The 115,343-nt window shown below is 34.6% G+C and carries 109 protein-coding genes, 7 tRNA genes and 1 rRNA gene (1 of these 117 running past the window's edge); 64 read left to right on the top strand and 53 right to left on the bottom strand.

Annotated features, from left to right (window positions below; genetic code table 11):
• On the bottom strand, nt 1-789 hold the 5' portion of the coding sequence (locus LV842_RS07090; protein WP_233110758.1) for an NAD(P)H-dependent glycerol-3-phosphate dehydrogenase. It extends 234 nt beyond the left edge of the window; only the first 789 of its 1,023 coding nucleotides appear in the window; it begins with the start codon at nt 787-789; its stop codon lies off the left edge, out of view.
• Nucleotides 790-1,030: 241 nt separating this feature from the next.
• Here LV842_RS07090 and LV842_RS07085 point away from each other — a divergent pair, with 241 nt between their 5' ends.
• Complete coding sequence (locus LV842_RS07085; RefSeq protein ID WP_233110757.1) at nt 1,031-2,041, top strand: M23 family metallopeptidase; 1,011 nt, start codon at nt 1,031-1,033, stop codon at nt 2,039-2,041.
• A gap of 78 nt (nt 2,042-2,119) precedes the next feature.
• Here the strand turns inward: LV842_RS07085 and LV842_RS07080 are convergent, their stop codons facing one another.
• The 4 genes from LV842_RS07080 to LV842_RS07065 form a co-directional block, all read right to left on the bottom strand.
• On the bottom strand, nt 2,120-2,770 hold the full coding sequence (locus LV842_RS07080; protein ID WP_233110756.1) for an NAD(P)-dependent oxidoreductase: 651 nt from the start codon (nt 2,768-2,770) through the stop codon (nt 2,120-2,122).
• Nucleotides 2,771-2,826: 56 nt separating this feature from the next.
• On the bottom strand, nt 2,827-3,237 hold the full coding sequence (locus tag LV842_RS07075) for an Rrf2 family transcriptional regulator (protein WP_233110755.1): 411 nt from the start codon (nt 3,235-3,237) through the stop codon (nt 2,827-2,829).
• Between the two features lie 60 nt (nt 3,238-3,297).
• Nucleotides 3,298-4,248 carry a hypothetical protein gene (locus tag LV842_RS07070; RefSeq protein WP_233110754.1) on the bottom strand — a complete coding sequence of 317 codons (951 nt, stop codon included), beginning with the start codon at nt 4,246-4,248 and terminating at the stop codon, nt 3,298-3,300.
• 106 nt (nt 4,249-4,354) lie between these two features.
• Nucleotides 4,355-4,789, bottom strand: coding sequence for an FKBP-type peptidyl-prolyl cis-trans isomerase (locus LV842_RS07065; RefSeq protein ID WP_233110753.1), 435 nt, complete (start codon nt 4,787-4,789; stop codon nt 4,355-4,357).
• A 210-nt stretch (nt 4,790-4,999) separates the two neighbouring features.
• On the opposite strand from LV842_RS07065, the gene LV842_RS07060 reads away from it, so the two are divergent.
• Nucleotides 5,000-6,001 carry a catalase family protein gene (locus tag LV842_RS07060; RefSeq protein ID WP_233110752.1) on the top strand — a complete coding sequence of 334 codons (1,002 nt, stop codon included), beginning with the start codon at nt 5,000-5,002 and terminating at the stop codon, nt 5,999-6,001.
• Between the two features lie 24 nt (nt 6,002-6,025).
• Here the strand turns inward: LV842_RS07060 and LV842_RS07055 are convergent, their stop codons facing one another.
• The 14 genes from LV842_RS07055 to LV842_RS06990 form a co-directional block, all read right to left on the bottom strand.
• Nucleotides 6,026-7,060: a TerC/Alx family metal homeostasis membrane protein gene (locus LV842_RS07055; RefSeq protein ID WP_317207294.1), complete on the bottom strand. Its 1,035-nt coding sequence runs from the start codon at nt 7,058-7,060 to the stop codon at nt 6,026-6,028.
• A 109-nt stretch (nt 7,061-7,169) separates the two neighbouring features.
• The gene (locus LV842_RS07050; RefSeq protein ID WP_233110751.1) at nt 7,170-8,708 is read right to left on the bottom strand and encodes a SulP family inorganic anion transporter; all 1,539 of its coding nucleotides are present in this window, start codon (nt 8,706-8,708) and stop codon (nt 7,170-7,172) included.
• A 25-nt stretch (nt 8,709-8,733) separates the two neighbouring features.
• Nucleotides 8,734-9,768, bottom strand: coding sequence for an alginate O-acetyltransferase AlgX-related protein (locus LV842_RS07045; RefSeq protein ID WP_233110750.1), 1,035 nt, complete (start codon nt 9,766-9,768; stop codon nt 8,734-8,736).
• A gap of 3 nt (nt 9,769-9,771) precedes the next feature.
• Nucleotides 9,772-11,220 (bottom strand): MBOAT family O-acyltransferase, encoded by a 1,449-nt coding sequence (locus tag LV842_RS07040; RefSeq protein WP_233110749.1) that lies wholly within the window; start codon nt 11,218-11,220, stop codon nt 9,772-9,774.
• A gap of 182 nt (nt 11,221-11,402) precedes the next feature.
• Nucleotides 11,403-12,500, bottom strand: coding sequence for a slipin family protein (locus LV842_RS07035; protein ID WP_233110748.1), 1,098 nt, complete (start codon nt 12,498-12,500; stop codon nt 11,403-11,405).
• 907 nt (nt 12,501-13,407) lie between these two features.
• Nucleotides 13,408-13,893: a ribonuclease H-like YkuK family protein gene (locus tag LV842_RS07030; RefSeq protein ID WP_233110747.1), complete on the bottom strand. Its 486-nt coding sequence runs from the start codon at nt 13,891-13,893 to the stop codon at nt 13,408-13,410.
• 208 nt (nt 13,894-14,101) lie between these two features.
• Nucleotides 14,102-14,183: transfer RNA gene (locus tag LV842_RS07025), tRNA-Cys, on the bottom strand.
• A gap of 320 nt (nt 14,184-14,503) precedes the next feature.
• Nucleotides 14,504-14,575, bottom strand: a tRNA-Asn gene (locus LV842_RS07020).
• A gap of 99 nt (nt 14,576-14,674) precedes the next feature.
• A tRNA-Pro gene (locus LV842_RS07015) sits at nt 14,675-14,746 on the bottom strand.
• 145 nt (nt 14,747-14,891) lie between these two features.
• Nucleotides 14,892-14,976, bottom strand: a tRNA-Ser gene (locus LV842_RS07010).
• Between the two features lie 8 nt (nt 14,977-14,984).
• Nucleotides 14,985-15,058, bottom strand: a tRNA-Lys gene (locus tag LV842_RS07005).
• 95 nt (nt 15,059-15,153) lie between these two features.
• Nucleotides 15,154-15,227, bottom strand: a tRNA-His gene (locus tag LV842_RS07000).
• An 874-nt stretch (nt 15,228-16,101) separates the two neighbouring features.
• Nucleotides 16,102-16,491, bottom strand: a complete 390-nt coding sequence (locus LV842_RS06995; RefSeq protein WP_233110746.1) for a VOC family protein — start codon at nt 16,489-16,491, stop codon at nt 16,102-16,104.
• Nucleotides 16,492-16,499: 8 nt separating this feature from the next.
• On the bottom strand, nt 16,500-17,642 hold the full coding sequence (locus LV842_RS06990; protein WP_233110745.1) for an acyltransferase family protein: 1,143 nt from the start codon (nt 17,640-17,642) through the stop codon (nt 16,500-16,502).
• A gap of 110 nt (nt 17,643-17,752) precedes the next feature.
• Between LV842_RS06990 and LV842_RS06985 the strand changes: the two genes are divergently transcribed.
• Together LV842_RS06985 and deoD are read left to right on the top strand one after the other, a co-directional pair.
• Nucleotides 17,753-18,601, top strand: a complete 849-nt coding sequence (locus LV842_RS06985) for an AraC family transcriptional regulator (RefSeq protein ID WP_233110744.1) — start codon at nt 17,753-17,755, stop codon at nt 18,599-18,601.
• Between the two features lie 112 nt (nt 18,602-18,713).
• Nucleotides 18,714-19,424 carry a purine-nucleoside phosphorylase gene (deoD, locus tag LV842_RS06980; RefSeq protein ID WP_233110743.1) on the top strand — a complete coding sequence of 237 codons (711 nt, stop codon included), beginning with the start codon at nt 18,714-18,716 and terminating at the stop codon, nt 19,422-19,424.
• 65 nt (nt 19,425-19,489) lie between these two features.
• Here deoD and LV842_RS06975 read toward each other — a convergent pair whose 3' ends face one another.
• A complete protein-coding gene (locus LV842_RS06975) occupies nt 19,490-20,275 on the bottom strand; it encodes a TatD family hydrolase (protein ID WP_233110742.1) in 786 nt (261 codons plus the stop codon).
• A gap of 263 nt (nt 20,276-20,538) precedes the next feature.
• Between LV842_RS06975 and LV842_RS06970 the strand changes: the two genes are divergently transcribed.
• Nucleotides 20,539-20,886, top strand: a complete 348-nt coding sequence (locus LV842_RS06970) for a hypothetical protein (RefSeq protein ID WP_233110741.1) — start codon at nt 20,539-20,541, stop codon at nt 20,884-20,886.
• Between the two features lie 379 nt (nt 20,887-21,265).
• Here the strand turns inward: LV842_RS06970 and LV842_RS06965 are convergent, their stop codons facing one another.
• From LV842_RS06965 to mce, 3 genes are all read right to left on the bottom strand, one after another.
• Entirely contained in the window at nt 21,266-21,409 is a 144-nt protein-coding gene (locus LV842_RS06965; protein ID WP_233110740.1) for a DUF1737 domain-containing protein, read from the bottom strand.
• Nucleotides 21,410-21,682: 273 nt separating this feature from the next.
• A tRNA-Ile gene (locus LV842_RS06960) sits at nt 21,683-21,756 on the bottom strand.
• 63 nt (nt 21,757-21,819) lie between these two features.
• On the bottom strand, nt 21,820-22,218 hold the full coding sequence (gene mce / locus LV842_RS06955) for a methylmalonyl-CoA epimerase (protein ID WP_233110739.1): 399 nt from the start codon (nt 22,216-22,218) through the stop codon (nt 21,820-21,822).
• 94 nt (nt 22,219-22,312) lie between these two features.
• On the opposite strand from mce, the gene rbfA reads away from it, so the two are divergent.
• The 8 genes from rbfA to LV842_RS06915 all read left to right on the top strand — a co-directional run bounded on the left by rbfA (nt 22,313) and on the right by LV842_RS06915 (nt 30,485).
• Complete coding sequence (gene rbfA, locus LV842_RS06950; protein ID WP_233110738.1) at nt 22,313-22,672, top strand: 30S ribosome-binding factor RbfA; 360 nt, start codon at nt 22,313-22,315, stop codon at nt 22,670-22,672.
• A 6-nt stretch (nt 22,673-22,678) separates the two neighbouring features.
• Nucleotides 22,679-23,884, top strand: coding sequence for an ABC transporter permease (locus LV842_RS06945; protein ID WP_233110737.1), 1,206 nt, complete (start codon nt 22,679-22,681; stop codon nt 23,882-23,884).
• A gap of 48 nt (nt 23,885-23,932) precedes the next feature.
• A complete protein-coding gene (locus tag LV842_RS06940) occupies nt 23,933-25,726 on the top strand; it encodes an endonuclease (RefSeq protein ID WP_233110736.1) in 1,794 nt (597 codons plus the stop codon).
• A gap of 59 nt (nt 25,727-25,785) precedes the next feature.
• Nucleotides 25,786-26,523, top strand: a complete 738-nt coding sequence (locus tag LV842_RS06935) for a shikimate dehydrogenase family protein (RefSeq protein ID WP_233110735.1) — start codon at nt 25,786-25,788, stop codon at nt 26,521-26,523.
• Nucleotides 26,524-26,596: 73 nt separating this feature from the next.
• Nucleotides 26,597-28,405, top strand: coding sequence for a DUF349 domain-containing protein (locus LV842_RS06930; RefSeq protein ID WP_233110734.1), 1,809 nt, complete (start codon nt 26,597-26,599; stop codon nt 28,403-28,405).
• A 58-nt stretch (nt 28,406-28,463) separates the two neighbouring features.
• Nucleotides 28,464-29,483: a bifunctional diaminohydroxyphosphoribosylaminopyrimidine deaminase/5-amino-6-(5-phosphoribosylamino)uracil reductase RibD gene (gene ribD / locus LV842_RS06925; protein ID WP_233110733.1), complete on the top strand. Its 1,020-nt coding sequence runs from the start codon at nt 28,464-28,466 to the stop codon at nt 29,481-29,483.
• A gap of 53 nt (nt 29,484-29,536) precedes the next feature.
• A complete protein-coding gene (locus tag LV842_RS06920) occupies nt 29,537-29,788 on the top strand; it encodes a bacteriocin-like protein (RefSeq protein WP_233110732.1) in 252 nt (83 codons plus the stop codon).
• A 97-nt stretch (nt 29,789-29,885) separates the two neighbouring features.
• Nucleotides 29,886-30,485, top strand: a complete 600-nt coding sequence (locus tag LV842_RS06915) for an IMPACT family protein (protein ID WP_233110731.1) — start codon at nt 29,886-29,888, stop codon at nt 30,483-30,485.
• Between the two features lie 10 nt (nt 30,486-30,495).
• Here LV842_RS06915 and LV842_RS06910 read toward each other — a convergent pair whose 3' ends face one another.
• Together LV842_RS06910 and LV842_RS06905 are read right to left on the bottom strand one after the other, a co-directional pair.
• Nucleotides 30,496-31,611 carry a hypothetical protein gene (locus LV842_RS06910; protein WP_233110730.1) on the bottom strand — a complete coding sequence of 372 codons (1,116 nt, stop codon included), beginning with the start codon at nt 31,609-31,611 and terminating at the stop codon, nt 30,496-30,498.
• A gap of 121 nt (nt 31,612-31,732) precedes the next feature.
• Nucleotides 31,733-32,443 (bottom strand): zinc metallopeptidase, encoded by a 711-nt coding sequence (locus tag LV842_RS06905; protein WP_233110729.1) that lies wholly within the window; start codon nt 32,441-32,443, stop codon nt 31,733-31,735.
• Between the two features lie 105 nt (nt 32,444-32,548).
• Between LV842_RS06905 and LV842_RS06900 the strand changes: the two genes are divergently transcribed.
• The 21 genes from LV842_RS06900 (at nt 32,549) to LV842_RS06800 (ending at nt 57,079) form a co-directional block, all read left to right on the top strand.
• Nucleotides 32,549-33,682 carry a GNAT family N-acetyltransferase gene (locus LV842_RS06900; RefSeq protein WP_233110728.1) on the top strand — a complete coding sequence of 378 codons (1,134 nt, stop codon included), beginning with the start codon at nt 32,549-32,551 and terminating at the stop codon, nt 33,680-33,682.
• 389 nt (nt 33,683-34,071) lie between these two features.
• Complete coding sequence (locus LV842_RS06895; protein ID WP_089796243.1) at nt 34,072-34,443, top strand: NADH-quinone oxidoreductase subunit A; 372 nt, start codon at nt 34,072-34,074, stop codon at nt 34,441-34,443.
• Between the two features lie 103 nt (nt 34,444-34,546).
• Nucleotides 34,547-35,107: an NADH-quinone oxidoreductase subunit B gene (locus tag LV842_RS06890; RefSeq protein ID WP_047397471.1), complete on the top strand. Its 561-nt coding sequence runs from the start codon at nt 34,547-34,549 to the stop codon at nt 35,105-35,107.
• Between the two features lie 5 nt (nt 35,108-35,112).
• Nucleotides 35,113-35,607: an NADH-quinone oxidoreductase subunit C gene (locus LV842_RS06885; RefSeq protein ID WP_233110727.1), complete on the top strand. Its 495-nt coding sequence runs from the start codon at nt 35,113-35,115 to the stop codon at nt 35,605-35,607.
• A 75-nt stretch (nt 35,608-35,682) separates the two neighbouring features.
• Nucleotides 35,683-36,906, top strand: coding sequence for an NADH-quinone oxidoreductase subunit D (locus LV842_RS06880; RefSeq protein ID WP_233110726.1), 1,224 nt, complete (start codon nt 35,683-35,685; stop codon nt 36,904-36,906).
• A gap of 124 nt (nt 36,907-37,030) precedes the next feature.
• A complete protein-coding gene (locus LV842_RS06875; protein WP_072957958.1) occupies nt 37,031-37,540 on the top strand; it encodes an NADH-quinone oxidoreductase subunit NuoE family protein in 510 nt (169 codons plus the stop codon).
• A 90-nt stretch (nt 37,541-37,630) separates the two neighbouring features.
• Entirely contained in the window at nt 37,631-38,989 is a 1,359-nt protein-coding gene (gene nuoF, locus LV842_RS06870) for an NADH-quinone oxidoreductase subunit NuoF (RefSeq protein WP_233110725.1), read from the top strand.
• Between the two features lies 1 nt (nt 38,990).
• Nucleotides 38,991-39,872 (top strand): hypothetical protein, encoded by an 882-nt coding sequence (locus LV842_RS06865; protein WP_233110724.1) that lies wholly within the window; start codon nt 38,991-38,993, stop codon nt 39,870-39,872.
• 42 nt (nt 39,873-39,914) lie between these two features.
• Nucleotides 39,915-40,913 carry a 2Fe-2S iron-sulfur cluster-binding protein gene (locus LV842_RS06860; protein ID WP_233110723.1) on the top strand — a complete coding sequence of 333 codons (999 nt, stop codon included), beginning with the start codon at nt 39,915-39,917 and terminating at the stop codon, nt 40,911-40,913.
• A gap of 179 nt (nt 40,914-41,092) precedes the next feature.
• Nucleotides 41,093-42,157: an NADH-quinone oxidoreductase subunit NuoH gene (gene nuoH, locus LV842_RS06855; protein WP_039370396.1), complete on the top strand. Its 1,065-nt coding sequence runs from the start codon at nt 41,093-41,095 to the stop codon at nt 42,155-42,157.
• Between the two features lie 61 nt (nt 42,158-42,218).
• A complete protein-coding gene (locus tag LV842_RS06850) occupies nt 42,219-42,776 on the top strand; it encodes a NuoI/complex I 23 kDa subunit family protein (protein WP_233110722.1) in 558 nt (185 codons plus the stop codon).
• Nucleotides 42,776-43,273, top strand: coding sequence for an NADH-quinone oxidoreductase subunit J family protein (locus LV842_RS06845; protein WP_233110721.1), 498 nt, complete (start codon nt 42,776-42,778; stop codon nt 43,271-43,273). Before LV842_RS06850 ends, LV842_RS06845 begins: the two co-directional genes overlap by 1 nt.
• A gap of 4 nt (nt 43,274-43,277) precedes the next feature.
• A complete protein-coding gene (gene nuoK, locus LV842_RS06840) occupies nt 43,278-43,607 on the top strand; it encodes an NADH-quinone oxidoreductase subunit NuoK (protein WP_055982308.1) in 330 nt (109 codons plus the stop codon).
• Between the two features lie 2 nt (nt 43,608-43,609).
• Complete coding sequence (gene nuoL, locus LV842_RS06835) at nt 43,610-45,523, top strand: NADH-quinone oxidoreductase subunit L (protein WP_233110720.1); 1,914 nt, start codon at nt 43,610-43,612, stop codon at nt 45,521-45,523.
• Nucleotides 45,524-45,525: 2 nt separating this feature from the next.
• Nucleotides 45,526-47,019, top strand: coding sequence for a complex I subunit 4 family protein (locus tag LV842_RS06830; RefSeq protein ID WP_233110719.1), 1,494 nt, complete (start codon nt 45,526-45,528; stop codon nt 47,017-47,019).
• A gap of 16 nt (nt 47,020-47,035) precedes the next feature.
• On the top strand, nt 47,036-48,421 hold the full coding sequence (locus LV842_RS06825) for an NADH-quinone oxidoreductase subunit N (protein ID WP_233110718.1): 1,386 nt from the start codon (nt 47,036-47,038) through the stop codon (nt 48,419-48,421).
• A gap of 152 nt (nt 48,422-48,573) precedes the next feature.
• Nucleotides 48,574-49,638, top strand: coding sequence for a hypothetical protein (locus LV842_RS06820; protein WP_233110717.1), 1,065 nt, complete (start codon nt 48,574-48,576; stop codon nt 49,636-49,638).
• Between the two features lie 138 nt (nt 49,639-49,776).
• Entirely contained in the window at nt 49,777-50,277 is a 501-nt protein-coding gene (locus LV842_RS06815; RefSeq protein WP_233110716.1) for a DUF4280 domain-containing protein, read from the top strand.
• A gap of 17 nt (nt 50,278-50,294) precedes the next feature.
• Nucleotides 50,295-53,432 (top strand): hypothetical protein, encoded by a 3,138-nt coding sequence (locus LV842_RS06810; protein WP_233110715.1) that lies wholly within the window; start codon nt 50,295-50,297, stop codon nt 53,430-53,432.
• Nucleotides 53,392-54,519, top strand: a complete 1,128-nt coding sequence (locus LV842_RS06805) for a hypothetical protein (RefSeq protein ID WP_233110714.1) — start codon at nt 53,392-53,394, stop codon at nt 54,517-54,519. Before LV842_RS06810 ends, LV842_RS06805 begins: the two co-directional genes overlap by 41 nt.
• Before the next feature lie 250 nt (nt 54,520-54,769).
• Nucleotides 54,770-57,079 (top strand): GAF domain-containing protein, encoded by a 2,310-nt coding sequence (locus LV842_RS06800; RefSeq protein WP_233110713.1) that lies wholly within the window; start codon nt 54,770-54,772, stop codon nt 57,077-57,079.
• On the opposite strand, the gene LV842_RS06795 is transcribed toward LV842_RS06800, so the two are convergent.
• Nucleotides 57,076-57,990 carry a bestrophin family protein gene (locus LV842_RS06795; RefSeq protein ID WP_233110712.1) on the bottom strand — a complete coding sequence of 305 codons (915 nt, stop codon included), beginning with the start codon at nt 57,988-57,990 and terminating at the stop codon, nt 57,076-57,078. The genes LV842_RS06800 and LV842_RS06795 overlap by 4 nt on opposite strands.
• A 22-nt stretch (nt 57,991-58,012) precedes the next feature.
• Nucleotides 58,013-59,188: a Pycsar system effector family protein gene (locus tag LV842_RS06790; protein WP_233110711.1), complete on the bottom strand. Its 1,176-nt coding sequence runs from the start codon at nt 59,186-59,188 to the stop codon at nt 58,013-58,015.
• 38 nt (nt 59,189-59,226) lie between these two features.
• Between LV842_RS06790 and LV842_RS06785 the strand changes: the two genes are divergently transcribed.
• The gene (locus LV842_RS06785) at nt 59,227-62,928 is read left to right on the top strand and encodes a metallophosphoesterase (protein WP_233110710.1); all 3,702 of its coding nucleotides are present in this window, start codon (nt 59,227-59,229) and stop codon (nt 62,926-62,928) included.
• Between the two features lie 51 nt (nt 62,929-62,979).
• On the opposite strand, the gene LV842_RS06780 is transcribed toward LV842_RS06785, so the two are convergent.
• From LV842_RS06780 to ruvX, 5 genes are all read right to left on the bottom strand, one after another.
• Nucleotides 62,980-63,852, bottom strand: coding sequence for an SdiA-regulated domain-containing protein (locus LV842_RS06780; RefSeq protein WP_233110709.1), 873 nt, complete (start codon nt 63,850-63,852; stop codon nt 62,980-62,982).
• Nucleotides 63,852-64,625 (bottom strand): nucleoside triphosphate pyrophosphohydrolase, encoded by a 774-nt coding sequence (gene mazG / locus LV842_RS06775; protein WP_233110708.1) that lies wholly within the window; start codon nt 64,623-64,625, stop codon nt 63,852-63,854. The genes LV842_RS06780 and mazG overlap by 1 nt, the downstream gene beginning before the upstream one ends.
• A gap of 201 nt (nt 64,626-64,826) precedes the next feature.
• A complete protein-coding gene (locus LV842_RS06770; RefSeq protein WP_233110707.1) occupies nt 64,827-65,384 on the bottom strand; it encodes a DUF5606 family protein in 558 nt (185 codons plus the stop codon).
• A 75-nt stretch (nt 65,385-65,459) separates the two neighbouring features.
• Complete coding sequence (gene def, locus LV842_RS06765) at nt 65,460-66,032, bottom strand: peptide deformylase (RefSeq protein ID WP_233110706.1); 573 nt, start codon at nt 66,030-66,032, stop codon at nt 65,460-65,462.
• Nucleotides 66,029-66,445: a Holliday junction resolvase RuvX gene (gene ruvX, locus LV842_RS06760; RefSeq protein ID WP_233110705.1), complete on the bottom strand. Its 417-nt coding sequence runs from the start codon at nt 66,443-66,445 to the stop codon at nt 66,029-66,031. Before ruvX ends, def begins: the two co-directional genes overlap by 4 nt.
• Before the next feature lie 116 nt (nt 66,446-66,561).
• Between ruvX and LV842_RS06755 the strand changes: the two genes are divergently transcribed.
• A complete protein-coding gene (locus LV842_RS06755; RefSeq protein ID WP_233110704.1) occupies nt 66,562-67,038 on the top strand; it encodes a SixA phosphatase family protein in 477 nt (158 codons plus the stop codon).
• Between the two features lie 54 nt (nt 67,039-67,092).
• Here LV842_RS06755 and LV842_RS06750 read toward each other — a convergent pair whose 3' ends face one another.
• A complete protein-coding gene (locus LV842_RS06750; protein ID WP_233110703.1) occupies nt 67,093-68,637 on the bottom strand; it encodes a serine hydrolase in 1,545 nt (514 codons plus the stop codon).
• Between the two features lie 81 nt (nt 68,638-68,718).
• Between LV842_RS06750 and LV842_RS06745 the strand changes: the two genes are divergently transcribed.
• The 5 genes from LV842_RS06745 to LV842_RS06725 all read left to right on the top strand — a co-directional run bounded on the left by LV842_RS06745 (nt 68,719) and on the right by LV842_RS06725 (nt 71,541).
• Entirely contained in the window at nt 68,719-69,168 is a 450-nt protein-coding gene (locus LV842_RS06745) for a hypothetical protein (RefSeq protein ID WP_233110702.1), read from the top strand.
• Entirely contained in the window at nt 69,168-69,662 is a 495-nt protein-coding gene (locus LV842_RS06740) for a metallophosphoesterase family protein (RefSeq protein WP_233110701.1), read from the top strand. Before LV842_RS06745 ends, LV842_RS06740 begins: the two co-directional genes overlap by 1 nt.
• Nucleotides 69,663-69,674: 12 nt before the next feature.
• On the top strand, nt 69,675-70,169 hold the full coding sequence (locus LV842_RS06735; RefSeq protein WP_233110700.1) for a Smr/MutS family protein: 495 nt from the start codon (nt 69,675-69,677) through the stop codon (nt 70,167-70,169).
• 18 nt (nt 70,170-70,187) lie between these two features.
• Nucleotides 70,188-70,904 carry a DUF3822 family protein gene (locus tag LV842_RS06730; protein WP_233110699.1) on the top strand — a complete coding sequence of 239 codons (717 nt, stop codon included), beginning with the start codon at nt 70,188-70,190 and terminating at the stop codon, nt 70,902-70,904.
• Between the two features lie 73 nt (nt 70,905-70,977).
• Nucleotides 70,978-71,541 carry an RsmD family RNA methyltransferase gene (locus LV842_RS06725; protein WP_233110698.1) on the top strand — a complete coding sequence of 188 codons (564 nt, stop codon included), beginning with the start codon at nt 70,978-70,980 and terminating at the stop codon, nt 71,539-71,541.
• Between the two features lie 369 nt (nt 71,542-71,910).
• Here LV842_RS06725 and LV842_RS06720 read toward each other — a convergent pair whose 3' ends face one another.
• Nucleotides 71,911-72,267 (bottom strand): winged helix-turn-helix transcriptional regulator, encoded by a 357-nt coding sequence (locus LV842_RS06720; protein WP_233110697.1) that lies wholly within the window; start codon nt 72,265-72,267, stop codon nt 71,911-71,913.
• 84 nt (nt 72,268-72,351) lie between these two features.
• Between LV842_RS06720 and LV842_RS06715 the strand changes: the two genes are divergently transcribed.
• Nucleotides 72,352-72,951, top strand: a complete 600-nt coding sequence (locus tag LV842_RS06715; RefSeq protein ID WP_233110696.1) for a nitroreductase family protein — start codon at nt 72,352-72,354, stop codon at nt 72,949-72,951.
• 53 nt (nt 72,952-73,004) lie between these two features.
• Here the strand turns inward: LV842_RS06715 and murI are convergent, their stop codons facing one another.
• From murI to LV842_RS06690, 5 genes are all read right to left on the bottom strand, one after another.
• Nucleotides 73,005-73,835: a glutamate racemase gene (gene murI, locus LV842_RS06710; RefSeq protein WP_233110695.1), complete on the bottom strand. Its 831-nt coding sequence runs from the start codon at nt 73,833-73,835 to the stop codon at nt 73,005-73,007.
• 62 nt (nt 73,836-73,897) lie between these two features.
• Entirely contained in the window at nt 73,898-75,022 is a 1,125-nt protein-coding gene (hemW, locus tag LV842_RS06705) for a radical SAM family heme chaperone HemW (protein ID WP_233110694.1), read from the bottom strand.
• A 51-nt stretch (nt 75,023-75,073) separates the two neighbouring features.
• Nucleotides 75,074-76,024, bottom strand: a complete 951-nt coding sequence (locus LV842_RS06700; RefSeq protein ID WP_233110693.1) for a PorP/SprF family type IX secretion system membrane protein — start codon at nt 76,022-76,024, stop codon at nt 75,074-75,076.
• Between the two features lie 51 nt (nt 76,025-76,075).
• Nucleotides 76,076-77,149: an RluA family pseudouridine synthase gene (locus tag LV842_RS06695; protein ID WP_233110692.1), complete on the bottom strand. Its 1,074-nt coding sequence runs from the start codon at nt 77,147-77,149 to the stop codon at nt 76,076-76,078.
• Nucleotides 77,150-77,221: 72 nt separating this feature from the next.
• Nucleotides 77,222-78,271, bottom strand: coding sequence for a PASTA domain-containing protein (locus LV842_RS06690; protein ID WP_233110691.1), 1,050 nt, complete (start codon nt 78,269-78,271; stop codon nt 77,222-77,224).
• A gap of 153 nt (nt 78,272-78,424) precedes the next feature.
• Between LV842_RS06690 and LV842_RS06685 the strand changes: the two genes are divergently transcribed.
• From LV842_RS06685 to LV842_RS06670, 4 genes are all read left to right on the top strand, one after another.
• Entirely contained in the window at nt 78,425-79,411 is a 987-nt protein-coding gene (locus LV842_RS06685; protein WP_233110690.1) for a D-alanine--D-alanine ligase, read from the top strand.
• 78 nt (nt 79,412-79,489) lie between these two features.
• The gene (gene coaD, locus LV842_RS06680) at nt 79,490-79,948 is read left to right on the top strand and encodes a pantetheine-phosphate adenylyltransferase (protein ID WP_233110689.1); all 459 of its coding nucleotides are present in this window, start codon (nt 79,490-79,492) and stop codon (nt 79,946-79,948) included.
• Between the two features lie 24 nt (nt 79,949-79,972).
• Nucleotides 79,973-80,353: a four helix bundle protein gene (locus LV842_RS06675; RefSeq protein ID WP_233110688.1), complete on the top strand. Its 381-nt coding sequence runs from the start codon at nt 79,973-79,975 to the stop codon at nt 80,351-80,353.
• A gap of 42 nt (nt 80,354-80,395) precedes the next feature.
• On the top strand, nt 80,396-81,028 hold the full coding sequence (locus LV842_RS06670) for a trimeric intracellular cation channel family protein (protein WP_233110687.1): 633 nt from the start codon (nt 80,396-80,398) through the stop codon (nt 81,026-81,028).
• 93 nt (nt 81,029-81,121) lie between these two features.
• On the opposite strand, the gene LV842_RS06665 is transcribed toward LV842_RS06670, so the two are convergent.
• Both LV842_RS06665 and LV842_RS06660 read right to left on the bottom strand, forming a co-directional pair.
• The gene (locus tag LV842_RS06665) at nt 81,122-81,688 is read right to left on the bottom strand and encodes a DUF2892 domain-containing protein (RefSeq protein ID WP_233110686.1); all 567 of its coding nucleotides are present in this window, start codon (nt 81,686-81,688) and stop codon (nt 81,122-81,124) included.
• 75 nt (nt 81,689-81,763) lie between these two features.
• Nucleotides 81,764-82,258, bottom strand: a complete 495-nt coding sequence (locus LV842_RS06660) for a dihydrofolate reductase (protein ID WP_233110685.1) — start codon at nt 82,256-82,258, stop codon at nt 81,764-81,766.
• Between the two features lie 73 nt (nt 82,259-82,331).
• On the opposite strand from LV842_RS06660, the gene LV842_RS06655 reads away from it, so the two are divergent.
• The 5 genes from LV842_RS06655 (at nt 82,332) to LV842_RS06635 (ending at nt 86,774) form a co-directional block, all read left to right on the top strand.
• Complete coding sequence (locus LV842_RS06655; protein WP_233110684.1) at nt 82,332-82,940, top strand: LemA family protein; 609 nt, start codon at nt 82,332-82,334, stop codon at nt 82,938-82,940.
• Entirely contained in the window at nt 82,940-83,368 is a 429-nt protein-coding gene (locus tag LV842_RS06650; protein ID WP_233110683.1) for a TPM domain-containing protein, read from the top strand. The genes LV842_RS06655 and LV842_RS06650 overlap by 1 nt, the downstream gene beginning before the upstream one ends.
• On the top strand, nt 83,349-84,155 hold the full coding sequence (locus LV842_RS06645) for a TPM domain-containing protein (protein WP_233110682.1): 807 nt from the start codon (nt 83,349-83,351) through the stop codon (nt 84,153-84,155). The genes LV842_RS06650 and LV842_RS06645 overlap by 20 nt, the downstream gene beginning before the upstream one ends.
• 210 nt (nt 84,156-84,365) lie before the next feature.
• On the top strand, nt 84,366-84,887 hold the full coding sequence (locus tag LV842_RS06640; RefSeq protein WP_233110681.1) for an NAD(P)H-dependent oxidoreductase: 522 nt from the start codon (nt 84,366-84,368) through the stop codon (nt 84,885-84,887).
• A 3-nt stretch (nt 84,888-84,890) separates the two neighbouring features.
• Complete coding sequence (locus LV842_RS06635) at nt 84,891-86,774, top strand: monovalent cation:proton antiporter-2 (CPA2) family protein (RefSeq protein WP_233110680.1); 1,884 nt, start codon at nt 84,891-84,893, stop codon at nt 86,772-86,774.
• Nucleotides 86,775-86,828: 54 nt separating this feature from the next.
• Here LV842_RS06635 and LV842_RS06630 read toward each other — a convergent pair whose 3' ends face one another.
• Entirely contained in the window at nt 86,829-87,647 is an 819-nt protein-coding gene (locus LV842_RS06630; protein ID WP_233110679.1) for a head GIN domain-containing protein, read from the bottom strand.
• Between the two features lie 60 nt (nt 87,648-87,707).
• Here LV842_RS06630 and LV842_RS06625 point away from each other — a divergent pair, with 60 nt between their 5' ends.
• Nucleotides 87,708-89,846, top strand: a complete 2,139-nt coding sequence (locus LV842_RS06625; protein WP_233110678.1) for a M3 family metallopeptidase — start codon at nt 87,708-87,710, stop codon at nt 89,844-89,846.
• Nucleotides 89,847-89,943: 97 nt separating this feature from the next.
• The gene (locus LV842_RS06620; protein ID WP_233110677.1) at nt 89,944-90,321 is read left to right on the top strand and encodes a YchJ family protein; all 378 of its coding nucleotides are present in this window, start codon (nt 89,944-89,946) and stop codon (nt 90,319-90,321) included.
• A 180-nt stretch (nt 90,322-90,501) separates the two neighbouring features.
• On the opposite strand, the gene LV842_RS06615 is transcribed toward LV842_RS06620, so the two are convergent.
• Together LV842_RS06615 and LV842_RS06610 are read right to left on the bottom strand one after the other, a co-directional pair.
• Nucleotides 90,502-91,002: an FKBP-type peptidyl-prolyl cis-trans isomerase gene (locus LV842_RS06615; protein ID WP_233110676.1), complete on the bottom strand. Its 501-nt coding sequence runs from the start codon at nt 91,000-91,002 to the stop codon at nt 90,502-90,504.
• Nucleotides 91,003-91,105: 103 nt separating this feature from the next.
• Nucleotides 91,106-91,357: a VF530 family protein gene (locus LV842_RS06610; protein ID WP_233110675.1), complete on the bottom strand. Its 252-nt coding sequence runs from the start codon at nt 91,355-91,357 to the stop codon at nt 91,106-91,108.
• Nucleotides 91,358-91,766: 409 nt separating this feature from the next.
• Here LV842_RS06610 and LV842_RS06605 point away from each other — a divergent pair, with 409 nt between their 5' ends.
• The 4 genes from LV842_RS06605 to LV842_RS06590 all read left to right on the top strand — a co-directional run bounded on the left by LV842_RS06605 (nt 91,767) and on the right by LV842_RS06590 (nt 96,824).
• Complete coding sequence (locus LV842_RS06605; RefSeq protein WP_233110674.1) at nt 91,767-91,919, top strand: hypothetical protein; 153 nt, start codon at nt 91,767-91,769, stop codon at nt 91,917-91,919.
• Nucleotides 91,916-93,121, top strand: a complete 1,206-nt coding sequence (locus LV842_RS06600; RefSeq protein WP_233110673.1) for a metallophosphoesterase family protein — start codon at nt 91,916-91,918, stop codon at nt 93,119-93,121. Before LV842_RS06605 ends, LV842_RS06600 begins: the two co-directional genes overlap by 4 nt.
• A gap of 2 nt (nt 93,122-93,123) precedes the next feature.
• The gene (locus LV842_RS06595; RefSeq protein WP_233110672.1) at nt 93,124-96,162 is read left to right on the top strand and encodes an AAA family ATPase; all 3,039 of its coding nucleotides are present in this window, start codon (nt 93,124-93,126) and stop codon (nt 96,160-96,162) included.
• A 215-nt stretch (nt 96,163-96,377) separates the two neighbouring features.
• A complete protein-coding gene (locus tag LV842_RS06590) occupies nt 96,378-96,824 on the top strand; it encodes a hypothetical protein (RefSeq protein WP_233110671.1) in 447 nt (148 codons plus the stop codon).
• A gap of 51 nt (nt 96,825-96,875) precedes the next feature.
• Here LV842_RS06590 and LV842_RS06585 read toward each other — a convergent pair whose 3' ends face one another.
• Nucleotides 96,876-97,901 (bottom strand): LLM class flavin-dependent oxidoreductase, encoded by a 1,026-nt coding sequence (locus LV842_RS06585; RefSeq protein WP_233110670.1) that lies wholly within the window; start codon nt 97,899-97,901, stop codon nt 96,876-96,878.
• Between the two features lie 229 nt (nt 97,902-98,130).
• Nucleotides 98,131-100,272: a S9 family peptidase gene (locus LV842_RS06580; RefSeq protein WP_233110669.1), complete on the bottom strand. Its 2,142-nt coding sequence runs from the start codon at nt 100,270-100,272 to the stop codon at nt 98,131-98,133.
• 232 nt (nt 100,273-100,504) lie between these two features.
• On the opposite strand from LV842_RS06580, the gene LV842_RS06575 reads away from it, so the two are divergent.
• Nucleotides 100,505-101,017: a YceI family protein gene (locus tag LV842_RS06575; RefSeq protein WP_233110668.1), complete on the top strand. Its 513-nt coding sequence runs from the start codon at nt 100,505-100,507 to the stop codon at nt 101,015-101,017.
• An 88-nt stretch (nt 101,018-101,105) separates the two neighbouring features.
• Complete coding sequence (gene ygiD / locus LV842_RS06570; RefSeq protein ID WP_233110667.1) at nt 101,106-101,933, top strand: 4,5-DOPA-extradiol-dioxygenase; 828 nt, start codon at nt 101,106-101,108, stop codon at nt 101,931-101,933.
• An 84-nt stretch (nt 101,934-102,017) separates the two neighbouring features.
• Here the strand turns inward: ygiD and LV842_RS06565 are convergent, their stop codons facing one another.
• The 3 genes from LV842_RS06565 to hutH all read right to left on the bottom strand — a co-directional run bounded on the left by LV842_RS06565 (nt 102,018) and on the right by hutH (nt 105,683).
• Entirely contained in the window at nt 102,018-103,514 is a 1,497-nt protein-coding gene (locus LV842_RS06565; protein ID WP_233110666.1) for a S8 family peptidase, read from the bottom strand.
• Nucleotides 103,515-103,630: 116 nt separating this feature from the next.
• Nucleotides 103,631-104,077, bottom strand: a complete 447-nt coding sequence (locus LV842_RS06560; RefSeq protein ID WP_233110665.1) for a GNAT family N-acetyltransferase — start codon at nt 104,075-104,077, stop codon at nt 103,631-103,633.
• Between the two features lie 118 nt (nt 104,078-104,195).
• Nucleotides 104,196-105,683 (bottom strand): histidine ammonia-lyase, encoded by a 1,488-nt coding sequence (gene hutH, locus LV842_RS06555; RefSeq protein WP_233110664.1) that lies wholly within the window; start codon nt 105,681-105,683, stop codon nt 104,196-104,198.
• A 129-nt stretch (nt 105,684-105,812) separates the two neighbouring features.
• Between hutH and LV842_RS06550 the strand changes: the two genes are divergently transcribed.
• The 3 genes from LV842_RS06550 to LV842_RS06540 all read left to right on the top strand — a co-directional run bounded on the left by LV842_RS06550 (nt 105,813) and on the right by LV842_RS06540 (nt 109,328).
• Nucleotides 105,813-106,574 (top strand): hypothetical protein, encoded by a 762-nt coding sequence (locus LV842_RS06550; protein ID WP_233110663.1) that lies wholly within the window; start codon nt 105,813-105,815, stop codon nt 106,572-106,574.
• Nucleotides 106,575-106,653: 79 nt separating this feature from the next.
• Nucleotides 106,654-108,444 carry an excinuclease ABC subunit UvrC gene (uvrC, locus tag LV842_RS06545; RefSeq protein ID WP_233110662.1) on the top strand — a complete coding sequence of 597 codons (1,791 nt, stop codon included), beginning with the start codon at nt 106,654-106,656 and terminating at the stop codon, nt 108,442-108,444.
• A gap of 101 nt (nt 108,445-108,545) precedes the next feature.
• Nucleotides 108,546-109,328, top strand: coding sequence for a T9SS type A sorting domain-containing protein (locus LV842_RS06540; RefSeq protein ID WP_233110661.1), 783 nt, complete (start codon nt 108,546-108,548; stop codon nt 109,326-109,328).
• Between the two features lie 72 nt (nt 109,329-109,400).
• Here the strand turns inward: LV842_RS06540 and LV842_RS06535 are convergent, their stop codons facing one another.
• The 3 genes from LV842_RS06535 to LV842_RS06525 are packed head-to-tail and all read right to left on the bottom strand — an operon-like array spanning nt 109,401 to nt 112,127.
• Nucleotides 109,401-110,141 (bottom strand): hypothetical protein, encoded by a 741-nt coding sequence (locus LV842_RS06535; RefSeq protein WP_233110660.1) that lies wholly within the window; start codon nt 110,139-110,141, stop codon nt 109,401-109,403.
• An 11-nt stretch (nt 110,142-110,152) separates the two neighbouring features.
• Nucleotides 110,153-111,235: a putative type IX sorting system protein PorV2 gene (locus LV842_RS06530; RefSeq protein ID WP_233110659.1), complete on the bottom strand. Its 1,083-nt coding sequence runs from the start codon at nt 111,233-111,235 to the stop codon at nt 110,153-110,155.
• Nucleotides 111,236-111,248: 13 nt separating this feature from the next.
• On the bottom strand, nt 111,249-112,127 hold the full coding sequence (locus LV842_RS06525; RefSeq protein WP_233110658.1) for a DMT family transporter: 879 nt from the start codon (nt 112,125-112,127) through the stop codon (nt 111,249-111,251).
• 347 nt (nt 112,128-112,474) lie between these two features.
• Here LV842_RS06525 and LV842_RS06520 point away from each other — a divergent pair, with 347 nt between their 5' ends.
• Nucleotides 112,475-114,103: an acyl-CoA carboxylase subunit beta gene (locus LV842_RS06520; protein WP_233110657.1), complete on the top strand. Its 1,629-nt coding sequence runs from the start codon at nt 112,475-112,477 to the stop codon at nt 114,101-114,103.
• An 18-nt stretch (nt 114,104-114,121) separates the two neighbouring features.
• Nucleotides 114,122-114,769 (top strand): hypothetical protein, encoded by a 648-nt coding sequence (locus LV842_RS06515; RefSeq protein WP_233110656.1) that lies wholly within the window; start codon nt 114,122-114,124, stop codon nt 114,767-114,769.
• 501 nt (nt 114,770-115,270) lie between these two features.
• Here the strand turns inward: LV842_RS06515 and rrf are convergent.
• A 5S ribosomal RNA gene (gene rrf, locus LV842_RS16140) occupies nt 115,271-115,343 on the bottom strand; the annotation flags it as partial.

Raw genomic sequence — 115,343 nt, 5'->3', positions numbered from 1 at the left:
TGAGTATGCAGTTACTAGTAAATCGCCTAAATAAGCACTTTGATTTACATCTCTTGGCGCTTCATAAATTGCTTCAAGGAATGTCTCCATTTCACGAATGGCATTGGAAACGAAAACCGCCGTAAAGTTGTCTCCATATCCTAATCCACTGGCAATTCCGGCTCCGATTGCAAAAATATTTTTAAGAATGGCACTGTACTCATTTCCTAGAATATCTTTACTTGAGTGAACTTTAATAAAATCTGAGTTAAAAATACTTACCAGTTTTTCTGAAATTTCATCTTCTACGGTAGCGATCGTAAGATAGGAAAGTCTTTCCATTGCAACTTCTTCTGCATGACAAGGTCCTGCAATAACCGCCTGATTTCGGAAACCGATTTTAAATTCATCTCTAAGATAATGGGCAACAACATCATTTACTTTAGGAATGATCCCTTTAATTGCCGAAACGAAGATTTTATCGGTGTATTCGCATGTCATTTTATCCATCATATCTGAAAGATAAATTGACGGTGTTGCTAATACCACTACATCACAAGCAGAAACTAACTCGTTAATATCTGTTGTAAGTTTTAAATTTTTAAGATTAAAATTTACTGCTGTAAGGTAAGTCGGGTTGTGCCCACGAAGTTCAATGGCTCCTTTTACGAACTCACTTCTTACACACCAATGTACTACTTTGCAGTTTTCCACAAGCATTTTTACAATTGCCGTTGCAAAACTTCCACTTCCCACAACGCCTACAGAAATATCTTTTTTATTCTTTTTAGAATTTGAAGATTCCGACATTATTTTCTTTTTTGCCATAATTGAATGTGAACTGCAAATATATTAAAACAAAGATTGCGTAAGACTTTTAATAGCATGATAAAAGCCATTTTTAGATAAAATTAACACTTCAACACAATTAAATATCTAATTAATCGTTAAATACATTAAAAACTAAATTTTAATTACAAATAATCTTAAAAAATTATTTTTATTTAAATTTGCAAACTCAAAACCGTTTTATAATACTAAGAAAAGAAAGATGAAGAGATTTCTAAACAGCAAAAAGAACGTAAATATCCTTTTAGGAGGGCTTTTATCAGTAGTTTTTGCACAAGGTATATTCATTGCTAAGTTATTTTCTGAAAAAGACGATAAAAACTATGAAGTCAATCTTGTAAAAATAAACACTGAGAGAGACAGTGTAGATTATTTGAAAATGAAAACTGATCTTGCATTAGTAGATCAAACCGTAAACGAACTAAATTCCTTCTTAAAATCAAAAGATATTTCGAATGGAAAATTGACAGTCCTGAGCAAAGACAGTATTTCCAACTCTGTTTATCTTGCTAAACAAGCCAACCGATACAGCCAGTATCTGATGGATCTTCAGAAAAAACTGATGCAGGTTCCCTTAGGAATGCCAACAGAAGGATATATCTCATCAAATTTTGGAATCAGAAAAAATCCTATTCCTTTTAAAACAGTTTATGCCTCTGTAAAATCTAATATTGCAGCCCCTGTTGCCGCTTCGGCTCCAGCTCCAGAAGTAAAAGCAGTGCCTGTAGAAAAAATCATAGAAGTAACTGACAGCTACGGAAATAAAAGGGAAGTAAAAGTAATGGTAACTCCAAAAGCTGCTCCTGCTGTTGCCGCTACTTCAGCTTCTACAAAATCTTCTGTTGCTGCAACCTCTAAAACCGGTGTTGAAAAAAACAATCTACCTGCTGAAGCAGATCAGATGCAGTTCCATAAAGGATTGGATATTGCCGTTGCATTTGGTTCTGACGTAAAAGCTGCTGCTGCCGGAACAGTAATATTTTCCGGACAAAAAGGAGGGTATGGAAATTGCGTAATTGTTTCCCACGGAAATGGTTTAGCAACTCTTTATGGTCATTTATCTCAACTTGTTGCCAAAACAAATGATAAAGTGAAAGTAGGGCAAGTAATTGCAAAGTCTGGAAATTCCGGACGTTCTACAGGACCTCATCTTCATTATGAAGTACACAAAAACAATACTCCGGTAAATCCGAAGTTGTTTATGAATTTATAAGATCATTTTTAATGGTTAAAAGTTTCGGGCGGCACCAAAGGTGCCGCCCGAAACTTTAAATACTATTCTAAGAAGCCATTAATAAGCTGCAGTAAAACGCTCATGAATATGATTGTTCTGCTCCAATTCATCAACTAAAACGACCGCTACATCTTCTACAGAAAGAATACTTCTTCCATTTTCATCAAAAACCGGATTTTCCAAAGCCGTTCTGTATTTTCCAGTTCTTACTCCTGCAGTTCCCTGATGCATTTCGATAGCCGGGCTAAAGAAGGTCCAATCTAAGGTTTTATTTTCTTTAATTTTGTTTAAATAATCTCTTGCTGCTGTTGCACCCGCTTTATAATCTTCAGGAAAATCAGGTCCGTCCACCAACTGATTTCCATCAATAAATAAACTTCCGGCTCCTCCCACTGTAATGAATCTTTTCACCCCTGATTTTTCAACTGCATTTTCAATATTTACTGAACCACTTAAGAAATCATCATACAGATTAGGATTCGTCCACCCTGCATTGAAAGCACTGATTACAGCATCATTTCCTTTTAAAGCATCTGCCAGTTCATCGACGTTACTTACATTAATGCTTTTTGCTGATACATTTTCGTTTTGCTGAACTTTAGAAGCGTCTCTTACAATTGCTTCTACTTGGTATCCTCTGTTTGCTAATTCATTCACTATTTGTGTTCCCACAAATCCGGTTGCTCCGATTACTGCTACTTTTTTCATATGATTTTAAAATTTAAATTGTAATAAAATTTGTTACATTTATGATTAAAAAAATTTTATTCAAACTGATCACTAAATTGCTGAAGTGACTTATTTCCTAAAAAATTTAAAACCAATTGATCTGTTTCTATAAATAAATCAGTCAAATGATTATTAATTTCCTTTCCGACGCTACAAGCCGGATTAGGATTCTGATTTTTCTTTCCTAAGACTTCAGTATTTTTCACGACTGAATAAATTTCGGAAATGGTAATTGATTTTGCGCTTTTAGCAAGCCGACTTCCGCCTTCCTTTCCTTGTTTGCTTACAATAAGCCCTCCTTCCCTCAACACACTGATCTCTTTACGTACTACAACAGGATTTACATTGATACTACCGGCAATCCATTCAGAACTTAACCAATCCTGAGGTGATTTTGCCAATAATGTCATAATATGTATTGCCGTAGCAAATCTTGTATTGTTCATTGTAATTATAATGCAAAGATACAGATTTTTTTAAATGTAACAAATTTTATTACAATTAAATTATAATATTAATTTATCTAAGTCTAAAAGCAAGTAATTGATATTTTGATTAATCGTTCTGGTAGCCGACTGCATCTGATTAAGCATTGCAGCTCTGTTGTGCAGATCATTTGCTCTGTAATATCCTCCGTTGCTAAAAATCACAGAATGGTCTGCCACATTTTTATCATCATCGAACTGATAATGCAGCCACCTTTCTTTCATATTTCCGATAATGGAAAACTGTTCTTTATTTGAAAATTTCTTTTCTGTATACATATACCAAATAAATGGTGGAAAATTAGGAGATTCCAGTTTTTCTTTCCAAATATCCCTCAGCAGGTTTCTTTGATGAATGAACTCTACTTTTTTTCCTTTAGGATTTAATGTTGCCAGACCAAAACCAGCTCCTAAAACACCTCCACTGATATCAATCGCATTGCTCCACCCTTCGCTTTTTACAATTCCTCCGGCAACAGACGCCGTAGCTCCGGCAATAATGGAATATAAAATCATTTTGTTATTTCTGGAATCGTTCAAATTGTCTACATAGTTTCCAATTTGCGCTACTCTCTCCCCTTCACAATCAAATTCTGCGGCTACAGCATCCAGTTCAGTGAGCGCGATGGTAATTTTACTGTTAATGACACTTTTTAGCTGCAATACTTTCACCTGAGCATCCAAAGATGAGTCTTTTTTAAGTTTAATAATTTTATGTACCTCATCAAGATTATCCAACGCATTCAATATTAAAATACTTTGATCAGAGAATATCCCTTTTAATTCCTTATTTGCCAATATAATGGAATCTGAATTATAGGATGGAATTTTATTGGTATAATTATATTTAAAAGGGGCTTTACAATAGCTGTCTTTCAACGTAAGGATATTCTGATTGATTACCTGATTTTTCTTGGAAACACAAGATGTTAAAAAACTAAAAATTGTCAAAAAGTAAAGCAGCTTTCTCATTTCGTCCTATTTTATGCTGTTGGGTGAATCAAACTTATACTAATATACTATAAATAAAAAAATCCACCCGAATTCAGGTGGAATTTTAAACTATTTTTAATGAGAATTATTTAATTCCCAATAATTCTACTTCGAAAATAAGTGTACTGTTCGGACCTATTTCTTTGCTGATTTCCTGATCTCCATACGCTAAGTGCGGAGGAAGAATTAATCTCCATTTGCTACCAACAGGCATCAACTGAAGAGCTTCTGTCCAACCCGTAATCACTCTGTTTAATGGAAAAGATGCAGGAGTTCCTCTTTTTACAGAGCTATCAAAAACTTTTCCTGTAATAGTCGTTCCATGATAGTGGCATTTTACTGTAGATCTCGGACCTGGTTTTGCTCCATCACCTTCTGTAATGATTTCGTATTGTAATCCGCTTGGCAAAGTAACTACACTTTCTCTCTTTCCATACTCTTCCATGTATTCTTTACCGTCTTTCAGGTTTTTCTCTGCCAATTCTTTTTTACGCTTAAATAACAAATCTGCTACTCCCATAATTAAATATTTTTACAAAGATAAGATTTTAAGACGGGAAGAAAGAAGTTAGAAGAAAGGAAGTTTTTCAGATGTAATAAATCAATTAATAAATTTATTATCAAAGCATTACAATCAATTTCCTTCATCTTACCTTAAAGTTCAAATATCTTTAATACTCCGTTAACGTCAATTCCGAAACTTGGCGTTATAATTGGATTTAAAAACTAAATGCCAGATTCATTACAATATAATAAGAACTTCGATAAGCTTTCGTATGAGGAAAAGCAACTGCTGGAAGAGACCAAAAAAAGTATCGCCGATTTTGTAGAACAATCTCCTTCTGTAAGTGATATCAACTATGCCGCCAGAAATGCTCATGCAAAGACTTATGCTGTTCTTTCAGGGCATTTCATCATAAATCCTGAACTCACGGAAGATTTGAAATATCTATTTGATAAGGAAAGGTATGAAATCACCGCAAGACTTTCTAATGCCAATCTGAAAATTAAAAAGAACAAGAAGGATATTCCTGCCTATGGTTTTGCCATTAAAATAAAAGATGATTTGGGACGTACCATTTCAAATTATCCTTTGGCCAATTTCCCTCTATTTCCAATCAACTCAGTTTCTTTATTTTTAAAAACATTTACAGCCATCAATAAGCTTTATATTAAAAAATGGAGCAACTGGCTATCTTTTACAAAAAACATATGGAAGATTTTACCTTCTTTAATGACATTCTCTTTTTTAAAACATAGTATTAATCTTTTTCTGAAAAGAAACGACTTCATCCTATCTTTTGATTATTATTCTGTAGGAGCGTACAGATTAGATGATAAAATGGTTAAAATAAAAATCAGTCCAAAGAATATTCAAAAAAAATTTGGGAACAGAAAAGGTGTTAAAAAATCTGTCAAAACTTATTTTGAAAGCAATAATTATCAGGCAGACGTCTTTATTCAGTTGTGTTACGACCTGAAAGATCAGCCCATCAATAGATTAAATGTTGAATGGAAAAACTCCCCATTTATACAATTAGGAGAAATCAGATTTGAAAAAAATTCGCTGCAAAATCCCAATACCTGCGAAAATGAATTATTGTCTTTCAATCCTTTCGAAAGTGCTGAAATCTTTCAACCTGTAGGAAAAATACAAAAGCTAAGGGATGAAGCGTATAAAGTTTCGCTGCAAACGAGAAAGAAGATTAACAAGCTTTTAAAATATAAATAAAAAAAGGCTTTACTAATGTAAAGCCTAGATATTTTCGTTTTCTTCCAATTGTTTTTTCATCTTATTGTCCGGAAATATCATCGAGATAATCACAGATATTAATAAAACTCCACCTACAATTCCTAAAGAGATCGGAGAAGGAATATGTATCCAAGGTGCAATTAGCATTTTTACTCCAATGAAAGCTAAAATGATAGCCAAACCATACGACAGCTTGCTAAACATATAAATAAAATTAGCTAATAAAAAGTACAAAGATCTAAGCCCTAGAATGGCAAAAATATTTGATGTATACAGTATAAAAGGGTCATCTGATATCGCAAAAATAGCGGGTATAGAATCTACTGCAAACAAAACATCTGTAAATTCAATGACGGCCACAACTACCAAAAGTGGCGTTGCCATTTTTATTCCGTTCTGAATGGTAAAGAATTTATCTCCATCGTATGTAGAAGAAACTTTCCAAAAACTTTTTACAATTTTTGCTCCTGCAGAATCACTATAATCTTCATCATCTTGACCGTCATGCCCTCCCCAAGATTTTATTCCTGCATACACTAAGAATAATCCGAATAAGGTCATCACGATATTAATTTTCACAGGATCTCCAAAAACCTCCATTTCAGGAAGATAGGTTAAATTAATAATCCCAATCCCTGCAAAAATAAATATGGCTCTAAATATCAGAGCTCCGATAATTCCCCAAAACAAAACTTTATGATGGAGATGTTTAGGAACTTTAAAGAATCCAAAGACCAGAATAAATACAAATAAATTATCTACAGAAAGTGCTTTTTCAATCCAGTAAGCTGCTTGATATTGTGTAAATTTTTCCAGAGCCAATTTGTGCCCTTCAGCTTCATTAAATGCCCAATATACAATTCCTGAAAAAATCATTGATAAAGAAATCCATACAACAGACCAAATGGTGGCTTCTTTGGAAGAAACTTCATGGCTTTTCTTATTAAAAATCCCTAAATCTAAAAGCAACATAACCACTACTGTTATGGCAAATCCCCACACCAAGCTTGGATGAAGATCTAATACACTTTGTCTCACTAAGTTTTATATTATAATATTATAGATAGCTTACCTGTCAAAGATACCATTTAAATCTAAGACTGCCTATTTATATTCTATGACTCTTATTCGAAAAAAATCAAAAAAATCACTTCTCCGGCATTACTTTATACGTCGGATCTTCCTGAATATTTACTTCGATTACAGCTTCTGCATTTTTCAACATTTTGATACAGTCTTCACTTAAATGTTTTAAATAAAGCTTTTTGTTTAATTGGCTGTATTTTTTTGACAATTTATCTAAAGCATCAATTGCGCTCATATCAACAATTCGACTGTCTTTAAAATCTACAGCCACTTCTTCGGGATCATTCATCGGATCAAACTTTTCTGTAAAAGCTGTTACTGAACCGAAAAATAATGGGCCATAAATTTCGTAATGCTTAATTCCGTTTTCGTCAATATGCTTCCTTGCCCGAATTCTTTTCGCATTATCCCAAGCAAAAACCAATGCTGAAATAATAACTCCTATTAATACAGCCAATGCTAAATTGTGAAGAACAATGGTAATTAAAGCTACTGTAATTCCGACAAAAATATCAGACTTCGGCATTTTATTGACAATTCTAACCGACACCCATTGAAAAGTACTGATCGCCACCATCATCATGACACCAACCAGTGCAGCCATAGGAATTTTTTCAATAAATGGCGCTCCTACCAAAATGATAATTAAAATGGTAATTGAAGCTATTATTCCAGAAAGTCTGGCTCTTGAACCTGCATTTAAATTAACCAACGTTTGAGCAACCATTGCACAACCTCCCATTCCTCCGAAAAACCCATTGGTGATATTGGCTAAACCCTGTGCAACAGATTCTTTGTTGGCACTTCCTTTTGAATTGGTAATTTCATCGACCATTGATAATGTTAATAATGATTCAATAAGGCCAACTCCGGCCATAATTAAGGCATATGGAAAAATAATCTGTAAAGTTTCTAATGAAAAAGGGATACTCGGAATATGAAAGCTTGGCAAACTTCCGCTGATATGAGCGATATCTGCAACCGTTTTTGTATTGATATTAAAACCTAAAACCACTGCAAAAACAATCAAAATAGCAATCAAAGAAGCGGGAACAGCTTTTGTAATTTTAGGAAAAAAGTAAACAATGGCAATTGTTAAAGCAACCAATCCGGACATTATATATAAGGATGTACCTTGTAACCAACTTGTAATTCCATTTGCATCTGTAACTTTAAACTGTTCCACCTGAGCCATAAAAATAATGACCGCTAAACCATTTAAAAATCCATACATAACAGGTTGCGGAATTAATCTCACAAACTTTCCAAGTTTGAAAACACCGACTAATAATTGAAAAATACCAGCAAGAACCACTGTTGCAAAGAGATATTCTACTCCATGAGTTTTGATTAATGCAATTAAGACAACAATCGTAGCTCCAGCTCCGCCAGAAACCATTCCTGGACGACCTCCTAAAACTGCGGTAACTATACCCATCATAAAAGCTGCATACAAACCAATTAACGGTGATAGTCCGGCCAAAATTGCAAACGAAAGAGATTCAGGAATCATGGTCATTGCCACCGTAAAACCCGCCAAAATTTCGTTTTTATAATTGATTTTATGTGAAAAATCGAAAAGTTTAAAATAATTTCCCATTGAAAAAATGCAGTTTTTGTATTGCTTATTGAACAAATTTACTTATCTCATTTGCAATAATTTTTGAGGCTACAGGTGACCAATGCGTATCATCATAAAAATAAATATTAGACTCTTTATTGATATGTGACTTTAAGAGCTCTTTGGAATTAATATATAAATAATCTTTTTTGAGTGCCTGAAAATACTCAAAAAATAATGGTTTTTTCAAATTGGACTTATCTATAATGTAGTCATAATAAAAATCGTATTTGTCCGGAGACGGCAATATAATAAGTTTGATATTCTTTTGTTCAAGTTTTTTTGAAATCTTGTTGAGGATGTTATTGAGCCGAATTACATTTTGCGGGTTGTTATTCTGGCTGGTTGATATAAGATCGACTTTATAGAAAAGTAATTTATCCGAATGATTGCTGAACAATTTTTTTGAGTTTAGCTTGTAGTTATAAATCAAATCATTCGAAAGATAATTATTGCATATAAAAAACTTGGGCAGGTCATACAACGGGAACTCAAGTGTTGGTCTGGAAAAAAATTCAGAATCCTTTTGATCAATTACTGTTTCATGATGGTTTACAATTATAGAATCTATTTGACTTTTAGATATTTTCGCATTGAAATCTATTTCTTTAATATTAGTAATAAAATTACGCTCTACATGCTGCAAAATAACATATTTGACCTTATAATGATCGAAGAAGTCACCGTTTACAAGATTTATTAAGGTTTGAATCTGATTATTGGCAATGTAATGATCAACGTGTAAAGTACTATACTTTTCTGCTAGAAAATGATTGTATCCATATCCTTTCTGATCCGAAAAAGAATCACCGATTGTTAAAAACTCAAAATTATTTTTCTTTGTGTGCGATACTCTTTCAAATTTCTCTTTCTCAGATAAATTAAACTGATCCCTGTAATGCATATAAATATTAGGAAACATCCCCATTCTTAAAACATCAGGACTTTCAGTTCTGACTCTCAAAAACATTGCAATGCCATACAATAGTATTATGGGAATGGTAAAGTAAGCTGTCTTGATTATAAGTTTTCTAATCATGGATTAAAATTGAAAGTAAATAAATTGCTGTACGTTCCCTCCAAACCAAAAAAGAGAAATAATAATTGCATAATACATGGCATATCGAAGAGGTTTCTTCCATTCTAACCCCAATTTTTCAATTGCATATTGATTTTCTCGTCCTTTCCACTCTATGCAAATGAAGATGATGATAAGAATTATGGTTATAAGTGCCTTTTTCTTTTCTGCAAATTCAGGTATTTCTAAAAGCGACGCCGAAAAAATTCCGGATATGTAATGGTAAGCATGCGTTATATTTTCAGCTCTAAAAAATATCCATGCAAAAACAGTCAAACCAAAAGTGATCAATATTTGTGAAAACTCCCGTAAAGTTGGCCATTGTTTACCTTTTGAGACAATTTCTAAATTTTTTCGGTTGGTTTTCATGAGGATTGACGGCATTATAAATAGTGCATTTAATAATCCCCATACTACAAATGTCCAATTGGCACCATGCCAAAAACCACTGACGATAAAAATGATGAATGTATTCCTCACCCGCATCCATTTTCCTCCTTTACTTCCTCCCAGCGGTATATATAAATAATCTTTGAACCAAGATGAAAGCGAAATATGCCACCGTCTCCAGAACTCTGCAAAATCTCTGGAAAAATATGGGAAAGCAAAATTACGTAGTAAATCAATTCCAAAAAGTCTCGCTGTTCCTAAAGCGATATCCGAATATCCTGAAAAATCACCATAAATCTGAAAAGCAAAAAAGACAGCCCCCAAAACAAGTGCGCTCCCGTTCATATCTCCGGAAAGATTAAAAATTTGATTTGCAAATTCTGCACAATTATCTGCAATGACCACTTTTTTGAATAATCCCCACAATATTTGCCTCAAACCATCTGCCGCTTGATCATAATTGAAAACTCTCTTTTTCTTGATTTGCGGAAGAAGATGGGTTGCTCTTTCTATAGGTCCTGCAACCAAAAGAGGAAAAAAACTTACAAATAAGGCGTAATCTACAAAACTCTTTTCTGCTTTAATTTTATTGTTATATAAATCAATCACATAAGAAAGTCCATGAAATGTATAAAAAGAAATTCCCACAGGTAAAATTACATTAATCATTACCGGATTGAATTCCCATCCTATACGACTAAATAAACTAACAAAAGAAGCCGCAAAAAAATTATAATATTTGAATACTCCAAGAAATCCCAGGTTGATCACAACACTCAACCAAAACCAAATGCGCTTGAATTTTAAATTTCTTGCACTTTGCATTTTTAGTCCTGTAACGTAATCAAGTAAAGTAGAAAACATCAATAAAAACAGAAAGCGCCAGTCCCAGCAAGCATAGAAAAAATAACTCGCGACCAGCAATAATCCATTTTGAAGTTTAAGATTTTTATTGACTATGTACCAATACAATATAAAAATCGCAGGTAAGAAAATTACAAATTCAATAGAATTAAAGAGCATTCTTTTGTTTATTCTGTATTATTAGTGTTTAACAACCTCATCTTTGAGCATAGCTCGCAACTTTTCAAATATACAAACTTATCTGAAGCAACTAAACAACCCGAATCAACGATTGAGAAAAATTAAATAAAAAAAGGCTTTGCTTTCACAAAACCTCTCTTTATCATCATCGTTATTAGTTTCTATTTAGCAAAAATTTCTTTTAACTGAGAAACAATGTTGCTGTTTCCGGAAACGGTGATATCTCCAATCTTATCGGCAATTTTCTCCATATATTCCATTTCTTTCAGCTTCCAAAGCACTTCGTTTTCTTCCATTAATTTCGCCGTATTCAGCAAACTTCTTGTAGAAGCAGTCTCCTCACGTCTCATGATGCTGTTTGCCTGAGCTTTTTTCTCGGCAATCAAAACCTGATTCATGATTTCCTTCATTTCTCCCGTCAGAATCACATCTCTGATTCCTGCATCGGAAGCCTTCAAACCTAATTCTTCGGCCTTGTTCCCAAGATTTTCGAGGATTTCTTTTCCTACAGCATCTTTTTTCAACAACAATTCATCCAATGTTAAAGCTCCAACGAATTCACGTAAAGCCAGCTGCATCAAAATATACAATTGCTTATCATACTCCTTATTTTCCATCAACGCTTTTTCAATGCTTTCCACCTGATAACGTACATAGAAATTGATACGAAGCATTGCTTTATCCTTTGTCAGAAGCTCTTGTCCTGCAATTTCCATTTGTTGCATACGAGTATCAACAGCTTTTACATCGATGGAAATTTCGTTGTTCCAGAAGTAATACGTTCCTGCTTCCAGAATTTTAGTTAATTTTCCGTCAATCAGCAAAAGTCCTTTATATTGATTGGTGATCACAAATTTTCTTACGAAGTTTTTCAGCTTCATATTTTCAAGAATGGTTTTAGAAATCTTTTCCGTGATCTCAACTTTCGTTAAGTCGATTTTTTGAAATTCTCTGTTTAAAATTCCTTTCCAGAAAGCATATTGACCAACATTCAGAACTTCTTTAAAAATTCCATTTTCGTACATCAGAACAATTTCACCGTCTTTCACCTCAACGACCTCCAATAGAGATTTCAGGCTTTCATTTTTCAATAAAAGATTAAGATCAGTATTGGTTTTAAACAAGACTTTCATATCATAAACTTCCACAGATTTATCTCCGAAAATCCAGAAATTACCTTCTTTTAAAATTTCGATTAAGTTTCCGTTTTTGAAAACCAAACCTGTTTCATACGCTTTAATTTGTACATTTTTTATCATCGTTTTATTATTTTAAATGGTTATTGATTTTAATTAAAAAAGAAAAATCCGGAATCTCTTCTTCCCAAAATGGCGGAAGGAAAGGAGTTCAAATAAGTCTATTCATTTCCGAACAATGCTTTTGAACTGATTTTCTAATGAATCTGATTTTGGGCGTGTCCCCTCCCATCGCTAAAAGCAGCAGCTTGGGTCGCTACGTTCATTTCTATCTTTTTTGTTCACATTTCGACTCCGCTCAATGTGACAAAAAAAGGATATCCATTACCATCGCTCACGCAGAAAACCGTCTTTTTTAGAAAAATTTGTCCAATCATCATCTGTTCATCAACTGAATTTCATTTTCAGAAAACATCTTTTCTTGCAGGCTTTTTCGAAATGTTGATTCAACAACCGAAAAAAATCCCGGACTTTCCTATGGTGAATATTTTTATGAGATATTCAAACTCTCGAAAAAAAATAGATTTTGAGTCTATTTCAAACCTACGTTAAAAGCGTAGTGCTCTAACCAACTGAGCTATCCCGTGCGTAACGAGAGAGGGAGTCGAACCCTCGCTTTAATGCTATTACTCTACCTAACTGAGTTATACTTCCCCGAAGGAAATAGAAGGATTCGAACCTCCGACCCATAGCGTATAGTAGAAATTTTTTGGAAAATTCCTCAAACCTTCAGGTCAAGTTGAACAGAACGAAATCATGTTTCTCAACAAATTCTTCTGCAATGGTGATATACCGAAACACCCAACAAGACCTGCCTGATATTTTGACTAAAATCTGTTTTTCAACATTTTAGTATTGTTTCATTTTGTTGATGCAAAGTAAAAACAGCATTACGCAATGTTTTTGCGTTGTGAAAAATTTTGTTATTTTTTTAACTTTATATCACTTCCGGTATCCGCTTCTTGCTATTTTACACCATCATATCAGCACAATTTGAACTTGCGAATGCATAAGGTTTTGCTTTAAATACATATCCCATTCCCAGAATATAACCCATTGCATCTTTCAAAGCAACGTTGGATTTGAAATCCGGATCGGTATTAATGTCTGCGTGTACCTCCATTTCCACCTCATAAGTTTCCAGAATAGAACAGATTGCATAAGCGATTTCTACCGATTTGTTCACCTCATTCAGCATTCGTTCTTTGATACTGATATTCTGTATTTCTCTTTCTTTTCTAATAAAGGTAAACGCTCCTTTTCCCTCACGGATAAAGACAACTGCCGTAGCATAATTGATGGCATCACCGTAAACGTGAGAGTCTGAACCCACACATACTTTCAGTCGGTGCCCATTTGCCTGTTCGCGGATGATGGCTTCTTCTACCAGCTGTGTGATAGAGCGTTGGAAAATTTTCCCAGTCATGTTCTGCCATATTTGTTGTTGCGTTTCCATTTTTTCTACATGTTTGTTTAAGTAATTATTTGTTAATAATGTCAATTTTTATGAGTAATAAGTAATTGGTAATGAGTAATAACTTTATACCGCTTTTTTAATTTTTTGAAGAAAAATAAAGCCTGTCTTTAATTTTTTGTTTGATGTAAGAACTTCTGCGCTCGACAAACTTTTTTTTTCTTCGGGACTTATCTCATTTAGTCATTTGAGATGGTTATGGGATTCAAACCCACTCAGCTCACGCAACGGTTTTGCAGACCGCCCCGACTCTTCCACTTCGGCGAACCATCATTTTTTATAAGTAATCAGTAATAGACAATGAGTAATTTCTTCTTTACTGATTATTCTTTTTAAATTTTCATTAAAAACAAAGCCTGTCTTATTTTTGTTTGATATAAGAACTTCTGCGCTTTGACAGACTTCATTTTGCCTAAAAATTATATTATGTTTAAACTTTCTTCATTCATCTTTCTGCCCTTAAATACTAATTATCATTTTTTGAGTTAAGAAAAAGTTTGTCTATTATATTGTGTTTTTTTGGCGTAAAGATCATCTGCTCTCGACAAACCTTTTCTTTTTCTCTTTTGAAACAACTAACATTTGGTTTTTGCGATTCCGGAAAGATTCGAACTTTCAACTTCTGGTTTAACAGACCAGTGCTCTACCATTGAGCTACAGAATCGTTTTTAATAAGTGAATAGTCAATTATCAATCGCTTTGCTTGTCAATTTTAAAATTCACTGACGAAGTAAAATTTACGATTGACCATTCACTTTTATCGTCTGGAAAATAGGATTCGAACCTATGACCTCCCGCGTCCAGGGCGGGTAAACAACCACCGTTATCTTTCCAGTTTTGCAGATTCACTTTCAATTTCTTTCCAAGAGACAGTCGGATCTGAAATTTTCCGTGAATCTTTGCGGTCTATGCGAGAATCGAACTCGCAGTGCCCGAGAGACAGTCGGGAAGGTTAGCCATTACCTCAATAGACCTTTTTGCGGAGAGCAAAGGAATCGAACCTTCACTACTGTCGTAGAACTCATTAGCAGTAAGCCGCAACAAACCAATATTTGCCTACTCTCCTTTTTTTGTAATCCCAGAAAGATTTGAACTTTCAACCCCCGGTTTAAAAGACCGGTGCTCTAACCATTTGAGCTATGAGATTGTTATTAATTGATGAATGGCCAATTGTCAATTCGCTCTGCTTATCAATTTTAAATTCACTTGTGAAACAAAATTCACTATTGACCATTCACATTTTGGGGTATCTCCGGGAATCGAACCCTGTTTTCCGGTGCCACAAACCGACGCTTTACCAAATAAGCTAGAGAAACCATAAAAAAAGCGCCTCTTTTTGGGAGGCGCTTTATAATTTAGACGTGTCAGTTCATTAGCTGACCCATATATATAAGCACCTTTTTTCCAAAAATTCACTATCATGAAGAATAACACAAGCACAACTCTGCCCCATCGGTGATGTACCGCGTTGTGAATTTAAATTGGGTATGCTATGTAATGGTTTCATTGTATTGTTCTTGTTTTAAATAAGTTTTTTGAAAGGCTTGAAAACTTGTTGCTTTCAATTTTCGATTGCAAAGTAAGAATGATTTTTTTTAACTCACAAATTTATTTTAAAATCAACTAACTGAAAATCAATTAATTAAATTTAAATTTTAGAATAGAGAATTTCCGTCCGCAATATTTTGCAGATGTATTAAATACCTAAATGACTGTCTCTCATCGGGTTAATTATCACGCTTTATTTTCTTATTAGTTGTTCATTTTCGTTTAAATAATTTTCACTTTTATGGTTATTTTTTTTCATTCTAAATAATTTTCACTCTAAAAACACAAAAAACGCCTCGATGTTCGAGGCGTTTCTACTATATTTTGATAAAATTTTTACTAGTTTATTGTAAATAATTTCCAAAGCAAGCACATTTCACCTCATCCAATATCATGCATTCACATCCAAACGATCCCTTTACTGCAGGGCGATCGCATAGATTCAAACTGATATGTGCTCTTTGTATTGTCATAATTTTACTGGGGCAAAGATAAATGTTTTTCTTGCTATTTTATAATTTACCCATAGAATGATAGCTTGGGAAATCTTAAATCCTCATTTATATACCAACAACAAATCGGCTCGGATCTTCGATCCGAGCCGAGCCAAAACAAACATGAGTTTCGCTTTGAGAATTAAAACTATCTTATAATTTCGATGATATTGTTTTCAGGGTCGAGAATTACACTTTCATAGTATCCATCACCTGATGTTCTGGGCTCTCCCACCACTTTGTAACCATCTGTTCTTAATATTTCAGTCAGTTCATCAACTTTTTCTTTAGTTCCCGTTGAAAATGCAAGATGAATAATTCCAAATTTCTGAGCTTCAAAAGAATTGTTCCCTTCCTGAATATCTGGTCTGGTCATAATTTCCAATCTGCTTCCGTTTTCAAAACTTAAAAAATAAGATTCGAAATTTTTCACAGGATTATGGTATTTTTCATTAGAAATAGCTCCGAAATACTTTTCATAGAAATTTCTCATAATCTCCAAATCCCTCACCCAAAAAGCAATATGTTCTATTTTCATTTAATCTTTTATTTATTTGAAATTAATTTTTTGTTTAACCATTTCCTCACAGGAATATCATAGTATTTCATAAAACCATAAGCTAAAATTATTGAACTAAATACTGTCAGTAACCCTAAAATCCATGATTGAGGTTCTTCTAATGTATGTTTTCCATTGGCAACCCAAGCCATATAAACGTACACCAGCGGAAAATGCGTAATATAAATCGGGTACGAAATATTCCCTAGAAATTTACAGAGTCGGTTTGCTTTTTCACCCACAACTTTTCCGCCTGCTCCTAACAAAATAATAATCGGAAACATGATCATTAGTGTAAAACATTCATAAAAAGCATTTTTCCAATGTTCCGTAGTTCCTCCTAAGCGCGGAAATGCAAATAAAATGATCAATAAAACACTTGTGGTGAAAAAAGCATTTTTAGTGAACCTTAATTTAATGGCTCTTGCTAAAAATATTCCCATCAAAAAAGGGAAAGTTAGTCTTATAAAACCAATTTTCAATTGTGTGAAATCATCGATAGACCAACCGCCAATTATATCTCCATTTGGATTGGTAAAGGCATAATTAATCGTAAATCCAGCTGAAATCAACACTAAAATTCCAAGTACAATTTTGGAAACTTTTCTTAAAACTAAAGCATAAACAATGTTCGCTATATATTCAAAAAATAATGACCAAGCGGGTCCGTTCAAAGGATGCATTTCGTTCCACCCTCTGATATCGAAACTTTTTCCAACAGGAATCACAGTCATCCCTATAAACATCACCAATAATAATTTCCAAACCGGAGTTGTAGAGATGCCACCCCAACCCAAGCCTTCTGATTGCTGAAAATAGAATAAAACAGCCCCGACTACTGACCCCATAATGATCATCGGCTGTAATCTTACCAAACGACGGATAAAGAAATTTTTTAAGGTCATCTGATTCCAGCGATTATCATAAGCATAACTAATCACATATCCCGAAAGCATAAAGAAAAAATCTACAGCCAAATAACCGTGATTAATAATTTGTCTGGTATGATCTCCGTTCGAAAATGTTTCAAAAACGTGGAAAAATACAACCATAATAGCGGCCACACCACGAAGCCCGTCAAGAATTTCATAATGCGGCTTTGATTGAGAAATAGTTAGGGTCGGATTCATATTTAGATCAAAAATTTACTGCAAAAATATAAGATGTGATTTCAAAAAGCTTGTTCTATATTTTTTAATTATTGTCTTATATTTACATTAATCCAGTTTTATTTCTTCATATGAAGCAAAACTTAAAATATTATCCAAAAGCAAGAACAACCACTTTCCACTTTGATCATGTTCATATCAAGTGGAATCAACAAGTTCCGCTTCATCAACAGGAGACATGGGAATTGTCTTATATTATTACAGGAAGCGGTGCGAGAATTATTGGTGATATTGTAGAAAATTTTTCGAAAGGTGAAGTTATTCTTATTCCACCCAATATTCCGCATTGTTGGTCTTTTGATGAGTCTGTTCACGACAGTGAAGGTAAAATCGAGAATATTACGATTGTTTTTGAAGATGATTTTCTGGAAAGCTGTAAAAATCTTTTCCCGGAATTTTTCAACAGTATTTCTGAGCTTCAAAGTAATGAAAATGCTGTTTCTTTTAAAGATGAATTGTTAGATAAGCTTCAGATTCTAATGACCGATATGATTCATCAAAATAGTATTGAAAGAATTTCTTCTTTTTTTAAAATACTGGAACTGATTTCTTACTGTAAAAAAATGCAGATTGTCGGAAGACCTGTTATTGAAAATAAAAAAGAGAAAAAATTACAGGAAATCTACCTTTTCATCTTAAGCAATTTCCAACGAAATATTACCCTGGAAGAAATTTCAAAATCAGTTGGTATGCAGAAATCTTCTTTTTGTGTATTCTTCAAAAAAATGACAGGGAAATCTTTTTTTACTTACCTGGCAACATTCAGAATTGAATCTTCATGCCAAATGCTGTTAAAAACAAATTTGTCTATTACGGAAGTTTGTTTTGCTTCCGGCTTTAACGATATTCCTTATTATAACCGGGTTTTTAAGAAAGTTAAAAATATGACCCCCACACAGTTCAGAAAAGAGAAAGAATAATGCTTGATAAATTTTACTTAAAGAACATAATCAATTAAAAAAATTCACTAAATGATAGTTTAACAATTCAATCTACACATATTTGTTATCTTTGCACATTCAAAATAAGATTATGAGTATTCACATTAGTGCAAAAAAAGGAGAAATAGCTAAAGTAGTATTGCAGCCGGGAGATCCGCTTCGTGCACAGTATATTGCAGAAAATTTTTTAGAAAACGCCAGACTAGTCAGTAAAACAAGAGGTATTTTTTATTATACGGGTCTTTATAAAGGAAAAGAAATCACTGTAGGAGCAAGTGGAATGGGCTTTCCGAGTATCGGAATTTATTCTTTTGAATTGTATACGGAATATGAAGTGGATACGATCATCAGAATCGGAACTTGTGGAGCTTATACAACAGACCTGAAAACTTTTGATATTTTAAACGTTGAAAAAGCAGCAAGTGAAAGTACTTATGCAAAATATGCATGGGAAATTGAAGGTGATATTCTTTCTCATCAAGGGAATATTTTCGACACAATTAATGCAACCGCTGAGGAATTATCTTTAACAACGAAGGCTATTAATGTTCACAGTAGTGATATTTTCTACAGAAAAGATTCTGCTGTTCCTGCTATTGCCACAAAATATAATTGTCCCGCTGTAGAAATGGAAGCATTTGGATTATTTGCTAATGCTCAACATTTAGGAAAAAACGCAGCTACGATTCTTACGGTAACGGATATTATTCCTACTCATGAAAAAATCTCTGCCGACGAAAGAGAAACAGCTTTAAAACCTATGATGGAACTGGCTTTGGAATCGGCTATTAAAAGTTTATAAGTTTAGCTAACATATAATTTAACATACATAAAAAAAGAGTTTTACTTTATCTGTAAAACTCTTTTTTATATTCTGAAAAAATTTCGGGCAACTTCTGTCGTTTCGTCGGCGACTTCGGAAATACTGATTTTCTTTAAATAGGCAATCGTTTGGGCAACATAAGGCAAATAAGAGGGTTCATTCCTACGATTTTGTATTCTCGGCATATTTTTCGGAAGCATAAATGGCGCATCTGTTTCAATCATTATTCTGTCGAGCGGAGCGTATCTGATGACCTCTTCTAAATGTTTAAATCTTTTCTGATCACTGATTGCTCCGGTAAATCCTAAGTAAAAGCCTTTGTCCAAATACGTTTTCGCCTCGTGCAAGGTTCCGGTAAAACAGTGAATTACAGCTTCGGGAAGTTTAGACAAATATTCATCCGTAATTTCATTAAATCTTTTGAAAGCTGATCTTTCATGAAGAAAAAGAGGTTTATTGACTTCCATTGACAATTCGAGCTGGGCACGATAGCATTTTTCCTGAATGGGTCTTGGAGAGAAATCTCTGTCGAAATCCAGCCCGCATTCTCCCACTGAAACAACGTGGTATTGTTTTAATAGTTTCCTTAATTCATTTGTACTTTCAGTAGTAAAAGATTTTGCATCATGAGGATGAATTCCTGCTGTTGAAAATAAAATTTCAGGATAATCTTCCGCAATAGCTGCAGATTCTTTACTTCCACGAACGCTTGTTCCTGTGAGAATCATGTGCTCTACTCCATTATCCAAAGCTCGGTTAATGATTTCTTCATGTTCGTTGTAAAATTGTTTATTGGTTAAATTGATACCAATGTCGATAAATGTGTTCATTTAATTAAATTTTTAAATCACAAAAATCTTAAACAAGTACGCAATCTTTCTTCATACTTTATGATTCATTTCTAAAATTCTTTTTACAAAATTAGCGGAGCATCAATTAAACATACAATTACAATAAGAAACAATATATATTTAAGACAAATTTCAACATAAAAAAGATAAACTTAGATTTATCTAAAAAAAACGTTGTTTTCATGATTATTCTCAAAGAAAATTCTTAAACTTGAAAACTTTTTAAAATGTAAAATCAGCGTATGAAAAAATTACTATTTTTTTGTCTTATCACGTTTTCTATTTTCAGTTCCAACCTCTTATTCTCACAAACAAAAGCAATTACAGTCGGCAACTATTGTACAAAAACGGATAAATTCTGTTTGCATATATTGGACGGAAACAAGTTTAAAGAAACATTTTCGTTTGATATTACAACATTCACTACAGGAAGCTATCACATTGCAAACAACATCTTAACCTTATCGTATGAAGGTCCTGAAAAGGAAGACACTCCGAATAGGTTATTCGGAATAGTTACCATTAAAGAAGATAAACTGGTTTTAAAAACAGAAGATCAGGAAAGGAAAATTGTGCTTTACAGAAAATAACACTCTTTCATCGGCTCTCCTAGATTGAAGGAGCTACCCTGGAAAGGTAGTACACTCGTAACTGTATCGAGTTAGAATCCTTTCCTTTCCGCAAAAAACAAAACCATTGAAATTCAATGTTTTTTTATAAAAAATATACTTTTAAGTTGATTCGTTATAATACTGATGGCAAATTGAATTCGATAATATTATGGAGTGGTATTCCTCATACACTATCCATACTTTATCCTGCCTTTTGATATAACGATGATTTGTTCTATCGTACTTGTAAATGGCAAAGAAAAGTTAAAAGAAAAAACACACCAATACTTGATTCTATTATGAAAAACACCCACAAATTAAGTGGGTATTTTTGTTAGTTAGTTAGTTAGTTAGTTAGTTAGTTAGTTTTTGTCATTGCCTGAAAAAGACCTCCGTTCATAGCACTAACACCACCCTGTAGTTGCCACCCCAACAATAAGTATGACTTAACATTTTTTTCAAGATCAACAGCATTGATTCCAACAACTATTTTGTAATCCATCGTATTTAATTTTATTTTCCCGAATATACAAACAATATCATATTCAATAATTTTACATAATATAATTTAAGTATAGGAGATCTCGAAATTTTTTCCATTGAAAGAAAAAAAGTGGTAGTGTTCATCGGTTCTTAAACAACCGTTAACTAAGTTTGTTAACAATTTCTTATACTGTAGATTTAATGTTGACGGTCATGTTGACTTTCTAACATTTTCTACCCTTATTGAAACTAAAAAAAACGGAAACCTCTTGTGAAAAAGGTTTCCGAATAGTGGTCCCACCTGGGCTCGAACCAGGGACCACCTGATTATGAGTCAGGTGCTCTAACCAACTGAGCTATAGGACCTCAAAACTTTGGTTAAATTTTGTGTTTGCAAAAATAGCAAAATTTCTTTCACTACAAAACTTTTTATCGCTTTTCTTGGCACAATTCTACCAGTACTCCATTGGTTGATTTAGGGTGTAGGAAGACAACTAATTTGTTATCAGCACCTTCTTTCGGTTCTTCAGAGATAAACTGAAAACCTTCATTTTTTAATCTTTTTACTTCTTCTAATATATTTTCTACTCCAAATGCCAAATGATGGATACCTTCGCCTTTTTTATCTATAAATTTTGAAATAGGGCTTTCCGGATTACTGGCTTCCAAAAGCTCAATCTTACTTTCTCCGGTTTCATAAAAAGAGGTTACAACACCTTCTCTTTCCACAGTTTCTTTTTTGTAAGATTCTTTTCCTAATAATTTAGTAAAAAGCTCGTCTGAGATCCCTAAAGACTTTACGGCAATACCGATATGTTCTAGCTTCATAAAATATTAATCAATAATTTTAAATTGTAAATTTGATACTGCATTTGAATTTCAAAGTATCAATTCAAACAAAAGTACTAAATTTGCAGAACTTATGGAAAGTAACAGACAAAGAAAAGTAGCACAGATTATACAGGAAGACTTCGCAGAGCTTTTCCGCAAACAGGCTGCCAGCAGCCAACAAAGCATTTTAGTAAGCGTTTCTGATGTAAAAGTAACAGCGGATTTAGGTATTGCAAAAATTTATTTAAGTATTTTCCCGCAGGAACATCGCAGTGCAGTGATGAAGGAAATTGAAGAAAACAAAGCTCAGTATAGAAATTTCATCGGTCAGAAAATGGCAAAACAAGTGCGTGTTATTCCTCAGCTTAATTTTTATCTGGACACCACTCTTGATGATGTAGAAAAACTAGAAAGAGAATTAAGAGGCGAAGGCGACAATCCTGTTTTATAAAAACCTTTGAAAAACATTGCATTTTATATCGCATCCAGGTACCTTTTAGCAAAAAAAGGGAGCACTGCTGTTACGTTTATCACGTGGCTTGCTGTGAGCGCGATGGCAGTAGCTGTGACTGCAATGTTTGTCATCATCTCAGTATTCTCCGGGCTTGAAGATTTCAATAAAGACCTTGTTGCCAATCTGCATGCCGATCTTACTTTAAAAAGTAAGTCGGGAAAAACCATCAAAAATTTACAGCAGGCTGAAGATGTTTTAAAAAAGAACAGGGATATTCTAAACTTTTCAAAAGTTATAGAAGAAAAAGTATACATCAACTACAGCGGTAAAGGAGATATCGCCTATTTACGAGGTGTAGATTCTGCCTATACCAAAGTAAACCCTATTGACAAAAGTATTTTCTACGGGACTTATCCCAATTTTAAATATTCAAATGAGGTGCTCATGGAGCATTCTCTCAAAAACAGACTCTCTATCCCTGTAGATTCTACGGCAGATTTCGCTACGATTTTCATGCCTAAACCAGGAACAGGGATAATCACTAAGGAAGAAGATATTTATAATAAAAAAAATATTTTCGTAACAGGGATTTTTCCGGGAAATGATCAACTCAACAACTATATTATCGCTCCTATTGAGCTGACTGAAGAGTTACTGAATCTTCCTAAAAAATCGGCATATCAGATTGTGATTAAACTTAAAAATCCTGAAAATGCAGATTTGGTGAAGCAAAGCTTGGTATCACAACTTGGAAAAACGGTCGAAATAAAAACAAAAGAGGAGGAAAATGCAGCGTTCTGGAAAATGATTAATACAGAAAAACTGTTCATCTATCTTATTTTTGCATTGGTGATCTTCATTACAACCTTCAACCTTGCAGGGGCTATTATCATTTTGCAACTTGATAAAAAAGAACAGGCAAGATCATTGGTTTCTCTAGGATTTCCTTTAGCACATTTAAGAAAAACCTATTTTTATACGGGAGTTCTTATTGTAGTTTTAGGAATTATTTCCGGATTGATTCTAGGTACTCTTTTATGCTATTTCCAATTGTATACAGAATTCTTCAAAGCTATAGGAACATTGCCTTTTCCTATCAAAATCGTAGGCAATAATTATATCATTGTTACCCTTACCGCTTCAGTATTCGGTATCCTTATTTCATGGTTCTTCTCAAAGATCGGCAAAGGCTATATTACTAAAAGTTAATATATAACGCTTCATTTTTTCGTACCTTTACGCCCCCAATTTTAAAAAATGAAACGAATATTATTTTCTTTGCTGTTTACATGCGCGTTTATTAGTGCATTTGCTCAGATTCCAACAGGATATTATAATGGTACAGCAGGACTTACCGGTGCTGCTTTGAAAACAAAACTGAATCAAATCATCACCAATGGTCACGTAGATCATGGCTATGGCGGACTTTGGACAGGTTACCAAACCACCGATCGTGATTATTACTATGAAAACGACGGAACCATCTTAGACATTTATTCCGAAAATCCTACAGGTACAGATCCTTATACTTTTACTTACGGGACCAACCAATGTGGTTCTTACAGTACAGAAGGAAATTGCTACAACAGAGAACACGTAGTACCTCAAAGTTTGTTCAACAGTAATTCTCCAATGGTTGCAGACATCCATTTCATCAGAGCGACCGATGGAAAAGTAAACGGAATGAGATCTAACTATCCTTACGGAAAAGTAGGTTCTGCTTCTTTTACTTCTTTGAATGGTTCTAAACTGGGAACTTCTGTTTCTCCGGGATATTCAGGAACTGTTTTTGAGCCAATCGATGCTTTTAAAGGAGACATTGCAAGAATGATTCTTTATTTTGTAACCCGATATGAAACACAACTCTCCGGATTCAGCTCCGGAAATATGTTGGGAGGTTCAGCTTTTCCCGGTCTTCAAACTTGGGAGCTTAATCAATTATTAGCTTGGAATACATTAGATCCTGTTTCTCCTGCCGAAATCGGAAGAAACAATGCTTCTTATACTTATCAGGGAAACAGAAACCCTTACATTGATCATCCTGAATATGTTGATCAGATTTGGGGAACACCTGTTGTAGACACCCAAGCTCCTACAGCTGCTACCAATTTAGTGGCCAGCAACCCTACCAGCAATTCAATTTCTTTAAGCTGGACCGCTGCTACAGACAATATAGGAGTAACTGGATATGATATTTATTTTTCTAACGGAACTCTTTATGCTACCGTAACAGGAACAACCGCAACAGTTCAGGGATTAACTCCTTCTACAACCTACACATTCTATGTTATTGCTAAAGATGCCGCAGGAAATTCATCACCTCAAAGTAATACTGCAACACAAACTACTCTTGCAGGACAACCAGGAGGAGGAAGCTGTGGTACTGAAGACTTCAACAATATTCCGGCTGCTTCTTCAAGTTATGCTACTCAAACCTGGACTAATAACGGAATTACATGGAATGCAACCGATGCAAGAACAGATCAAAGCATTATTGATAATTCCAACAACAAAGCTATTACTATTAGAAACGGAAATCTTACCAGCTCTACTCTTTCCGGAGGAATTCAGAGCTTGACAGTGACTGCTGCCTTAAAATTCTCCGGAAGTTCAAGCAGTCTTAATGTTGAAGTAAATGGAGTTCAGGTAGGAACCATCCCATATACAGCTACATCATCAACTCCTGTTACCATCAACAACATCAATGTAAGCGGAAATGTTGTCATAAAAATCGTTAATCCAACTACCGGAAACCGAGTTGCGATTGATGATCTGAGCTGGACTTGCTATAGCACCTTGGCTACAACTGAAACTTCAAAAGAAAAAACATTCAGTATTTACCCTAATCCAGTTAAAAATAATCAACTGTTTGTAAAAGGAGAAAACCTAAATAAAATTTCGAAAGCAGAAATTATTGATCTTTCAGGAAAACTTATTCAGGTCATTCAGCATCCTTTTAAGAACTCTAACAAAATAGATCTTAAATCTTTATCAAAAGGAGTTTATTTACTGAAAACAGATCTCAATACTACAAAATTCATTGTAGAATAAATACAAAATTTAACCTTTTAAAGACCGATTTTTTTCGGTCTTTTTTTTATTTTTGAAGTATGATTTCCAACAAAAAATTAGGTTTAATAGGACGCAATATTTCTTATTCTTTTTCAAAAAATTTCTTTGAAAATAAATTTCAAAAACTGATGCTGAAAGATTTTTCTTATGAAATTTTTGACTTAAATGAACTCCATGAAGTTGAACATTTATTTTCCACTCCCGATCTTTTAGGATTTAATGTCACTATTCCTTACAAAGAAAAAATCATTGATTATCTAGATGAGCTGAGTGATGAAGCTAAAAAGATTGGCGCTGTAAACTGTGTCTTGATTCGTGACGGAAAAAAAACAGGATACAATACCGATGCTTTCGGATTTGAAAAAACATTGCTTCTTCATAAAAAAGCCCACCAAAACTCTGCTCTTATTTTAGGCAACGGAGGGGCTGCAAAAGCCGTACAATATGTTTTGGATAAACTAGGAATTGCATCTATCACTGTTTCCAGAAGCACAGCAATCAATTTTGATAATTTAGATCAGAAAACCGTTGAAGATCATCCTATTATTATTCAGTGCACTCCCGTCGGAACTTTCCCGAATGTAGAAGACTGTCTGAAGTTCCCTTTTGAAGGGCTTTCTAAAGATCATCTGGTGATTGATTTAATTTATAACCCCAACTACACCCAATTCATCATCAATGCTTCCGAAAAAGGAGCAAAAACCGTGAATGGCTATTATATGCTGGAACAACAGGCAGAAAAAGCCTGGGAAATTTGGAATTTTCAAAAAAAATAACATAAATTAGTGTTTTAATTGGCTTATTGCTATATTTAGAAGATATTATTGCCTCTCACATAAAAGACTTGCTATGACTACAGAAAACAATCTTTCTGAAAACGAAGAAAAGAAAAACACCCCCGAAGTATCTCCACAAAATTCATCAGAAGAAACCCTTTCTTCTCATGAACCCCCTCATGATGAAGACACAGAATCTGTAGAAGATCATGAAGAAGAAGTTGAAATTTCTTTGTCGGATGCTTTAAAGGAAATGGAAAAAATCATCAACATGCCTAATGCTGGTGAAAATTTCAAAAAATTCAATCTTTTAAAGGAAAAAGCAAGCCATTACATTCATGATGAGACAGAAGATAAAAAACATGAGTATGTAGAAACCGGAAATGCTCCTGAGAATTTTAGTTACGAACATCCTTCCCAAGCCAAGTTTTCCGCTTTAGTGAATATCTTCAGAGAAAAGCATGACACTTACCAAAAAGGACAGGAAGAAGATCAGAAGAAAAGCCTTGAGCATCGCCAAAGCATTATTGAACGACTTAAAAACCTGTATACCAATTCCGAACCGGGAACAAATCTTTTTAAATCGATCCGTGAGATCAAAGAAGAATGGTCTAAAGCTGGACAGGTTGCTAAATCTGAATTTAAAATCCTTAACAACAATTACTTCCATCATCTGAATCAGTTTTATCAAATGCTGGATTTAAATAAAGAATTTCTTGAGCAGGAATACGGTCATAATTTGGAGAAAAGACAGCACATTATAGAACGTGCCAAAGAACTGGAAAATGAACCTGTGATTCAAAAAGCACTGAATGAGCTTCAGTACCTTCACAAACTTTGGAAAGAGGAAGCTGAGCCTGTTGCTGAAGAATTCCGTGAAAAGACATGGGAAGAATTCAAAGAAATTTCCAACAAAATACACGAAAGAAAATCTGAACTTTCTGCTGCCATAGAATCTGAACAAACGGTAAATCTGGACAAAAAAAATCAGATTATCAGTGATATCAAGAAACTTGCAGAGCCTTCGGAAATTCCTAATCATAATTATTGGCAGAATGCCATCCGAAAAGTTGAAGATCTTCGTTCCGAGTTTTTAAAAACAGGAAGTGTTCCAAGAAAACTGTCTAATCAAAACTGGAATGAGTTCAAAACGACCTTAAGAAGTTTCAATACAAATAAAAATAATTATTATAAGTCCTTAAAAGGTTCTCAGCAGAATCATCTGGAAGAAAAGTTAAAACTCATCCAGACGGCTAAGGATAACATGAACAATGAAGAGTGGGATATTGCTGTACCCTTATTCAAAAAGCTTCAGGAAGACTGGAAAAAAATTGGTCACGTTCCTAAAAGTATGACCAATAAAATCTGGGATGAATTCCGTGATGCCTGCAATACGTTTTTCAACAATTACAGAGAAAAAAGTAATACTTCCACAGATAACTGGAAAGAAAATTATAAAAACAAAAAAGAGCTTCTTGAAGAACTGAAAATGGTTTCCAATGAAGATGGCAGTATCGAAAAGATCGAAGCCATTAAAACTGCTTGGAATAATATCGGAAAAGTTCCGAGAGATAAGATCTCGATCAACACTGAGTTCAACAAAACTCTGAGAGAGAAACTGAAGCTGAATAAAATCAACGAGCTTGAACTTAAAGAAGAAGGTTTATCTGAAAACCAGCTTACCGATAAAGCTAGAAAAATCAAGAGTCAGATTTCTGATCTTGAAGCTGAAATTGTAAAACTGGAGAATAACTTATCATTCTTCAATAAGCCATCAAGAGAAAACCCTCTATTGAAAGACACTTTCAATACCATCGATGAGAAAAAAGCTCATTTAGAAACATTAAGACAAAATCTTCACAGCATTATTGCAGGAGAATAAATTTATTAAAACATCTAAAAAGCGGAGCCAATCATTTGTCTTCGCTTTTTTCTTTCCTATGCAAGACGAATTTTACATTAAAAGATGCATCGAATTAGCCCAAAAAGCTAGCGGAAAAACCTATCCTAATCCTTTGGTAGGAAGCGTAATTGTTCATGATGGAAAAATAATTGGTGAAGGCTACCATCATAAAACCGGAGAACCTCATGCTGAAATAAATGCCATCAATTCCGTAAAAGACAAAAATCTGATCCCTGAATCTACCATTTACGTTTCATTGGAACCTTGTGCCCATTACGGAAAAACCCCGCCCTGCGCTCTGAAAATTAAAGAATTAGGATTCAAAAAGGTGATCATCGGAGCCATGGATTCTCATGATAAAGTAAACGGAAAAGGAAAAAAAATCATTCAGGATGCAGGGATTGAAGTAGTTTCCGGGATTTTGGAGAAAGAATGTATTGAATTAAATAAAAGATTTTTCACATATCATGAAAAGAAAAGACCGTATATCATTCTGAAATGGGCAGAATCCGGAGATGGATTTTTAGATAAAGATTTCAAACCCACCTCCATTTCCAATACTTTGGTGAATCAATTTGTTCATCAATTAAGAGCTGACGAACACGCTATTTTAGTAGGAACTCAAACCGCTTTGAATGACAATCCGAGCTTAACTGTAAGAAATGTGGAAGGCACAAATCCTGTGAGAATCTTAATTGATTTTGATTTAAAAGTTCCTCAAGATTTCAGCATTTACAATACGGAAGCTAAAACTTTAGTTTTCAATTCCATAAAAGAAGAAAGCAAAGAAAATATTCATTTCATAAAAATTGGAAAAGAAAATTTCCTGTCTGATTTAATGCAAGCTTTATACAAAGAACAGATCCAATCTGTGATTATTGAAGGCGGAAAGTTTACTTTACAACAGTTCATCAATGCTAATCTTTGGGATGAAGCCATTATCATTAAAAATGAAAATCTAAAACTGGAGAATGGAACTCTAGCTCCTCAATTTGATTTTAAACCTTATAAAACTGAGAATTTCAGAGATAATATTATCTATTATTTTCATCAATAAAAATCACCATTGTTGGAATTTTATTTTTATATTAGACATGAAAAAAATATTTTATGAAAAATTTAAAGAAAATTTCCAGAACTGCTTTAAAGCAAATTCATGGTGGAGAATGGGGAAATCCTGGAGGATTAGGTGATTTTGGACCTGAACCATGTGGCGGATCTTGGTCTGTCAGTATGGGACCTCGCTGCCAATGCATTGCAATGGGCGGAACTTGGGCTTGTGACAAATGTATTACAGGTGGTAGAGAAAAAGCTATTTTGGCAATAACAAATACTTGTGAGCAATTCAATAACTGGCCATAGTCTAACTATTAAACCAAATCATAAATGTCGCCTATCGGCGACATTTTTAATATAAAACTATTAAAATTATATTCCATTCTATATTTTTGCATACTCAATGATATACGAATACAAAACCATAGAAAAACCCGTCGAAAATACTTTATTAAAGGAAAAAGGAAGCAAATTCATCGGCTTTGCCTTTCCTGTGGATAATGAAGTAGAATTAAAAAACGCTTTGGAAAAAATAAGAGCGGAACATCCGAAAGCAACGCATCATTGCTACGCTTTTCGAATGGGTTTGAATGGTGAAAATTATCGTGCCAATGATGACGGAGAACCTTCAGGAAGTGCAGGTTTGCCCATTTACAACCAGCTTTTAGCAAATGAAATCACCAATGTTCTGGTTATTTCAGTTCGTTATTATGGCGGAACGAAACTAGGTGTTTCCGGCTTGGTAAAAGCATATAAAGAATGTGCGAAAATTACCCTGGAAGAAGCAAATATCGTTACCAAAGAATTGGAAATTGAAATTAAAATCCAATTTAACTTTAATCAGCAGAATGTCATTTTCACCTTATTATCAAAATTTGACGCGAAAATCGTCAACTTCGATTCACAGGAAAAAGCATCAATTATAGCTAAAATAAAACTGAAACATAAGGATGAAATTGTAAGCGCCTTAGCAAACTTACAGTTTGTAGAGTATACATTATAAGTTCAGGAAACTACAACTCAACACTTTTACCAGTTTCAGAATTGTAAAGGATTATTTTCACGTTATCCTTAGCGTATTTTTGCTTCAGATAAACCCCAATTTTTCTGTAAATTTTAATTTCAGGAATCGGTACTGATTTTATTTCTTTTAATGCCCAGTTTTGTAAATTGACACATTCCTTCCCTTTACAAAGATTGTAACTTTCTGGTTCAAAATAAGGTTTCAGTTCTTTTTCATTCTCCGAAATACAGATATACATCTGATTTCCTTTTCCTGAATATAAATTAAATGAAAAATACTGATACCAACTTCCGAAAAAACTAAAAACTGGCATCACAAACCAAAGAACTAGCCAAGGTAAATTAGGAACAATGTTATTTTTATTGACAGACTCAAATGGTTTTAAATACACAATGATTAAAATACATATCATTGCCAAATTCCAGGGCCAGATCACAGAATTGTATTTCAAACCTAGTGGTCCGATTAAAATCAAAACACTCAGGTGCATAATGATCAACAAATAACTAATTTTCCTTTTTGAGTTTGAAATAAGGAGTAATATTGCTAAAATAATTTCAGTAATAGGAATGAGTAAGCCAGCAAAAAACAGTTTGTACTTTAAAATAAATCCCATTGAAAGTCCTAAAAAATCTACCAGAAACATATTCAACCATACAGTAGAAAGAAAATCACGATTCATTTTGTGCAAACCACTGAAAAGATAAATGGATATTAAAAACAGATGACTTAATAATAAGATATTTTTAGGTTTATAAAAATTAACAATAATCAACAATAAAAAGCACAAATACATATATTCCCAAGGCTGCCATCTTACGACATCCAATGAACAGCTGATTATTTCTGATATAAATAAAGCAATCAGCAACCATCGATTGATTTTAAGACATAGGATCGCTAACAGCACTAAAAGAGAAAAACCCAATAAAAACTGATGCAAAAAATCCGGAACATTTTTAAAAATATCAACTGGAGGAATTACCGGATAAACCCTTTCTGCAATCCACGTTTTATAGCTCCAGATTTTTGTAAGAAACCAGAAAAAGGCAATCACCTTTATCAAATAGCTGATTTGTTTTTCTGATCTATCTCTTGTAAGCATTTATGGTTTCTGATTATGTTGTATCAAAAATATCAAATAGAATTGATATGAAATCATTTTAATAAAAAAACAACACCTCAGAAAATTTCTGAGGTGAAGCATATTGAATCTGTTATAAAAACTAATCTCTTCTTCCGCCCATGAGTAAAGATGCCCAATAAAGAAGCTGTGCCAGCGAACCGATAGCCGCAACAACATAGGTTCTTGCTGCCCATTTTAAACTATCCTCTACTCCAACATATTCTTCAGAAGTCACTGTTCCGGTATCTTTCAACCATTTCATCGCTCTGTTGCTCGCATCATATTCTACAGGAAGCGTTACAAATGCAAATAATGTTGTAAATGCAAACATGATGACTCCTATAGCTAAAACCAATCTATTTCCTGTCGGATTTTCAATAGTCTGAGTTGCTGTCATAACCATAATCCCGGCAAGCAGAACAAATTGCATCAAATTAGAGCTTATATTGACTACAGGAACCAATTTTGAGCGCAGCTGAAGCATAGAATATCCTTTAGCATGCTGAACGGCATGACCGCATTCATGTGCCGCAACTGCTGCCGCCGCTGCATTTCTCTGCATATAAACACCTTCGGAAAGATTTACTGTCTTATTTTCCGGATTATAGTGGTCAGTTAATTGTCCGGGAACTGAAATTACCTGTACATCTGTAATCCCGTTATCTCTTAACATCTTCTCCGCAACCTCCTTTCCAGAAAGCCCGTTTCGAAGATGCACATTGGAATAATATGCAAATTTCGATTTCAATCTCAATGAAACCCACCAACTTACCAGCATTGACACACCGATAATAATGTAATAACCTATCATTTTATTAGATTTTAAATGTGTTTTTTTACTATTTTGATGTAAAAACTGTGCCAAAGTATTGCTTTTTATTAATTATATTTGTCTGTCTAATCAGCGTCATTTATTATGTCGAAAGTATCAATTATAGAAGTAAAAACTCCGGATCAATTAAAGCAATTTGTTCGATTTCCAATGGATTTATATAAAAACAATCCTCACTATGTTCCTTCATTCATCAATGATGAAATTAATATCTGGAACCCTAGTGAAAATCCTGCACTTCAATATTCTGAAGCGAAACAGTTTTTAGCCTACAAAAACAATACTCTCGTTGGCCGAATTGCCTTGATTATCAACCACAAGGAAGAAAAAGAACTGGGAATCAGAAAAGTTCGTTTCGGATGGATAGATTTTATTGATGATGAGGAAGTTTCTCAGGCATTAGTTCAGACAGCAATTGATTATGCTAAAGAAAAAAATATTGATAAAATTGAAGGTCCAATGGGCTTCACCAATCTCGACAAAGCAGGAATGCTGACATTAGGTTTTGACAAATTGGCAACCATGATCGGAATCTATAATCATGAATATTATCCTAAGCATCTTGAAAAATTAGGTTTAGTAAAAGAAAAAGAATGGGTAGAATTCGAACTTGTATTTCCGGAAATACTACCTGATAAAATACACAAATTCAACGAATTAATTTCTCAAAAATACCATCTTAAAGTTTTAAGCTTCACGTCTAAAGAAGAGATTTTGAAGTATGTAGATCCGATGTTTGATCTTTTGGACGAGACTTACAAGCATCTTTCGACCTACACTCCTATTTCCGACGACCAAAGGAAAACGTATAAAGAGAAATATTTTCCGCTAATTGACAAAGATTATATCGTTTGTGTTGCAGACGAAAACGATCATCTCGTTGCCTTTGCCATCACAATGCCTTCCTACTCAAAAGCTTTACAAAAATCCAAAGGCAAATTATTCCCTTTCGGATGGTGGCATTTTTTAAGAGCAGGTAAGAAAAACGACAGAGCAAACTTTTATTTAATCGGAATACACCCTGATTATCAAAGACGTGGAGTAACTTCAATCATCTTCAAAGAAATCTGGAAATTATTCAGAACAAAAGGCGTAAAATATCTTGAAACAAACCCTGAATTAGAAGAAAATAAAAGCGTACAACTTCTTTGGCAAGATTACAACCCCGTCAATCACAAAAGAAGAAGAACATACTCCATGAATATAAGTAATGAGTAATTGGTAATGAGTAATGAATGATCTTTTTCAATCATTTAACTTGCCCGCATTTTTTACAAACTAAAAATCCACAGGTTCTACCCTATTTATAATGAAACCACATCTTATCGTTTTTGCCATTTTAATCGCAGGATTTATTGTTTACAATTTCTTTTTCAAGATAGAAGATGACAGAACAAACACTGTAGTTAACATAATATATGCAAGCATTTTATTTGGTTATATCTCCTTCATGGCTTTTTCTCTGCTTAAAAAAATGAAAAAATAGACGCTATTTTTATTGATTCTAAATTACCAGTTTTTCCTATTTTCATCCTATTTTAAAGCTGATAAATTTCATGCTTTCTTGTTTATTCGTTAAATTTGCAAATTGAGATAATAATGTAAAAATGAATTTACCTGAAAGTTATATTCCAATCCTTTTACAAGCAGGTGTTGCGGTAGCATTCGTAGCCGTTTCATTGCTTGGAGCGCATTTTTTAGGTCCAAAACAGAAGAAAGGAAATTCTGTAAAAAACCAAAGCTGGGAATGTGGTGTCCCGGTAGAAGGAAATGCAAGAACGCCGTTTTCTATCAAATACTTTTTGACAGCGGTATTATTCGTATTATTCGATATTGAAATCGTATTTTTTTATCCATATGCAGTTAACTTCAGAGAATTCGGAATGGAAGGATTCTTAGCTGTACTTACATTCGTAGCGATTTTCTTCATGGCATTTTTCTATGTATGGAAACGTGGCGCATTAGATTGGGATAAATAAGGAATTATAAATTTTAAATTACAAATTTTAGATAGGGATTTTTAATTAAAGTTAACATTAACAATAATTTAGAATCTAAATTTAAAATCTAAAATCTACTAAAATGTCAGATAACAAACCAGTAATAAGAACAGATGCACCTGCTCCGGAAGGATTTGAAGGAGAAGGGTTTTTCGCAACGAAACTGAGCAGTGTAATCGGAATGGCTAGAAAGTTTTCACTTTGGCCGTTACCTTTTGCAACCTCTTGTTGTGGTATCGAGTTTATGGCTACCCTGAACCCGACGTATGATGCTTCAAGATTTGGTATGGAAAGAAACTCTTTCTCACCAAGACAGGCAGATATGTTGATGGTTTGCGGAACTATATCTAAAAAATTAGGCCCAGTCCTAAAAGAAGTTTACACTCAGATGGCAGAGCCAAAATGGGTGGTAGCAGTTGGAGCTTGTGCTTCCAGCGGTGGTATTTTTGATACTTATTCAGTATTACAAGGAATCGATAAAATCATCCCTGTTGACGTATACGTTCCGGGATGTCCTCCAAGACCGGAGCAGATTATCGAAGGAGTAATGCAGGTTCAGGCTCTTGCAGAAAGCGAAAGCATCAGAAGAAGAGATATGCCTGAATACCAAAAATTATTAGATTCTTACAATATAAGCAACTAACGGAAATGACAAACGAATTTGTATTAGAAGCAATCACAAGAGAATTTCCGGAGTCTGTAATCTCAAGTTCAGAACCGTATGGAATGCTAACAATTGAGGTGAAGAAAGAAGATTTGAAGAAAATTGTTCATTATCTTAAAGATTCATCATTAGAGTTTAACTTCCTTACAGATATTTGCGGAATCCATTACCCGGAATTTCCAGAGAAAGAAATAGGCGTTGTTTATCATTTGCATAATATGATGGCTAATTTCAGATTGCGACTAAAAATCTTTATGTCCAGAGAAAATATCGAAGTAGATTCTTTAGTTGAATTATATGCCGGAGCTAACTGGATGGAAAGAGAAACTTTTGATTTCTACGGAATTAAATTTAAGGGACATCCTGATCTTAGAGCTATTTTAAATATGGAAGATCTTGGATACCACCCCATGTTGAAGGAATATCGTTTGGAAGACGGAACAAGAACCGATAAGAACGATAGCATGTTCGGAAGATAAAATATAATGCAATAAGCAGTAAGCAGTAAGCAATAAGCTTAAAGCCTAAAGCCTATCGCCTAAAGCATTTAAAATATGAAAGATAACTCATTATCTAATATACTAAACCAATACGAAAGTAAGGAACAGATTGACGGTCAATTGTACACCCTCAATTTAGGACCCACTCACCCTGCAACGCACGGGATTTTCCAGAATATCTTAACGATGGACGGAGAAAGAATCCTTCACGCTGAGCAAACCGTTGGATACATCCACAGAGCATTTGAGAAAATTTCTGAAAGAAGAAACTATTCTCAGATCACTACCCTTACCGACCGTATGAATTACTGTTCTGCACCAATCAACAATTTAGGTTGGCATATGACAGTTGAAAAGCTGATCGGAGTTAAAGTTCCAAAACGTGTAGATTATATGCGTGTCATTTTAATGGAATTGGCAAGAATCGGCGATCACTTGATCTGTAACGGGGTAACCGGAATGGACTCCGGAGCAATTACTGGTCTTACTTATATGTTCATCGAAAGAGAACGTATTTATGATATGTACGAACAGATCTGCGGAGCGAGAATGACAACCAATATGGGAAGAATCGGAGGTTTTGAAAGAGATTTCACGCCAAAATTCCATGAGTTATTACAGGACTTCTTAAAAACATTCCCTGCAAGATTTAAAGAATTCTGTACTTTATTAGAAAGAAACAGGATTTTCATGGACAGAACCATCGGAGCAGGAGCCATTTCTGCAGAAAGAGCATTAAGCTATGGTTTCACAGGTCCGAACTTGCGTGCAGCAGGGGTAGATTATGATGTAAGAGTTGCACAACCATATTCATCTTACGAAGATTTCGACTTTATTATTCCCGTGGGAACATCAGGAGATACTTACGACCGTTTCATGGTTCGTCAACAAGAAATCTGGGAATCACTTAAAATTATCAATCAAGCATACGACAATCTTCCGGAAGGTCCATTCCACGCGGATGTTCCTGATTTCTATCTTCCTGAAAAGGCAGATGTTTATCAAAAAATGGAAGCTTTGATTTACCATTTCAAAATTGTAATGGGAGAAACTGATGTGCCAAAAGGTGAAGTTTACCACGCTGTAGAAGGTGGAAACGGAGAATTAGGATTCTATTTGGTGAGTGATGGTGGGAGAAGCCCTTACAGACTACACTTCAGAAGACCATGTTTTATCTACTACCAAGCGTATCCGGAAATGATTACAGGTTCTGTAATTTCTGATGCGATTGTAACGATGTGTAGTATGAATATTATTGCGGGAGAATTAGACGCATAATACATTAGACAAAAAGATAAAAGAGGAAAGAATAAAGACTTTCTTCAAATTAAATAAAATGAATTTAGATCACGAATCAAAAAGTCTTTTCTCTTGATTCTTTGTTCTTTAATCTATATAAAAAATGAGCGAAACAATAGCTTTTAAACCGGAAAGTTTAGCACAGGTACACAAAATTATCGCAAGATATCCTGAAGGAAGACAAAAGTCTGCCCTTCTTCCTGTACTTCACTTGGCACAAAAAGAATTCGGAGGATGGTTAGACGTTCCTGTGATGGATTATGTTGCTGAATTATTAAGTATTAAGCCAATTGAAGTATATGAAGTTGCTACTTTTTATACAATGTTCAATATGAAGCCGGTTGGTAAATATGTTTTGGAAGTTTGTAGAACGGGACCTTGTATGGTTTGCGGAAGCGAAAAAATTCTTGATCATATCAGAACGAAACTGAACATTAAGGACGGACAAACTACGGAAGACGGAATGTTCACTTTAAAACCAGCTGAATGTCTTGGTGCTTGTGGATATGCTCCAATGATGCAGTTAGGGAAATTCTTTCACGAAAATTTAACGATAGAAAAAGTTGACGAAATCCTTGATCTTTGCAGAGAAGGACAAATCGCTTTAGACTAATAAGAATTTAAAATCTCAGGTTTTAAATTAATTTAAATTTTAACAATTAAATGCAAGAAGCCAAAAGCCTATTGCAACAAGTAAATAACAATGAGTAAAAAACTTTTACTTAAAGACGCACATATAGAAGGTATCCGCTACTTTGAAACCTACCGTAAACAGGGAGGTTACACAGCTGCTGAAAAAGCCTTGAAAATGACACCGGACGAAATTCTTGAAGAAGTAAAGGTTTCAGGACTTCGTGGACGTGGTGGAGCTGGATTCCCGACTGGGATGAAATGGAGCTTTTTGGCAAAACCGGAAGGTGTTCCAAGACACTTGGTCGTAAATGCCGATGAATCTGAACCGGGAACTTTCAAAGACAGATATTTGATGGAGTTTCTTCCTCATTTATTGATCGAAGGAATGCTGATTTCATCTTACTGCTTAGGTTCTAATGTTTCTTATATCTACATCCGTGGAGAATATTCTTGGATTCCGGATATTTTAGAGGAAGCTATTGAAGAAGCTAAAGCAGCAGGATTTTTAGGTAAAAATATTTTAGGAACAGGTTTCGATTGTGAAATTTACGTTCAAAGAGGTGGTGGAGCATATATCTGTGGTGAAGAAACTGCATTGCTTGAATCTCTTGAAGGTAAAAGAGGAAACCCAAGATTAAAACCGCCATTCCCAGCTGTAAAAGGACTTTGGGAAAGACCAACGGTAGTAAATAACGTTGAATCTATTGCAGCAATTGTTCCAATCATTGATATTACAGGAGCTGAATACGCTAAAATTGGTGTGGGAAGATCTACAGGTACGAAATTAATTTCTGCTTGTGGAAACATCAACAAACCAGGGGTTTATGAAATCGACATGACCATTACGGTAGAAGAATTCATTTACTCTGATGAATATTGCGGCGGTATTAAAGACGGAAAAAGATTAAAAGCTTGTATCCCTGGAGGAAGCTCAGTTCCGATTGTTCCTGCTAATTTATTATTAAAAACCGTAAACGGAGAACCAAGATACATGAACTATGAATCATTAGCTGACGGTGGTTTTGCTACCGGAACAATGATGGGTTCAGGAGGTTTCATTGTTTTAGATGAAGACCAGTGTATCGTAGATCATACCATGACTTTAGCAAGATTCTATAATCACGAAAGTTGCGGACAATGTACTCCTTGCCGTGAAGGAACGGGATGGATGTACAAGATTTTAAAGAAAATCGAGAAAGGAGAAGGAAAAATGGAAGATATCGATCTACTTTGGGATATCCAGAGAAAAATCGAAGGAAATACGATTTGTCCATTGGGTGATGCAGCAGCTTGGCCTGTTGCAGCGGCTATTCGTCACTTCAGAGATGAATTCGAATGGCACATTAAAAACCCTGAGTTGTCACAGACTCAAAACTACGGATTAGCACATTATGCAGATCCAATCCCTGCTGTAGAGAATAATGCTTAGAATGAAAAAGATATTGGCAATTGGCCTAATGATGTCGGGTTTTGCTTTTGGACAAGTCAAAAAAGATACATTAGAAAAAGAATATAAATTGGAGGCTGCTCCATACAAAGCTGAAAAAAAGGAAAAACCTTTACCATTAAGCAAAAAAGGACAAATGTTCGTTTTCTTTGGTTGGAACAGGGGAGCTTTTAGCAATTCTGATATTCATTTCAGTGGAAACGGTTATGATTTTCAGTTGAACAATGTATCTGCAAGAGATAAGCCTACAAAATTCGGAATCGTTTATTTCGATCCAAGTTGGTTTACCGTAACGCAGTATAATTTCAGAGTCGGATATTTTATTAAAGATAATTTGGCTATTGTTTTAGGGATAGATCACATGAAATATGTAATGAAACAAAACCAAACGGTTGATTTTTCAGGATATATTTCAGACCCGAAATATGCAGCAATGGTACAGAATGGACAGGTAGATTTATCTAGCGGCGAGTTTCTTACTTTTGAGCATACAGACGGACTTAATTATGAAAATTTAGGTTTAGAGAAATATAAAAATCTTGTTCATAAAAAGAATATAGATTTGGTATGGTCTTATGGAGCCGGACTAGGAGTAATGTTCCCGAAAAGTAACATCAAACTTTTTGGAAATGAAAGAAGCGACCGTTTTCACGTAGCAGGTATGGGAGCCGATCTGAGATCCAGTTTAAACATGGTTTTCTGGAAAAACTGGATGTTAAGAGCAGAAGTAAAAGCCGGATATATCAATATGTGGGATATTAAAACCACATTGAACAACAAGCCGGACAAAGCTCGTCAGGATTTTGTTTTCGGACAGGCTCTTGTTGGAATCGGATATACATTCAATACAAAAAAGTATAATTAAAATAGAGCTTAATTGCTAAGGCATAAGCGAAAAGCATAGAATATGAGCGAAGAGGTTAAAAAATTCAAAATAACTATAGACGGACAGACTACCGAAGTTATGCCTGGAACTTCTATTTTGGAAGCTGCCAGACAAATCGGTGGAAGATCTGTACCTCCTGCAATGTGCTATTACAGCAAATTGGAAACCAGCGGAGGAAGATGTAGAACTTGTCTTGTAGAAGTTTCTAAAGGATCGGAAGCAGATCCTCGTCCTATGCCAAAATTGGTAGCAAGCTGCAGAACCAATGTAATGGATGGAATGGAAGTAAAAAATCTTACTTCTGAAAAAGCTCAGGAAGGTAGAAAAGCGGTGACTGAGTTTTTGTTGGTTAATCACCCTTTAGATTGCCCTGTTTGTGATCAGGCTGGAGAATGTCATCTTCAGGATTTGGGTTATGAGCACGGAAATCTTGAGACAAGAACCGAGTTTGAAAGAAACACTTACGAAGCAGATGATCTTGGTCCGAACATTAAATTGAATATGAACCGTTGTATTCTTTGTGCAAGATGTGTACTCGCTGCAAACCAATTAACTGGTGAAAGAGAGCACGGAATTCTTTTCAGAGGGGATCATGCTGAAATTTCAACGTATTTAAATAAAGCTTTAGATAATGATTTCATCGGAAACGTAATCGACGTTTGTCCGGTTGGAGCATTAACGGACAGAACTTCTCGTTTTGCAAGCAGAGTTTGGTTTACAAAACCAATGAACGCTACTTGTAAATGTGATAAGTGTTCAGGAAAAGCTACGGTTTGGATGAAAGGTGATGAAGTTTCAAGAGTTACAGCCAGAAAAGACCAGTGGGGAGAAGTTGAAGAGTTTATCTGTGATACTTGCCGTTTCGAAAGAAAATCATTGTCAGACTGGAACATCGAAGGACCAAGACATATCGACAGACATTCAGTTATTTCATTGAACCACTACGAAAAGCCTAAAGATGAGCTAAGAGTTTTAGACAATCCGATGGCTAAAGAAATCAGTGAAAAAGACGAGAAATAAAAAAGTTGGATGCTTGAAGCTGGAGGATGGAGGTTTTTAACCGTAAAATATTCCACTTCTACTTTTAACTTTAATATCGTTAAAAAATAAAATAAATTGGTAATGTGATGAAGAGTTGATGCCACGACGTGATAAACTTCCAGCTTCCAGCTCCCATCTTCAAACATTTAAAATAAAAAATGGATTTACTTACATTTAAACTTATACTTGTACTAGCGCTTTTCTTGCTTTCGTTAACGATCGCAGCCTACTCTACTTGGGCAGAAAGAAAAGTTGCCTCTATCATGCAGGATAGAATTGGTCCGAACAGAGCAGGACCCTTCGGATTGCTGCAGCCTCTTGCTGACGGTGGAAAGTTTTTCTTTAAAGAAGATTTTACACCTGCCAATGCAGAAAAATTTCTTTTCGTATTGGGACCGGCTTTGGTAATGTTTATTTCATTAATCACAGGAGCGGTTATTCCTTGGGGTAAAAGTTTAAATATTGCAGGTACTTCTTTTGATCTTCAGGTTGCCAACATCGATGTTGGTGTACTTTTCATCATCGGAATGGCTTCAATTGGTGTTTATGGAATCATGATCGGAGGTTGGGCTTCGAATAACAAATATTCATTATTAGGTGCTATCCGTGCTTCTTCTCAGATGATTTCTTATGAATTGGCAATGGGATTGGCTTTACTTTCTATCATTATGATGACAGGAAGTTTAGACTTAAAAGAAATTACAGAAAGCCAGACTGGAGGAAAACTTTGGGGAATTATTCCTTGGGGTTCCGGAATGAACTGGAATATTTTCTATCAACCGATTGCTTTCTTAGTATTCTTCGTAGCAGCTTTAGCTGAAACCAACAGACACCCGTTTGATTTACCAGAGTGTGAATCAGAATTGGTAACAGGATATTCTACAGAGTACTCATCAATGAAGTTAGGTTTATATATGTTCGGTGAATATGTGAATATGTTTATTTCCAATGCTTTCATGGTGGTTCTTTTCTTCGGAGGTTACAACTATCCTGGAATTGAATGGGTAACTCAAAACTGGGGTGAAAACACTGCAGGTATTTTGAGTATCGTAGCTTTCTTAACTAAAACGGTAATCGGAATTTTGATCTTCATGTGGATCAGATGGACGCTTCCAAGATTTAGATATGACCAGTTAATGCACTTAGGTTGGAAAACTTTAATTCCAATGGCATTGGTAAACTTATTAATTACAGGAGCTGTAATTTTAGCGTTTGCAAACTAAGAGATTAAGAATATATTTTTAAATGCTGAATAAAAGAGTTCAGCCTAAAAAATTAAAATAAATGAAACTTACGAACAGATCAAAAGTTGTTTCTAATAAAGAAATGACCCTTGCTGAAAAAATCTACTTACCTGCAATTTTTACAGGAATGGGGATTACATTTAAGCATGCTGTAAGAACCGTATTGAAAGGTGCTCCCGCAGTATATTCGTATCCGGAGGTACTAAAACCTAGAGCAGATATCTGGAGAGGTCAGCACGTTTTGAAAAGAGACGAAGAAGGCAGAGAAAGATGTACCGCTTGCGGACTTTGTGCGGTAGCTTGTCCTGCAGAAGCAATTACAATGACAGCTGCTGAAAGAACTAAAGAAGAAAAAGATCTTTACAGAGAAGAAAAATATGCTTCAGTATATGAAATCAATATGCTAAGATGTATTTTCTGCGGTATGTGTGAAGAGGCTTGTCCGAAATCTGCCATCTATCTTACCGACAGATTGGTAGATGTGGAAACCAACAGAGGTTCTTTCATTTACGGAAAAGATAAATTAGTTGAAAAAATAAATGAAAGGATTGATATAACAGAAAGACAATCCGAGAAACAAAAAAATGCGGTAAAATAATGGATCAGTTTTTATTTTTCTTGGTGGCTTTTTTAGCAGTAGCGAGTGCAGTTTATTTTGTATTTGCTAGAAATCCTTTATATGCTATTTTGTCATTAATTGTTACGATGTTTTCTATTGCTGGTATGTACATTCTTCTGAATGCACAATTCCTTGCGATTATTCAGATTATTGTTTACGCCGGAGCGATCATGGTATTATTCCTTTATATCCTGATGATGCTTAACCTTAATAAGCAAGACGAAAGTAAGAAGAACAATACTTTAAAATTTATTGGAGTTTTTACGGCAGGTCTTTTATTAATTGGAGTTTTAGGCGTATTCAAAGGGGTTCAGGACAATCATGTTGTTGTTGAAAATGTAGACAAAAGCATTGGTTTGACGAAAAATCTGGGTAGACTTTTGTTTAATGAATATGTTTTACCGTTTGAGCTTGCATCCATCCTTATTTTGGCAGGTATTGTAGGTGCGGTATTAATCGGTAAAAAAGATTTATAAAATTATGGGAGAAGTAAATACATTTATACAAAGCATCCCTCTGAATTATTTCATCATTCTTTCTTCAGTATTGTTCTGTTTGGGAGTGTTGGGAGTATTGTTGAGAAAAAATGCTATTGTTATTTTGGGTTGTGTTGAGCTTATGCTAAATTCTACGAACCTTTTATTGGCTGCATTTTCAGCGTACAAAGGTAACGGAGACGGACAACTTTTAGTTTTCTTCATTATGGTGGTTGCTGCTGCGGAAGTAGCGGTAGGTTTGGCAATTATTGCTATGCTATATAGAAATACCCGTTCTGTAGATGTAAGTATATTTAATAAATTAAGAGGATAAGAATGGAGAATTTAGTATATGCAATAGTACTTTTACCACTTTTAGGGTTTCTTATTAACGGTTTGTTCGGGAAAAATCTTCCAAAAATTGTTGTGGGTAGTTTGGCTACAGCAATGGTTTTTGCATCTTTCTGCATTGCAGTAAGTATTTTCATGGGTTTCAACTCTGAAAGTCAGCCCGTAATCGTAAAAGCTTTTGAATGGTTTAGAGTAAATGGAGTTCAGATCAATTTTGGATTCCAAATCGATCAGTTATCATTAATGATGATCATGATCATCACAGGTATCGGTTCTTTAATTCACCTATACTCTATCGGATATATGAGCCACGATAAAGGTTTCTATAAGTTTTTCACTTATTTGAATCTATTTATCTTCTCAATGTTATTATTGGTAATGGGAAGCAACTACCTGATCTTATTCATCGGATGGGAAGGTGTAGGATTGTGTTCTTATTTACTTATCGGATTCTGGTATACAAACGAAGAATATGGTAAAGCAGCTAGAAAAGCTTTCATCATGAACAGAATTGGTGACCTTGCGTTACTAATCGGTATCTTCATGATCGCTGGACAGACCAACGCTGTTGATTACCTTACCGTAGCAGAAAACGCTGGGAAATTTGAATTAGACGGAAGCGTAATTATCTTTATTACGGCGAGTTTATTTATTGGTGCCACTGGTAAATCTGCTCAGGTTCCTTTATATACATGGTTACCAGATGCGATGGCGGGACCAACTCCTGTTTCTGCGTTAATTCACGCGGCAACGATGGTAACTGCGGGGATCTATTTAGTAGTAAGATCAAACTTCTTATTTACTTTAGCACCTACTGTTCAGGGAGGAATTTTATTCATTGGATTCTTAACCGCTGCATTGGCAGGATTCTATGCACTACGTCAAAACGACATCAAAAAAGTATTGGCATACTCTACCGTTTCACAGCTTGGATTTATGTTTATTGCTTTAGGTCTTGGAGCTTATACAACGGCTATGTTCCACGTAATGACACACGCTTTCTTCAAAGCATTATTGTTCTTGGGAGCTGGTTCTGTAATCCACGCAATGAGCAACGAACAGGATATGCGTTTCATGGGAGGTTTGAAAAAATACATTCCAATCACTCACGCTACTTTCCTGATCGGAACATTAGCTATCTCAGGATTCCCTTTATTATCAGGGATGATTTCTAAAGACGAAATTTTAGTAGCAGCTTTCGCTAAAAATCCAGTTTATTGGGTGATTTTATTTGTTTTAGCGGCAATGACTGCAACATATATGTTCAGATTGTACTATTTGACTTTCCACGGGGAGTTCAGAGGTACTGAAGATCAAAAACACCACTTACACGAAAGTCCGTCTAATATGACGCTACCATTGATCGTATTGGCTATTCTTTCTGTTTTAGGTGGTTTAATTAACCTTCCTCACTTCATCGGTCACGGTCATTATGCAAAATTAATGGAGTGGTTGAAGCCGGTTCTTACTGAGGAAAGCTTTAAGCAAATGGAAGCTACTCTTTCGGGAGTTCCGTTTGGTACTGAAATGATACTTTTAGGAGCAACAGTTCTGATGTTCTTCTGCGTTTGGTTCATTGTTAAAAACACTTATGTAAATAAGAAAAAACAAGCACTTCCGGAAGCACAATACACAGGATGGGAAAAATTGTCTGCTAAAAAATTATATGTTGACGAACTTTACAATGCATTAATTGTAAAAACTGTTGAAGGATTAGGACGCGGAGGAAAGATGTTTGATAAAGGTATTCTTGATCGTTTTGTAGACTTCGTAGGTGAAGGTGCTGAAGACAGCGGAAAAGCGATGAAGCGTATTCAGAATGGAAATGTTGAGACGTACATTCTGATCATGTCTTTAGCTGTGGGAATTATACTGATTGTTAACTTTATATTACAATAATAATGTCTTGTTTATTATTAACATTATTACTATTACCTCTAGTAGGTTCGGGATTAGTTTTTGCCTGGAAGAATAATTCCAGCAAATATTTGGCACTGGGAATTGCATTGGTTCAAATGCTTGTAACCTTCTATATCGTAGCGGATTTTGATTTTACGCCGACGGTAGACAGCGTGTTGCAACATGAGATCAATTACCCTTGGTCACAATTCATGAAGAGTTCTCTTCACTTCGGTATCGATGGGATGAGTTTGCTTCTTTTATTGTTGACTAATATTTTAGCGCCAATCATTATTTTATCTTCTTTTAATGAAAATGTAAACTACAGAAATACATTCTACGGTTTGATCTTGCTAATGCAGTTCGGATTGGTAGGAGTTTTCACTTCGCTAGACGGATTATTGTTCTACATTTTCTGGGAAGTAACTTTGATTCCGATCTGGTTCATTGCCGGACTTTGGGGTCAGGAAAATAAAAGATTTGAATTCACTACGAAATTCTTCGTATATACATTCGTTGGGTCATTATTCATGTTAGCCGGATTGATTTATGTTTACAATCACTCTGCATCTTTTGCACTAACTGATCTTTACAATGCTCAATTAAACGAAACACAACAGACTGTGGTATTCTGGTTTATCTTCTTTGCTTTTGCAGTGAAATTACCGGTATTCCCTTTCCATACTTGGCAGCCGGATACGTATACTTATTCGCCGACTCAGGGATCAATGCTTTTATCAGGGATCATGCTGAAAATGGCGGTGTATGGAGTTATGCGTTATTTATTACCCATCACTCCGCTTCCGATTGCAGGAATTTCAGGACAGATTGTAATTATCCTTGCGATTGTAGGAATTGTACACGGTGCATTGATTGCGATCATCCAGACCGATATGAAGAGAATCATTGCGTATTCTTCTTTCTCTCACGTTGGATTGATGGTTGCAGGTATATTCGCTTCTGCAGTGGTTACGTTAAGAGGAACTTTCAACATCGAAGGTGCTGAAGGTGCTTTAGTACAAACTTTTGCTCACGGTATCAACGTTGTAGGTTTATTCTACTGTTGTGATATTTTATATAAGAGATTTAAATCAAGAGACATCAGACAAATGGGAGGTTTGGCGAAAGTAGCTCCTAAGTTTGCTGTATTATTCTTGATTATTATATTAGGATCAATGGGAGTTCCATTGACTAATGGATTCATCGGAGAATTTATCTTGTTGAAATCTGTATATGATTTTAACGGATTGGCAGCTGTAATTGCTGGTCTTACGGTAATTCTTTGTGCTGTATACTTATTGAGATTCTACGGAAAGGCAATGTTCGGACAAGGCGATGATGCAGTGCTAAGCACAGTAAAAGATTTATCTGCTGTAGAATTCTCTGTATTGGCAAGTTTAGCGGTTTTTGTGATTGTATTTGGTATTTTCCCACAACCGATAATCGAAATGGTGAATAGTTCGTTGAAGTTTATCTACCAATCAATGGTAAGCTAATTTGATATTTTAAGAAATGAGTGTTTTAATTATTGTTTTCCTAACGGCAGTTGTTGCGTTATTTTCAGGAGTTTTTGAACAAGGGAAATTCGCAAGATACATTGGGATTTTGGGATTAATCATCGCATTATGGGTAAGTTTTATGCCTGAATGTTCGTTCTTCGGACAGTACAAGCATATGTATGACTATACCGACAATACTGCGTTATTCACTAAAATATCAATCGTAACGACATTATTATTATTCTTTTTGGGAGGTTTTGCATTCAGCAACCACAGAAGCCACCAATCAGAATTATACGCATTGATGCTTTTTGCATTGTGCGGTGGAATTATCCTTTTCGGATATCAGAACTTAGTAACGTTATTCTTAGGAGTTGAGATTCTTTCTATTCCTTTATATGTAATGGCGGGAGCTAACAAAACTGATTTAAGATCAAACGAAGCTTCAATCAAATATTTCCTGATGGGTGCATTCGCGACAGGTTTCTTACTTTTCGGTATTGCATTTATCTACGGAAGTGTTGGAAGTTTTGATTTATATAAAATCCAGGATTTCGGAGTTTCAAACCCTAAAGATGGCATGTTCATCTTAGGAGTTTTATTGATTCTTTGTGCATTAGCATTCAAAGTAGCATTAGCACCTTTCCACATGTGGAGTCCTGATGTATATTATGGAGCGCCTTCATTAATTACCGCTTTCATGGCAAGTGTTGTAAAGATCTCAGGATTCTTCGCACTATTCAGATTAATGACCATCGGATTCGGAGGAGTTACAGAAGAATGGATCAATGTTTTCGGAGTATTCTTAATTATTACATTGCTTTTAGCAAACGTTATGGGTCTTGCTCAGACGAATGCAAAAAGAATGTTGGCCTACTCTTCAGTTTCTCATGCAGGATACATCGGGTTGGTGTTCTTCGGAATGACAAGCCTTTCTACTTATAATTTAGCGTTCTATTTATTTGCATACGCTTTATCAACAGTAGGAGTTTTCATGTGTCTGATTTATGTTGAAAAATTAAAAAGAGAAACATCTTTCGGTGCTTTCAAAGGATTGGCTAAAACAGAACCTTTATTGGCAACAGTTGCATCAATCTCAATGCTTTCAATGGCAGGGATTCCGTTAACAGCCGGTTTCATGGGGAAATTTGCTTTATTCTCTCAGGCAATGAACTCTAACCACGGAGTTTTCCTGGTATTGGTAGCCGTTTTAGGTTCTGCCGTTTCAATTGCTTATTATTTAAGATTGATCATTTCAATGTTCTTCTTCAAAGAAAGTTCATTCAAATCTTCAGAGAAAGTAACACTTACTTACAATATTGTAGGAGTTTTCGTAATTGCTTCAATTATTGTGTTGGGAGTTTTCCCTGATCTATTTGCAAGATTAATCGGGTTGTAATACACCTTACTATAATAATTCTAAAACCTTTCAAATTCTTTGAAAGGTTTTTTTGTGATTTTTTTATAAATTTCCTTCTGAAAAAATACACCAATCTTTCAAATTAAATTTTATAGTAATTAATTATTATAAAACTAAAAAACACAAATCACATGATCATATACCTAACACTTCCGGGTGATACGTTAGAAAAAATTTCATCTGACCTGAAAATCGAAAACCCAGTATATCTCAGGGAATTTCATAATACACATTGCGCAAAGCATGAAAGATTTTATTCTGATTTAAAACCGGGGCAATCTCTCCTGCTTCCGTTTGGTAATGAAATTAAAGAACTCAATAAAAAAATTATAGAAAACGGCGATAGCTTATACTATCATCCGCAGCAGGGTAAAATACCTTTTCAAATTCCATTATTAAAAGGTATTTATAAAATTAATCATCAAAAATTTCTGGATGATGAATTATTGACAGATTATCAATATCAAATAGAACTCAGCTATATAAAGTTTGAAGACCACCATCATATCTTCAATATACACATGTCCGACTTTAAAAAAGAAGGGCAAGAATCAGATACCAAAATCTCCAATCTGGCAAAAGCCTGTGTTGAAATTCTATATCCATTAACACTCTTGCTTAATGAAAAAAGAGAACTGAAAAATATATCTCTAACAAGTCCTGAAAATTCAATTAAAGATCAATTGGAAGCTTTAAAAAGTTACTTTACAGATCAATATTCGAGCTCCTATATCAATCAAATGAAATGGATTGTAGGTGAGAAAAAGAATCTTTTGGAAAATCTAAAAAATACATTACCCATCCATTTTCTGGTTGGCTCTTTTTATAGAACAACTTATGGAGACTGGACAGATTCACAAATCTATCACGACTTTTTACCGTGGATTACCAATGCCTCTCCTATCCGGTTTCAGCTTCACAATAAAATTACTCCCAACGAAGATAATAACAGTCTAAAGATTACCCAAAGTGGCCATTCGTCGGATAACAGAAATCTTGATCAGCTATATTCTAAATCTTTTGTTTATGATGACAACACACTTTCAACAAACAAAACTGTTAACTGCACCCATTTTGCTGAATATATCTTTAACAGAAAAGAATTATCGGTACAAAAGATAGAGGGCGTATTTAATTTATATATTGATGATGTGATTGAAAAAGAAGTTTTTAGTATGGAAAAACAGCAAAATTAATTGGCTACTGTCTTAAATATTTACAAGTAATATTATTTGGAAAAGAATACCTAAAAGTTTGAAAATGTAGTAATTCTACTACTTTCTCAAACTTATTTTTTTTATAGTTTTATAAAACCAAATCAATACACACAAAATATGTCCGGTTCATCTCCACATGACGGAAAGCACTTCGTCGTACAAAAAGGGAAAGCCCAATGCAATCAGGGCAATCAATTTCCTCAGTATAAAGTAACTTCTCATCAGAAACACTATTGGAATAATGAGGAGGGAAATGCTGATTATTTAGCGGTTACGAAAGATGATTTACAATTTACTCCTCCAGGTCCGAGTTTTGGGCAATGCAAACTGAAACCAACTCCGGGCGGATATCTTCCTTGCGCTTATGCTCCTGTAGGAAACTGGCAGAAAACCTATGAAAAAGTAAAGATAATGGGCAAAAGCTGTCTTACTGAAATTTCAGAGCTTATGTGCTCTACCGGCGGAAAAATCACCATCAAGGAACACGGCCAAACTGCAGCAATAAGCAAACAAAATGTAAAAAATGCTGATCCCCAGGAACAACATCACATCAATCCTTTTGTAGATTTCAAAGAATTTCAGAAAGCAACAGAAGGCGATGAAGTTGATGCCTATTAACCCTTAACTTTTCGGTCATGTCAAAACAAGGAATTTATAAAATCTCGGGAAATACAAAACCAAAAGTGGGTGAACTGACAACTTACGCAATCGATGCGTGGTATCCTGCTACTCCAATCGAAAAAAGAAATCCAGCCCTCGTCACTTGGCATCTGTTTAAAAAAGTAAACGGAAAATTTGTGCCTACCAATATTAAAAAAATAGGAACAAGCAGTTTTACATTCAATACGACGGCTTACAAAGATATTTTCAGAATTGAAGCTTATCTTCATAATCCTGAAGGAAAATCTCCAATGGCACTTGAGGTACAACCTCAGCCCAACGATGTCCCCAGAATCAATACAGTTGAATTAAAATATGTAGATGATACCCCGGGAGCTGTTTTCAACTTCACGGAAAAATTAATTGCAGAAGCTAAATGCATGAATCTGGAAGCACAATATCTGCAATTTACTTTATGGGAAGACGACTCCAGAGATTCAGGACATAATGATAAAAATCTGCTTATAGACAGCAAAAAATCAAAGGTAATCAATGGAACCGCCAAAGCAGAATTCATTCTGACAAAGGCATTGATGAAAAAAGCAATGGAAGGGGAAACCAATCCTCAGCAACTTGAATTTTATGTTACCGTAGAATACTATGCTCACAAAAAGCATGCTACTGGGAATGTAAATATCAATACTCCTGAGGCATTGCGTACTCCACCCGGTCAACCTCAGCAGCCACAGCAGCCTGCTCCAGTTCCCGAACTGCCGGAACCACAAACGGCACACGGACAAGCCAACAATACTCAACCGACAACACTTCCGCCACAAGGAGGAACTTCCCCTACTACAGTTAACCCGGTGAAGATTGAAGAGCTTCTGGATGCTTATTTTGCAAAAAAAGAATACACCAAGCAAACCGGCGAAGAAGATGGCACTCATACTTACACCTTCGGAGGAAGCAAGAGCGGTAACAAAACGGTTACAGCTGAAGAGAAAAATCAAGTTGCCCTGTCCATTCTCAGTAAAATTAAGGACAGCCTGAAATCCCAAAAGAAATATACCACTCCTGAAGTGATTGCTGGTGCATTAACAGCACAAGCTTATGGGAAAGACACAGTCAATGAAAAAACAGTTACTTTCAAAACCTTCAAACTCGGGGCAAACTTTAAGAAAGTAGACAGCGCCCCATTAGATGATAAACTCTATCTGGTAGCCAGAGCTATGCTCCTGGACGGAAAACAGGCAACCATTTCCATCAAAGAAAAAGGCGGACTCATCAAAGGTTCTGCAGGTGCCTTTCTTCCTGCTCTGGAAATCACAGAAGAACAGATGGAACAGAAAACTCCTTCCGGAAAAGAAGTTCCGGGAACTGAAAAAACAGTTTTCACAGGAACCATAAAGGATAATATGGTCAGAATTCCAATCCATCTCCGTCCAAAATCTGAAGATGAACTGAAACAATGGAAAGAAAAACTCAGCAAAGGAAAAGAAGACGGAACCTACACCTATACGTTCGGAGGTTCTACAAGCATTAAAAATGATACTGATAAAAAATCTATCGCAGGAACGATCCTCAAGAATGCCAAATCAGGCAAAAGAGGAAATCCCAAAATAGAAGAGGGAAAAACTTCCAGCGTTGAGGAAATTGAAAAAATTCTAGAAATAAAAGAGTATAATGAAGGCAGCATTATTACTTTTAAGTTATTCAAAAAGGTACCGGAACTTTTATATCTCCATACAAAAGTTCAGGGCGAGAAACAACATGATAAAGAGTTTTTGAAAAAAGAGGGGGCATATTTCCAGATTGGGAATAAGTGTCCTAGGTGTGAAGCAGAGATTACCTTTGAACAGATAAAAGAAATTTTCCCTGCTGCTGCCAATAATGAACCTTTGGCTAAGCTGCTGATAAAGGAACTTAATGATATAAGACTAAAATACGAAATCAATACCTGCATACGAAAAGCTCATCTTATTACTCAAATGGGATCTGAAACAGAATTCAGAACATTACTTGAAGAAATTGGCAACTACAGTGTTTCTACATTAAAAAGTCTCTTTGGATATTTTTCCCGTCATCCAAGGGAAGCGGAACTTTACAAAGGAAATACTTATGAATTAGCAATAAGAGCCTATGGTTTAAGAAATGTTGATAATGAAAAAGATATTATTTCCTGCAGCGTTTCAAGGGTCAACAATTGTAATGACTTAGGAAATGAGACTAAACAAGATGGTTATAAATATATAGGAAGAGGTCTTATACAGTTAACAGGAAAATATAATTATACTAAAATAAACTCGGAATTCCAGAAAGCTTTCCCAGGTCAAGGGAATTTGATTACAAACCCTGAATTACTTGAGCAGCCTAAATATGCGGTTATGTCCGGATTAAGCTACTGGATTAACAACAAATTAAGTGAAAAAGCTGATGAAGGAACTTCTGATGATGTTGTAAACTCAATAACAAGAATAATCAACCAAAATCTTGATCAAAGTCATTATACAAGACGTAGGAATTTCTTTAAAAAAGCAATAACAGCTTTTAAAGTTGACGAATGTACTCCTGATGAAGACATTAAAAATAGTACATGGCATGATCCTCTTGCTTATTCACAAAGAACATATTACAATTCCGAAGGTAATCATGCAGAGAAAAATGGTGCTTTTGGGAAAGTACGGAATGGAGGGAAGAAAAATCATCAGGGGCTGGATCTTTTCGCAACGCCGGGAACACCAGCTGTCGCTTGTCTTGATGGTATAGTTGTAGAAATAATGGAGAGCTCTTCTTATGGAACGATTCTAATTCTTGAAGTGAATGGTGATGACCTTCGTGCTGCAAAACGAAATTATACTTTACAATTTGCCGGAGAAATTGAAAATGGAGCAGGATTTGATTCTAATGCTTCCAAATATTATCTTAGATATTGTCATTTGAGTGCTGTAGAAATAAATAGTGGAGAAGTGACTGCAGGAAAAACAATATGCTATACCGGCGAAAGTGGCAACGCAAAAGGAGTTCCAAACCCTCACTTACATTTTGAAATTGGCAGTAATAAATATCCAGGAAATATGGAAGGTACTAATAACAGAACCAATCCTGCATTTTATATAAATTTAAAATCTATAGATGAACCTAAACAAACAAGTGTTAAAAATGCAAGAAGTTAAAAGTAAAAAGTTAATATTATTCACTTTTATAATTTTTTTTACATTTTTCGGACAATGTAAAGATAAAACTGTTGGCAACCCTACGGTTACAAACTTTAAATTTGAAGGCAGATTTACGACTAATGATGAAGTGACTTTCAAATTGAATCAGACTACCTTAAAATTATTTTCTGATCAACCCAATCATGTAGAAATATTTACAGATAATAAAGGGAATAAAATTGATTTAACAGAAGAGAATCATTGCAATATGGATGCTGTTGGGGTTTCTGCCTATCAATATACCAATTCAAATGACCCTACTCTTAGAATAATACTTCTTGAAGATTATCAAGATATCCTTACAGGGAGTTTATATGCTATTCTAATTGATAAAAATAAACTTATCAGATCCTTTAGATTGTGTGGTCCACAGTACAATTATGAAAAATATAGTATTAAAGATGTACTATCAATTAAAAAATCAAACAATCAGATTTCATTTACTTTTGATTCAAAAAAAATAGTAACAAAAAATAAAAATGACCGGTACATATTTGATTTTCCAATTGAAAGCACTAAATCAAATAGCCCAATCATAAATAACAATACTAAACCATTAAAAACAACTTCTTCAAACGACATCATAATAGACAGTCTAATTTTTGATTTTAATAATGATCAGATAAAAGATAAAATTTTAATACGCGCCAATCCTAAGGAACAAGATGTAATAGGTGATGAATATTTTAATAATATCAATTTATTTTACAGGACACTGGAGATTCTTATAGGTAAAAACAATAATAACTATACTCAAATTGCCAGCAACAAAAACATCATTCCTTGTCTAAGATGTAATGAACCTATGAGAGCTTACTCAAATTTCAAGCGTATTGGCAAAACCTCATTTTCATTAGATGTAATACAAAAAGCAGAAAATACTATTTACAATCTATTATTTGAGTGGAAGCAAAATAATTTTTATTTAACACAAATTGGTATAAAAAGTTTTTATGATGAAAACGATAAAACTATAAAATTAAAACATAGCGTTAATGTCAACGAAGTGATGATAAATAATATCTCAGACTATATAAAATTGTGATGGATATATTTGTTTGCATAGTTTTAAGTTGTAACTACAGACATTTGGAAAAACTGTAATGTCATACTAAAATGACATATGAGTAATCTGGAAAACAAAAAAATAGTATTTGATATCGTGAACTCATGTATTATATTGATTAAAAAACTATTATCAGTTTAATCGGAATCCAAAATAAATCCAACCTTTCACCCTGCACATTTTCCCTAAAAATCTATTTTTTTCATAACTTTACTCTAAATTTTAGTTGTTGGCAAACCTTTATAAAAAAGACGCTCCATTTCAGGTTTATATATCATTCAAAAAATATTTGGATGTGTTAGAACATATCCGTTATAATGACAGATTGGAATACCGGGCAAATTATGCCGAATCGCTGATCGAAAAGACCAACAGTTTCCAGGAACTGAAAAATGGCTTTCAGGATGTCTCTTTATTAGACAAATACGAAGATATTATCAAGCTTTTATTGGCTGACCTCTTCCCTACCGGTTTGACGAACAATGAAATCAAAGCTGCAAGTATTCCGCTTTCTAATATTACGTTCAATTATACGGAACGATTCAAAAATATTCTGAAAGAAGCCGGAAAAGACTTTGAAATTGAGCTTAGAAATATTGATGATGACGAATTTTATGTTTTCTGCTGCTGCCTGATTTTACAGACTTATTTCAAAAGAGACATCAAAAGTACGCTTCCTTTTTATTATGATATTCCCAATAAGCAGGGAATCATGAAGCATTATAAAATTACTGTAAATTCAGATTTTTCAGAAGTTTATCCTACTGAAGATGCTCCAATTCCTTCAGACGATGTCATAGATATGTTGTTGGAAAATTTGGATGATATTACGTTATGGAAGAGATATTTCCCTTCAAAATTATGGATATTAAGCGGGTTTACAATTATTTCACTGGTGGATTGTACTTCGGAAGTGGCATTGTCTGACTTAAAATCTACAATGATTAAAATTGATCCTGAAAATCTGGTTCCTGATGAGAATTTAAAAGAAATTTTTAAATCTTATTTCGATGTTCCGGAGCTTAATTTCGGATTAATGCTCTTCAATAAAAAAGAGAAAAGACTGGAAAACGTTCCGATTTATGAAAATGTTTTTACCAACCATATTCTTGATTTTTGGATCAACACTTTTGATCAGGAAGTCCGAGAAAGCACGTTCAATAATTTAAGTCACAATTCTAAACCGGTTGTCGTTTCTAATGTGAATCATTTGGATGATGAAATTAAAAAACTGCCATCATTTAATATTTTAAAAAACAATAATATCAATAGTTTCATGGTCATTCCGATCATGAAAGACAATGATCTTCTTGCGATTATGGAGTTCACTTCTCCTTTAGCACATAGTTTTAATGGGTTGAAACTCAAAAAGCTTGAATTTTTTGCCGATATGATTCTTTTCTCTTTAAGCAGATTTAGTTTTGAAAGGAACAATCAGATTGAAGCCATTATCCAAAGAGAATATACAACGATTCACGACAGTGTAGTCTGGAAATTCAGAAATGAAGCTGAAAAATATTACAATGCATTTCTAGGCAGAAAAATGTATACTTTAAAGCAGATTTCGTTTAAAAATCTTACTCCGCTTTTTAGTTTCTCCGATATCCGCTCCTCTTCTGAAAAGCGTTATAAACTGATGCTTGAAGATCTGAATGAGCAGATAGAAAACCTTCATGATCTTTTTTCCCTTATCAATTCAGATTCAGAAAAATACTTACTGGCCTTGGATATTTTTGAGAATGAGTTGAATAATGACATCAAAGCAGATACGGAACAGCGTTTTCAAAGGCTTTTAAGAGACGAAATCCATCCTTTTTTGCAGGGAAAACTTGAAACCAAGAATACCAAAGACATAAAATCCAAGATCAAGGATTACTTTTCAAAAGTTTTCGTACAAAATCATCTTTTTTACGGTCACAGAAAAAGTCTGGATGAATCGATCACACTGGTTAACAGAAAACTTGCAGATATTCTGGATGAAAGCCAGATCAAAGCACAACAGATCTTTCCTCACTACTATGAAAGATTCAAATCTGATGGGGTTGAGCATAATCTATACATTGGCAATACGATTGCTCCTGAATTACATTACACCTCAAAAGTAGTTCACAGACTGAGATACTGGCAATTAAAAACCGTTTGCACATTGGAACAGGAGTTTCAAAGCTTTAAAACAAACTTGCCCGTTTCTTTGGATATTGCCTCTTTGATATTTGTTTATAACGAGAAAGTGGACATCCGTTTCAGAATGGATGAAAAACGCTTTGATATAGATGGTGCTTATAATTCGTATTATGAAATCATTAAGAAACGTTTAGACAAAGCGCATATTAAAGATTCTTCCGAAAGAATTACCTGTCCCGGAAAAATTACAATCGTCTATTTCGGGATGGAAAACCAAAAAGAATATCTGGAATATATCAATAAGTTGCAGAAAAAGAATATCCTTCAACATGATATAGAGTTCTTAAAAGTAGAAGATTTACAAGGAATTACAGGACTTTTAGCCTTAAGAGTTTCTCTTGTTATACAAGATTAATCAATAAAATAAGAATCAGGTTTTTGAAGCTCACCTTGTGGAATTTCTGCCTGCTCAAAAATTGAAAATTCAATTGTTCTGCAAATGCTGTTCAAAGCAAGGTCATTTTCCTCTTCACCAAAAGGCTCTCCAATCTCCTGAATAATAGCATCTAATGCAATAAAAGTATAACTGATTAATCCGACAATTAAAGGCATCATCCAGCCCAAAGAATCAACCAATCCGAAAGGCAGCCAGAAACAATAAAAATAAACCGTACGATGAAGCAATACACTATACGCAAAAGGTAACGGTGTATTATAAATCCTTTCACAGCCACCAGAAATGTTAGAAAACTGATTCAGCTGATGATCCAGTTGCGTTAAAACAATCGTATCAATATTTCCTTTTCTGTTTTGTTCTTTACACCAATCTGCAATAAAGCTTAAAATAATACTGGGAATAAATTTTTTACCGTTTAATTTTTCTATCTGCTCCGGAGAAAGTAATCTCACAAGATGCTCTGTTCCTGATTTATTTCTAAGCTGATAATTCAATGACCAGCAAAAAGCAGAAATGAGTTTTACAATTTTTTGCTTTTCTTCGTTTTGAGGTCCATCTACCATTGAAAAGATTTGGCGGGTTAAAGATCGGGTTTCAATCACCAACAATCCCCAAAGCTTTCTTCCTTCCCAATACCGGTCATAGCTCGCCGTATTGCAAAAGCCCATAAAAATAGCCAAAGCAAGACCAATCAACGTAAAAATAGTAGGATTGAGATGAACTTTATAATCAAAAATCTTTCCTTTAAAAAAATAAATAGCCAAAGAAAACAACGTAATGGCAAGAAGCTGAACAATAATTTTCTTCAATACGGAACCTCTCCATATAAAAAGCATTTTCAGCCAATTGGTACGCTGTCTTACAATCATTTTTCTATTTTAAATTTAAAATTTATAACGAAAGAAAAGCGTATCCGAAGGACAGTACGGAAATGATAATTCCTGCCATAAAAATTTTATAGGTCATCGATAAAAGTCTGTATTTTCTGTCCAAAACCTTCCCGAGAAAATATAAATCTTTTACCATAGAATCATAAATATAATCTCTGTCTTTGATCAGGTCTTTCATCGCATTATGGTAATCGTCAAAAAGCATACTGTTAAAATTCCCGAAGAATAAAAGATTCACTTTTCTGTCAGAAACATCCTGAAGCGTAAATTTTGCTTTAGTTACATTGGGTTTTGTAGATAAAATTGCAAAAATAATCGTCAGAACACTAGACAGCAATAAGATAAAACTCGGAATAATTAGATGTGCATTTTTCGGAGTATCTAATTTAGGAACCAAAACAGAAAGACATACCGAAATGATAATCGCATTGACAGAAAGTAAAATATTCGCTTTACTGTCGGCAATATCACTCAATCTCGTATGGTTATTCAGGGTAACTCTGAATAATGTATCTACACTTCTGTCAGATTTAGGATCTTTTTCTTTTTTATTTTCGGAAGATTCTTTTTTGCCTTCTTTACCTTCTTCTTTTTCCAGTTTTTTCTCTATTTTTTTAATATTCTTTTCCTTCAAAGGTTGCCAGTTTTGTTTTGCGTAATCGGTATAGAACTTATGTTTATTCTTTAGCATGTCCAGATTTCCGGCATTCCATTCATCATTAGAAAAACATCTCACATTCGTAAGCTCCCATTCTTTCCTTAACGCATCAGAAATATCATTGTAATCATGGCTCGCAAAATGACTGCAATCCGAATCTTTTACAATCTGTTCCAATAAATTCTGAGGTTCATAAGTGATCTTGGTTGCTAAAATCAGCTTGGTAACATCCTCAATATAATCTTCCGGATAATTTTCTTTTTTCAAAAAATTTTTCATGATGTCTACTCCTTTCTCCTCATGATTCTGTGCACATTCTATGTACCCTGTATCATGAAACCAAAGAGCAAGCAATACCTTTTCCTGCTCCTCTTCGGAAACCGGTGTATGCTTTAAGATTTCTTCAGCCTTATTTACCGTATAAGTAGTATGAATAAAATTATGATAAAAATATACTGAAGATAACTTATCTTTGAATAAGATTTCAACATAATCTTTGGCTTTTTGTAAAATGCTCATCACTGAAATTTTGTTATTGTAAATTTATGAATTTATCCTTGAAAACTCATCTAAAAAATACGTCTGTTGTCTTAAGGACGGTGTTGTCTGCCGGAGTTCTTTATTCCTGCGCAACATATAACGTAAAAAAGGGTAAAAACTTATCTGAAATACAACATTCTGATCATAAAGCGGATAATGATTTCAAAATTTTCCTGATAGGTGATGCGGGAAATGCAGATGAAGTTCAGTCACAGCAAACACTAAATTTACTTAAAGCCAAGCTCGATTCAGCGGATAAAAACTCTATGCTGATTTTTTTAGGTGACAATATTTATCCGGACGGAATGCCTAAAGAATCTGACAAAAATTATGCTTTGGCAAAGCAAAAACTGGAAAATCAACTAAACATCACCAAAGATTTCAAAGGAAAAACCTTGGTAATTCCGGGAAATCATGATTGGTACAGTGGTTTAAACGGATTAAAAGCACAGGAAGAGCTGGTAAAAAATTATTTCAATGATAAAAAAGCATTCCTGCCCAAAAATTCCTGCCCGATTGATGATATCAGCTTGACAAAAGATATTAAATTAATCGTCATCGACTCGGAATGGGCATTAGCAAACTGGGATAATTATCCGGGTATAAATAAAAACTGTGACATTAAAACCCGTGAAGATCTTTTCGTTGAATTCAAAGATTTAATCGACAAAAACCAGGATAAAAGAATCATTGTTGCGTTGCATCATCCTGTCATCAGCAGCGGAACTCATGCAGGATATAATTCTGCAGCCTCTCATCTTTTCCCTTTGAAAAGCAAAATTCCTTTGCCGGGTGTTGCAAGCATTATCAATATTCTGAGAAGCTCTTCCGGAGCCAATCCTGAAGATATTAACAACCAACATTATGCAGATCTGGCCAATCGCTTAAAAAGCATTGTTCAGGAAAAAGAAAATATTATTTTTGTTTCCGGACACGACCATAATCTTCAGTACCATGAAGAAAGAAACATCAGACAAATCATTAGTGGAGCCGGTTCAAAAACAGATCCTTCCACCATTGGCTCAAAAACAGATTTTTCCTTTGGAGGAAGTGGTTTTGCCATCTTGAATATCAGAAAAGATCAAAGTTCGGATGTTGAATATTTTTCAACAAAAGACAACAAAATCAACCAACTTACCCACGTTCAGGTTATTGAAAAACCTAAAGAATTTATCAATAATTACCCGAATTCTTTTCCTGCTACTGTCTCATCAACTATTTACCCTAAAAAGTTAATAGAAAAAGGACCTATTTACAAGTGGCTTTGGGGAGAACATTACAGAAAATACTACGGAATGCCGATTGCAGCTCCTACAGCCAATCTTTCAACGCTTGATGGCGGCTATACCCCTTTCAGAGAAGGAGGAGGAAATCAGTCGAACAGTTTACGACTAAAATCTCAGGACGGACAAGAATTCGTCATGAGAGGGGTTAAAAAAAGCGCCGTTCGTTTTCTGAATAATATGGCGTTTAAGAAAAGTACGTTTGGAAATGAGCTGAATAATACTTTCCCTGAAAGATTTTTGCTGGATTTTTATACCACCAATCACCCCTTCACTCCTTTTTCTGTCGGAAATATGGCTGAGAAGCTGAATATTCCCCACTCGAATCCAAGATTATATTATATTCCTAAACAACAGGCTTTAGGTGAATACAATCAAACATATGGTGATGAAATGTATATGGTGGAGGAACGTTTTTCAGCAGATCCAAAAACCCTGGCTTCACTAGACAATGCAAAAGATATTGTTTCCACAGACGACGTTCTTAAAAATTTAAATAAAAATTATAAATACTCCATAGACAAAGAATCTTACATCCGCGCAAGAATTTTTGATATGCTGATTGGCGACTGGGACAGACATTCTGACCAATGGAAATGGGCAGAATATCAGGATGGAGATAACGTGGTTTATAAACCTATTCCGAGAGACCGGGATCAGGCTTTCAGTAAATATGACGGGGCTGCCTTCAGAATCATTATGAATGTTCCTGCAATCCGTCACATGAAAACCTTTAAAGGAGACATTAAAAACGTGAAATGGATGAATATGGAACCTTATCCGTTAGATCTAATATTCCTAAAAGGTGCTACTCAGGAAGACTGGATTTCTCAGGCAAAATATATTCAGGAGCATCTTACGGATCAGAATATTGACGAAGCGTTTACGAACCTTCCCAAAGAAGTTCAGGATGAAACCATTGTAGATATACAGCGAAATTTAAAATCCAGAAAAACAAAACTCCAGCAGTATGCTGCTCAATATTATGATGTCTTGCAGGAAAAAATTTCGTTGGCAGGAACCGTGAATCCGGATAAATTTGTCATTACCAAAACAGGAAATTCCGTACAGGTACAGCAGTATAAACTCGATAAGAATAAAGAAAATCCGGAGCTTGTTTTTGAAAAGACCTATGATGATTCAAAAACAAAAGAACTTTGGATTTACGGACTAGAAGATGATGATATTTATGAAGTTTCCGGAGATGGCCGTCCAAAAATGAACATTAGATTGATTGGAGGCTATAATCATGATACCTATACTATCGCCAACGGAAGTAAAGTAAAAATCTACGATTTCAAATCTCAAAAAAATACTTATACTGGCTCAGGAACAAAGAATATTTCGGACGATTATGACATTAACACCTACAATTATAAGCATCCGAAGTATAATTTTGTAGCAGGGTATCCCAATATTGATTATAATCCTGATGACGGCGTTATTATCGGGGCATTGGTCAATTATACGGTCAACAATTTTATTCGTGATCCATACACTCAAAAGCACAGCATAAAAGCTAATTTTTATACTGCTACAGCAGGTTTCAATCTTGCGTATCAAGGTATTTTCAAAAAAGCGATTTCCGGCTGGGATTTTAATATTGATGCCTTATACACGACTCCTCGTTTTTCTAAAAATTTCTTCGGATTGTCTAATGAAAGTCTGTACGACAAAGAAAATACAGAAAGAGAATACAACAGAGCCAGAATTTCAAGACTTAGCTTTGCACCGTCTATTTCTAAAAAAAGCTGGATGAATCTGCAACATCAGTTTCAGCTTAGCTTTGAAAGCAATAAAGTCCAAAGAAAAGGCAACCGCTTTGTAGATCTTTCTCCGGATGTAAATCAGGAGGTTTTCAACAATCAGCAGTTTGCAGGAGCTAATTATACATTCAGTTACAAAAATCTGGATAACACAGCCTTTCCGACATTAGGAATGGAGTTCGTTCTGAATGCTGACTGGAAAGCTAACCTTTCGGACATGGAGAAAAATTTCCTTACTCTAAACGGTACACTTACCATTGACCATCGACTTGATAAAAGAGGAAATTTTGTTTTTGCGAATTCCAGTAATGTTATGTGGATGAACAATAATAATTTTGAATTCTATCAGGCTGCAAGTATTGGAGGGAATAATGGAATGAGAGCTTTCAGAAATGACCGATTTTCAGGAAGATCTTACTTTACCAATAACTCTGAAATCCGTTGGGATTTCGGAAGGGTAAAAAACCCTATTGTTCCTGCAAACATGGGAATTTTAATTGGCTATGATATCGGCAGAGTCTGGAATGACAACGAAAATTCAAAAAAATGGCATCAGTCTATCGGAGGCGGATTTTGGATGAGCATTGTGGAAACATTCTCTGCAAGACTAAATTATTTCACCGGCTCTGATGGCGGAAGAATTTCGGGAGGCTTAGGAATGACTTTTTAAAATAATCTAAATAAAAAGGCTGAGAAAATTTTCTCAGCCTTTTATTTTTACCTACAATGAGAATTTATAGACATTTCCACCTGTAGCTTTATCTTTTTCGTCAGCAATCAGCAATGTTTTGTCGTTAAGAAAAACAACTGCTTCTTTTTGAGAATTGTGATTCAAAGAAATTTTCTGAATTTTTGCAGCATTAAAATCACTGGCTGTAAATCCGGAAAGTACATGAATATTTTTATGAGTTAATAATACAATTTTATCTTTTGTACTGTTTATGGCAGCAGAAGTGATGGCAGCATCACTGTATTTGCCTTCAAGCTTTAATTTACCAATCAATTTCGCTTCAAAATCGCCTTCTTTATTAGGAACCTGAAAAACTAAGAAAGTTCCGTCAAAACCTTTGCTTCTGTTTTTTGTAAACAGGTAAAAATTACCATCCATTTCTACAAACGCTTCACAGTCATATAACCAATCAGATTTTTTTGGAGGGAATTCGGTTTGTCCTTCATAATGAAACTTTGTCGTCTGAATAGTTTTCGCAGTTGCCTGAGAAGGAGCTTTTAAATCTAATTTTAAAATCGAAAGGTTTTGTCTGTTATTATCATTATTTCCAAAATCTCCCAAATAAATATTTCCCTGAGCATCTTTTGTAATATCTTCCCAGTCATTATTTTCAGCATTTTCTACAGGAATATCTGTTACTAGTTTTCCTTGTTTATCCAAGCCATACACTACATTTTTATTTCCCTGGTCTTCTATTGCCCAAATTGTTTTTTGATCTTGGGACAATGCAATCCCCGAAACCTCTTTCAGTTTTTTGGGCAGAGAAAATTCTACCTGTAAAGTATCCGTTGCCGGCTGCTCTGTTTTTGGATTACAGTTTAGCACTAAAAGCGTCGTAATCGCACAAAATAAAATCATTTTCATCAGTTTTTATTTAAAATTTTTGCTTCGTCCCAAAGTACGTCCATTTCCTCCAGAGACATTTCTACTAAATTCAAATTTCTTTCCAAAGCTAGATTTTCCATTTTCTGGAATCTTGAAATAAATTTAAGATTGGTTCTTTCCAGGGCTGAATCCGGATTGATCCCGGAAATTCTTGCATAATTGATTAATGAGAAAAATACATCTCCCAATTCCCGTTCTTTTTTATCCAGATCCGTTTCTGCATGGAATTCCTGAATTTCTTCATCCACTTTTTTCCATGCATCTTCCGCATCATGAAATTCAAAACCAATTCCCTTTACTTTATCCTGAATTCTATACGCTTTTACTAAGCTCGGTAAACTTTTCGGAACACCGCCCAAAATAGATGTGTTTCCTTCTTTTAGTTTTAATTTTTCCCAGTTCTGCTTCACCTCTTCCTCGTCCTTTACTTCCGTATCTCCATAAATATGAGGATGGCGGAAGATCAGTTTTTCATTCAATGAATTAATGACATCTGCAATATCAAAACTTTCTTTTTCTGAACCGATTTTAGCATAAAAAACCAGATGAAGCAGAACATCTCCCAATTCTTTTTTGATTTCCTGTAAATCATTCTGCAAAATAGCATCCGAAAGTTCATAAGTTTCTTCCAAAGTTAAATGGCGCAATGATTCCAGTGTCTGCTTCTGATCCCATGGACATTTTTCACGCAGATCATCCATAATATCTAATAATCTTCCGAAAGCTTCCAGTTTTTCCTGTTTGGTATTCATATATTGAGAGTTCAAAGTCTTACAAATTTAAGGATTGTTTCTGTCATTCTGAATGTAGCAATGCGAAATGAAGAATCTCTTTCAAATATAATAGATTCTTCCTTCGTCAGAATGACACAACTAACTACTTTTACATTTAATTACAAACAAAAAACCTCACCATTTCTGGTAAGGTTTGTATTTTAAATTCAAACGAATGAATTATCCTTTTTTAGTGTGTGTACTTTTTGGAGCTGCTTTTGCTGCAGAAGTAGCTTTTACTTTTGGAGCTGCAGGTTTTTCTGCTTTAGGAGCTTTTTTAGGAGCTTCTTTCTCGATGCTTACTTCTTCTGCAGGCGCACCCTCTAATGTTTCAGGTTCTGCTTTTACAAAGCTTTCCGGAGTGATATATCCTGCTTTCTGAAGAATGTTGTACCACTGAGCCAATTTCTTGATATCAGAAGCGTAAACTCTTTCTGTATCATAGTTTGGAAGAGAAGCCGTCATGAATTCTTTCAATTCAGCATCATTTGATTTGTGAGCAATAGCTTCTTTAAAATCGTAGTTTTTAGCAATATTTTCAAAAACTTCGAACAAAGGAACTTCTTTATCAAATGTAAACATTGCGATATTATCCAGTAAACTTACCTGGCTAGAATTACCGATACTTACTTTTTTCTTAGTGGTAACGTCTTCAATGATAAATCCGTTTCTTAATTGAGAAACTAATTTAAAAAGTCCTGGTTTTCCTGAAATTGAAATTATTTTTTCTAACAGCATAATTTTATTTTTTGTGAATATAGCAGTCTGCTCAAAGCTTTCTGCTGTTTATTATTTTTTTATTTTTAATTCAAATTATTTTGGGAACCTCATTTTATAGCTGATGCTTACATCACCCTGAGTAATTTTTGTAAGTTTCCCTTTTACCAATTTCTTTTTTAAAGCGCTTAAATGATCCGTAAACAGCGTACCTTCTATGTGATCATATTCATGCTGAATTACGCGGGCTCTAATATCGGAAAAAGTTTCTGTATGCTTAACGAAATTTTCATCATAATATTCGATAAGGATCGTACTTTTTCTTTTTACATCTTCTCTTACATCAGGAATAGAAAGACATCCTTCGTTGAATTTCCATTCTTCACCGGATTCTTCAAGGATTCTGGCATTAATGAAAACTTTTTTGAATTCTGCTAATTCATCCTTAATATCCTCATAATCTTCATCTTCTGCCAAAGGAGTAACGTCAATTACAAACAAACGAATATCCAGTCCGATTTGTGGTGCAGCCAAACCAATCCCGTTTGCACTGTACATGGTTTCGAACATATTATCTATCAACTCTTGTAATTCGGGATAATCTTTATCTATATCCTTACCTACTTTTCTCAAAACAGGATCCCCAAAGGCTCTTATCGGTAAAATCATCTTGTTCTTTGTTCTAAAAAATTCTGCAATATGATGGTTGCACTTACTTTATCTATTAATCCTTTTTCTTGTCTCTGTTTTTTGCTTTTCCCGCTTTGCGAAATAAAAAACGAAGCCATTTTGGATGTAAATCTTTCATCGAAGCGGTTTACTTTTATCATCGGAAATTCTTTTTGAAAAATTTCTATGAATTTTAAAATATCCGTTTCTACTTCAGAGGCATTTCCTTTCAAATCTATAGGAAGTCCGATTACCACTTCATCTACTCTGTTTTCATTAAAATATTTTTTCAAAAATTCAATCAAAACCAATGTTTGAATCGTATCCAGACCACTTGCGATAATCTGCATATCATCTGTTGCAGCAATGCCACAACGAGCCTTTCCGTAGTCTATTGCAAGGATTTGTCCCATAAGTTTGCAAATTTAGTAAATTTTAATGATTTTATTCCTAACACAGTTTTTTTTATAAATCATGTTTTATTCCATTAATTTTTTTTATATTTTTATTCTTCCAAACTACTTAAATTATGAAGAAAATCATACTCGTAAGGCATGCAAAAAGCGACTGGCCGGAGGAAACTGAGGATTTTGACAGACCTTTAGCAGATAAAGGATTGGAAGACGCTATGAATATGTCCAGATTTCTAAAAGAGCATCATATTTCCATAGATTATCTGGTATCCAGCCCTGCAGTACGAGCATTGAATACATGTAAAATTTTCAATCAGACCTATCAGCTTAATTTTAACACCGATGAAAAATTGTACAATCCTTCGGAAAGAAATTTTGAGTCTGTGATTTACGATTTAGATGACAGCCATAATTCGGTAGCTTTTTTCTCTCATAATAACGGAATTTCCAATTTTGCCAATTCTATTTCTGAAGATATTTTCCACTTTCCAACCTGTGGTGTTGCCGGTTTTGAAATAGATTGTGACTCCTGGACCGATTTTGATGGTGCTAACAAAAGGCTTTTATTTTTTTATGAGCCGGGAAAAATTTAAAACAAAACATTTAATTGTATAAAAAAAGCTCCAACGATTGTCGGAGCTTTTGCTTTATTTTCTTTTCAGATCTAAGTCATCAAAATCGAAACTGAAATCTGTAACATCAGAGATTGATTTTAACCTTGCAGCTTGGGCTTTCCCGGTTTCATCATAATCAAAAATGATATAGGCATCGGCATCGTAACTTCTGTCGTCCCATTTGATGATAAAAGAATTATTAGAATACGGTAATAATTCTCCTTTTAGTCTTGGTGAGTTTTTACACAAAATTCTGTAGGTATTTCCTTGCTGCGCAATTTCCACATCTCCGAACCATCTGTCGTTGTAGGTTCCGACAAATTGTTCTGATTTCGGCTGCAGGTTTTTATCTTTTTTGAAAGCTTCTGATTTAGCAAACGCTTCTTTCTTTTGTTTGTCGAAACCTTCTTCCATTTTTTTCATCCTGTCTCCATATGTTTTCAGCCAGTTTCTGTCTGCAACACCTAAATAAGAATCTTTAACTGTATTGGTAATGGTATTGAAAGCTGCACCCGATTGCTGATTGGTCAACACTACAATTCCTAATTTCATATCCGGAATTAAGGTAAACTGAGTCACTGTCCCAATTAATCCACCAGTATGCTGAACTTGTTTATGACCTTTAACATCACTTAAGAACCATCCCATTCCATAGCCATAGAAACTTGTATCATAAGGGTTTTTTGCAGCGACTCCACTTGGAATCTGCAAACTCCAAAGCTGCTGAACATTTTTATCGGAAACTAATTTTTTACCGTCTTTTGTAGTAAAATTATTCAAGAGACACTCTGCCCAAAGCGTCATATCTTTAATATTACTCATAATTCCGCCTGCAGCATTTGCCGTTTCGTTCCAATCGTGAGGAACTGCAATAGCTTTTCCGTCAACCGGAGCATGTGCATCAATTTTATTTGCCACAGCTTTTGCTCTGTTGTAGCTTCCAAAACTTGAAGTCATTCCTACAGGTTTCATAATTCTCTGTTCAATAAATTCAGCCCAACTCAATCCGGAAACTCGGTGAATTACTTCTCCGGCAACGATGAACATAATATTATTGTAATCCAGTGTTGTTCTGAAAGGATTTTCAGGTTTTAAATATCTCACATTGTGAACAATATCATTTACCGTTAAATTTCCTCCTTCCGGAAAAAACATCAGATCTCCCTGTCCCAAACCTAATCCGGCTCTGTGAGTGACCAAATCTTTAATCGTAACATTTTGTGAAACATACGGATCATACATTTGAAATTCAGGAATGTATTTTGAAACTTTATCGTCCCAATTCAATTTTCCTTCATCTGCCAAAATAGCAAGTGCTGTACAGGTAAAACCTTTTGAATTGGAAGCAATTCCAACCAAAGTATTGTCATCCATCGGTTGTTTCGTCGTCAACGAGCGTACTCCGAATCCTTTTGAATAGATTAATTTTCCGTCTTTGATGATTCCTACTGACATTCCCGGAACATCGAAAGTTTTTATCGTGTTTTGGACCAATTCATCCAGTTTTTTTTCTTCAACCTGTGCGTTTGAAATTCCAACTGTTAAAAGAAAAAGGAAAAAAGAAAGTTTCTTCTTCATTATTTTAATTTTTTTCAAATTTACTAAATATTAGTATTTTTATTTAACAACTATATTTGCAAAAGTTTTAATCACTAAAAAATGACACTAAAAAAATTACTGGCTGTATTTTTATTAACTGTAAGCTTCAACTTCTATTTTTCTCAGGAAGTTGCCATTAAAGACGATAAGGTTTTACTTGATGGTAAACAGATTCTGAAAGCAGAAAAAATCAATGCTGCTCAGTATTCATTTTTCACAATGAAAGATGATGAAGAAATTTTGATGTATAAATATATGGATAACGAAACTCCCATGTTTCAGGATGATGATTATTACATTTTAAATTTTTTAACTGAAAAAACAAAAGTAGAGTCTAAAGATTTTACGAAAATTGCCAACTTTATGAATTCCAGAAAAGGAATGGAAAAGATGGTAAAATGGCTATTAAAAGAAAGAGTAATTACTAATGAAGGTGAACTGAATCCTGACAGGGTACAGATTTTCAAAGAAAAATACGACGAAAATATTACTGAAAGAACCTTTAGATAATGACCAAAGTCCTTCTTCTTTCCGACTCCCATTCTTATATTGATGACCGAATTTTAGAATATGCCCGACAAGCTGACGAAATTTGGCATGGCGGAGATTTTGGAAGTATGGAAGTTATTGAACAGCTTGAAAAAATCAAGCCCTTAAAAGGGGTTTACGGAAATATTGACAATCCAAAGATCCGTTCTGAATTTCCGGAAGTCAATCGTTTTTTCTGTGAAAATGTAGAAGTTCTGATGATCCACATCGGCGGTTATCCCGGAAAATATACTCCTTTAGCCAAACAAGAAATTTATGAAAAAGCTCCGAAGTTATTTATTTCCGGGCATTCTCATATTTTGAAGGCGATATTTGATCAAAAAAACAATTTACTTCATCTAAATCCGGGAGCCTGCGGAAAACAAGGTTGGCATAAAACGAGAACGATGATGCGTTTTACAATTCATGATACTGAGATCAAAGATTTAGAAATTATTGAATTGGGGCCTAAATAAAATGTAAGAAAAATGAAGATTGGAGACAAAGTTTCGGTGGTTGATGAAGATTTAAGTGGGGTTGTCACTTCTGTGAAAGGAACTCTTGTGGTTTTTAAGGATGAATATGGTTTTACCCATCAATATCCTGAAGAAAAACTGGTTCCAAAAATTTCGGATTTTTATGAAAACATTAAAGTGATCAAAAAAAACGAACCAAAAAAAATAATTTCAAAAGGACATCAGAAAAATCATTTGGTTTTGGATCTTCATTTTCATAATTTAGTTAAAAATCCTAATGATTATGATAGTTTTGAAAGGCTGTTCATTCAGAAGGAAAAACTGTTGGAAACCCTGGAGTTTTGCAGAAAACATCATTTGAAAAGACTTGAAATTGTACACGGAATAGGTGACGGTACGCTTCAAAGAATGGTTTTTAATGTATTGGAAAGTCAGACGAATCTTGATTTTTACAATAAGGAAATACTTCATCATCAATCGGGTGCAGTAATGATAGAATTTCACTAAATTTGCAGGAATTGAAATATGAACGTACTTAATTTACTTTTTACCAAAGACGGATTGATCTTTCAGATTGCTAAAAATAAAAGCATTGTGGAGGAACAGTCTTATTTCGTAGACGAAGAAACTCCGGAACATTTCATCTCACAAAAACTGGATGAGGTATTGGGCAGACAAAAATTTGATGAAATTCACGTAATTTCAGCGCTGAATCATTTTACTTTGATGCCGGAAGGTTTTTCTGAACATGATGCAGGTTTTGATTTGATTGCTTTCAATGCTCCTGTAGACAAGGAAAATGAAGAATTGATGCTTTCCGTCAACAAAAAATTCAAAGTTCAGTTTTACTATACTTTTCCAAAGGATTTTTATCAAAAAATAAAGAGTCTGGACATCCCTGTACATTTCAATTTTTCCGGAGAAAAGTTTTTAAACTCTATTCAGAATAAAAACAATAAAGAAATTCACATCAACTTGTATCACAATCAATGTGAGTTTTTTGCCATCGATAATAAAAAAATTATCTTATATAATAATCTGGATGTCAATTCAGAAGTTGATTTTCTTTATTTTGTAATGTTTACGTTAAGCAAGATCGGTTTTGGAATCAATGAAACCAGTTTTTTTGCTTACGGCGAAACTACAGAAAACGAAACTTTTATTTCAGAACTGCAAAAATTTGTCAAGAATCTGAAAATTGTATTTGATAATATTCCTAATAAAAATTTTATACTTAATTAGGTTGCAGGTCGCAGATTATAGGCATTAGCTCTTAGCTGCAATCTATTACCTTCAATCTAAAACCTAAACATATATGTACAGAATCATCTCAGGCAAATGGAAAGCCAAAAAAATAGCCGCTCCCAAAAATTTTGATGTAAGGCCAACAACAGATTTTGCAAAAGAAGCGCTCTTCAGTATTTTGGAAAATACTTATGATATGCAGTCGATTGCTGTACTTGATTTATTTGCCGGAATTGGCTCTATAAGCTTTGAATTTGCTTCTAGAGGTTGTGCTGATATCACTTCTGTAGAAATGAATCCGAAGCACACAAGTTTCCTGAATTCTACGGCTTCTGAACTAGGATTTAGTTCACAGGTAAATGTTCAGAGAGGTGATGTTTTTGACTGGTTAAAAAAGTTTAGAAATAAAAAATCATTTGAAATCGTATTTTCTGATGCTCCTTTCGAAATGGAAGAAAAAAAATACCACGAATTGGTTTCTTTAGTGCTCAACAATAAATATTTAAAAGAAAACGGAATCCTGATTGTAGAGCACCAAAGTCGAATGAAATTTGACCATCCCAACTTAATTGATACCAGAAAGTACGGAAACGTGAGTTTCAGTTTTTTTGAACCGAATAAAGATGAAGCCTGATCTAATTGCTTTTTTGATTGGGCTTCTATTTATACCATTTTTGTTCTTATTTTTCAGAAGCCTATTTTTTAAGTTCAAAACTTATAAGATAATCTTTCGGATTTGTGTTGCTTTAGCAATTTTAGGTACACTGGCTTTAGCAATAACAACAACAAAAGAAAATAAGCCTAACTTTTATTTATTTCTACTTTGTCCTATATACCAATTTATTCTTTTGCATTTTTGCTTAAATATTTTTAGAAAATATAACGATAGAGACCCTATCGATCCTCCCAAATTTTCTTCATTTAACTATGATAATGACAGACTTTTTTACTTTACTTATATGACATTAAGCTTATGCTTACCTATCATTATATTATCTTGTTATTATCCTTGATTCAAAACTTCAACTTTCTCCGAATTCAACACTGCATTTTCACCCCATTTTGCAATTTCTTTCAAAACGGGAAGCAGTGTTTTGCCAAAATCCGTTAGCATATATTCTACTATCAAAGGAGGCTTCTCCGTATACACTTTTCTGCTTATAATATGATCTTCTTCCAATTGTTTTAACTGAAGGCTCAAAGTGCGTTCTGTTATTGTTGGGATTGATTTCCTCAATTCGTTGTACCGTTTTGCGCCATCTGCAAGGTAATACAGAATTACCGCTTTCCATTTTCCTCCAATGAATCTCATGGTCACCGTTGTGCAACAAGGATATTCTTTATTATCGATTGAATACATTTTATACTATCATTTTAGACCGTTATTGCAAATGTATTAAACTTAAATTAGTTTTGAAACTATAAAAAATATAGTACAAAAATTATGAGCTTTTTAGAAAAAATGAAATCGAGATATACTGTGAAAAAGTATAATCCACAAGGTGCAATCAGTGAAGAACAAATTCAGACACTTAAGGAAATTTTACATTTAAGTCCTTCTTCCATCAACAGCCAGCCATGGAATTTTGTGTTTGTCAATAATCCTGAAGTAAAAACGCTACTTGCTGAAGCTTCTTATTTTAACAAAGAAAAAGTGTTGGAAAGCAGCCTACTAATCGTCTTTCAGGCGTTTAAAAAACCTGAAGATTTCGAAAAACAGATTGTAGAAAACCTTCCTGAAGGCTCAATTAATTATTATAAAACTTTTGTGAAACCCAAAGGTGACATTGAAATCAAGTCCTGGTTAAAACATCAGGTCTATCTGTCACTTGGCATTTTACTTTCGGCTTGTGCAGATATGGAAATCGATTCCACCCCTATGGAAGGAATTGAAAATGAAAAATACGATGCTATTTTAAACAATGAAAAGTATGAAAGTCTTTTTGCCGTTGCAATCGGTAAAAAATCTGAAACCGATAAAAATCAGCCAATCCACACGCCCAAAAAGAGATTGGAAAGAAGGAATGTGATTTTGGAAATCTAAACTAAGAAGGCCTACAAAACAAAAGCTGTTTCATTTAGAAACAGCTTTTGTTTTTATAATACTTTTAGCTCTAAGTCAATTGTTTTTCCAAAGAACTTCTTTGATATCTTTTCGAAGTTTTTCGTTAAATCTGAAAGGTAAAAGTGATAATTCGGCTTCGGATTATTCTCATTTAAAAGACTGTATTTATCTAAAATGATTTTCAAATGATTCGCTACGATATTCGGAGAGTCAATTACCCGGACACGATTTCCGTAATATTGCTTGATTTCATCAATTAATAAAGGATAATGAGTACATCCTAAAATTAAAGTCTCAATATTCTTTAATTTACTATTACTTAAATAATTATAAATAATCGCATGGGTAATCGGATGATTTTTAAAACCTTCTTCAATGGCAGGAACCAATAACGGAGTTGCCAATTCATCCACTTTAATCCACTTATTATGCTTACGAATACTTTTTTTGTATAATCCGGAATTCACCGTCGCTTTTGTCGCAATAACTCCTACGTTGTTGTGAATTTCATACGAAACCTTTTCTGCAACAGGATTAATCACATCAATTACAGGAACTTTGCCTGCAACGGATTCCATCACTTCATTCAGAGCATTTGCAGTAGCCGTATTACACGCAATTACAATTGCTTTACAATTCTGTTCCAACAAAAAATTAGTAATCTTAGTAGAATACTCAATGATGGCCTCTCTGGATTTTTCACCATAAGGAAGATGCTTTGTATCTCCAAAATAAATCAAATCTTCATGAGGAAGAAGCCTTTTTATCTCTTTAGCTACCGTCAAACCTCCCACTCCACTATCAAAAATACCGATAGGTTGGCTGGATGAAAGATGCGAATAGTCTGGTTTTTTATTTTTCAAATCGAGCTGAAATTTTATACAAAAATAAGGAATTTTATTGCATATTATGCAATGTCAAAAGTTTAAACGATGAACAGATCCGAAGCAATTCCATCTGCCATAAACCAATGTTTTTCAGGAATTTTCAGATGATTATTTTCGATGATTAAAATTTCTTGTTCCAGTTTGGGTTTAATTTCATGCTGAAAATGATCAAGAATTTTATAATTAAATTTTTCTTTTAAATTTTCAAGATCAACTCCCCAAACGGTTCTTAAGCCAATCATAATCATCTCATTAAACTGATCCTCCTGGGAAAGAACTTCTTCTTCTTTGGCCAAAAGATTTGAGTTTAATTTTTTAATGTATTGCTGGTTATTCGCTACATTCCAGCTCCTGATATCAAAACCATTGTAAGAATGCGCAGACGGACCAATTCCTAAGTATTCTTTATATTTCCAATAGGAAGAATTGTGTCTGGAGTAAAACCCTGGTTTTGCAAAATTGGAAACCTCATAATGCTCAAAACCATTATCCTTCAAGAAGTCTGATAGGTAATAGAATTCTTTATTCTGTTCTTCTTCTTTCGGACTGATGACTTTCCCTTTGGAAATCCAGTTTTCTAAGGCAGTTTTTGGCTCAACCGTTAAAGCATAAGACGAAATATGAGGAACTTCCAGCGCAATTGTTTTATTTAAATTTTCTTTCCAGATTTCAAGATTGGAAGTCGGTGAACCATAAATTAAATCAATACTCAAATTTTCGAAACCGAAATCCTGTGCTCTTTTGATAGAACCTTCAGCTTCTGAAGCGGTATGTGCACGATTCATCAGCTTTAAGTCTTCTTCAAAAAAACTTTGCGTCCCAATTGACAAGCGATTTACCGGAGAATTTGACAAACCTTTCAAAAAGCTTTTATCTAAATCATCGGGATTGGCTTCCAAAGTGATCTCAATATCTTTTTCAAAGCTGAAATATTTTAAAACCTCATCAATTAAAGAACTGATTTCGTCCGATGAAAGAATAGAAGGAGTACCGCCCCCAAAATAGAGGGACCGTAAATTTTTGTTTTGTAGTTCATCTTTTCGCAAAAAGATTTCCTTTTTCATTGCAGCAAGCATTTCATCTTTAAAATTTAAAGATGTGGAAAAGTGAAAATTACAATAGCTGCACTTTTGTTTACAAAACGGAATGTGAATATAAATCATAAAAAAAGCTCTGAAAAAATTCAGAGCTCAAATTTATTTAAATTAAATTGATTAATATCTATATCCTCTATGGTTAATGAAGTTATCGAAGTTATAACCTACACTTACCATGAAGCTGTTTCCTCCATAATCCTGAATATCAGACAATCCTAAGTTATAAGTAGCTCCCACCATAAATTTGTTAAATCTAACTTTAACGACTGGAGCAATTTGTAACTGCTGATTATCGAATCTGTTCTGAGCAGCTCTATAGCTTACCCCGAAAGAGAAAGAGTTGATGTCATTAAAGAAAGTTGCCATCAAGTTATAATCCATCAATCTTGTAGAGTTGGTATTTAAGTTTACCAATACAGACGGAGTGAAGTACATATTGTCTCCTACATGCCAATCATATCCTAAATTCAAGAAGAATTTAATTGGAGACGGCTCATAGTTGTTTACAATAGATTGGTCATTACTCAAAGCAATATCATTAACGGATACTCCTCCAAATAAGTTTCTATACGTAGCAGCTAAACCGAAGTTAGCATATACCATGAAAATATTGCTCTCATTCCCTTGCAATAAAGGATCATACCCATCTTCCGTATTAATTTTTGAATAATCAAAATTCATATTATAAAAATTAACACTTGTACCAAAAGAGAACTGATCTTTTCTGTCTCCTTCGCTACTTAAAGGAATAAAATAAGAAGCTCCTGCTGTAATTCCGTTTGCAGAAATAGGACCATTGCTATCTCTGAATACAGAAAGACCCGCACCTACTCTATCAAAGATATTCGCGTTGATCCCCACTGACTGTACATTGGGAGACTCGCTAAACTTTGAAAATTGTTGTTGGTAGTTAAGATTAAGTTGAACTTCATCTGTTTTTCCATACTGAGCAGGGTTGAACAGGAAATCACCATCCAAAAGGTATTGTTGATAATATGGAAGTGATTCTTGTGCTTTGTATGCATTCGACAAAAGAGCTAAACATACGATAGCATATAGTTTTCTCATAACAAATCTTGATTTCAATTCAACAAATATAAAAAAATTCTCAATATATTTTTAGTTTTCTAAATAATTTCTCCATTTTTTTACAGCATCCGCCATATCTTTCGGCATTGGGCTCTCAAAATACAATTCCTTTTTAGTCGTTGGATGTATAAATCCTAAAGTATGAGCATGCAATGCGTGTCTTGGTAGTATTTCAAAAACATTTTTTATAAACTGCTTATACTTAGGTAGGTTAACTCCTCTTAAAGGAGTATGACCTTCATATCTTTCATCATTAAACAAGGTATGGCCAATATGTTTAAAGTGTGCTCTGATCTGGTGCGTTCTTCCGGTTTCCAATTTACATTCTACCCAGGTCATATATTTAAATCTTTCCAATACTTTATAATGGGTCACCGCATGTTTTCCCTGACTTCCGTCTTCATATGTATGCATCTGCATTCTATTTTTAGGATGTCGACCGATATGACCTCTTATTGTTCCTTCATCGTCCTGTACATTTCCCCATACAAATGCCCAATACAATCTTTTGGTTTTTCTTTCAAAGAACTGTTTTGCCAAAAAGCTCAGCGCATATTCGTTTTTCGCTATAACGAGTAGCCCCGAAGTATCTTTATCTATCCTATGAACCAATCCCACTCTGTCAAGATCAGATTTAGAACCATTTTTTTCAAAATGAAATGCCAATGCATTCACCAAAGTTCCATCCCAGTTTCCAAATCCCGGATGAACGACCATTCCCGGTTCTTTATCTACAACCACAAGGTCATCATCTTCATAAACGATATTAACCGGAATATCTTGTGGAATAATTACATTTTCTCTTGGAGGGTGTGCTAATAATACAGAAATCTGATCTCCTGGTTTTACACGATAGTTCTGCTTCACCGCCACTCCGTTTACTATAACGTTTCCGGCTCTACAGGTTTGTGAGATTTTATTTCTTGAAGAATTCTGACGAAAAATTAATAAAAACTTATCGATCCTTAATGGTTCCTGACTTTTATCAACAGTGAGATTAAGATGTTCGTATAGTCCTTTATTTTCTTCATCAATATCGATATTATCAATACTGTTCGTATCTAATAATTCTTCATCTAAAAAATCTTCGTTATCTTCTGTCATTGTTTTATTTTTTATACAAAAGGCTTCAACGTGGTAAAGTTGAAGCCTGTAATTTTTATAATAATGGTAATATTATTGAATAATTACCTTTTTAGCTTTTGGTTTTTCAGCAGGTTGCTGTGTCGTTCCTTTGGAATTACTTCCTGTTGCTTTTGTCTTGTCATCTGTAGAAGTAGTCGATTTTACGGTTGTACTTTTCTGAGGTTCTGACTTTGCAGGCTCCGGTTTAGGAGTTTCTTTTTTAGGAGCCGGAGCAGGTTCTTCAATATGAGCGGGCTCTACAGCTACTTCTTCATACCTTACAGGAGGAAGAGCCGTATCTACCTTCATACGGTACATAGAATTTAACTGGTCTATTTTATTTCTTAATTCAGCAGGAGTTTTTTTACTTGCCCAAAGATCAATCTGCATTCCCTGATCCCGTACATCTCCTGCACCCGGATCCTGATAATATACAATATCGGATTCATCTTTACCGCCGTCTTCATATTCTACGACTCCTACTTCAAACTTACTTCTTATAATAAGTGCTTTCGCTTCTTTTACCGTTAAACCAATAACACTAGGAATTCCGATATTTCTCATAGGTCCGGAACCAATCACAATATCTACGATAGAAAATCGCGGAAGTTTCGTTTTAGGTTTTACTTCAGCACCATTAAATAAAATTCTAAGAACAGCATCTTTTTGAATACTTGGTTCATAAATCGTGTCACCGATCTTCAATCCCACCTGCTCCAATCTTTGGAAAGCCAGTCCTGAATATTTGTTAATCACATCAGGAAGAGCAATAGCAGCCCAGGTTTTAGGATTCACTTTTAATCTAACCGTTCTTCCGTCTTTCACACGAGAACCGGGCGAAGGAAACACCTGAAGTACCTGAAAAGGTCTGAACTTCGGGTCATATTTCGAACTGTCTACTTCATACTCCAATCCTGTATCATCTAATATTTTGATTGCTTCATGCACAGTTTTATTAACCACATTCGGAACAGGAATTTCCTGACCATGATTAGTATGATATTCTAACCAACGGAAGGTAAGCCAAACCAACCCTACGAAAACACCGATGGCTACTAATAAATTCAGTAAAACTTTCCAATTGAAAAGTGATTTAAACATACTTAAAATGACTTTAATTATAACGGCAAATATAGCTAATAATTTTAGAATGTACTTTTATTTAACACAATTCATTCAGATTTTAAAATTTCTTATTTTCCCAATTTAGATTCCATAAAATCATTAAATTTGCTTCATTGATACTATATAGATATGAGCAAAAAAAATGTTGCCGTAGTAATGGGAGGTTATTCCGATGAATACGTTGTTTCCTTAAAAAGCGGTCAATTAATCTATGATTCTTTAGACAGAAATTTATACAATGTATATAAGGTAGTCATTCTTAAAAATGAATGGTATTTTTTAGGTGAAAATGATAAAAAATACAGCATCAACAAAGGAGACTTTTCAGTAACCCTGGATAATAATGAAACATTACAATTCGACGTATGCTTCAATATCATTCACGGAACACCGGGAGAAAACGGAATCCTTCAGGCTTATTGGGACGCCATCGGACAGAAATATACGGGTTGTGATTTCTATCAAAGTGCATTAACTTTCAATAAAAAAGATACATTAGCTGTCCTATCAAAATACGGAATTCCTTCTGCAAAAAGTGTTTATTTAAGAAAAGGAGAGGAAATTAACATTGATAAAATTGTAGAAAACCTTGGGCTTCCTGTTTTTGTAAAGCCTAATCAATCGGGATCTTCTTTAGGAATTTCAAAGGTTAAAGAAAAGTCTGAACTGATTGCGGCAACAGAAATTGCATTCAAAGAAGATGATGAAATCTTAATCGAAAGTTTCCTAGACGGAATGGAAGTTTCTGTGGGAGTTATCGATTTTAAAGGAGAAACTATTGTTTTAGGAATCACAGAAATTGTTCCTCAAAATGAGTTTTTTGATTATGAAGCAAAATATGAAGGCGCTTCCGAAGAAATTACTCCGGCAAGAATTGATGACGAAACAAGACTAAGAGTAGAAGAAATTTCAAAAAGAGCCTACAATTCATTAGGGATGAGTGGTTTTTCAAGAAGTGAATACATTTTGATGAACGGAATTCCATATATGCTTGAAATGAATACAAACCCGGGATTCTCACCTGCAAGTATTCTTCCTCAACAGGCAAAAATCTATGGAATCTCTATCACAGATCTTTGTGGAAATGAAGTTGAAAAAGCTTTAAACAAAAAATAAATTAGAAGTTAGAAATTAGAGATTAGAAGTTAGCGGATTGATAAAGCCCAAAACTTAAAACTCAAAACTCTTTACAACATGAAAATTGCTGTTTTCCCTGGATCTTTTGATCCCATTACTTTAGGACACTACGACATTATAGAAAGAGCAGCTCCTCTTTTTGATAAATTAATCATTGCCATCGGACAGAATTCTCAGAAAAAATATATGTTTCCTCTGGAAAAAAGAATAGAATTCATTCAAAATTCCGTTGCTGAATTTCCCAATGTGGAAGTCGACTTTTTTGAAGGCTTAACCGTTGATTATTGTTTTGAAAAAAATGCACAATACATTATCAGAGGATTAAGAAATCCCGCAGATTTTGAATTTGAAAAAGCCATTGCCCATACCAACAGAACTTTGGCTCATAAAAAACTGGAAACGGTGTTTTTATTAACTTCATCAGGAAAATCTTTCATCAGCAGCAGTATTGTGCGAGAAATTATCAACCACGGCGGAGAATATGAACTACTGGTTCCTGATTCAGTAAGGGTATGATCGATTAGTAATAAGTAATGGGTAATGAGTAATTTAACTACTATGGATTTTAATCAAATATTTAGAGATAGGACTAAAAAATTTTCTATCTCTATTATTAAATCTTTATCAATGTTGCCTTACTCTGATGATCTTTCAATACTTAGAAAACAAATTATAAGATCTTCAACTTCTGTTGCTGCCAATTACAGAGCTGTTTCAAGAGCAAGATCAGAAAAAGAAAGATTTGCAAAAATCTGCATTGTTGTTGAGGAAATAGATGAAACTCAACTTTGGTTGGAAATAATTGAAGAACTTGGGTATTTAAATGAAGAAAAAATTCTACATTTAAAATCAGAATGTGAAGAATTAGTAAAAGTAATGACAACCTATAAATTTAAATTATCCCAGAATACAACGGCATAATTTTATTACTCATTATCCATTACTTATTACCCATAAAAAATCATGCACGAACAGTTCAATTTTGCCATAGAAGTACTCGGAACTATTTCCTTTTCGATGTCGGGAAGTTTTGCAGCCATGCAAAAACGTCTTGATCCGTTTGGAGTATTGATTATTGCCTTCGTTACTTCTGTTGGAGGCGGAACTGTAAGAGATTTATTATTAGATATTCCTGTCTTCTGGATGCACGATTTACTCACCTGTGCTTTGATTATTCTGACCAGTATTTTCACCATGGTTTTTAAATCTTTTGAAAAAAACTTTCAGGTCACTTTATTTATTTTCGATAGTTTCGGGCTTGGATTATTCACCATCATTGGTGTTCAAAAAGGGTTACATGCAGATATCCATCCTTTAATATGTATTGGGTTGGGAACCATTACAGGATGTTTCGGAGGGATTATCCGGGATATTCTGCTCAATAGAATCCCTTTGATTTTTAGAAAAGAAATTTATGCGACAGCTTGTATTGTGGGCGGTTCTATATTTTTACTTTTAACAAAATTCACCCCTCTTTCTTTTACGATAATTCAGGTTTTTACGATTCTATTAATTGTAGCCATCAGAACTTTAGCCGTAAAATACCATTGGCAGATGCCGAAATTTTATGGGTATAATAATGATGCCGAAATGTAATTTATAAAGCATCTATAAAATAAAAAAGCACCTAAAAATTAAGTGCTTATATTTTATAAATTAAATCCCGAAACCTCGGAACCCGTATCTCGATTAAAAGAATTTCCCTCTGTTTCTCATGTGAGGATTATGCATATGCTTTTGCATCGTAGGCATTTTCAGCTGATCTTTCATCATTTTGATCTGATCCGTCATCATTCCCGCGCTGTCCAATCTTTTTGCTTCCTCCAACAATTTCTGCCCTTCCTGTTTTCTACCTTTAGAAATTGCTGCAGCCGCCAAATTCAATGTTGCCATTGCTCTGTCATGCTTCATATTCAATCCATATTCCAACGCTTTTTTCATCAATGGCTCTACTTTTGTCGGATGATCCTGAGCTTGTGTTAATCCCATCAGATAATGGAAATATCCATATTGAGACTTGTCAAGCTGTGTCTGATAATTAGTAATACCTTGTAACCAAACAGCCGCTTTTTCCATATTCTGTTTTCTCAATTGCCAGAAAGCCAAGAGAATATATTCATTTTTAAAATACAACAGAACCGGAATAGCAGCAAGAACAACTAAAACAATTCCCCAACCGATATTTCTGTTCATCATCAGATAAACTGCTACTGCAATAATTAATGCAGAGATTACGAACTTTATGTATTTATTCATTATTAAATTTTAGAAGTGCAAAGATAAAACATTTAAATATTAGATACTAGAGGTTAGCTGCTAGAATTCTCACAACTATTCACTCTTAATTTTTTCGTACGTCTGAAAACAAAAATCGTATTGATTTTTTTCGTCTTTTTCATGACAAACTTCGTTTATTTGTTTCCAAACTTTAGGGTCAATTTTAGGAAAGTAAGTATCTGCTTTCAAATCTGCTTTTACTAGAGTAACTTCTAATTTATCAACAACATCCATAGTTTGCTCATAGATATTTCCACCTCCGATAATAAAGACTTCTTCATCTATTTTTTTTGCAAACTTTACGGCTTCTTTAATGCTTCCGACAATTAAAATTCCTTCCTCAAACCAGTCTTTTTGTCTGGATACAACAATATTGGTACGGTTAGGAAGCGGCTTTCCTATACTTTCGTACGTTTTTCTACCCATAATAATCGGGTGTCCCGAAGTCAGATCTTTAAAATGTTTTAAATCTTTCGGAAGATGCCAAAGCAACTGATTTTTAAAACCAATTTCATTTTTCTCTCCCATTGCCACCACTATTGTTGTCATTCAAATAATTTTCCGCAAAATTAGCACATAATTTGTATATTTGGTTAAGACAAAGAATTAAAAAAATTAAACTATGAAAAACAAGGGCTGTCTGAGCGCCGGAACTATCGGTATTGCTCTTCTCGTTATTGTTGCTGTACTATTTTTCTGGGGTAAAAGCGGATATAATAATTTCGTGGCTCAGGAGCAGGAAGTAATCACCAAATGGGCAAACGTAGAAACCGTTTATCAAAAAAGAGCGAACCTCATCCCCAATTTGGAAAGAACTGTAAAATCTTATTCGAAATTTGAGCAGGAAACACTTACAAAAGTTGTTGAAGCCCGTTCAAAAGCAACGTCTATCAATATTGACCCAAGCAATATGACAGAACAGGATTTGGCAAGATTCCAGGCTGCTCAAGGGCAATTATCTGGAGCTTTAAGTCGTTTGATGGCTGTTGTTGAACAATATCCAAACTTAAAGGCAGATCAACAATACATTAATTTCCAAAGAGAATATACAGCTATTGAAAACAGCATAAGAAGTGAGACGGTTTATTATAATGAATCTGTTCAGAAGTACAATACTTCAATTAAACAGTTCCCGAATAATATCTTGGCAAACTTCACCAATTTCAAAGAAAAACCGGCATTTAAAGCAGAAGCAGGAGCAGAAAAAGCACCTGAAGCATTCTCAGAATAATGAGCAGTTTCCTTACAGATCAGCAAATAGCTTCCCTCGTGGAAGCTATTCAATCAGCAGAAGAACATTCTACCGGTGAGATTAGAGTGCACATCGACTCAAATACTGAAAACGACAATGCTAAAACTGCGTTTAAGATTTTCGAAAAGTTGTGCCTTAATAAAACCACTGAAAGAAATGCCGTGCTTTTTCATGTGAATTTTGAACAAAAATACCTCACCATCATTGGTGACACAGGAATTCATGAGAAAGTACAACAGTCATACTGGGATCATCTGCATGATTATATAACCTCTGAATTTGCTAAAGGAAACTATGCTAAAGCTTTAAAAAGTGCTATCCTGGAAACAGGCCTTGAACTCAAAAAACATTTTCCCGTAACAGGAGAAAATCCCAATCAGTTATCTAATGAGATCACGTTCTCTTAAAATAATATTTTCATTTTTACTTGTATGCTTTTACAGTTTTGTATCAGCACAATACACCATTCCTAAAAAGCCGGCAATTCTTTATCCTGTTTATGATGAAGCTAATTTATTGAGCCAACAGGAAAAAAACGAGCTGAATAATAAGCTTATCAAATTTGCAGATTCTACCTCTACGGAAATTGAAGTGATCATTATTCCTACTACGAAAGGAGAAGATGTCAACTTTTTAGCGACCATGTTTGGGGAGAAATGGGGAATCGGAACTAAAGAGCAGGACAATGGAATTGTTTTTCTCATTGCAACAGAAGATCACACCATGTCGATCCAGCAAGGAAGAGCAGTTGAACAATATTTAACCGCATCAGTTGCAGGGCAGATCTTAGATTATATCGTTACTCCTCATTTCAAAAAAGGAGAATGGTACGAAGGAATCAATCGAGGAACTTCTGCATTAATGGAAGCTGTTCAGGGGAAATTTAAACCTATTGTCAACCAGGAAAGTGGTGATGGAAGTGTTTTAAAAATTTTACTGATTGCTTTCGTTATCTTTATTGTTCTTGCGATTCTTTTCGGAAACAGAGGTGGAGGAAAAGGCGGAGGAAATTACGATGACGACGACGTTATTATTACAAGAAGAGGCAGAAGAAATTATCCTGGCGGATTCTTCCCTTTCCCAGGCAGTTTCGGCGGCGGTGGATTTGGTGGTGGTTCCGGCGGCGGTGGCGGATTTGGAGGCTTCGGCGGTGGCGGTAGCTTCGGTGGCGGTGGTGCTTCCGGTGGATGGTAATTCAATATGTAAACAAAATATAAATCGCTCAATATGAGCGATTTTTTTATTAATCAAAAACACTAATATTAAAGAAAACAAAATTTAAACTCTCATTCTTTAATTTATTTCAACATAAAGCACAATTTTTAATATTAAAAAATTAACAAACCTCTCTAAAACCTACTGTTAATTCAAAAATTTTTCATTAAATTTACTGAAAACAGGTTTATGAAGAAGACATTGGTAGTTTTTGCGCATCCTTATCTGGAGCACTCCAATTCTAATGTGGAGCTCATCAATTTCTATGTCCGTCATCAACATTTTACCTTAAGAGATCTTTACGAAGAATATCCCGATTTTCATATTGCCGCTTTCCGGGAAAGAAAAAGACTTAAAAACTATGACCGTTTTGTCTTTCAATTCCCTTTAATCTGGTTCGGAATACCTCCCCTGTTAAGACTTTGGATCGATGAAGTTTTTGATCGCGACTGGTTAAAAGAAGGAGAACATAATCCGCTGGAAAACAAAGAAGTTTATATTTTGGTAACCACCGGAGGAAAAGAGAGGTCTTTCAACCGAAACGGCACTTATAAATACACCGTGGAAGAACTTATCAGCGGGCTTATCGTTTCCTTGAATGTTTTTAAGGCAAACCTTAAAAACATCAAAGTCGTTTATGAAGCCAATAAATTATCAAAAAAAGATATCATTTTACATAAACAGAAATTCACAGAACTTTTGAATCAATAGCCTATGGAATCAAGTTTAGCCATGAACACTCTTATTTTTTTAGGCGTTGCCATTATTATGGTTCCGCTGGTAAGAAAGTTTGGGCTAAGTTCTGTCATTGGATATCTTGCAGGAGGGATTATTATTGGTCCATATGTGCTAAGACTCACCGGTAAAGATGTAGATGGTATTATGCATGCCAGTGAATTTGGGGTGATTATGCTTCTATTTTTAGTAGGATTGGAACTCGAGCCAAAAAAATTCTGGGAAATGCGGAAGAAAATCATTGGGCTTGGCCTCACACAGATGCTTCTAACCACCTCTCTTCTTTTTCTAGTGTTTATTTGGGCAGATTGGAAGATCGATAAAGCTTTTGCTATTGCGATGTGTTTTGCCCTATCATCTACAGCTATTGTTTTACAGACTTTACAGGAAAAAAACAATCTGAAAACCATAGCAGGAGAAGCCTCCTTTTCCACCCTTTTGTTTCAAGATATTGCGGTGATTCCTATTTTGGCAATTCTACCACTTGTTGCGAATTATAAAGCAAGACATCATGATAATGACATTCAGGTTCTGATACAAACACTTCCGGAATGGATGCAATTTGCAACGGTAATCTTGGGTGTTGCGATTTTAATTCTATTGGGACGATACGTTTTTGTCCCTTTTTTAAGATATGTTTCAAAATCGGGAATGACAGAACTTCTAACAGCTTCTTCCCTATTTTTGGTGATTGGCGTTTCGGAACTGATGGTAGCAATCGGATTATCTCCAGCCTTGGGAGCTTTCTTAGCCGGAGTCATGTTAGCCAACAGTGAATTTCGCCATGAGCTTGAAGCACAGATCAATCCTTTTAAAGGCCTTTTATTAGCTGTGTTTTTCGTAAGCGTAGGTTCTACTATGAATTTTAGTGTAATCCAGAAAGATCCTACTTTCATTTTCACTACTGTTCTTGCAGTGTTAATGATCAAGTTTTTTGTTTTATTTATTATTGGAAAGTTTTTTAAAATAGATAATCCTCAAAGTTTATTTTATGCGTTTGCTCTTTCTCAGGTAGGAGAATTTGCATTTGTATTAATTAATTATGCATCAAGCCTTTACCTCCTAACTCCTGAACTCAATGCACAAATGATGGCTGTAACGGCAATTACCATGTGCATCACTCCTTTTCTCTTAATTATTAATGATAAAATCATTACTCCCACCTTCATTAAAGAAATTCCTGATCAGGATAATGATTTTAATATTCTGGATAATGATGTTACTCAGAAAAAAATTATCATTGTTGGTTTCGGGCACTTTGGAAGTACTGTAGGTCGTTTGTTGAAAGCCAATAAAGTAACCGCAACCGTTTTGGACAGAGATTCAGATCGTGTTAAACTATTAAGAAGTTATGGATTTAAAGTCTATTATGGAGATGCTACAAGAATCCCTATTTTAAGAGCTGCAGGAATTGAAGATGCCCAGATTCTGGTACTCTGTCTGGATGATCCCGATGACAATAAATTTATTGCAGAGCTTGTACGAGAACATTATCCGAAAGTAAAAATTTTCGTCAGAGCCAAAAACAGGATCGATGCTTATAATCACCTCAACAACGGAATTGACAATATCTACCGTGAAACACTGGGAACAGCTGTTGATATGGCAGTAGATGTTCTTCATGAAACAGGAATGAGAAAATATGCTGCAAGAAGATTAGGACAAAGATTTATGGCCATTGATAAAGCTTCGGTAAGAAAATTAGCCAAAATAAAAGAAGAAGGAGACGACCTTAATCTTTTTACCACCAAAGAAATCCTTCAGCGGGAAGAGGAATTATTAGCCTATGACAATCTTAACTTCGATACCCGGAACTGGGAGGGCTCTTCATCTGCAGACGAGGAAGATGAAGTTTTAAATTAAAAAAAAACCTTTGTTTACATATGAAACAAAGGTTTTTAAAATATAGAATAATTATTACTCAATCGTTACACTTCCACCACTACTCTCTTCTTTCGTTACGGAAGTTACATTTCCTTTTTTATACACATTCACACTTCCTCCGGAAGAAGCTTCCGCTTTAATAGATGAAGAAGCACTGATTTGTATACTCGCTCCACTTGAAGCTTCTGCACTTACATGGTCTGCTACAAGTTCTTTTGCAGAAATACTACTTCCTGAAGAAGAAGTTACATCAACCGTTTTTGCTTTTCCCAAAACATCAATACTCGCTCCGGAAGAAGCATCTATATTCAAATCAACAGCCCAAATTTTTCCGTTGAAATTACTGCTGCTATCTACAGAAATATCGAAATCGTTTGCTTCAAGACTTCCGGATACAGATCCTGCACTTGAAACCTCAACATCCGTTTTTTCCTGAGTGAATTTATCTTTTATAGTAATATTTCCCGCTGAATTCGCGTTGAGTTTTGAAAAATCTTTAGTATAAATTTTTGCGGAAACATTATGGCTGTTCATCACTCTGATTCCTTTTTTATAATGAATATGAAGCCTGCCTCCATCATTATCTACTAATATCTCATCAATAATATTTTCAGGAGCGGAAATCACGACTTTCTCTACATCGGATTTTATAATTTCGGCATTAATAGCCTGAGAAACCTCAATTTCGTCAAACTCTCCAGTAACTTCCTTTTGCTTTACAGGTCCGTTGTCGGTTGTAACAACTTTTTCCACCCAATTGCTCTTTTCTTTTTCTCCGTTTCTTCGATCATGTTTCTCACATGAAGCTAATAACAGAAAGGCCGAAAAAATAAAAATAGTTTGTGATCTCATGTTTGGTTCTTTTATAAATTTTAGTTTTAATATCTTTATACTTTTAATAACAACTAATTTATGAAAAATATTACATCGGTATTATTAATTTCTGCATTAGCATTTAACTACTCTTGTACTACAATGAAAAAAGCCGATAATCAACAGGAACTTTTTATTCCTGCCTCACTATCATCAAACCCTTTCATGAAGAAAAGCAAGCTTCAATATGAAGCTCCGGAGTTTGATAAAATTAAGAATGAGCATTTTAAGCCTGCTTTTGATTTCGGATTAAAGCAACATGATTCTCAAATCTTAGGCATTGCCGATAATCCTGACGCCCCTACTTTTGAAAACACCATCGTAGCGTTAGAAAAAAGTGGTGAAATTTTAAAAAGAGCCGTAATCGTATTCTCGAACTTAACCAGTGCGAATACCAACCCGACTTTACAGGCTTTAGATGAAGAATATGCTCCGATTTTCGCGGCTCATTCCGATAAAATGTATCTGAATGAAAATCTTTATAAAAGAATTAAAGCTATTTCTGAAAATGGTTTAGATGCTGAAAGCAAAAGATTAGTGCAATATTATAAGCAAAACTTCGAAATCGCAGGAGCCAACCTTTCTTCTGCTGACAAAGAAAAATTAAAGCAGATTAATCAGGAAATGGCTTCACTTTCTACCCAATATTCAAACAAACTATTGGAAGCGAGAAAGCAGGGCGGAGTTTTCTTTGCTGATGCAAAAGAATTAGATGGACTTTCTGCTGATGAAATTGCTGCTGCAGCAAGTGATGCTAAAAACGCTGGAAAACCGGGGCAATATCTATTGGCTTTACAAAATACAACACAACAACCTCTTTTACAAAACCTTAAAAACAGAGCAACAAGAGAAAAGCTATTCAAAGCATCTTGGTTGAGAGCCGAAAAAGGTGACGGAAATGATACAAGAGAAACTGTTGAAAAATTGGCAAAACTAAGACTGAAAAAAGCTCAGATTTTAGGCAAAAAAAGTTTTGCAGAATGGAAATTGCAGGATCAAATGGCAAAAACTCCGGAAGCTGCAACCAAATTAATGAATCAAATTGCGACCCCTGCTGTAGAAACGGCGAGACGAGAAGCAAAAGATATTCAGGATTTGATCGATCAGCAAAAAGGAGGCTTCAAGGTTGAACCTTGGGACTGGAATTTTTACGCTGAACAGGTAAGAAAAGCGAAATTCGATCTTGATGAAAGCGAAATAAAGCCTTATTTTGAGATTACAACCGTTTTGGAAAAAGGAGTGTTCTTCGCTGCTGAAAAATTCTATGGTTTAACATTCAAAAAGAGAACAGACCTTCCGGTATATCATCCTGATGTCTTTACTTACGAAGTTTTCGATCACGATGGAAAATCTATTGCCATCTATTATCTTGATTTCTACACAAGAGATTCTAAAAACGGAGGCGCTTGGATGAGTAATTTCGTTGAACAGTCTTATTTATTAGGAACAAAACCTGTGATTGTAAATTGCTACAATTATCAAAAACCGGCTCCAGGAAAACCTTCTTTGATCAGCTATGATGATGTCTCCACGATTTTCCATGAGTTTGGTCACTCTATTCACGGAATGTTTGCAAGTCAGAAATATCCGTCACTTTCAGGAACCAATGTACCGAGAGATTTCGTAGAATTCCCTTCTCAAATTAATGAACATTGGGCTTTAGATCCGGTAGTTTTGAAAAACTATGCGCTTCATTACGAAACAAAACAGCCGATTCCACAGGCTTTAGTTGATAAAATTAAAAAAGCAGCAACTTTCAATCAAGGGTATATGACAACGGAATTGGTTTCTGCGGCTGCATTAGATATGGATTGGCATACCGTAACCAATGAGAGTGAACTGATTCCTGTTTTAGATTTCGAAAAACAATCATTGGCAAAACACGGATTTACTTTAGCAACAGTTCCTCCGAGATATCACACTCCTTATTTTGCTCATATTTGGGGTGGTGGTTATTCTGCAGGATATTATGCTTATTTGTGGTCTGAAACGTTGGATAATGATGCCTGGGAATGGATTAAAAACAATGGAGGCTTGACAAGAGAAAACGGAGATCGCTTCAGAAAATATATTCTTTCTGTAGGAAATTCTGTTGATCTGAATCAGGCATTCAGAGATTTCACAGGACATGATCCGGATATCAAACCTTTATTAAGAAGCAGAGGTTTTATTAAATAATTTTTGAGAAGCATTCTTTTTAGAGTGCTTCTTTTTTTGTCAGTAATTTTAATTATCAAAAAACTTTTGAGATTTTTGCAATCTAAAATTATAAAGAATGAATTGTCCCTGCTGCTCAGGAAAATCTTACGAAGATTGCTGTAAACCTTATCATACCGGAGAAAAACATGCTCCAACCGCAGAAGCATTAATGCGTTCCAGATTCTCCGCATTTGCCATTCCGAATGGAAAATATTTAATGGAAACAACGTCTCCCAGCAAAAGGCAGTTTCATAACACAAAAGATTTGCAGGAATGGGGAGAAATCAATGAATGGACAAAACTGGAAATCGTAAGCAAACCTTCGATAAATAAAGTAGAGTTTAAAGCTTTTTATACTGACGAAGACGGAGAAAAGCAGGTTCATCATGAGCTGTCACAATTCAAAATGATACAGAATCGTTGGTATTATGTGACCGGTGAGTTTTTAGACTAAAATAAAACGGTAGATCCATTATCAATCATAACAAAGTTTTTTGATCTTTGTCATTTCGACGAAAGGAGAAATCTAATGTATTATTAAGGATTCTTCATTAAATTCAGAATGACAGTTATACCTCTATCAAAAAAAATGTCCGACTGAAAAGCCGGACATTATATTTATAAAAAGAATCTCTTAGTGAGCTTCGTTCCCGTCAATTCCATGAGCGTGACCATGTGACAACTCTTCTTCTGTTGCAGGACGAGTGTTTAAAATTTCCACCTGGAAATCTAATGTTTTCCCTGCCATCGGATGGTTAAGATCTGCTACCACAACTTCCGGAGTAACTTCTACAACGAAAGCCTGAAAATTATTCCCTTGATTGTCAGATAGAGGCAAAATAGCTCCTACCGGTGGAATTCCTGCTTCGTTGAACATATCAATTGGCAATTGTGCAATTGAGTCAGCATGTCTTTCTCCATATGCTTCTTCCGGCTGGATTACAAAAGCAGCTTTATCTCCTGCTTTCAAACCAAGGATATTTTGTTCAAATTTAGGAATCATCATTCCCATTCCGTATAAAAATGTAAGTGGATTTTCTTCAGTGGTTTCTTCTACAAGAATTTTACTTCCATCCTCTTCGATTGTGTGAAGTATGTACTTTACAGCTACAACATGATTGTTTTCGATTGTCATATTTTTTCTTTTTTTCGTGATACGCTCACGATTAATTTTGACAAATATAGTCTTTTTGAAATGATTGATTCCAATAAAATATTTTGAAAAATTTAATTAGATTTTAATCTTCCTTATTTCTTTCTTCTCTTTTTTTCTGCCTTAACACAAAGAGATACAAACTCTCCACTTTCGTTCTCGCCCAAGGTGTTTTTCTCAGAAACTTTAAAGACGAACTGATACTTGGATTGTCCGTGAAACATTTGATATTGATCTGTTCACCCAGTTTTTCAAAACCTTGATAATATTCTACCAATTCTTCAAGAATGGCATCCAGTCTTTTTCCGTGAAGCGGGTCTTTTGATTGTTGTTCCATAGTGTAAAAATAATTCTTTTATTACAAACAAGGTTATTTTAAATCTGAGGAGTTCTTCTTTAGTTACAAACAGACTTGTTTTAAATAAAAGAAATACTTCTTTGGTCACAAACAGATTGTTTTAAACCTTCGGAGGACTTCTTTAGTTACAAACAGGCGTGTTTTAAATAAACGGAATACTTCTTTGGTCACAAACAGATTGCTTGAAACCTTCGGAGGACTTCTTTAGTTATAAACATACTTGTTTTAAATCAATGCAATACTTCTTTAATGATAAACAGATTTGTTTGTAACCTTATATTCCTTCTCATATCCGGTCTTTATTTTTCCTTTTTCTTCCTTACATTTACCCTATGAAATCGCTGAGGTTAAATATTTCATGTTTACCATTCACCTAAAACCAGCTAAGATGAGTAGAAACACAGATGCCAACAGAAAACTGCATAAAAAGAAAATCGACAATAAAAAACGTAAAATACAAAATGCGGAAGCAGAAAGAAAAGCACGTTTAAAACAAATTCGGGAAGACTTTAAAGCAAGAGAAGACAATAATATAGTATGAAAATTCTGCACACCGCCGACTGGCATTTGGGCAAACGTCTCGACCGTTTTTCAAGACTGGAAGAACAGGTTCTGATCATGAATGAGATGGTAGAAATTGCCGACGAGCAAAACGTTGATCTAATTCTGATTGCCGGAGATTTATTTGATAATTTTAATCCTTCGACAGAAGCTGTTGAACTTTTTTATAAAACATTAAAAAGGCTTTCACTTAACGGAAAACGTCCTGTCATTGCTATTTCCGGAAATCATGATTCTCCGAGTTTTATCGATGCTCCGGATCCTTTGGCGCGAGAATGCGGCATTATCCTGATCGGCTATCCAAAAGCTAAGGTTACTCCTTTTGCCTTGGAAGACTTTAACATTTCAAAATCAGCAGCAGGATTTTTAGAACTGGAACTAAAAAGACATTCTTTCCCGGTCCGTTTGCTTCATACACCTTACGCCAACGAGATTCGCTTAAAAGAATATTTCGGAGAAAATAAGGAAGCTGAGCTGAACAATATATTGGCGCAACACTGGAAAGAAACTGCCGATGAATTTTGTGATGAAAGCGGCATCAACCTATTGATGACTCATTTGTACATGAATAAAAAAGGAGTTCCACTGCTCGATGAACCTGAAGGAGAGAAACCTATTAAAATCGGAAATGCAGATCTTGTTTTTTCGGATATCATTCCCGATCAGATTCAGTATACTGCTTTGGGACACCTTCACGGTTTCAACAATATAGGAACAGAGGAGAAACCTGTTGTTTACTCGTCTTCTCCGTTGTGTTACAGTTTCAGTGAAGCCGGACAATCAAAATATGTATCCATAATTAATGCTGAGCCAAATCAACCGATTTCTTACGAAAAAGTTGCTTTAAAAAACGGGAAACCACTGATCAGAAAAACATTTCAAAGTGTGGAAAGTGCCGTAGAGTGGCTGAATGAAAATCAAAATTCTCTGGTAGAACTTACCCTGGAAAGCGAAACCTATCTAAAAGCCGAAGAAAGGAAGTTATTGTACCAATCTCATACAGGAATTGTTTATCTGATTCCCAAAGTGAAAAATCAGGAAACTGATGAACACAATCTTGCGGGAATCAATCTCAATCAGGACATTCAAACGTTGTTTAAGGATTATTTTAAATCTAAAAGCGGCGGTCAGGAAGCTAATGAAGACCTCATCAATTTGTTTAACGAAATTCTTAATCCGTAAAAATGATTCCTATTCAACTTACTTTAGAAGGTCTTTATTCTTATCAGGAACGTCAGAAAATCGATTTCCAAAACCTTACGGAAGCAGGTCTTTTCGGGATCTTCGGTGCGGTGGGTTCCGGAAAATCTTCTATTCTGGAAGCCATTTCTTTTGTTTTGTATGGAGAAACCGAAAGGCTAAATTCGAGAGATAAACGTACTTACAATATGATGAATTTAAAATCGAACAAGTCGTATATCGAGTTTGATTTTATTAATTATGAAAATAAAAAATACCGTGCGACAAGAGAATTCAAACGCAATTCTAAAAACTTTGAAGAGGTAAAGACGCCAAATGTTGTGTTTTATGAATGGAAAAACGAAAACTGGATTCCATTAGAGCATACCAATGCGGAGAAAATCATTGGGTTGAGCTATGCCAATTTCAAACGAACCATCATTATTCCGCAAGGTCAGTTTAAAGAATTTCTGGAACTCGGCGCCATGGATCGAACAAATATGATGAAGGAAATCTTTGGTCTTCATCGTTTCGATCTGCAAAATAATGTTTCAGCATTACATATAAAAAACAGATCGGAGCTCGATCAGCTGGAAGGACAACTGAAAGGTTTTGAAGAAGTAAATGAAGAGCAGATTTCAGTTCAAAAAGAATATTTAAAGATTGAGCAGAAGAAATTTGAGGAAATACAAAAAGTTTTCAAAGAAACGGAACAGAAATATATACAACTGAAAAATCTGAAAGGTGATTTTGATCTTTTACTTCAGAAAAAATCCGACTTCGAAAAGCTAATACAAAAGAAAACCGAAATTGATGTTTTAGACCAGAAAACTGAAATCTACGACAGGGTTTTCAGGATTTTCACTCCTTTACTTTCCGAAAAAAGCAAACTTGAGAAAGAAATTTCAGATCAACAAAAAAATAAAGAATCTCAGTTTACAATTTTACAGGAAACCAATACTCAATTTGAAAATATAAAGAATAAACTTTTAGTAATTCAACCGAAATATGAAGCTTTAAATGAGTCTAGGATTCGTGAAAATGATTTGAGTCTGATCCTTCAAATGCTGAAATTTTCAGGCGAGATTGAAATATTGAAAGAACGTACTGAAAACGGTTCGAAGAAGGTAAAAGAAGTTGAAGCCCATCAAAAATCAATTCAACAAAAGATTGAAGAGCTTTCAAAAAACATCGAACTTTTAAAGCCGAAAAAATTAGACTCCAATTTACTTTTAAATGTAGGAAACTGGTTTTCAGAAAAGAAAAAACTGGCTGAAATTCTGCAAAAACAAACTGAAACTATTAATTTAAAAAAGGCTGAAATTGGAAAAATATCCGAAGAATTAAAACCTTTTAACATTGATCCTGAAACTTTTAAAAATGATTTCAGCATTCAGGCTGAAGCTTTAGAAAAGAAAAAAAAGATTCTTTCGGAAAAGAAAAATCACCTTGAAGTCCAGCAGAAACTGGCGCATTTTGCCAATGAATTGCATGACGGAGAATCGTGCCCGCTTTGTGGTGCTCTGGAACATCCGAATATTGTAGAATTCAATGATGTCAATTCAGAACTGAACGAAATTCAGAAACAGATTGAGCAGATTGAAATTCAGAAAGAGAATATTCAAAAACAGTTTTCAGATATTGAAAAAATTCTTGATCGGAGAAAGATCTTTGAGGAACAGTTAAAGTCGGAAGAAGAAAGTGTACAACCAATTCAAAATTCAATTGAAGAACATCATAAAAGCTTTAATTGGAAAGAATTTAATGCTGAAAACCCAAGTGATTTTGAAAAAAAACGTCAGCAATCATTTTCAATTGAAAAACAAATTGATGAACTGAATCAGCAAATCGGTGTGGAACAAAAAAATCTTGATAAGGAAAGAGAAAATTTCGACAGTTACAATAAAGCATTAGAAAAATTCAAGCTTGATGAAGCAAAGAAGGAAGAACAGATCAAAACGAATGAAGCAAATCTAAAAGCTTTACAATGGATTGACTACAAGAAAAAAAACATTGCTGAAGTTGAAGAAATTTTCACTCAACTCTCTCAATCCAATCTTGAAACAGAGCAGAGTTACCTTCAATTAATAAAAGAGGAAAAGGAGATTACGCCAAAACTTGCGGAACAAAAAACGATGGTCTCTCAACTGGAAAAAAGAATTTCTGAACTGGAAAAAGAGATTTTTGATAATAAAGATGTAATTGAAAACGCTTTGTCAGAACAACAATTCAATAATTTGGATGAGGTTCGACACATTCTTGTACAGGAAATCAATGTTCAGGAAACGAGAAATGTCATTCAGCAATTCAGAATTCAATTTGAAACGGTAAGGAATAGTATTCTTGAACTTGAAACTAAACTTAAAGATTTTTCTTTTAATGAAGAGGAATTCTTAGCAGTTGAAAATCAATTCAGATCTTTCGAAAATGATTTGAAAACAACTAATCATTCTGTGGTAAAAATTTCTACAGAAATTGAACGACTGGAAAAAGAATTTAAGAAAAAAGAAGATCTTTTAAAAGACTTAGCGCAACTTCAAAAACGTGCAGAAAACCTGAAAATCATGACCAACCTTTTTAAAGGAGCCGGTTTTGTACAATACGTTTCCTCCATTTACCTACGACAATTGTGTGATCATGCTAATGTACGTTTTCATTGCATGACGAGAAATCAGCTCAGTTTGCAATTGAATGATAATAACGATTTTGAAATTATCGATTATCTGAATGAAGGCAGAAGCAGAAGCGTAAAAACACTTTCCGGAGGACAGGCTTTCCAGGTTTCCTTGAGTCTTGCTTTAGCTTTGGCAGAAAGTGTTCAGAGTAATGCACAGGCGGAAAAGAATTTCTTTTTTATTGATGAAGGTTTCGGAACTCAGGATTTGGAATCCGTGAATATCGTTTTTGAAACGTTGATGAATCTTCAGAAAGAGAATCGGATTGTAGGGATTATTTCGCACGTAGAAGAGCTTAAAGAGAAAATTCCGGTGGCATTGAATATTAGAAAAGATGAAGAACGTGGAAGTTTGATTGAATTTATCTAAGTGAACAGTTATAAGGAAGCAGTAAAAAGTAATTTCACTACTCGAAGTGACATACATTAAGATATTCCGTCAGTTCGAGTGAAATTCTGAAAGAATTTTGTATCGAGAACTTTTTATAAGGAAACATTCCAAATTTTCATGACACAACAACAGCAATAACATCTATATCATCAAAAAAATCCTTTTTTTATACATTTGAACTTTTAAAATCTACCATGCAAAATTTACCCCTTATTTTAAGACCCGGGAAACTCAAGAACACCATCCTGATTCTCATTAGCATCGCATTTATCTGTATGGGCATTGCACTTATGGAGAGAAATCTATGGGCTGCTATTCTTATTATTTTCTTATTCGCAATCAGTTTAATTGTTTTTTCCATCAATTTAGTTCCTAATACTTCTTATCTGAAAGTTGATAAACAAGGTTTTGAAATGAAAACCCTTTTCAGAACCACGTTCATTCCGTGGCAGGCTGTAAGCAACTTTACCACAAAACAAATCTTCCTGAACAAATTGGTTATGTTTGATATTGATGAAAAGTTTTTAGAAACCTCCAAAATGAAATCCAAACAAGGAGCATTTCCCGATACTTACGGAATGTCTGCAAAGAAACTGGCAGCCCTTTTAAATGGCTACAAGAATCAATTGGATAACCATTAATTATATCATATGAACAAAAACCGCCGCTGAAAATTTCAGCGGCGGTGTATTTTATAAATTCTTAATGACAGGTTTTACTTCATTTCCGAACAACTCGATGGATTTCATCATGATATCGTGTGAAGGATCACCCACATCCATATGACCGATAAATCTTGTAATTCCAAAAATTTCTTTCATGTAAGCTATTTTATCGGCTACTTCTGATGCGCTTCCTATAAATAATGCTCCGTCTTTACTTCTTCCTCCGTCATACTGCATTTTTGTGTAAGGCGCCCAACCTCTGGAAGCTCCGATTCTGTCCATTTGAGATTTATAATTGTGGAAATATCCGTCCACAACTTTTTGATCATCACTCACAAAAGTATGTGAATGAATAGCAATCTGCATTTTATCTACATCATGACCTGCTTTTTTATATTCCTGCTTATAAAATTCAATTAAATTTCTAAACTGAACAGGCATCCCGCCAATAATAGCAACCACTAAAGGCATTCCTAATTGTGCAGCACTCAGAACGGATTGCGGAGTTCCGCCAACTGCTCTCCAGATCGATACTTTCCCATCATTTTTCGCTCTAGGATAAACGGTCTGATTTTGCATCGGGGCACGTAGTTTTCCTGACCATGAAACGTTTTCTTCAGAGTTTATTTTTAGTAGTAATTCTAATTTTTCATCAAAAAGTTCTTCATAATCATTCAAAGAATAACCATACAATGGGAAAGATTCTATAAAGCTGCCTCTTCCCACAAAAATCTCTGCACGACCATCAGAGATTAAATCTAAGGTCGAAAAATCTTCATAAACCTTCACAGGCTCAGATGAACTTAAAACCGTAACGCCACTCGCTAATTTTATATTTTTGGTAATACTTGCTGCCGCCGCCAAAACAATTTCCGGTGATGAAACCGCATAATCTGGACGGTGATGTTCTCCCATGGCGAAAACATCAATTCCCATCTCATCCATGAATTTTACCTGATCAAGGATTTCACGAATTTTCACTCCTGCATCTCTATATTTTCCGGTGGTCTGATCTAATGAAAGATCTCCAAACATTCCTATTCCTAATTCCATACTGTTGATTTTAGTGATACAAAAATAGGCTTCTTACGATTCAGATGCATTGATCTTTGGTAAGAACGGATCGTGATTCTTAGTTTTTAAATTTGCAAGGTACTGTCATTCCGTAGGAATCTAAGCAAAGTATTTTAAAACTAAATCTAGATTCCTAGAGAATGACAAACCTCAACATCAAAATTCTTTTAAACAAAAAATCCAACCTCATCGGTTGGATTTAAATTATTTATTTCTTCAAATTCTGATCAAAATAGTCCGTAATTTTCTGCATCAGATGTACTCGGTCTTTTCCGATTACATTGTGCGGATGTCCCGGATAAGCAAAGTAGTCCAACTGAACTCCATTGTCTACTGCAGCTTTAATGAATTTAATGGAATGCTGCCAAACCACTACATCATCCTGAGCTCCGTGGATCATTAATAATTTTCCTTTCAAGTTCTGAACTTTATCCAAAAGATTTGCCTTTGCATATCCTTGCGGATTTTCTTGTGGAGTATCCATATATCTTTCTCCGTACATAATTTCATACATGCTCCAGTCGATTACAGGTCCTCCTGCTACTCCTACTTTGAATACATCAGGCTTACGAAGCATGAAGCTTGTCGTCATAAATCCTCCGAAACTCCATCCATGAATACCCATTTTTTCAGAATCTACATAAGGAAGAGATTCTAAATATTCTACTCCTTTCATCTGGTCATTCATTTCCGTTGTTCCTAAATTTCGGAATACAGCCTGCTCAAACTTCAATCCTCGGTTGGCAGAACCTCTTCCGTCCATCGTGAAAATGATGTATCCGTTTTGAGCCATATATTCATACCAAAGATTTCCGGAAGCCGGGAATGTATTGGTAATTAATTGTAGGTGTGGTCCATTATACAAATAAACGATTGCCGGATATTTTTTAGTTGCATCAAAATCTGTAGGAAGAATCATTTTCCCGTACAAAATTGTACCGTCATCAGCTTTGAAATTAACACTTTTGATTTCAGGTCTCTGATAATTTTTTAATGTATTTTCTGCGGTAAGAATCGTATTTGATTTTAAGGTCGTTGTATTGATAACATTCACTACTCTTGGCGTATTTGCATTGCTGTAAGAATCATACAAATAATTTCCGTCGCTGCTTAAAATTCCTGCGTGAACTCCTTCTGCATTATCCATTCGTTGCATTTTGAAATTCGCCCAGTTAATTCTGTATAAATGTTTTTCCAAAGGAGTTTCTTTCGTAGAAGTGAAATAGATTTCCTTTTTATTTTCATTAAAACCTAAAATATCGGTTACCAACCAGTCTCCTTTCGTAATCTGGGCAACCAAACCTTTTTCTAAACTATAATGGAATAAATGATTGTACCCCGTTCTCTGGCTCTGCCAGATAAAATCTGTATTGGAATTCGGGAAGAACGTTAATGGATGTTGTGGTTCAACATACTTATCATTGGTCTCTTCAAATAACGTTTTTACTAAATTTCCTGTAGCTGCATCATACTGGTTCATTTTCATATGATTCTGCCCTCTGTTCAATACCGCAACAAAAATATATTTTGAATCAGGGCTCCATGTAACTGCCGTTAAATACTGATCTTTTTCTCCTTCAATATTTAAGAAAGTTGTTGACTGAGTTTTAATATTGTAAACTCCTAATGTTACCTGATGCGAAGTCTGCCCCGCCATTGGATATTTAATGTTATGGTTTACAGCCGGAGTTACAGACCAGTCGATGATCGGATAATCTGCAACCATCGTTTGGTCCATTCTGTAGAAAGCTACACTTTCAGAGTTGGGTGCAGGGAAAATTCCTGTATCAATTCCGAATTCGTTTCTGTGAACATTGGAAGCACCATTTAGAATGTTTTCATTAGAGTCATTCGTTACAGCAATTGTTTTTCCGTTTTTATTAACAAATAAATTGTTCTTTACCGTAAAAGCAAAAGTCTCGTTATCTCCAAAGATTTTTAGATTTGAAGCTTCTTTTTCTACCGCAACAGAATTTTTCACTTTCCAATCGTTTCCTGATTTTTCAACCCAAACCATCTGATCATTGGAATTGAAATACCCGTTAGAATTACTGATAAACTTAATTTGCGGAACAGTTTTTAATTTATTGTCTGCAAACGATTTGTTCAGCTGAGATAAAGACACCAACGTATCTTGTTTGTTTGTTTTTAAATCCGTGATTAAATATCCGCCTTTCACTGCCTGAATGTATGATTTTCCATCATTCGACCATGAAAATTGTGAGATATTTTTTACCGCAAGATTGCTTCTCAAACCATTCACAGCTTCTGCCATCGTAAATTTTTGAGTCTGAGCAAATGCCGAGCTTCCCAAAACCAGCATCAATAAAGAAAACTTATGTAATTTCATTGTATAAAATTGAATCCACCAAAAATAAGAAATAAAAACCAGCCGTTAAGAAATGTTAAAATAAAAGATTGTAAAACTATAATATATAAATGGAAGAAATTTATTTCTTAACTTAATAGTGGATTTTTAATAAAAAATCACATAAAAATCATTTCTTATCCTAAATCAATGATTTGTGCCTGTCTCTTGATATAAATTTGCAGTATAAATAACAATAAAAAATAGTAATACAATGGCAACAAAATGGAACCTAGACCCAGCACATAGTGAAATTACTTTCAAAGTAAAACACATGATGATTTCTAATATTAAAGGAAACTTCACCAACTTCAACGCAGAAATCGAAGCTGATGACGATACTTTCGCTAATGCTAAAACAACTGCAACGATTCAGACGGCTTCTATTTCAACACATAATACAGACAGAGATAATCACTTAAAGTCTGCAGAATTTTTTAATGCTGAAGCAAATCCTACCATCACTTTCGATTCTCAGGCATTGAACGGAAATGTTACAGGAAATCTTACGATCAACAGAATTACAAAACCTGTAACCCTTGAAGTAGATTTCAACGGAATCAATGTAGATCCATGGGGAAATACAAAAGCAGGATTCTCTTTTGAAGGAAAAATCAACAGAAAAGATTTCGGATTGAACTGGAATGCAGCTCTTGAAGCAGGAGGTGTAATGGTAAGTGAAGAAGTAAAATTAGCTGGTGAGTTACAATTCGTAAAACAAGCATAATAGCAGACAAAATCAAGAAAAAAGAGCAAAGAAAAAAGATGCTATGTCTTTACTCTTTGCTCTTTTTTCTATTTATCTCAAAAATAAAATGAACCTAAACGATTTACAAAATATAAGCGAAAACTTCGGTAATACCCAGAGAATGCCTGTTCTTTTTCTTGGACATGGTTCACCGATGAATGCCATTGAGGAAAATCAGTTTGTACAAGGTTTCAGAAAAGCAGCCACTGAAATTCCGAAACCGAATGCCATTTTGTGTATTTCTGCACATTGGTTTACCAACGGGACAAAAGTAACTGCGATGGATATGCCGAGAACGATTCATGATTTTGGCGGTTTTCCTCAAGCATTATTTGATGTTCAGTATCCCGCTCCCGGAGATCCTGAATTGGCGAAAGAAACAGCTGAATTATTAGCACCTGTCATCGTGGAAGAGGATCACAACTGGGGATTGGATCATGGAGCATGGTCGGTCATCAAACATATGTATCCTAATGCAGATATTCCCGTGATTCAGATGAGTATTGATTATACAAAGCCTTCTCAATATCATTTTGATTTAGCAAAAAGGTTGAATAAACTTCGTGAAAAAGGAATTCTGATCATCGGAAGCGGAAATATTGTTCATAACCTGAGATTAATCGATTGGAGAAATATCAATACAGTCGGAGCAGGTTGGGATTGGGCGATTGAAGCTCGTGAAAAAACGAACAACTGGCTTTTGGACGGAAATTTCCAAAACATAATTGATTATCAAAAACAAGGAACCTCATTGCAATATGCGATTCCTACTCCTGATCACTATTTGCCGTTGATTTATACTTTAGGGTTAAAAGATTCATCTGAAAATTTAACCTTATTTAATGATGAATTGATTGGCGGATCTTTGAGTATGACGAGTGTGAGAATCGGATAAATTTAATCTTGTTAATTATAAATGAAAAAGTACTGTCGTTTGCTTTCAACAGTACTTTTTCTATTTTAGATGGTCAATTAAATCTTATTGAACTGCCTGTAAAACATTAATATTTCCATATCCGTAAGATGAGTTCGGAGTTGGATAATATGTTGCCGACTGCCTCATTTTATTCAAAACCTGATCTCTCGTCCAGGATGGATTTTTAGCCCAGACTAAAGCTGCAATACCTGCAGTGGAGGCCGTTGCTACAGAAGAACCACCTACATAATCGGTTTGCCCGTTGTAATAGCTCAATACCGGAATAGTGTTTCCTGAAGCTCTTTCCATCTGATACGTAAAATCAATTTCCGCTCCTGAATGGCACACATCACATTTTTGATTGGAAGTGTTTTCTTTTACGCCGGTGATTGCTTGTGTTTCGGACATCCATGCAGGAAAAATAACGCCAACGAAATTGGTAAAACTTGTGGAAGTTCCTCCTGCACAGAAAATTAATTTCCCTTTTGAATACGCATATTTAACTCCGTCCTCAATTTTTCCTACAGAGAAAATATGTCCCATCGACATTGAAATGATTTTGACACTGGTATTATTTCCTAGTTCGGTAAAGGCAATCTTTACCCCGTTCTGTTCGTGGTATCCGTCCAATACGACGTTTGAAGCCGCTCTATACGTTACCAGATTCGCATTATAAGCAACACCAACCGGCTGTCCCAGATTATTTCTTGGAGAAGCCATCGCCGAAGCCATACTTGTTCCATGCCCGCATTTATCTGCAGAACCATCATATCCTGTACTCCACGGCCAAACTGAATCTACATAGACTCCATTTTTACTGATCGTTCTTCCTGACGAAAGTCCGTTATTAAAACTGCTTCCCAACAAAGTTTGTTCTGGAGAAACACCACTGTCGATTACTCCTATGGTAATTCCCGCTCCTGTACTGTAACTCCATGCGTTGATGATATTATGTTTGGTGAAAGACCATGGTGCTTTTGCATTGGGGCTTACTGTTGTAAAATCCGAAACGCTTAACGTTGTAGATTCAAATCCGCATCCTGATGAACCGCTACTCGATTTTGACGTTGCTCCAAATTTTTGTTCGTTTTCAAAATAACGGTAATCTGCTGGCTCCAAATAACGGATATTTTTCATTTTTCTAAGTGCAATCACCGTTTCCTGTTTTTCTATCGCAACATCGATCTGATTTAAGTACTGATCTGAAGACAACAGAATTCTTTCCGTTTTTCCTTCGTACTGCTCGATTACTTTTAAAATTTCTTCTTCGATAGCTTTGTTATCCGGAGTCAGGCTTCGGTCGAAAGAAGAACCGAATCCGATGGATGCAATTTTATTTCCCTGAAAGACTGCACTCCACACAAAATAATCAGAAGACTCTTTCCAGGAAAATCTTCCTTTTGTTTTAATGGTCTCATTAATTTTTTCATTGATTTGTTTTGCCGTTAAAGGATCTTTCTGAGCAATCTCAATGTTTCCGGGATTGTTTGGAAGGTCTTCTCTGCTACAGGCAGTGAAAACGAAAAACAATAGGAGTAGATAAAAGGCATTTTTTTTCATATAAAATAATATTTGGTTGGTACACCCAAGATATCACTTTACATTGAATTACAGAGGTTTGAAAATTAATTTATCTTTATTTTTATTATGCTTAAGATAACATTTAACAGCATGAATTACAGTTCCTTTTTATAACAAACACTATTCTCTACTCCGATATATTGTCCATAATTAGGAATAAGATCGTATCCGTTTTTCTTATATAAAGCAATAGCTTCCGGTTGTTTCAGCCCGGTTTCTAAAACACCAAATTTATATCCCTCACTCTTTGCCCAAATTTCTAATTCATTAAGTATTTTCGAGGCGTAACCATTCCCTCTGTATTCCGGCTGTACAAACATTCTTTTGATTTCTACGGTGTCCTCTTCAAATTTTTTGAAGGCTCCACAAGCAATAGGTTTTTCATTGATATAAAAAAGAACACAGTTTTTCAACTGATCAATGGAATTAAACTGATGATAAAACGTATGTTCATCCCCATCACGTACCGCTAAATCCTGATCTAAAAGCTTTACAAGATCTTGAAAATCTGTATTGGAAGAATCTGTTCTTTTTATTGCCATTGAATTCGTATTTACACAAAAATACTTATTTAAGATGATTTTATATTCTTTCCATAATTATTGAGCCAAGTAAAAAAGCTCCCATTTCTGGAAGCTTTTCTATTATTTAAAACGAGAATTAATTAACTACAAATTTTCTTTCATTAATCAATTCTGCGATGGCCAACATATCTTTTCCGATTAATCGGTCATCTTCAAGCTTAGCAACTTTTGAACGAAGAATTGTATAGTTTTCTTCAATAATTTTTGAACATTTTGAAGGTCTTCTGAATTCTAATCCTTGTGCAGCAAACATTAATTCAACAGATAAAATATTAACCAAATTACCCAAAACCTGATTGAATTTTCTTCCGGAAATACTTCCCATTGAAACGTGATCTTCCTGTCCTAAACTTGTAGGAATTGAATCTGCAGAAGCCGGGAAACACAATGTTTTGTTCTCCGTAACCAATGCCGCAGAAGTATATTGAGGAATCATGAATCCTGAATTTAATCCAGAGCTTTCTGTTAATAATCTTGGTAAGCCGTATTTTCCTTCTAATAACAAATAACTTCTTCTGTCTGAAATATTTCCTAATTCAGCAGCAGCCAATGTTGCATAATCTAATGGCAAAGCCATCAACTGCCCATGGAAGTTTCCACCTGAGATCGATTCTTCAGCACTTAAAACAATTGGGTTATCCGTTACAGAATTCAATTCCGTTTCAGCCATCATTTTCAAATGTTCAAAAGCATTTCTACTTGCTCCGTGAACCTGAGGAACACATCTCATTGAATAAGGATCCTGAACTCTCTCACAATCTTCGTGAGCTTTCATATTTTCAGAACCTTTTAAAAATTTCAGCATTCTTGCCGCCACTTTTTTACTTCCTTCAAACGGTCTGATTTCGTGAAGTTCCTTTTTAAACGGACTTTGAGAACCTCTATATGCTTCAAGACTCATTGCTGCCGTCATATCAGCAAGGTCTAACAAGTATTCAAATTTTTCTAATCCTTTGATAGCGTGAGCAAGTATAAACTGAGTTCCGTTAATTAATCCAAGTCCTTCTTTTGGTCCTAAAGTTAATGGCTCAAGATCATTTTTTTCTAAGACTTCAGCCGTTTCAAAAATTTCATTTCCAACCCAAACTTGCCCAAGTCCTAAAAGTGGTAAAACAAGATGTGATAAAGGTGCTAAATCTCCCGAAGCTCCTACAGAACCTTGCTCCGGAACAACAGGAATAATATCTTTTTCAAGCATTAAGATAAATCTCTCGATTACTTCCAGAGAAACTCCCGAAAATCCTTTTGACAACGCATGAACTTTAGCAATCATCATAATTTTTGAAAGTTCCTTATCAATTGGCTTTCCTACACCTACTGCGTGAGAGATGATCAGATTATATTGCAATTGTGCTGTTTCATCAGCAGAGATTTTTGTATCGCAAAGAGGTCCGAAACCTGTATTAATCCCATAAACACAACGATCTGAATCTACAATTTTCTGAACATTCTTCTGAGATTTTAAGATTTGTTCTTTCGCAGCTTTGTTCAGCTTAGCCTTATTTGGAGCTTTACAGATTTCCAAAACATCATGGAAACTGAAAACATCTACACCGTATATCATTCTAAAAAATTTGTCTTAAAATTACGCATTTAACAATAATTGGAAAAACTAATTTCAACCCTAATTATTTTTTGTTGGTCAACTCATTTAATTTACTATTTTTAAGCCCTTTAAAATAAACTATACACTATGAAATTTAAAACATTGCTGCTTGCGTTATTTCTTGTAAGCACCGCTTCTTTCGCTCAGAAAGTAAAATACACAGATGCAGAAGAAAAAGTAATGGAAACTTATTATTTTGACGCCCAATTTCCTGGTGCCGGCAAAAAAAAGACTTCTATCGTTATCCTTAAAGACGGAAGCATTCACAAAGGCTATTTTGAAAATTTAAAATCAAAAAAAAGTCAGATCTATTCAATTTCTATCAAAGACAGTGTTACCAAAAAACCGATGACTTTTGATGCAGAAAATGTAAGTGAACTCTATCTTTACAAATCTAGTTTTGGTAAAGTAATGATGGTGAGTAAATATATGTCTAGCATTAGAAACTATCAGACTAAAAAACTGGGTGATATTACTTCAAAAGAATATGTACATTTCGTCAACCAAACGGCATCTTTAAAAAATAAACAGGAAGAACAAGAGTTTTTGATGCAACTTATCAATCCTGAATTCGATAAAATTATTTCAGTATATAACGACCCAAGAGCACACCAAACCAATAGCTTTGTCACAATGGGACCTGTACAATTAGGAGGTGGCGTTCTAAAATCGTATTATGTTAAAAAAGGAGATAAGGTTTTATGGCTGGAGAAAAGTGATTTTGATGATAATTATGATTTCCTTTTTGGAGACAGCCCTGAATTCATGGCAAAGTATCCTAAGAAATCGGTAGATTGGGGATACTTCAGTTTTTTAGTTATGAAGTATACAGAAATGTCTGCAAAATAAATTCAACCTATCAATATGTAAAAGCTATAGAAAAAATCTGTAGCTTTTTTTATGATCTTAAAATCGCTATTTTTGTTATATGAATCCTTCTTTAGAATTACAACTTAAAACTTTACCTTCCGAACCTGGCGTTTATCGTTATTATGATAAAAACGAACAACTTTTGTATGTAGGAAAGGCTAAAAATTTAAAGAAAAGGGTACTTTCTTATTTCAACAAAAATCTTTCCGGATACCGAATCAAAATCATGGTCGGGAAAATCCAACGATTAGAGACTACGATTGTAAACAGTGAATATGATGCGCTTTTATTAGAAAACAATCTGATTAAAGAGCATCAGCCGTTTTATAATGTCATGTTGAAAGATGACAAAACCTATCCTTGGATTTGCATTAAAAATGAAGATTTTCCAAGAATTTTTCTGACAAGAACAGTTATTAAAGACGGATCAGAATATTTTGGACCTTATGCCAAAGTACGTCCTGCAAAGATCTTGCTAGATACCATTAAGCATATTTACAAGCTCAGAACCTGTAATCTTAATCTTGCTCCCAATAAAATCGATGATGGGAAATATAAAGTCTGCCTGGAATATCACATCAAAAATTGTGAAGGACCATGTGAAGGACTTGAAAGTAAGGAAGACTACGACGAAAAAATTGATGCCATCCGTGGAATCATCAAAGGGGATTTCCGAAAGGCAAAAGAGTATCTGATCAATCAAATGATGAGACATGCAGAAAATCTTCAGTTTGAACAGGCTCAATTAATTAAAGAAAGGCTTGATATTCTTGAAGATTATCAGGCAAAAAATACGGTTGTTAATCCGAATATAGATGATGTGGATGTGTTTGGAATGACCAGTGATGAAACAGCAGCATATGTAAATTTCTTCAAAATAAGAAACGGAAATATTATTCAAAGTTTTACGACTGAGATAAAAAAAATCCTTGAAGAATCTGATGAAGATATTATGGAAGAGGCTTTAATTGAGATCAGACAAAAATTTGGTTCAGATTCAAAAGAAGTCCTTCTCCCTTTTCATTTATCCGTGGAAATTCCGAATGTAAAATTGATTGTTCCGAAAGTCGGTGATAAGAAACGTATTGTGGAACTTTCTGAAAAAAACGCCAAAGAATATCGTTTAGAAAAATTAAAACAGGTTCAGATCGTTGATCCGGAAAGGCACACTAACAGAATCATGGCAGAAATGCAGAAATTACTGAGAATGCCCGTTGAACCAAGGCATATTGAAGGTTTTGATAACTCAAATATTCAAGGCACAAATCCTGTTTCTGCATGTGTCGTATTTAAAGACGGAAAACCAAGTAAAGCCGATTACAGAATTTTTCACCCTAAAACCGTGGAAGGTCCTAATGACTTTGCCACCATGGAAGAAGTGATTTATCGTCGTTACAAAAGAATGTTGGATGAAGGGGAAAATTTACCTCAGTTAATTTTGATTGACGGAGGAAAAGGGCAATTATCTTCGGCTGTAAAAAGCTTACGTTTACTAGGCTTGTACGGAAAAATTACCATTGTCGGAATCGCAAAAAGATTGGAAGAAATTTTCTTTCCAGAAGATCCCATTCCTTTATATCTTGATAAAAAATCGGAAACATTAAAAATTCTTCAAAGAGTAAGAGATGAAGCTCACCGCTTTGGAGTAAAGCATCACAGAACCAGAAGAACAAATTCTACCATAAAATCTGAACTAGAGGAAATTCCTGGAGTCGGAGAAAAAACGATTGAACTATTACTTTCAAAATTAAAATCTGTAAAACGAATAAAAGAAGCTGATTTAGTAACACTGGAAGAGATTTTAGGAAAAAGTAAAGCTAAGGTAATTCACGATTTTTTTAACAAATAATTCAATTATAATAAATTAAATACAATTATATAATTATAAAATTTAATTATTAATATTTTTTTCATAATTTAGTACTACCTCTAACAAAAAAATCTAGTACTATGAAAAAAAACTATTTTTTTGCAAAATTATTTGCAGGAATATTCGCATCCACAATAGCCAATTTTTTTAACGCCCAAACGTATTGCAACCCATCTTATCCGAGTGGTTGCTCAAGCTGGAGAGTTACCCAAGTAACCATTCCTTCTATAAGTTTTGATAATACGTTTGCATCAGGAACCTGTACAACAGCCAGAGACCGGACTTCTGTAACAGTTAATTTAAGCACAGGAACTTCATATGCTATTAATGTAACAACTACAGGATGGATTTCCTGCGGAATGGCAATTGATTTCAATAACGACGGAGATTTTGATGATCCAGGAGAATCATTATTCTTACCTGGATATATTGCAAATGCTACACAAACTTATACTGGAAATTTCTCCATTCCAACTTCTGTAGCTAATGGGAATTACAGAATGAGGGTATGGAATCGTTTAGCCAATTCGGGTCCCGGAACACCTTCAGATTCTGCATGCGGAACATATGCTTATGGAACCTGGACAGACTACACTGCTGTTATTGCTTCATTATCAACATCTGAAGTATCAAAAGTATCAGCAAAAGTTTATCCTAATCCTGTTTCTGATTTTCTAAATATTGAAGGTAAAAATATCATTGAGTCTATTGAAATTTACGATGCCAATGGTAAACTAGTTAAAACAATTTCACAAAAAGGTAATTCTGCTTCAGTGAGATTATCAGATCTGGCTCCTGGAACTTATTTTGCAAAAGTGAATGATAATAAAACCAACCAAACTATTAAGTTTATTAAAAAGTAGATTTTAAAATTTTATCATAAAAATAGCCTTCAAAACGAAGGCTATTTTTATATCGTTTAAATTGTTTTAATTTTATTTTTTAGAGAAAATCTCTTTTGCATATTCTCCATTAGATTGCGGAATTTCAATCACAATATTTCCGTTTTCAAAATATCCCAATGTAGACTCTCCATTTTGCAATTTTACTCGAAAAACATCATTTTTTGTGGTAGTTTTAAAAGTAGCAAAAGGTGAAGAACTGTTTGCACTGACTAATATAAATTGACTTTTATCAACCTGAATCTTCTGGAAATCCATTTTACCGTTACTGAATTTCAATGCTGAATTATCTGTTGATATTGAATTGGTATTTACTTCTTCAGTCGTTACTATTGTTGTGGTAGTTTTTGCTAGAGATTGATTAATCGGTTTCGCAGGGGAAATCGACATATAAGTTTGCTTTAATGCATCCTGATACCCCTCTTTATATTCTTTAATACTAGAGGCTCCTTTAATTGATTGTATTTCTTTATCATTACAATCCTTAAATTTTACTAATACCTTATTTCTCAAAAATCCGCCATCATCTATAATATCTGCCATTAGCACATTACAAGGATTATCTTTTGCTTCTGATGGCCATTGTAATTTATCTGAAGGAACAACAATGTAGTTCTTGCTTTGTAATGTTTTTGTTAATAAATCTTTTAGACCAAAATCTTCTTTAAAAGTTTCAAATTTAGCAGGTAAAGAAACATATTTATAATCGGAAACTTTTTGTGCAAAAGCCGCCAAAGAAGAAAGCGTAAGAATAAATATTGTCGTTTTTTTCATCAATTCAAATTTTAATCATTTCTAAATTCTCCCATATCCAATTTCAGAGAGAAGAAATTGGAATAGAAATTAGACCCTCCAATTCCTGAGTTACTAATCGCATAATCCAGCGTAAGACCTCTATATCTGATCCCGATACCTGCACTTGGCTGAAAAGACACTTTTCTTTTCAGATCTTCAATATCTGTGATTGATTGGAATCTGTTAACCCCTAATCGTACGAAAATCATTTTTTGGTATCCTAATTCAGCTCCCGCATAAGGAGTAATACTGGCAATATCAGAAGAAATTAATGCTGCGGTTTTAGCAAAATCTACATTTAAACCTGCTTCAGGTAAAACATATACACTGCTGTTAATTTCAAACAACTTACTTGCTCCAACATTCAACTTAGGCATAGTAAGTTCCATTTTGTCAGACGGAGCCGGGTTAAATTCCTCTCCATTCACAACAGTTGATAATTCCTTTTGATTAATCGTCCAGAAGTTAACGGTAGTTGTTGCATCACGAAGCATTCCTCCGAACTTCCATCCGTTATCAGCTTTATAAATCGCCCCTACATCAAACCCAAAACCATATCCGTTTGCAAATTTTCCGACATTTCGATAGACAATTTTAGCATTTACCCCTACATCTAACTTTTGATTTCCTCCCGGATGAAAAGCATAAGAAAGCAATGCCGCATAATCAGATTGAGAAAATTTGGTGATTTTATCATAATCAATATTACCTTCTGCATCGATCATTTGAGTGGTATTCAAAATATTATCAACTCCTAATCTTACCACAGAAACTCCAAAAACACCTTCTTCCAATACTTTTGCATAGGCCAAATAATCATATTTAGCAATAGATTCAAAATATTCAGCGTGCATGGCAGCTCCTTGCCAATCTCTTTCAATAGACAAAAGACCTGCAGGATTCCACATAGGTGAATACACATCATTTTGATTGGAAATTACCGCTCCTCCCATTGCCAATCCTCTTGCGCCTGCTCCAATATTTAAAAATTCGTTGGAATATTTTCTGATAATCTGAGACTGTGAAAGTCCAAAAGCGAAGGAAAATAGTATTAAAAGGTATTTTTTCATCATATCTAGGCGATGCTTAATTAAGTTGTTTTTGTTTTTTTGCTTTTATAAATCCATTGATAACAATTGCCAATATCATTACAAATGAAGCGACATAAAAAATAGAACTCATATGTTCTGATTCTCCAAAGATAAAAAAAGCTAATATAATTCCGTAAACCGGCTCTAAATTAACTGTTAAAATTAAAGTAAAGGGTGAAATATACTTCATTAATTTCACAGATTCCAACATGGGAAAAGCCGTAAAAACACTCGCCAATAAGCATATTAACGCAATATCTCTATAACTTATTTCATTCATGTGGAAAATTTGCCCTGAAAACAAATATATAACCATCAACATAGACCATCCACAAAAAATTTCATAAAAAATGATATTTCCGGAACTTGTTTTCCCAAACATCTTTCCATTGAAAACAGAAAATATGGTTCCGAACACTGCACATAAGATTCCGTAAAAAATACCTTCTTTATATTGGAATTCAGTTTTAAAGATCAGCAGTATACAAGCAACGATAACTAATCCCATTACCACTTCAGAAACATCAATCTTTCTTTTAAAAATAACAGGTTCCAAAATAGATGCAAATAAAGTGGACAGTGAAAGGCAGCTCAATGCTATTGAAACATTTGATACTTTAATTGAATAAAAAAAACAATACCAGTGAAGCGCCATTGCAAAACCGATCGCGGCCAGCTGAAAAAATATTTTTTTAGAAACTTTGATGCTTTCCTTCTTATAAATTCTAATAAAAGCATACAAGAAGATCGCTGCAAATAACATTCTGTAAAAAACTAAAATCTGCGCATTCGCATGAATAAGTTTTCCCAAAATTGCAGTAAATCCCCACAAAAAAACAATTAAATGCAATCTAAAAAGTGCCAACTTATGCATATCCTACTTCTTTTTAATTTTTAATAGGCAAATTTACAAATCGCTTTAACATATTGCATAAATTTATTCAATTTTATATAAAAAAACCCTGAAAATTTGCTCAACTTTCAGGGCCTTTCAAATAATAAACTATTAAAAAAATAAACTAGGAACTTAGAGTATTTTTATAGAGAATATACCTCCAATACTCTAACGTAAAGTTAAAAAAAATATCAATAATATAAAAACATTTGCATGTTAAAAATATCACAATTTTCTGAAAACCAATATTTTAAACACTTGTTTTAATTCAGTTTAAATTCCTTTTAAAAATAGTATCTTTAGCACTATAAAATGCATTTATTTTTATGGACCTTGAATTCAACAAAAGAGAAGATCAAAACAGATTAAAATTATCCGAAATTAATCGCTTACTGGCCGAAATTAAAAAAGGCGGTGGTGAAAAAAGACTTCAAAAACTTCGTGATGAAGGAAAAATGACAGCAAGAGAAAGAGTTGAATATCTTCTCGATAAAAATTCAGATTCCATAGAAATTGGAGCATTTGCCGGATATGAAATGTATCAGGAGCATGGTGGATGTCCAAGCGGTGGAGTTGTTGTAGTTATGGGATATGTTTCCGGTAGACAATGTCTTATTGTTGCCAATGATGCATCAGTAAAAGCCGGAGCTTGGTTTCCGATTACAGGAAAGAAAAACCTTAGAGCTCAGGAAATTGCGATGGAAAACAAACTTCCTATCATCTATTTAGTAGACTCCGCAGGTGTTTATTTACCAATGCAGGATGAAATTTTCCCTGATAAAGAACATTTTGGAAGAATTTTCAGAAATAATGCTAAAATGAGTTCTATGGGAATTATCCAGATTTCTGCAGTTATGGGAAGTTGTGTAGCAGGTGGTGCTTATCTTCCAATAATGAGTGATGAAGCTATGATTGTGGATAAAACAGGTTCTATTTTCCTTGCTGGAAGCTACCTTGTAAAAGCTGCAATTGGTGAGAGTATTGATAATGAAACTTTAGGAGGAGCAACTACACACTGCTCAATTTCCGGAGTTACCGATTATAAAGCTAAAGATGATAAAGATGCTTTGGATAGAATCAAAAATATTATGAAATCTATCGGAAGTAATGAAAAAGCTGGTTTCGACAGAATTGAAAGTTTCCCGCCAAAAGAAAATCCTGATAATATTTTCGGAATCATGCCTGTTTCAAGAGCTGAGCAATATGACACTTACGAAATCATTAAATGTTTAGTTGATAATTCTGAATATGAAGAATACAAGGCTGATTACGGTAAAAGTATTGTTTGTGCTACAGCAAGAATTGATGGCTGGTCTGTAGGAATTGTTGCCAATCAAAGAAAATTGGTAAAAAGTGGTAAAGGAGAAATGCAGTTTGGAGGGGTAATTTATTCTGATTCGGCTGATAAAGCAACACGATTTATTGCTAATTGTAACCAAAGAAAAATCCCATTGGTTTTCTTACAAGACGTTACCGGATTCATGGTAGGTTCCAAATCAGAGCATGGTGGAATTATTAAGGATGGAGCAAAAATGGTAAATGCCGTTTCCAATTCAGTGGTACCTAAATTCACCATCATTACAGGAAACTCTTATGGAGCAGGAAATTATGCAATGTGTGGAAAAGCTTATGATCCAAGATTAATTGTAGCTTGGCCTTGGGCAGATTTAGCTGTAATGGGTGGAGCTCAAGCCGCAAAAGTGTTGGCACAAATCCAGGAATCTACACTGAAAAAACAAGGAAAAGAAATTTCTGAAGAAGAGCATAACGAAATATTAGATACCATATCAAAAAGGTATCAAAAACAAACTGAGGCAACTTATTCGGCAGCCAGGCTTTGGACAGATGCTATTATCAACCCAACCGACACAAGAAAATGGATTTCGATGGGTATTGAAGCTGCTAACAATGCTCCTATCACTGAAAAATTTAATTTAGGAGTGATTCAGGTATAATTTTATAAAAACATAATCATGAAAAAACAATTATTAATCTTAATCGGTATTTTAATTTCCGGCTTATCATTCTCGCAATGTAGCATAACTGGAAAATCAATCTTAAAAGTTCAGGATGAAGAGACTTACAGTCTTTCTCCCGAGATAGGGCAATGTAAAGATTGTCATTTATGGTCTAATTACGGTAAGAATGCAACGATAATAGGTGATAACAAACTTAGCAGCATTAAGCTAAAAGCAAATGTAATAGGGCGTCAATTGATATCTATTTCGGCCCTTACTTCAGAAGGAATGGTTCAATGTAGTAAGACTATTGAAATATTGGATGGAAAGGACTATGATGATGCAATCAATGGAGCATCCACTGACGTAAAGCAAAATACCTATACAAGCAAAAGTTGTGATGTTGAAGTCACTGACTTTAAGCAAGGAAAATTTGGTGACGGAATTGTAAACTTCTTCCCCAATATTTCTAATAATGAATATAAATATAGTTGGACAGTCACTTATTCTGATGGAAGCATTATGAAATCCGCAGATAAGACTCCTCAATTTCCATATACCAAGGAAAAAGGGATCAGTGTTGTAAAGCTACAAATTTTCTCAAAAAACTGTATTAAAGACCTTTCTAGATCTTATGAACCTATTTTCTGGGAACATTTTTAATTTTAAAGCATATTTATTCTAATAAAAAAATCCGAAGAAAAGATTCTTCGGATTTTTTATTTGTTGTCATTTTAATAAGGTATAAATCTTCAATAGCCATAATCTGCTTTTTATAACTAGACTATTGATTACAATTTTTAATACATGAAATCAGATTTATTAAAACTTCTTTATCACCTAAAAAGGTCTGTAAATAAAAGACGAGGAACAATTTATATAAGTAGCTGTTTCCCGCTTTCCCTACTCGCTTTTTTACGCCTGTCTACTTATTCCATTCCAGTAAAAAGAGCTCAAACATACCGTTCAATCGGGGCTAGAAACCCATATTCAATTACTATATAGCTCTAATCAAGACTATCTTTTGAAGATTGTCTATAAGATCCATTTCTTCCTATCCCAGCTTACTTATTCCTTTTTACTTTTTCTTTCTGTTTTAGTAACACGTAAAAAGGTATAAAACAAAAAAAGTCTCATAGAATACTCTATGAGACTTTAAATAAAAACTGGCGGCGACCTACTCTCCCGCTTTCGCAGTACCATCGGCGCTGGTGGGCTTAACTTCTGTGTTCGGAAT

The organism is Chryseobacterium gwangjuense, assembly GCF_021311115.1.
Classification (GTDB): domain Bacteria; phylum Bacteroidota; class Bacteroidia; order Flavobacteriales; family Weeksellaceae; genus Chryseobacterium; species Chryseobacterium gwangjuense.
Note: the sequence above shows the minus strand (reverse complement) of the source record. Positions and strands in the feature narration are given on the sequence as shown.

Excerpts from the sequence above, each read along its gene's own strand:
- LV842_RS07085 (WP_233110757.1), top strand. The coding sequence starts at position 1,031 with ATGAAGAGATTTCTAAACAGCAAAAAGAACGTAAATATCCTTTTAGGA.
- LV842_RS07080 (WP_233110756.1), bottom strand. The coding sequence starts at position 2,770 with ATGAAAAAAGTAGCAGTAATCGGAGCAACCGGATTTGTGGGAACACAA.
- LV842_RS07075 (WP_233110755.1), bottom strand. The coding sequence starts at position 3,237 with ATGAACAATACAAGATTTGCTACGGCAATACATATTATGACATTATTG.
- LV842_RS07070 (WP_233110754.1), bottom strand. The coding sequence starts at position 4,248 with ATGAGAAAGCTGCTTTACTTTTTGACAATTTTTAGTTTTTTAACATCT.
- LV842_RS07065 (WP_233110753.1), bottom strand. The coding sequence starts at position 4,789 with ATGGGAGTAGCAGATTTGTTATTTAAGCGTAAAAAAGAATTGGCAGAG.
- LV842_RS07060 (WP_233110752.1), top strand. The coding sequence starts at position 5,000 with ATGCCAGATTCATTACAATATAATAAGAACTTCGATAAGCTTTCGTAT.
- LV842_RS07050 (WP_233110751.1), bottom strand. The coding sequence starts at position 8,708 with ATGGGAAATTATTTTAAACTTTTCGATTTTTCACATAAAATCAATTAT.
- LV842_RS07045 (WP_233110750.1), bottom strand. The coding sequence starts at position 9,768 with ATGATTAGAAAACTTATAATCAAGACAGCTTACTTTACCATTCCCATA.
- LV842_RS07040 (WP_233110749.1), bottom strand. The coding sequence starts at position 11,220 with ATGCTCTTTAATTCTATTGAATTTGTAATTTTCTTACCTGCGATTTTT.
- LV842_RS07035 (WP_233110748.1), bottom strand. The coding sequence starts at position 12,500 with ATGATAAAAAATGTACAAATTAAAGCGTATGAAACAGGTTTGGTTTTC.
- LV842_RS07030 (WP_233110747.1), bottom strand. The coding sequence starts at position 13,893 with ATGGAAACGCAACAACAAATATGGCAGAACATGACTGGGAAAATTTTC.
- LV842_RS06995 (WP_233110746.1), bottom strand. The coding sequence starts at position 16,491 with ATGAAAATAGAACATATTGCTTTTTGGGTGAGGGATTTGGAGATTATG.
- LV842_RS06990 (WP_233110745.1), bottom strand. The coding sequence starts at position 17,642 with ATGAATCCGACCCTAACTATTTCTCAATCAAAGCCGCATTATGAAATT.
- LV842_RS06985 (WP_233110744.1), top strand. The coding sequence starts at position 17,753 with ATGAAGCAAAACTTAAAATATTATCCAAAAGCAAGAACAACCACTTTC.
- deoD (WP_233110743.1), top strand. The coding sequence starts at position 18,714 with ATGAGTATTCACATTAGTGCAAAAAAAGGAGAAATAGCTAAAGTAGTA.
- LV842_RS06975 (WP_233110742.1), bottom strand. The coding sequence starts at position 20,275 with ATGAACACATTTATCGACATTGGTATCAATTTAACCAATAAACAATTT.
- LV842_RS06970 (WP_233110741.1), top strand. The coding sequence starts at position 20,539 with ATGAAAAAATTACTATTTTTTTGTCTTATCACGTTTTCTATTTTCAGT.
- LV842_RS06965 (WP_233110740.1), bottom strand. The coding sequence starts at position 21,409 with ATGGATTACAAAATAGTTGTTGGAATCAATGCTGTTGATCTTGAAAAA.
- mce (WP_233110739.1), bottom strand. The coding sequence starts at position 22,218 with ATGAAGCTAGAACATATCGGTATTGCCGTAAAGTCTTTAGGGATCTCA.
- rbfA (WP_233110738.1), top strand. The coding sequence starts at position 22,313 with ATGGAAAGTAACAGACAAAGAAAAGTAGCACAGATTATACAGGAAGAC.
- LV842_RS06940 (WP_233110736.1), top strand. The coding sequence starts at position 23,933 with ATGAAACGAATATTATTTTCTTTGCTGTTTACATGCGCGTTTATTAGT.
- LV842_RS06935 (WP_233110735.1), top strand. The coding sequence starts at position 25,786 with ATGATTTCCAACAAAAAATTAGGTTTAATAGGACGCAATATTTCTTAT.
- LV842_RS06930 (WP_233110734.1), top strand. The coding sequence starts at position 26,597 with ATGACTACAGAAAACAATCTTTCTGAAAACGAAGAAAAGAAAAACACC.
- ribD (WP_233110733.1), top strand. The coding sequence starts at position 28,464 with ATGCAAGACGAATTTTACATTAAAAGATGCATCGAATTAGCCCAAAAA.
- LV842_RS06920 (WP_233110732.1), top strand. The coding sequence starts at position 29,537 with ATGAAAAATTTAAAGAAAATTTCCAGAACTGCTTTAAAGCAAATTCAT.
- LV842_RS06915 (WP_233110731.1), top strand. The coding sequence starts at position 29,886 with ATGATATACGAATACAAAACCATAGAAAAACCCGTCGAAAATACTTTA.
- LV842_RS06910 (WP_233110730.1), bottom strand. The coding sequence starts at position 31,611 with ATGCTTACAAGAGATAGATCAGAAAAACAAATCAGCTATTTGATAAAG.
- LV842_RS06905 (WP_233110729.1), bottom strand. The coding sequence starts at position 32,443 with ATGATAGGTTATTACATTATTATCGGTGTGTCAATGCTGGTAAGTTGG.
- LV842_RS06900 (WP_233110728.1), top strand. The coding sequence starts at position 32,549 with ATGTCGAAAGTATCAATTATAGAAGTAAAAACTCCGGATCAATTAAAG.
- LV842_RS06895 (WP_089796243.1), top strand. The coding sequence starts at position 34,072 with ATGAATTTACCTGAAAGTTATATTCCAATCCTTTTACAAGCAGGTGTT.
- LV842_RS06890 (WP_047397471.1), top strand. The coding sequence starts at position 34,547 with ATGTCAGATAACAAACCAGTAATAAGAACAGATGCACCTGCTCCGGAA.
- LV842_RS06885 (WP_233110727.1), top strand. The coding sequence starts at position 35,113 with ATGACAAACGAATTTGTATTAGAAGCAATCACAAGAGAATTTCCGGAG.
- LV842_RS06880 (WP_233110726.1), top strand. The coding sequence starts at position 35,683 with ATGAAAGATAACTCATTATCTAATATACTAAACCAATACGAAAGTAAG.
- LV842_RS06875 (WP_072957958.1), top strand. The coding sequence starts at position 37,031 with ATGAGCGAAACAATAGCTTTTAAACCGGAAAGTTTAGCACAGGTACAC.
- nuoF (WP_233110725.1), top strand. The coding sequence starts at position 37,631 with ATGAGTAAAAAACTTTTACTTAAAGACGCACATATAGAAGGTATCCGC.
- LV842_RS06865 (WP_233110724.1), top strand. The coding sequence starts at position 38,991 with ATGAAAAAGATATTGGCAATTGGCCTAATGATGTCGGGTTTTGCTTTT.
- LV842_RS06860 (WP_233110723.1), top strand. The coding sequence starts at position 39,915 with ATGAGCGAAGAGGTTAAAAAATTCAAAATAACTATAGACGGACAGACT.
- nuoH (WP_039370396.1), top strand. The coding sequence starts at position 41,093 with ATGGATTTACTTACATTTAAACTTATACTTGTACTAGCGCTTTTCTTG.
- LV842_RS06850 (WP_233110722.1), top strand. The coding sequence starts at position 42,219 with ATGAAACTTACGAACAGATCAAAAGTTGTTTCTAATAAAGAAATGACC.
- LV842_RS06845 (WP_233110721.1), top strand. The coding sequence starts at position 42,776 with ATGGATCAGTTTTTATTTTTCTTGGTGGCTTTTTTAGCAGTAGCGAGT.
- nuoK (WP_055982308.1), top strand. The coding sequence starts at position 43,278 with ATGGGAGAAGTAAATACATTTATACAAAGCATCCCTCTGAATTATTTC.
- nuoL (WP_233110720.1), top strand. The coding sequence starts at position 43,610 with ATGGAGAATTTAGTATATGCAATAGTACTTTTACCACTTTTAGGGTTT.
- LV842_RS06830 (WP_233110719.1), top strand. The coding sequence starts at position 45,526 with ATGTCTTGTTTATTATTAACATTATTACTATTACCTCTAGTAGGTTCG.
- LV842_RS06825 (WP_233110718.1), top strand. The coding sequence starts at position 47,036 with ATGAGTGTTTTAATTATTGTTTTCCTAACGGCAGTTGTTGCGTTATTT.
- LV842_RS06820 (WP_233110717.1), top strand. The coding sequence starts at position 48,574 with ATGATCATATACCTAACACTTCCGGGTGATACGTTAGAAAAAATTTCA.
- LV842_RS06815 (WP_233110716.1), top strand. The coding sequence starts at position 49,777 with ATGTCCGGTTCATCTCCACATGACGGAAAGCACTTCGTCGTACAAAAA.
- LV842_RS06810 (WP_233110715.1), top strand. The coding sequence starts at position 50,295 with ATGTCAAAACAAGGAATTTATAAAATCTCGGGAAATACAAAACCAAAA.
- LV842_RS06805 (WP_233110714.1), top strand. The coding sequence starts at position 53,392 with ATGAACCTAAACAAACAAGTGTTAAAAATGCAAGAAGTTAAAAGTAAA.
- LV842_RS06795 (WP_233110712.1), bottom strand. The coding sequence starts at position 57,990 with ATGATTGTAAGACAGCGTACCAATTGGCTGAAAATGCTTTTTATATGG.
- LV842_RS06790 (WP_233110711.1), bottom strand. The coding sequence starts at position 59,188 with ATGAGCATTTTACAAAAAGCCAAAGATTATGTTGAAATCTTATTCAAA.
- LV842_RS06780 (WP_233110709.1), bottom strand. The coding sequence starts at position 63,852 with ATGAAAATGATTTTATTTTGTGCGATTACGACGCTTTTAGTGCTAAAC.
- mazG (WP_233110708.1), bottom strand. The coding sequence starts at position 64,625 with ATGAATACCAAACAGGAAAAACTGGAAGCTTTCGGAAGATTATTAGAT.
- LV842_RS06770 (WP_233110707.1), bottom strand. The coding sequence starts at position 65,384 with ATGCTGTTAGAAAAAATAATTTCAATTTCAGGAAAACCAGGACTTTTT.
- def (WP_233110706.1), bottom strand. The coding sequence starts at position 66,032 with ATGATTTTACCGATAAGAGCCTTTGGGGATCCTGTTTTGAGAAAAGTA.
- ruvX (WP_233110705.1), bottom strand. The coding sequence starts at position 66,445 with ATGGGACAAATCCTTGCAATAGACTACGGAAAGGCTCGTTGTGGCATT.
- LV842_RS06755 (WP_233110704.1), top strand. The coding sequence starts at position 66,562 with ATGAAGAAAATCATACTCGTAAGGCATGCAAAAAGCGACTGGCCGGAG.
- LV842_RS06750 (WP_233110703.1), bottom strand. The coding sequence starts at position 68,637 with ATGAAGAAGAAACTTTCTTTTTTCCTTTTTCTTTTAACAGTTGGAATT.
- LV842_RS06745 (WP_233110702.1), top strand. The coding sequence starts at position 68,719 with ATGACACTAAAAAAATTACTGGCTGTATTTTTATTAACTGTAAGCTTC.
- LV842_RS06740 (WP_233110701.1), top strand. The coding sequence starts at position 69,168 with ATGACCAAAGTCCTTCTTCTTTCCGACTCCCATTCTTATATTGATGAC.
- LV842_RS06735 (WP_233110700.1), top strand. The coding sequence starts at position 69,675 with ATGAAGATTGGAGACAAAGTTTCGGTGGTTGATGAAGATTTAAGTGGG.
- LV842_RS06730 (WP_233110699.1), top strand. The coding sequence starts at position 70,188 with ATGAACGTACTTAATTTACTTTTTACCAAAGACGGATTGATCTTTCAG.
- LV842_RS06725 (WP_233110698.1), top strand. The coding sequence starts at position 70,978 with ATGTACAGAATCATCTCAGGCAAATGGAAAGCCAAAAAAATAGCCGCT.
- LV842_RS06720 (WP_233110697.1), bottom strand. The coding sequence starts at position 72,267 with ATGTATTCAATCGATAATAAAGAATATCCTTGTTGCACAACGGTGACC.
- LV842_RS06715 (WP_233110696.1), top strand. The coding sequence starts at position 72,352 with ATGAGCTTTTTAGAAAAAATGAAATCGAGATATACTGTGAAAAAGTAT.
- hemW (WP_233110694.1), bottom strand. The coding sequence starts at position 75,022 with ATGATTTATATTCACATTCCGTTTTGTAAACAAAAGTGCAGCTATTGT.
- LV842_RS06700 (WP_233110693.1), bottom strand. The coding sequence starts at position 76,024 with ATGAGAAAACTATATGCTATCGTATGTTTAGCTCTTTTGTCGAATGCA.
- LV842_RS06695 (WP_233110692.1), bottom strand. The coding sequence starts at position 77,149 with ATGACAGAAGATAACGAAGATTTTTTAGATGAAGAATTATTAGATACG.
- LV842_RS06690 (WP_233110691.1), bottom strand. The coding sequence starts at position 78,271 with ATGTTTAAATCACTTTTCAATTGGAAAGTTTTACTGAATTTATTAGTA.
- LV842_RS06685 (WP_233110690.1), top strand. The coding sequence starts at position 78,425 with ATGAGCAAAAAAAATGTTGCCGTAGTAATGGGAGGTTATTCCGATGAA.
- coaD (WP_233110689.1), top strand. The coding sequence starts at position 79,490 with ATGAAAATTGCTGTTTTCCCTGGATCTTTTGATCCCATTACTTTAGGA.
- LV842_RS06675 (WP_233110688.1), top strand. The coding sequence starts at position 79,973 with ATGAGTAATTTAACTACTATGGATTTTAATCAAATATTTAGAGATAGG.
- LV842_RS06670 (WP_233110687.1), top strand. The coding sequence starts at position 80,396 with ATGCACGAACAGTTCAATTTTGCCATAGAAGTACTCGGAACTATTTCC.
- LV842_RS06665 (WP_233110686.1), bottom strand. The coding sequence starts at position 81,688 with ATGAATAAATACATAAAGTTCGTAATCTCTGCATTAATTATTGCAGTA.
- LV842_RS06660 (WP_233110685.1), bottom strand. The coding sequence starts at position 82,258 with ATGACAACAATAGTGGTGGCAATGGGAGAGAAAAATGAAATTGGTTTT.
- LV842_RS06655 (WP_233110684.1), top strand. The coding sequence starts at position 82,332 with ATGAAAAACAAGGGCTGTCTGAGCGCCGGAACTATCGGTATTGCTCTT.
- LV842_RS06650 (WP_233110683.1), top strand. The coding sequence starts at position 82,940 with ATGAGCAGTTTCCTTACAGATCAGCAAATAGCTTCCCTCGTGGAAGCT.
- LV842_RS06645 (WP_233110682.1), top strand. The coding sequence starts at position 83,349 with ATGAGATCACGTTCTCTTAAAATAATATTTTCATTTTTACTTGTATGC.
- LV842_RS06640 (WP_233110681.1), top strand. The coding sequence starts at position 84,366 with ATGAAGAAGACATTGGTAGTTTTTGCGCATCCTTATCTGGAGCACTCC.
- LV842_RS06635 (WP_233110680.1), top strand. The coding sequence starts at position 84,891 with ATGGAATCAAGTTTAGCCATGAACACTCTTATTTTTTTAGGCGTTGCC.
- LV842_RS06630 (WP_233110679.1), bottom strand. The coding sequence starts at position 87,647 with ATGAGATCACAAACTATTTTTATTTTTTCGGCCTTTCTGTTATTAGCT.
- LV842_RS06625 (WP_233110678.1), top strand. The coding sequence starts at position 87,708 with ATGAAAAATATTACATCGGTATTATTAATTTCTGCATTAGCATTTAAC.
- LV842_RS06620 (WP_233110677.1), top strand. The coding sequence starts at position 89,944 with ATGAATTGTCCCTGCTGCTCAGGAAAATCTTACGAAGATTGCTGTAAA.
- LV842_RS06615 (WP_233110676.1), bottom strand. The coding sequence starts at position 91,002 with ATGACAATCGAAAACAATCATGTTGTAGCTGTAAAGTACATACTTCAC.
- LV842_RS06610 (WP_233110675.1), bottom strand. The coding sequence starts at position 91,357 with ATGGAACAACAATCAAAAGACCCGCTTCACGGAAAAAGACTGGATGCC.
- LV842_RS06605 (WP_233110674.1), top strand. The coding sequence starts at position 91,767 with ATGAGTAGAAACACAGATGCCAACAGAAAACTGCATAAAAAGAAAATC.
- LV842_RS06600 (WP_233110673.1), top strand. The coding sequence starts at position 91,916 with ATGAAAATTCTGCACACCGCCGACTGGCATTTGGGCAAACGTCTCGAC.
- LV842_RS06595 (WP_233110672.1), top strand. The coding sequence starts at position 93,124 with ATGATTCCTATTCAACTTACTTTAGAAGGTCTTTATTCTTATCAGGAA.
- LV842_RS06590 (WP_233110671.1), top strand. The coding sequence starts at position 96,378 with ATGCAAAATTTACCCCTTATTTTAAGACCCGGGAAACTCAAGAACACC.
- LV842_RS06585 (WP_233110670.1), bottom strand. The coding sequence starts at position 97,901 with ATGGAATTAGGAATAGGAATGTTTGGAGATCTTTCATTAGATCAGACC.
- LV842_RS06580 (WP_233110669.1), bottom strand. The coding sequence starts at position 100,272 with ATGAAATTACATAAGTTTTCTTTATTGATGCTGGTTTTGGGAAGCTCG.
- LV842_RS06575 (WP_233110668.1), top strand. The coding sequence starts at position 100,505 with ATGGCAACAAAATGGAACCTAGACCCAGCACATAGTGAAATTACTTTC.
- ygiD (WP_233110667.1), top strand. The coding sequence starts at position 101,106 with ATGAACCTAAACGATTTACAAAATATAAGCGAAAACTTCGGTAATACC.
- LV842_RS06565 (WP_233110666.1), bottom strand. The coding sequence starts at position 103,514 with ATGAAAAAAAATGCCTTTTATCTACTCCTATTGTTTTTCGTTTTCACT.
- LV842_RS06560 (WP_233110665.1), bottom strand. The coding sequence starts at position 104,077 with ATGGCAATAAAAAGAACAGATTCTTCCAATACAGATTTTCAAGATCTT.
- hutH (WP_233110664.1), bottom strand. The coding sequence starts at position 105,683 with ATGATATACGGTGTAGATGTTTTCAGTTTCCATGATGTTTTGGAAATC.
- LV842_RS06550 (WP_233110663.1), top strand. The coding sequence starts at position 105,813 with ATGAAATTTAAAACATTGCTGCTTGCGTTATTTCTTGTAAGCACCGCT.
- uvrC (WP_233110662.1), top strand. The coding sequence starts at position 106,654 with ATGAATCCTTCTTTAGAATTACAACTTAAAACTTTACCTTCCGAACCT.
- LV842_RS06540 (WP_233110661.1), top strand. The coding sequence starts at position 108,546 with ATGAAAAAAAACTATTTTTTTGCAAAATTATTTGCAGGAATATTCGCA.
- LV842_RS06535 (WP_233110660.1), bottom strand. The coding sequence starts at position 110,141 with ATGAAAAAAACGACAATATTTATTCTTACGCTTTCTTCTTTGGCGGCT.
- LV842_RS06530 (WP_233110659.1), bottom strand. The coding sequence starts at position 111,235 with ATGATGAAAAAATACCTTTTAATACTATTTTCCTTCGCTTTTGGACTT.
- LV842_RS06525 (WP_233110658.1), bottom strand. The coding sequence starts at position 112,127 with ATGCATAAGTTGGCACTTTTTAGATTGCATTTAATTGTTTTTTTGTGG.
- LV842_RS06520 (WP_233110657.1), top strand. The coding sequence starts at position 112,475 with ATGGACCTTGAATTCAACAAAAGAGAAGATCAAAACAGATTAAAATTA.
- LV842_RS06515 (WP_233110656.1), top strand. The coding sequence starts at position 114,122 with ATGAAAAAACAATTATTAATCTTAATCGGTATTTTAATTTCCGGCTTA.